Here is a 111,245-nt window from a genome sequence, read left to right as displayed (position 1 = left end):
TCCGGATGCGGACGCGGCGGCCATCGCTGCAGTCGAGCAATCCGGCGTGATCGACGTTCACCGCCATATCGTGCCTCCGGCCATGCGTGACCTGCTGGCACGCCGCAACACGAGGTCGCTTGCCGGGCTCGAACTGCCCGACTGGTCCCCTGAGTCGTTCATCGCCTCCCTGCAGGCGGACGGCGTGCAGACGGCCATCACCTCTGCGGTGCTGCCCGGCATTCAGGTGGGTGAAGCCGAACTGACGGCCTTCTCGCGCAGCAGCAACGAGTTCTCGCGCGAACTGGCCGAGCGCCACAAGGGCCGGATGGGATTCTTCGCGCACCTGCCATTGCCGTACACCGAACGGGCCTGCGCGGAGGCCATCCATGCGCTCGATACCTTGCAGGCGGACGGCGTGGTCCTGATGGCCAGCAACGACGGGAAATTCCTGGGCGATCCCCTCTTCGCAGAGCTGATGCACGAGCTCAACGAGCGCAGCGCCATCGTCTTTGTCCACCCGAACGTACCGGCCACCGACCCTCTCGGCCTGAGCACGCCCCTGAGCGTGGTGGAATACCCCTGCGACATTACCCGAGCCGGGCTGAACCTCATCCTGACGGGCACGATGGAACGCTTCCACAAGATCCGCTGGATTCTCGCTCACGCCGGAGGCTTCCTGCCCTATGTCGCGTGGAGGGTGTCCCTGGCCAACACCATGATCGAGTATGGGGACACCGCGACCCAGGGCGTGCTGACTTACCTGAGGCGCTTCTACCTGGACACCGCCATCTCCCTCTCGCGCCCATCGATGGCGACGTTGCGCGAGCTGGTCGAGCCAGACCGGCTGCTGTTCGGCACCGATGTGCCATTCGCCTCCGGCCAACACGCTCAGCAACAGATCAAGGAACTGGTCGCCTCCGACTTCTGGAGCGCCGGTGAAGCGGCCCGTGTCGAACGCGGCAACGCGCTTAGCCTGTTCCCCGACTACAAGCAGCCAGATGAGGCTGTCGCGGCATTGCCCTCCTTCGAACAGGAGTCATTCCTCAATGGGACCAAGCGGCAGGTACTCTCGCCGCTGCGCTCGCTTGCCCAGAAGCTCAGAGAGTGAAAGCAATGTCCGCCACATAAGGAATGATCGGACACGCCCTCGAGCCAACCCTGTAGGAGCGGACTTGTCCGCGAACGGACTGACAGCAAATCTTCACGGCCAATCGGAAGCCCAGCCGCCCCCACGAGGGCAGCCATAAGCAAACAGCATTAGGCCAGTCAACGAAATCGCCGGCATCACCCGATGCCGGCGTTTCTCCAGCGGCTACACAAGCGGCGTGCGCTTCACGAAGCGTTGGTGCCCCACCGCCGCCCACGCATGGTTCTCGATCTTGTTGGTGGCGATGAAGTTGCAGCCGCTTTCGAGGCAGTCGTACCAGTTGTCGTCGCTGTTCACTTCATAGGCCCGCAATAGCACATCCTTTTTCCCAGCAGCCTTGCGGAATACCGCCATCCATTGGTCACGTGTCGGGTGGGTGATGTTGTAGTTGAAGAAGACCCGATGAGTGTCCGCCGGGTCTTCGTCGTTGCCGCATTTCTTGTCCGCGAAGCAGAGGCGTTTCTTGGGATCGGTCGACGCGTATTTCTTCTTCGCGGTTTCGTCGCCGGTCAGGCAGATGATGATCTTGCCAGCCAGTTCGGCGACGGTTGGCCAGCCGTTCGTCCTGGCCCCTTCGGGCAGGGAATCGCAAGTGCCCATGAGGTCCCCGGGTTGGTAGATCGGCATGAGCAGCCGTGCGCGGATGTATTCGTCCAGCTCGGCGGGGAAGTTGTCCGAGTGCACCTTTTTCAGGTCGATGTGCAGGGTGATCACATCGTGCCCCGGGTGGGCGTTCGAGTAGGCGGTGAGGTCGGACAGGTACTGCGACAGCTGGCGGTCCTTCTTGTCGTAGTCCTTGGTGTGCGTCACCGCCCATTCGTTGCCGTCCTTGGACTGCGCCACGTCGATCTCCAGCGAGCCGCAGCCATCCTTCGAGGGCTGGTCGGCATTCCACTGCAGCTGCTGGACGAAGCCTTCCTTCCGCTCGTAGCTGTTGTGGGCGGACTTCATCGACACTTCATTGAAACGCAGTTCGGCATAGCTGGCCTTCAGCAACGTGAAGGTGATCCGGCGCAGGTCCTTGTCGCCCGGCGAATGGCGTTCGCCATAGGTCGCGAGCTGCAGGTTGGCCTGGGCATCGGTGACGCTGGATTTCAGGCCGCCGCCTTCCTGGGGGTCCTTTATGCTCTTGATGTAGGCGGTGCCGAGGACTTGCTTGTCGCCGTCGCGTAGCAGCTCTATATCCAGTTCGCCGTGATGGCCGGTCTTCGCCTTCACCCTGAACGTGGCCGTGCTGTTCGGGCCGATCAGCTTGTCGTCGATGGACTTCCCGTCCCCTTCGACCCAGTAATCCCGGGTCACTTTGGTTCTGATCGACACATCGAGCCTGTTGGAAATGATCACATCCGCTGGACTTGCCATCGTAGATACCGCTCCTGGTTGCTGTGTTGTGTGGGGGCGACATGCCCGCCTTCCATTCACGACTCCGAACGAAAGACCCTTGGTATAGCAGACGGGTCGGCGCCGCGCGGCCGGGGCACACCAGGGATGCGGAGGACGAACGGGCGGCTCAGGCGCCCCGCTTCCCCCGCCGGTATTCGTTCACCGTCACCCCGGTCCAGCGGCGGAAGGCCTGGCGCGGGTCTCCAACCGCCGCGCAGTGATTGGGTCGGCGGCTGACAGCCTGCGCCCGCCCCACCACGGCCAACCCGGAGCACCACCCTTTTCGGTACTATGGCGGCTCCCCGCGCGGCCCGTACCGACACAGCCCATGATCATCTACCCCCAACGCGTCTCCCTCTGGACCCTGCTGTTCTCCATCAAGGGCTCGATCATCCCGGTCATCTGGAAGAAGGTGATGTACACCGTGCTGCTCAGCTCGCTGGTGGTGGCGAGCCAGGGCCTGCTCGACGCCCACCACATGCTGCTGACGGCGACGCCCTTCACCCTGTGGGGGCTGACGCTGGCGATCTTCCTCGCGTTCCGCAACACCGTGGCCTACCAGCGCTTCTGGGAGGCACGCACGCTGTGGGGCGAGTTGCTGATCGTCGCGCGCAACCTAGCCCGGCAGAGCGTGACCCTGCTGCCGGAACTGGACCGGGAATCCCGCCTGGCGCTGGCGAGGCCGCTGATCGGCTTCGCCCATGCGCTGCGCGACACACTGCGCGGGCAACCGATGAGCGACGACACCCGGCGGGCGCTGGGCGACGACGCGCCAGACCTGCCGACCTCACCCAACGCGCTGCTCGGCCTGCTCGGCCAGCGCTTCATGGCACAGGCACGCGGCAGCGGCGCCAGCGACGTGGTGCTGGTCGAGATCGACCAGCAGCTGACCCGCCTCTCCTACGTGCTGGGCGGCTGCGAGCGCATCCGCAACACGCCGATTCCCTATCCGTACATCCTGATGCTGCACCGGGTGGTGCACATCTACTGCTTCCTGCTGCCCTTCTGCCTGGTCGGCAGTATCGGCTGGTTCACCCCCGTCGCGGTGTGCGTGCTGGCCTACACCTTCTTCGGCCTGGACGCCCTCGGCGACCAGATCGCCGACCCGTTCGATACCCAGCCCAACGACCTGCCGCTGGACGCCATCTGCCGCACCATCGAGATCTCGACCCTGGAGCTGATCGGCGAACCGACGCCGGCGCCGCTGGAGCCGGTGGGCGAGGTCCTGCTATAGCCAGCGACAGCACGATCAGAATTCCCAGCGCCAGGAGTCTCCGATGAATCCCCACCTCGCCCCCGTCGACCTCGCCAAGGCCTACCGCCTGCTCAACCACGGCCCAACCGTGCTGGTCTCGGCGCGCCACGGCGGCGTGGACAACGTGATGGCGGCGGCCTGGGCCTGCGTGCTGGATTTCGCCCCGCCCAAGCTCACCGTGGTGCTGGACAAGGCCACCCGCACCCGCGAGCTGATCGAGCGCAGCGGCCGCTTCGCGATTCAGGTGCCGACGGTCGCGCAGCTGCGCCTGACCCATGAGGTCGGCAATCACAGTCTCAAGGAGGCGCCGGACAAGCTGGCCCGGGCCGGCGTCGACCTGTTCGAACTGCCCGGCCATGACCTGCCCCTGGTCGAAGGCTGCTCCGCCTGGCTGGCCTGCAAGCTGGTGCCCGAGCCGCACAATCAGGGGGCCTACGACCTGTTCATCGGCGAGGTGGTCGGCGCCTGGGCCGATGATCGGGTGTTCCACGGCGGCCGCTGGCACTTCGAGAACGCCGACCCGGCCTGGCGCAGCCTGCACCACGTGGCCGGCGGGCACTTCTATGCCATCGGCGAGGCGCTGACGCCGCCTCAGTAGCCGCGGGCGAAGTCGACCTCGCCGCGCAGCGGCTGTCCGTCGCGGTAGCGGCGCAGGTTGTCGATGAACAGCCGGGCCATCGCCGCCGGTTCAGTCGGCGCCGAGCTGTGCCCGGTGAGCAGCAGGCGCGGCGCGTCCCAGAACGGGTGGCCCGGCGGCAAAGGCTCCTCGCGGCACACGTCGATCACCGCACCGGCCAGTTGCCCGGCCTGCAGGGCCGCCACCAAGTCGGCGTCGACCACCGCCACGCCGCGCCCGCAGTTGATCAGCAGCGCCTCACGGCGCATCCGCGCGAACAGGTCGGCATCGTAGAGATCGCGGGTGGCCGGCGTATCCGGCAGCACGTTGACGATGCAATCGGCCCAGGCCGCCTGTTCGGCCAGCTCGTCCAGGCCATGCACCTCGGCGAAGGGCTCGATGGGTCTGGACTGGCGGGCAATGCCGCGCAGCGCCACGCCGAACGGCGCGAGGAAGCGGGCGATCTCGCTGCCGATGTCGCCCGCGCCCACCACCAGCACCTTGCAGCCATTCAGGCTGGGCGGCGGCTGGCCGTCCCAGCGCTGCTCGACCTGGCTGGCCAGGCGCGCCAGCACGCGGCGGCGGTGCAGCAGCAGGTAGGCGAGCACATATTCGGCCATGGGCTGGCCGAAGATGCCGACCGCCCGGCTCAGGCGGTAGTCGCGCGGCAGGCCGACTCCCAGCAGCGGCGTGATGCCGGCCCAGGTGGATTGCAGCCAGTCGGGCCGCCGCCCCTGGCGCAGCAGCGGCAGGAGCAGGTCCGGCTCACCCAGCCACACCGGGCACTCGCCCGCGCGGGCAGCGTCGTGGTGCAGTTCGAGGCCAGGCTCGGCCGTTCGCAGCAACTCGGCGTAGCGCGCCTGTTCGCGCTCCAGCAGGAGGACTCGCATCAGACCGGATCGTTGCGCCGCAGCAGTTCTTCCGGCAGGTGCTGGATGTACTCCTCCTCGGGCGGCGGCATCTGCAGGTGGTAGCCCTGCTTGTCGAGATTATCCAGCACCAGGGCGATGTCCTCGCGAGCCAGCTTCTTCTCCGGCGTGAGGATCATCTCGAAGCACAGCTGCGGTGCGCCGAAGGCGGCCAGCAGGCCCTCGGGCACGCGCTTGAGGGCATCGGCCTTGAGCACGTAGAGGTACATCTCGTTCTTGCGCGGGCTCTTGTAGATGGAGCAGATCTTCTTCATTGCAGTACGTCCAGCAGGGCCTGGCCCATCAGTTCACGGCGCCATCCGCGCAGGTTGTCCGGCAGCGTCCATGGGCCGTCGGGGTAGCCGCTCTTGAGCAGGGCTTCGAGGGATTTCTTGCGCAGCATCAGCTCGGGGACGATCTGCAGACGCTCGGCCTCGGCCTGGCCGACCGCGCGCAGTTGCTTCAGCAGCGCGCCGGCCTCGATCGGCAGCGGCGTCGGCAGGGACTCGGGCCACCGCTCCGGCGGCAACGCCGCGGCCTCGCGGATCAGCCGCAGGATGGTCTCGCCATCCTGGCGCACGGTGCGCGGGTGCATGTCCTCGATGCGCGCCAGGGTCACGCTGTTGTCCGGCTGGAAGCGCGCCAGCGGCCACAGCGAGTGCTCGCGCAGGATGCGGTTGCGCGGCTGGTTGCGCGCCCGCGCCTGGCGCTCGCGCCAGGCGTACAGGGCACGCAGCACGGCCAGTTGCTGGCGCGACAGCTTCCAGCCCAGCTTGGCCTCCTTGTACAGCTCGTCCGGGTCGACCTCGCGGCGCAGGTTGGCCACCAGCTCGGCGCCGTCGTCCAGAATCCACGCCAGCTTGTCCGCCGACAGCCTGGGCAGCAGCACCTGGTACAGCTCGGCCAGGTGCTGGGCGTCCTCGGCGGCATAGCTCACCTGGGTCTCCGAGAGCGGCCGCTGCAGCCAGTCCGAGCGGGTCTCGCCCTTGGGCAGTTCGATGTTCAGCACTTCCTGCACCAGGCGCGAATAGCCCATGGAGAAGCCGATGTTGAGGTAGCCGGCGGCCAGCTGGGTATCGAACAGCGGCTGCGGCAGCGCGCCGGTCAGGCGCAGGAAGACTTCCAGGTCCTCGCTGCAGGAATGCAGCACCTTGGTCACGCCCGGGTCTTCCAGCAGTGCGGCGAAGGGCGCCCAGTCACTCACCTGCAGCGGGTCGACCAGGTAGGCGCGCTGGCCGTCGCCCACCTGCAGCAGGCCGGCGATGGGATAGAAGGTGTCGACCCGCATGAACTCGGTATCGAGGGCGACGAAGGGCAACTGCCGCCACTCGGCGCAATGACGCGCCAGGCTGGCGTCGTCGAGGATCCATTGAATATCGATGGCCACGCGGCACTCCTTGATTGATGCGGCGCAGTATATATGCCCGAGCGTGATACCGGGCATTCACGCCCGTTGCCCACGGAACAGCGACTCCCCCACACCCCGTCGTCCCCGCAAAGGCGGGGACCCAGCGCGTCATCATCTCGAACGGTTACCTTTCGGACGGTCATCCCCGCGCAGGCGGGGACCCAGGAACACGATGTCGTGGCCAGCTCCTGGATTCCCGCCTTCGCGGGAATGACGGGATTGTCCGTGCAGGTTCTTCCCCTCTCCCGGCAGCCTGTACACTGCCGGCACCACACCACCAGGGAAGAAACAACAATGAAGAAAATCCTCGGTCTCGTCGTGCTGCTCGTTGTGGGCCTGGGCGTCGTCCTCTCCTTCACCCCCAGCCCCATCGCCCCGCTGGCCTGGAAACCCCAAGAAGCGCCGCAGATGACCGGCGTGCTGGAGCCCAACGACACCCTGATGAAGGCCGAACTGCTGGCCCAAGGGCAGATCCACGGCCCGGAAGACACCGCCGTGGACGGCCAGGGGCGGGTCTACGCAGGGCTGCACGACGGCCGCGTGGTGCGCATCGCCGACGGCCAGGTGGAAACCCTCGCCGACACCGGCGGCCGCCCGCTGGGCATGGACTTCGACGCCCAGGGCAACCTGATCGTCGCGGACGCCTACAAGGGCCTGCTCAGCATCGACCCGCAGGGCAAGGTCACGGTCCTGGCCACCGAGGCCGAGGGCGTGCCCTTCGCCTTCACCGATGACCTGGACATCGCCAGCGACGGGCGCATCTACTTCACCGACGCCTCCAGCAAGTTCCAGCAGCCGGACTACCTGCTCGACCTGCTGGAAGGCCGCCCCTACGGCCGGCTGATGGTCTTCGATCCGGCCAGCGGCAAGACCGAGGTGCTGCTCAGGGACCTGTACTTCGCCAACGGCGTGGCCCTGTCGCAGCACGAGGACTTCGTGCTGGTCAACGAGACCTACCGCTACCGCATCCAGCGCTACTGGCTGAAGGGCGACAAGGCCGGCACCCACGACCTGTTCGCCGACAACCTGCCGGGCATGCCGGACAACCTCCAGGGCGACCGCGCCGGCACCTTCTGGGTGGCCCTGCCGACGCCGCGCAAGAGCGACGCCGACTTCCTGCAGAACCAGCCCTGGGTCAAGGCCCAGCTGGCCAAGCTGCCCCGCGCCCTGTGGCCGAAGCCGACCGCCTACGGCCTGGCCATCGCCCTCGACGAGCAGGGCCAGATCGTCGAGAGCCTGCACGACACCAGCGGCACCCACCTGCGCATGGTCACCTCGGTCAAGCCGGTGGGCGACTACCTGTACCTGGGCAGCCTGGACAACGACCGGATCGGCAGGCTCAGGATTCGCTGACACCCCCTATGATGTGCCCGTCCATCGACCCGCCACAGGAGGCCCCATGCCACTCGCCCAGCTGATCACCGCCGACCACCTGCAGACCCGCCAGGGCGAACCGGGCCTGGTCATCCTCGACTGCCGCTTCGCCCTCGACGACCCGGCCTACGGCGCCCGCAGCTACACCGAGGGCCATCTGCCCGGCGCGCAGTTCGCCGACCTGGAGCGGGACCTGTCTGCCCCGGTGGTCAAGGGCGTGACCGGGCGCCATCCGCTGCCCGACGCCGACGAACTGGTCGGCAAGCTGCGCGCCTGGGGCCTCGACGACGACTCCACGGTGGTGCTGTACGACGACGGCCCCGGCGCCTTCGCCGCCCGCGCCTGGTGGCTGCTGGCCTGGCTGGGCAAGCGCGACGGCGTGTTCCTCCTCGACGGCGGCCTCAAGGCCTGGAAGGACGCAGGCCTGGCGCTGACCGACGAACGCCCCGCGCCACGGCCGGGCCACTTCGCCGGCCAGCCGGACGCCAGCCTGGTACTGAGCGCCGGGCAGCTGCAACAGCGCCTGGGCGACGCAGACCTGACCCTGCTGGACGCCCGCGCCCTGCCCCGCTTCCGCGGCGAGGTGGAGCCGCTGGACCCAGTGGCCGGGCACATCCCCGGCGCCCGCTGCGCGGTGTTCACCGACAACCTGGGCGAAGACGGTCGCTGGCTGCCGGCGGACCGCCTGCGCGCACGCTTCGACGCCTTGCGCGGCGAGCGGCCGGCGCAATCCCTGGTGGCCTACTGCGGCTCCGGCGTCACCGCCTGCCACAACCTGTTCGCCCTGAGCCTGGCCGGCTATCCGCTGGCGCCGCTGTACGCCGGCTCCTGGAGCGAATGGATCACCGACCCGGCGCGGCCGGTGGCGACCGGGGACTGAGCGGGCTCCGAAATAGACAAGCAAGACCGGTGCGCACGACGCACCCTGCGAGGCACACCACTGTAGGGTGCGCCATGCGCACCGCGCTCTACTGCAACCCGCGCAACCGCTTGGGCGTCAGTCCGAGGTAGCGGCGCATGGCGGTGGTCAGCGCGCTCTGGCTGGAGAAGCCGCACTCCCCGGCGATCCGCACCAGCGGCAGCGGGCTCTCGCGCAGCAGCCGCGCGGCGTGGTCGAGGCGGGTCTTGAGCAGGTACTGGTGCGGAGTCAGGCCCACGCTGTCCTTGAACTGGGCGTGGAAGTGGCTGGGGCTGAGGCAGGCCACCTGGGCCAGCTCGATCACCGTGATGCGCCGCGCCAGGTGCTCGACGATGTAGGCGTCCAGCCGGCCGATGTCGAGGCTGGCGATGGCGCCGCGGCGGCCTTCGCCGAACAGGCGCAGATGCAGGGCCCGCAGCAATACGCCGCCGAGCGCGCGGGCCAGGTGCGGGTCGCTGCCGTAGCGGGCCAGTTCGGCGCCGGCGTAGCTCAGCAGGTTCTGGAAATCGGCGTCCAGGGTCGGGTAGCGCGGGCTCTCGAACAGCTGGGCGAGCAGGTCGAGGTCTTCCGGCGAGGTGTCGCGCCCGTCCAGGTCGAGGATCAGCATGCGGTTGTCGCCCATGCCGGCGAACTGGTGGTCGGCGTCCCCGGGCACCAGGCAGGCGCGCATGCGGCAGACCTCGCCGCCACAGCCGCTGACCTCGAATTCCGCGCGACCGGACAGCGACATCACCAGCTGGTGATAGTCGTGGGCGTGTTCGTGAGCCTGGTTGTCCAGGCGCGCGAGGCGGGCATTGAGCATGGGCGGAATACCGGACCGAGGCAGGGTTGCACTTTAACCAGTTGGACGGCGAAGCGGCAGTATCACCGATAAGCGGCATCGGTTGCACCATCCCTCAAAAAAGGCGCAACCCGAAAATGACATTGAAATGCCCCGGCCATCGCCCCATCTAACCCGCTACCACAGGTTGAGCAGACAAGGGCCGCCATGAGCGATCAGGACATCACCCACGAATACATCGAGGCCGAGGCGCATCGCCAGGCCACCCACCTCGCCCTGCCAGGCCAGACCCTGCCGGACAAGCTGTACGTCCTCCCCATCCACAACCGCCCGTTCTTCCCGGCGCAGGTGCTGCCGGTCATCGTCAGCGAGGAGCACTGGGCGGAAACCCTGGAACTGGTGGCCAACACCGAGCACAAGTGTCTGGCGCTGTTCTACGTCGACCAGCCGGTGACCGATCCGCGCCACTTCGACACCGCCAGCCTGCCGGAGCACGGCACCCTGGTGCGCGTGCACCACGCCAGCCGCGCCGACGGCAAGCTGCAGTTCGTCGCCCAGGGCCTGGGCCGGGTGCGCGTGCGCGGCTGGCTCAAGCGCCACCGCCCGCCCTACCTGGCCGAGGTGGACTACCCGCAGGGCCAGAATGACGGCCGCGACGAGGTCAAGGCCTACGGCATGGCGCTGATCAACGCGATCAAGGAACTGCTGCCGCTCAACCCGCTGTACAGCGAGGAGCTGAAGAACTACCTGAACCGCTTCAGCCCCAACGACCCGTCGCCGCTGACCGACTTCGCCGCCGCGCTGACCACCGCGCCGGCCGGCGTGCTGCAGGAAGTGCTCGACTGCGTGCCGATCCTGCGGCGCATGGAGAAGGTGCTGCCGCTGCTGCGCAAGGAAGTGGAAGTCGCACGCCTGCAGAACGAGCTGTCCGCCGAGGTGGACCGCAAGATCGGCCAGCACCAGCGCGAGTTCTTCCTCAAGGAACAGCTCAAGGTGATCCAGCAGGAGCTGGGCATCACCAAGGACGACCGCAGCGCCGACGCCGACGAATTCCGCGCCCGCCTAGCCGGCAAGACCCTGCCCGAGCAGGCGCAGAAGCGCATCGACGAGGAGCTGCACAAGCTGGCGATCCTCGAATCCGGCTCGCCGGAATACGCGGTGACCCGCAACTACCTGGACTGGGCCACCGCCCTGCCCTGGGGCCTGCTCGGCCAGGACAAGCTCGACCTCGGCCACGCGCGCAAGGTGCTGGACAAGCACCACGCCGGGATGGACGACATCAAGGCGCGCATCACCGAATTCCTCGCGGTGGGCGCCTTCAAGGGCGAGATCTCCGGCAGCATCGTGCTGCTGGTCGGCCCGCCCGGCGTGGGCAAGACCAGCATCGGCAAATCCATCGCCGAATCCCTCGGCCGGCCCTTCTACCGCTTCAGCGTGGGCGGCATGCGCGACGAGGCGGAGATCAAGGGCCACCGCCGCACCTACATCGGCGCCATGCCCGGCAAGCTGGTGCAGGCGCTGAAGGAAGCCGAGGTGATGAACCCGGTGATCATGCTCGACGAGATCGACAAGATGGGCGCCAGCTACCAGGGCGACCCGGCCTCGGCGCTGCTGGAAACCCTCGACCCGGAGCAGAATGTCGAATTCCTCGACCACTACCTGGACCTGCGCCTGGACCTGTCCAAGGTGCTGTTCGTGTGCACCGCCAACACCCTCGACTCCATCCCCGGCCCGCTGCTGGACCGCATGGAGGTCATCCGCCTGTCCGGCTACATCACCGAGGAGAAGCTGGCCATCGCCCGCCGCCACCTCTGGCCGCGCCAGCTGGAGAAGGCGGGGGTGAACAAGAACCAGCTGAGCATCAGCGACCCGGCGCTGCGCGCGGTGATCGAGGGCTACGCCCGCGAGGCCGGCGTGCGCCAGCTGGAGAAGCAGCTCGGCAAGCTGGTGCGCAAGGCGGTGGTGCAGTTGCTGGACAACCCCGGCAGCAAGGTGAAGATCGGCCCGAAGGACCTCGAAGGCTACCTCGGCATGCCGGTGTTCCGCGGCGAGCAGGTGTTCAACGGCACCGGAGTGATCACCGGCCTGGCCTGGACCAGCATGGGCGGCGCCACCCTGCCGATCGAGGCGACCCGCATCCACACCCTCAACCGCGGCTTCAAGCTGACCGGCCAGCTCGGCGAGGTGATGAAGGAATCGGCGGAAATCGCCTACAGCTACGTCGGCGCCCACCTCAAGCAGTACGGCGGTGACCCGGGCTTCTTCGACCAGGCCTTCGTCCACCTGCACGTGCCGGAGGGCGCCACGCCCAAGGACGGCCCCAGCGCCGGCATCAGCATGGCCAGCGCCCTGCTCTCCCTGGCGCGCAACCAGGCGCCGAAGAAGGGTGTGGCCATGACCGGCGAACTGACCCTGACCGGCCAGGTGCTGCCCATCGGCGGCGTGCGCGAGAAGGTGATCGCGGCGCGGCGGCAGAAGATCTTCGAGCTGATCCTGCCGGAGGCCAACCGTGGCGATTTCGCCGAGCTGCCCGACTACCTCAAGGAAGGGCTGACCGTGCACTTCGCCAGGCGCTTCGCCGACGTGGCCAAGGTGCTGTTCGCCTGAGGCCATCCCCAGCAGACGGGTGAGCCGCCCTCACCCGCTCTGCTTATGGGGCGCAATGCTGTAGAAAGGACACTGCTCACCTCGTCCGCATGGAAGCCAACCGATGTCGAAATTCATCCTCGCCCTGCTCGCCACGCTCCCGCTCGCCTGCGCGGCGGAGGTCTACAAGTGGACCGACGAACAGGGGCGCGTCCACTTCGGCGACCAGCCGCAGGACAAGGAAAAGGCGGAGCGGCTCTCCCTCAAGGTCACGCCCTACGAGAGCGTCAGCTACGAGTCGGTCGCGCCCGCCAGGAGCCAGCGCGTGGTCATGTACGCGGCCAGCTGGTGCGGTTACTGCCGGCAGGCCCGCAACCATTTCCGGCAGAACGGCATCGCCTACGTCGAATACGACATCGAGAAGAACCAGAGCGCCCGGAAAGCCTACGACGCCATCGGCGGCAACGGCGTGCCCGTCATCCTGTTCGGCGACAAGCGGCTGAACGGCTTCAGCATCGACAGCTTCCGGGCTATCTACCCGTAATCGAGGACGTGCCGTGCGCACGCAATGCCCCTCTCCCAGCCCTGCCCCGCTATGCTGTGCGGGTTTCGACCGACAGGAGTCCGCCATGAAGCCGTTCCATCGCCTGCTGCTGCCCTGTGGCCTGGCCCTGCTGGCCGCCTGCGGCTCGCAGCCGCAATCCACCGTGAGCGTGGAGGAGAAGCAGCTGGGCAAGTGCCCGCTGCAGCTGCACGCCGGGCAGACCCTGAACATCGCCCTGCCGAGCAACCCCACCACCGGCTTCCGCTGGGTGGTGGCCGACGCCGCAGGCGGCGTGCTGCGCAGCCTCGGCCCCGAGGTCTACGTGACGCCGGAGGACGCCGGGCTGGTCGGCGCCGGCGGCCAGTCCACCTGGCGCTACCAGGCCTACCAGGCCGGCGAGGGCCGCCTGCTGATGCACTACCAGCGGCCCTGGGAACAGGACGTGGCGCCGGAGAAGACCATCGACTGCCGGATCGACGTGCGATGATCGCGGCGCTGCGCCGGTTCGCCGGCAACAGGCGCCAGCAGTTCTCCCGCTGGTGGCACTCGCCCATCCGCCGGCGGGATCGCCTGACCGGCGCGATGATCGGCGCCATGGCCTTCTTCTGGATCGCCAGCCTGGGGCGCCTGGCCTTCGCGCCCTCGCCCGAACTCGGCCAGCTCGCCCTGTGGGCGCTGGGCGGGGTGTTGCTCGGCGCGGCGTTCGGCGCCCGCTATCCGCGGCTGACCACCTGCCTGCTGTTCCCCTTCGCCACCATCGGCACCGGCCCCTGACGCGACAAACCGCTCCAGCTGTTACGTGCCGCACTGATTCCGGCCGGCAGCGTGGCCATAATGGGCGCAAACAACAACAAGAGAACCCCGCCATGCGCCCACTGCTGCTGATCGTCGCCCTCGCCGGCGTCGCCCTGTTCCTCCTCGGCCATCACTTCGAACTGACCTGGCTGCGCCTGCTGAGCAAACCGCTCCCGGTCATCTGCCTGCTGCTCTGGCTGCGCGAAGCGCCGGCCGGCCACTACCGGCGCTGGATCGCCATCGGCCTGGGCCTGTCGCTGCTCGGCGACCTGCTGCTGGAATGGCCGGCGGACCTCTTCGTGTTCGGCCTCGGCGCCTTCCTCCTCGCCCACCTGGCCTACCTGGCCGCCTACCTGGGCGACACCCGCCGCCTGGCCCCCTTCGACCTGCTGATCGCCGCGCTGGCAGCCGGCGGCATGCTCTATCTCCTGGCCACTGCCGGTGGCGGCCTGGGCCAGATGCTGGCGCCGGTGGCGCTGTACAGCCTGGTCATCGGCTGCATGCTGTGGCGCGCGCTGGCGCGGATCGGCGTGGTGGCCGGCGCGTCCGCCTGGCTGGCGGCCGGCGGCGCCGCGCTGTTCGTGCTGTCGGACAGCCTGATCGGCATCAACCGCTTCGTCGCGCCCTTCGAGGGCGCGCGCTACGCCATCATCCTCAGCTACTGGCTGGGCCAGTTCGGCATCGCCGCCTCCGCGGTGCTCCTGCTCGCCCGCCCGGCTCACACCGCGACCGCCTCCACGACGCCTTCCCTGGCCGAGCGCTAGGCAACGTCAGGCGCGCCCGTGCCGCGCAGGCACGGGCGCGCTCGCCGGAAAACGGCGACGCCCCGGCAAATCGTCTATAGAGAGAGTCAGGCTCTCTGGTGGAGGTCGGCCATGCAAGGCAAGTCGTGGATGCTGCTCCCGCTGTACCTGTTCCTGCTGTCAGGCTGCGGTAGCCTGCTCCCCAGCGAGCGCGCCGAGGTGCTCTCGCCGTTCAACGACTACCTGGACGCCGAGATCCGCTACTCCCAGGCCCAGCCCGGCAAGACCACCCGCTCCGATCTGTTCTCCCTCGGCTTCGACCCACTGGCCCAGGGCAACGGCAAGATGCTCTCGTTCATCGACCTGCGCCTGATGTTCGTCCAGCCCAACGTACCCATCGAGTACCTGCCCGACGGCCTGCTGCAGTGCCTGGAGGCCAAGGACCGCTGCATCGGCTACGCCTTCGACTTCAACAAGACCGACACCCAGCGGGTCGGCAACTTCTGGGCCGACGTGTTCAACTTCCGCAAGAAGCGCGAGCTGCAGGGCTGGGCCTTCCGCGCGGTGTTCGTGCTGGTCGACGACACCCTGGTGCACAAGGTCAGCAACGGCGAGCCGAACATCCGCCGCTACGAGGTCAAGCGCAACCCACTCGGCCCGCTGCAGGGCGCCGGCGAATTCTTTTCCGATCAGTTGAAGTGAAGGCGGTTGGGCCACGGCCCGCTCTTGGCTAGAATGCCGGCCTTTTCCACACCGGACCGACCGCCGTGAAGCAGCAGCCCGACCGACTCTTCTCCCAGCCCCTGGAACAGGTGCCGGACTTCGTCTTCAACGAGGACGTGGCCAGGGTCTTCCCGGACATGATCAAGCGCTCGGTGCCGGGCTACCCGACCATCGTCGAGAACCTCGGTGTGCTGGCCGCGCAGTTCGCCCAACCGCACAGCGTGCTGTACGACCTGGGCTGCTCCCTCGGCGCGGTGACCCAGGCGCTGCGCCGCCACGTGAAGACCGACGGCTGCCGGGTGGTCGCCGTGGACAACTCCCACGCCATGGTCGAGCGCTGCTCCGAATACCTGCACGCCCAGGACGCCATGTTCCAGGAGCTGCTGCCGGTCGAGGTGGTCGAGGCCGACATCCTCGCCCTGGACCTGCAGCCGGCCTCCCTGGTGGCGCTCAACTTCACCCTCCAGTTCGTGCCGCCGCAGCAGCGCCAGGAGCTGCTCGCGCGCATCCGCCAGGCCCTGCTGCCGGGCGGCGCGCTGATCCTCTCGGAAAAGCTGCGCTTCGAGGACGAGGCCGAGCATGCCCTGCTCGGCGAGCTGCACCTGGCGTTCAAGCGTGCCAACGGCTACAGCGAACTGGAAATCGCCCAGAAGCGCAGCGCCATCGAGCACGTGATGAAGCCCGACAGCCTGGAACAGCACCGCGAGCGCCTGCTGGCCGCCGGCTTCTCCAAGGTCGTGCCCTGGTTCCAGTGCCTCAACTTCGCCTCCCTGATCGCCCTGCCATGATCCGCCACCTCGACCTCGACGCCCTGCAACAGCAACTGGCGGGCAGCCCGCTGCAGGACTGGGCCGCCGACCTGCCGGCCCAGCTCGACGCCAAGCTGGCCGTGGGCCACGGCGACCTGGCGCGCTGGTTCGCCGCCGTCGAGGCGCTGCCGGCGTTGCCGGTCGAGCACGCCGAGCTGCGCGACGCCCTGCGCCTGGAAGGCGCCTGCGACGAGGCCACCCGAACCGCGCTGAAAAGCGCGCTGCAGGGCCTGATTCCCTGGCGCAAGGGGCCATTCGAGCTGTTCGGCGTGCACGTCGACACCGAATGGCGCTCGGACTGGAAGTGGTCGCGGGTGGCGCCGCACCTGGACCTGGCTGGCAAACGCATCCTCGACGTCGGCTGCGGCAACGGCTACTACATGTGGCGCATGCTCGGCGCCGGCGCCGACGCGGTGGTCGGCGTCGACCCCAACTGGCTGTTCCTCAACCAGTTCCTCGCGGTCAAGCGCTACCTGCCCGACGCGCCGGCCTGGCACCTGCCGCTGGCCCTGGAAGAACTGCCGGCGAAGCTGGAAGGCTTCGATACCGTGTTCTCCATGGGCGTGCTCTACCATCGCCGTTCGCCCATCGACCACCTGCTGGAACTCAAGGACTGCCTGCTCAGGGGCGGCGAACTGGTGCTGGAAACCCTGGTGGTGGAAGGCGACGCCCAGCAGGTGCTGGTGCCCGAGGACCGCTACGCGATGATGCGCAACGTCTGGTTCCTGCCCTCGGTGCCGGCGCTGGAACTCTGGCTGCGCCGCGCCGGCTTCGTCGACGTGCAGTGCGTGGACGTGTCCACCACCAGCGTCGAGGAACAGCGCGCCACCGAGTGGATGCGCTTCCAGTCGCTGCCCGACTTCCTCGACCCCGCCGACCACAGCCGCACCCTCGAAGGCCTGCCGGCGCCGACCCGCGCCGTGCTGGTGGCGCGCAAGCCGTAGGCAGAGGGGGCGCTTCCTTTCGTCATTTCCGCGTTGACGGGAATCCATGCGCAGACCAGGGCACCGCGTCCCTGGGTCCCCGCCTTCGCGGGGACGACCACCTACCTCGTCATTCCCGCGCAGGCGGGAATCCATGCGCCGGCCGGAGCACCGTACCCTGGGTCCCCGCCTTCGCGAGGACGACCACTTTCCTCGTCATCCCCGCGCAGGCGGGAATCCATGTGCCGGCCGGAGCACCGTGCCCTGGGTCCCCGCCTTCGCGAGGACGACCACTTTCCTCGTCATTCCCGCGCAAGCGGGAATCCATGTGACGACCGGAGCACCGTGCCCTGGGCCCCCGCCTTCACGAGGACGACCACTTTCCTCGTCATTCCCGCGCAAGCGGGAACGACGAGGCGTTGGGACGGGAAATCCCGTGTGGCGCGGTCGAGACAGGCGCTGCTCGGAAAGCAGCCCGGGCACCGAGGAAAACTCTCGTCCAGCCTCCAGCGCTTTCATAGAGAAGCTGTCCCCCCATGACGCCCTATCACTCCCCCGACTCATTCGCGCCACGTTTGCGAACAATTCTCGTTTTAGCTAGTCTGGCGCGCCCGCTTCGCCTTCGGACCCGCCATGGCCCCCAATCTCGAGCAGCTGTTCCGCCTGTACCACAGGGAACTCCAGCAACTGGCCTACCGCCGGCTGGGCGACCGGGAAGCCGCCGCCGACCTGGCCCAGGACACCTTCCTGCGCTACGCCGGGCTGGACCACGGCGGCCGCCGCGAAGCCATCGCCAACCCGCGCTTCTTCCTCCTGCGCATCCTCGGCAACCTGATCATCGACCTGCGCCGCAGCCGCGGCCGGCGCAGCGAAACCACGCCGCTGGACGAACTCGACGACCACTTGCTCGACGCCCGCCCCGGCCCCGAGCGCCTGTACGAGCTGCGCCAGCAGTTGCAGCTGCTGCACCAGGCGCTGCAGGAGCTGCCGCCGAACTGCCGCGAGGCGCTGCTGCTCAATCGCCTGCACGGCCTGAACCACGCGGCCATCGCCGAGCGCCTGGGCGTCTCGCCGAGCATGGTCTGCAAGTACATCATGCGCGCACTGCGCCACTGTGCCCGCCGCCTCGGGCTGGTCGCCGAATGAAGCCCAGCGACGAGGAACTGGACCGTCCCCTGCCGCCGCTGACCGAGGAGGCGTTGCAACGGCTGGTGCGCCTGCACGACGGCGCCGCCAGCGAGGACGACTGGGCGGACTACGCGCAGTGGAGCCGGCTCAGCGCCGACCATCGCGCCGCCAGCGCCGACGCCGAGCGGCTGTGGGAAGCGCTCGGCCATTCCCCGGCCACGCCGCGCCGCTTCGCACGCCCCGCGCTGGCGGTGCTGCTCGCCCTGTTCCTCGCCGGCGGCTGGCAGGCCGAACGCCAGGGCTGGCTGGCCGACCAGCGCACCGGCAGCGGCGAGCGCCGCGAACTCACCCTCGCCGACGGCTCGCGCCTCGAACTGGCGCCCCACACCCGCGTCGACCTCGCCCTCGACGGCGAACGGCGCGTGTTGCGCCTGCATGGCGGCGAACTGCACGTGCAGGTCGCCGCCGACCCGCGCCGTCCGTTCGAGGTCGAGGCGGCCGGCGGGCGGATTCGCGCGCTGGGCACAGGCTTCGACGTCCGGCGCGAGGGCGACCGGGTCTCGGTGGTGGTCACCGAACACAGCGTGCTGGTCAGCCAGGACGGCGCCGAGCAACGGCTGGAGAGCGGGCAGCGCCTGGCGTTCGGTCCCGACGGCCTGCGCCCGCCCGAGCCGGCGGACGTCCAGGCCGCCACCGGCTGGCGCCGCGGCCGGCTGGTGTTCGACGGCCAGCCGCTGGGCGAGGTGCTCGACCAGCTCGGCGACTACCAGGACGGCCTGATCCTGATCCGCGACGAGCGCCTGCGGGCGCTGCCGGTCACCGGCGTGTTCGCGACCGGCGACGTACCCGCGCAACTGGAACTGCTGCAGAAGTCCCTGCCGATCCGCATCCGCCACTGGCCCTGGCTGACCCTGGTCGAGCCCGCTGACGGTTGATGGTCCAGGCAAAAAACCGGCTATGTCCCCCTCACGGAGTGGAGGCGCAAGCCCTGTGGGAGCGGACTTGTCCGCGAAGCCTTGCCGTCAGCCCCGTTCGCGGACAAGTCCGCTCCCACAAAAGCAGGCTTGCGCTCACCGACAACCGTTAACGCAGACATAAGAGCCATTTTTGACGTCGTCCTCCGGACGACGGCCCGAAGGGTGACCGCCAGGGATGGCGGGCCACAAAAAAACTTCCGGCGCGCTGTCAGGTTTGCGCGCGCCGTCGTCTTCCCCCGTTGAGAGCGATTTTCATTGAGCTGATTTCAGCAAAGGGGAGAACCATGCACCGATCATTCGCGCCCACCGCCCTCTGCCTGGCCCTGGCCTCGGCCGGCCCGCTGGCCCACGCGCAGCCGCCCGCCCAGGCCGTGGAGGCGAACCAGGCCAGGCACTACGACATCGCGCCCGGGCCGCTGGGCCAGGCGCTGACCCGCTTCGGCGAACAGAGCGGCCTGCGCCTGATCGTGCCCAGCGAGCTGCTGCAAGGGCTGAACAGCCCCGGCCTGCAGGGCGAGCACGAACCCGGCGCGGGACTGGACCGGCTGCTGCAGGGCAGCGGCCTGCGCGCCACCCTGTCCGGCGACAGCGCGGTGATCGAGCCTACCCCGGCCCAGGCCGGGGTGCTGGAGCTGGGCACCACGTCCATCTCCGGCAAGGCGCCGGGCTCCACCACCGAAGGCACCGGCTCCTACACCACCTGGTCGACCAGCAGCTCGACGCGCCTCAACCTGTCGCCCCAGGACACGCCGCAATCGATTACCGTGCTGACCCGCCAGCGCATGGAGGATCAGAAGCTCGACAACATGATCGATGCGTTGAACGCCACCGCCGGCGTCATCGTGCAGAGCTACAACGTCGGCGCCGACAGCCCCGACTTCATGGCGCGTGGTTCCATAATCAACAATTTCCAGATCGACGGGGTGCCGACCGCCTCCCTGCTGAGCAATGACCTGCACAGCACCGTCATCTATGACCGGGTCGAGGTCGTACGAGGCGCGACCGGCATGATGAGCGGGCTGGGAACGCCTTCGGCGACGGTCAATCTGATTCGCAAACGCCCGACCCACGAGCCGCAGGTCAGCCTTACCGCCGAGGCGGGCAGCTGGGAGCGCTACGGGAGTGGAATGGATGTTTCCGGGTCTCTCAACGAGAGCGGCAACATTCGAGGCCGCCTGGTCGCCGACTACAAGCACCAGCACGCCTGGGTCGATCGTTACGAACAGGACTATTTCGTGCTGTACGGCACCAGCGAATTCGACCTGAGCGACACCACCCTGCTTACCCTGGGCTTCAGCCACCTGACGCGAGACAGCGACTCGCAGTTCAGGGCCACGCCACTGTTCTTCAGTAACGGACAGAAGATCGACTCCAGCGCCAACGACTACAAATGGCCGAAGTGGCTGTACTACGACCAGGAGCTGAACAATGCCTTCGTCTCGCTCGAACAGCAGTTCGACTCGGGATGGAGTGGGAAAGTGGAGCTCAACTACACCCAGAACGAGTACGACGCACTGCTCACCAACATCAGGGGTTTGATAGACCAGGCCACCGGCACCGGTGCAACGCTCTGGCCCGCCCGCTGGCTGAGCAATGCCGAGCAGATCGGCCTGGATGCCTACGCCACGGGCTCGTTCTCTCTCCTCGGACGTGAGCATGAACTGATGACCGGGGCCACCCTGTCCGATCTTTGGGCCAAGGGCCCCAGCATGGGCCTGTCGCCCAGCTACGACAGGAACATTCCCGACTTCCATGACGTTGGCGCCATGCCCGAACCCGACTTCATCGACTACGGGAACAACGTACGAAACGAACACCAGTACAGCGCCTATGTGAGTTCCCGCTTCCAACTGACGGACAGTACCAATCTCCTTCTGGGCAGCCGTGTCATCGACTGGAAGCGGGTCATGGAATACCCGGGGGTCGACGACGTCCGCAGCCGCGAAAGCGGAGTCTTCATTCCCTATGTGGGCATCGTGCAGGCCCTGGATGACACCTGGTCGCTCTACGCCAGCTACACCAAGATCTTCCAGCCGCAGGAGGACTACGTCATCGAATACAACCGCGCACCGCTGGAGCCGGAAGAAGGCATCAGCTACGAAGCCGGGATCAAGGCCAGCCTCAACGATGGGCGCCTGACTTCCAGCCTGTCCGTGTTCAAGAACGAACAGGAAAACCTGGCCGTCTGGAATAGCGACACGTTCATGTACGACATTTCGGATTCCGCCACGACCAAGGGCGTGGAGCTGGAGCTCAACGGAGAGCTGGCCGAAGGTTGGCAGTTCACCAGTGGCTACGCCTACAGCGTCACCACCGACAAGGACGACAATCGCATCCTCTCGCGCCTGCCCCGACATAGCCTGAAGACGTTCACGACCTATCGCCTGCCTGGCGCACTGAGCAGGCTGACCGTCGGCGGCGGGATGAACTGGCAGAGCAGAATCGGCAACCAGGATCAGTACTGGCAAGGCAGCTATGCGCTGGTCAACCTGATGGCTCGCTACGCGATCACCGAAAACCTGTCTGGCTCAGTCAACCTGAACAACCTGTTCGACAAGGAATATTTCACGTCCGTAAGCAGCAACTACGGGCTCCATGGAGCCCCGCGCAACGTCATGTTCTCGATGAAGTACAGCTACTGAGCCACGGGAGAGCAGCCCGCCGGCATCGGCGGGCCTGGACTCAGACCAGCTCGATCCGGTCGTCGTGGATGGCGATCAGCCCCTGCTTGAACAGCCCGCCGATGGCCTTCTTGAAGTTGCCCTTGCTGACGCCGAAGGCCTTGCTGATCACCGCGGGGTCGCTCTTGTCGGACAGCGGCAGGCTGCCGCCAGCGTCGCGCAGGGCGGCGAGGATCTGTTCGGACAGCTCGTCGCGGGCCTGCTGGCCGACCGGCTGCAGGCTCAGGCTGATCTTGCCGTCGGCGCGCAGCTCCTTGATGTAGCCCTTCTCCTGGGAGCCGCCACGGAGGAACTTGAACACCTCGTTCTTGTGGATCAGCCCCCAATGCAGGCCATTGATGATGGCCTTGAAGCCGAGGTCGGTCTGCTCCACCACCAGCAGGTCCACCTCCTGGCCGACCTGGTAGTTCGCCGGGGTCTTGTCCAGGTAGCGGTCCAGCCGCGCGGTAGCGGTGATGCGGCGGGTGCGCGGGTCGAGATAGACGTGCACCACGCAGTAGTCGCCGACCTGCAGCGGGCACTTCTCCTCGGAGTGCGGCATCAGCAGGTCCTTGGGCAGGCCCCAGTCGAAGAACAGGCCAACCCGGTTGATATCCACCACCTTGAGGCTGGCGAAGCCGCCGACCTGCACCTTGGGCTTCTCGGTGGTGGCGATCAGGCGGTCCTCGCTGTCCAGGTAGATGAACACGTTGAGCCAGTCACCGACCTCGCAGGGCTCGTCCTTGGGGATGTAGCGCTTGGGCAGGAGGATCTCGCCATCCGCGCCGCCGTCGAGAAAGAGGCCGAAGTCGGCCAGCTTGGCCACCGGCAGAGAGTTGTAGCGCCCGATCAGAGCCATGTTCGTCACCCGTTCGAAGAGGCCGGCATTCTACCCGTAGAACCCGCTTACAATCTGCCGCACGCCGCTCGGGCGGCGGAAAAAACCGCGCGCGCCGCGCCGCCGCTGCGCTTGCCCGCCCCGCCACGGGCCGTCCGGCGCCCGCCATACGCGGCGTCGGACGCATGCGCCACTGGCGTCTAGCACAGGCATGTTTCAGAATCATGGCAAGTCGCAACCACGACCCCTTTCGCCTGTCTGAATTACACGGACTCTCGCTGCCCTATCTCAGGAGCTCCTGTGCGCCTTTCGAGCCGTTGGCTGCCCTTTCCTGCCGCGTCGCTTCTCGCCCTCGGCCTGCTGTTCCTCGTGCTGCCCACCGTCGCCCGCTACTGGCTCGGCTGGTCGAGCTGGCCTGGCCATGTGTCCGACCTCGGCATCGGCAGCCTGCTCCTGCTGCTCTGCTACCGCCGCCCCCTGCTCGCCGTACCGCTGATCGCCGCCTGGGCGGTGATGCTGCTGGGCAACGCCGAGCTGGTCAACGCCGTGGGCCGCATGCCCGAGCCCAACGACCTCAAGTACCTCAGCGACCCGCAGTTCGTCAGCCAGTCCACCCAGGGCGGCGGCATTCGCTACCCGCTGCTGGCCGGCGCCCTGGCGGTGCTCGCGCTGGCCTGCCTGCTGCTCGGCCGCCGGCGCGGCCCGCGGATTCCCCGCTACGCCTACCTGCTGCCCGTCGTCCTGCTGGCCGGCCACGCCGTCGACCAGTACCTGGAGCCCAGCGAGGACGACCAGTGGCGTCTGTTCAACCTGCCGCACAAGGTCCTGGCCGAAGGCGGCAGCCGCGCGCGGATGGCGGTCGAGGACTGGTACGCCGGCGAAGAATCCGGCCTGCCGCCGGACATCGACGGTCTGAGCCGGCTGGACCTGTCCGGCACGCCGCTGCTGCACGGCGGCGGCAAGGCGCGCAACGTGCTGATCGTCACCCTGGAAGGCATTCCCGGCGCCTACATCGCGCGCAACCGCCAGCTCGTCGGCAGCAGCTACGAAGAAGACCTGATGCCGCGCCTGAGCGAATGGGCCGAACGCAGCATGACCACGCCGGACTACGTGTTGCACAGCCACCAGACCATCCGCGGCCTGTACGCCATGCTCTGCGGCGACTACAGCAAGCTGGACTCCGGCACGCCCAAGGGCGTCGAGCTGCTCAACAGCCAGACCCGCAACCTGCAGTGCCTGCCGCACCAACTGCGCGCCATGGGCTTTCGCACCCACTTCCTGCAGGGCGCCGGGCTGCGCTTCATGGCCAAGGACCAGATCATGCCGCACATGGGCTTCCAGAAGACCCACGGCCGCGACTGGTTCAAGAACCGCCCCTACCTGGAATTCCCCTGGGGCATGGACGACAAGGCCTACTTCGAGGGCGCGCTGAAATACGTCGGCCAGCTGCGCGCCAGCGAGCGGCCGTGGATGCTCACCCTGCTCACGGTCGGCACCCACCAGCCCTACTCCGCGCCCCAGGACTACCTGGACCGCTTCCCCACTGCCAAGCAGGCCGCCATCGGCTACCTGGACGACGCGGTGGGCGACTTCCTCGACGGCCTGGAGAAACAGGGCGTGCTCAAGGACACCCTGGTCATCGTCACCTCCGACGAATCCCACGGCATCGAGAACGTGCGCCTGGCCTCGGCCTGGGGCTTCAACCTGGTCCTGGCGCCAGCCGCGGACAAGCTGCCCCGGGTCAAGACCGGCGTGTACGGCCACGTCGACCTGACCGCCTCGGTGCTCGACTACTTCGACCTGCCGGTGCCGGACAACATCGCCGGCCGCTCGCTGTTCCGCGACTACGCCACCCCGCGCGAGATCGTCTCCTACACCAACGGCCTGCTGCGCCAGCACGACGGCAAGGTGTTCACCGAGTGCAACTTCCAGCAGGTCTGCCGGCGCTACGAGAGCGCGGGCTTCATCGCCGGGCAGCCCAAGTACCTGGGCCGGGTCAGCGGGCGCCAGGCGCGCCTGGTCAGCCAGCGTGCCGCCCTGCTCGACCAGTCCATCACCGGCGGGCAGATCGGCCAGCGCTACCAGTTCGCCAACCGCCAGCGCATCGACCTCAAGGTGCAGTCCCGCGACGACTGGGCGGACAACCTGATCGGCGCCCAGTACCTGGAAATGCCCAAGGGCACCCGCACCCGGGTGACGCTGAAGATCGAGGCCGTGCGCCTGGACCGCCAGGGCGCCTCGCTGCGCCTGCTGACCAAGGAATTCGACCGCGACAACAGTCTGGCCATCCCGACCCTGCCGGCGCTCAAGCGTGGCGAGAGCATCGAGCTGAGCTTCGACTTCGACAACCCGGAAACCCGCAAGGCCTTCTCCTTCCACCTGCTCGGCGAAGGCCGCGGCGCCATCCGCATCAGCGACTTCAGCGTGGTCACCGAGCCGCTGCCGCCGGAACTGGTCGCGGCCCAGGCGCCGGAAACGGCGCTGGACGCGGCGGCGCACTGACGCCCGTAAGGTGCGCCGCGCACACCACCTGGTGATGTGCGCCCCCGCGCCTTGCGGTTACTGCTTCTGCAGCCCCAGCCTGACCAGCTTGCCGTTCGGCGCGTCGGTCAGCAGATAGAGGTAGCCATCGGGGCCCTGGCGCACGTCGCGGATGCGCCAGCCCTGGTCCTCCAGCAGCCGTTCCTCCTGCCCCACCTTGTCGCCGTCCAGCGGCAGGCGGATCAGCCCGGGCTGGGCCAGCGCGCCGATGAACAGGTTGTGCTGCCAGGCCGGAAAGCGCTCGGCGGAATAGAAGGCCATGCCGGAGATGCCCGGCGACTTCGCCCACACGTGGTGCGGCGCCTCGGTGCCGGGCACTGTCTTGCCCTCGGCCTCGGGAATCGGCAGGAAGCTGTAGTTGATGCCGTGGGTCGCCTTCGGCCAGCCGTAGTTCAGGCCCTTGCCGGGCAGGTTGATCTCGTCGCCGCCGCGCGGCCCGTGCTCATGCAGCCAGAGCCGGCCGCTCCACGGGTCGAAGGCCAGCCCCTGCGGGTTGCGATGGCCGTAGGACCAGATTTCCGGGCGCGCACCGGCCTGGCCGACAAAGGGATTGTCGTCCGGCACACCGCCGTCCGGCTTCAGCCGCACCAGCTTGCCCTGCAGCTTGTCCAGGTCCTGGGCCGTGGGCCGCTGGTTGTTCTCGCCCAGGGTGACGAACAGCAGGCCGTCGCGGTCGAACGCCAGGCGCGAGCCGAAGTGGACGCCGGTCGACAGCTTGGGCTGCTGGCGGAAGATCACCTGGAAGCCCTCCAGGCCGCTCATGTCGTCCTTGAGCCGCCCGCGCCCGACCGCGGTGCCCGCCTTGTCGCCCTCGTCGTCCGCCTCGGCGTAGCTCAGGTAGACCAGCCGGTCGCTGGCGAACCGAGGCGACAGCGCCACGTCCAGCAGGCCGCCCTGGCCCTTGGCGTAGACCTGCGGCACGCCTCCCAGGGGTGCGCTCAGCCGGCCCTGGTCGTCCAGCCAGCGCAGCCGGCCCGGCCGCTCGGTGATCAGGCTGCCCTTGCCGTCCGGCAGGAAGGCCAGGCCCCAGGGGTGCTCCAGGCCACCCACCACCTCCTTCAGTTCCAGTTCGCCCAGCTCACTGCGCTCCGCCAGCAGCGGCGTGGAGAGGGCCAGCAGCGCGCTGGCGGTCATACCCAGGATTGTCCGTCTCATGTCATGGCTCCTCTGCGAGTCGATACCTTGTATCCCAATCACGGCTGACACCCCAGGCCGGGTACAATGCCTTTCATTTCCCGATGTGACACCCGCCGCCATGAACGAAGCCGAACGCCTGTCCAAACGTCTGATCCAGCAGACCTCCTGCTCGCGGCGCGAGGCCGAGCTGTACATCGAGGGAGGCTGGGTCACGGTGGACGGCCAGGTGGTCGAGGAACCGCAGCATCCGGTGCGCGACGAGCGCATCGAGCTGCTGCCCGGCGCCAGGGCCGAGACCCAGCCACCGGTCACCCTGCTGCTGCACAAGCCGGTCGGCGTCGGCTGCGGCCTGGGCGCCAATTCCGCCCAGCAGTTGCTGAACCACGCCCACCGCTGGGCCGAGGACGCCAGCGGCATCCGCCCGCTGAACCGCCACCTGCGCCGCCTGGAGCTGCTCACCCCGCTGGAGACCGACGCCAGCGGCCTGCTGGTGTTCAGTCAGAGCCACGCGGTGGTGCGCCTGTTCAAGGAAAAGGGCGCGACGCTGGAGCAGGAATACCTGGTCGAGGTCGCCGGCACCCTGGACGAAAGAGGACTCAAGCGCCTGGCCTTCGGCGTCAGCTACAAGGGCGTGACATTGCCGCCGTGCAAGGTCAGCTGGCAGAGCGAGACGCGCCTGCGCTTCGCCATCAAGGCAGTGCAGCCGGGCCAGCTGCGTGCCATGTGCGAGAGCGTCGGTCTGCAGGTGCTGGGCATCCGCCGCCTGCGCTTCGGCCGCACCGGGCTGGCCAAGCTGCCGGCCGGGCAGTGGCGCTATCTCGGCCCGAACGAGAAGTTCTGAGAACTGAGCCCCCTCAGACCGCCTCGCCCCTCTCCTGCCGACGCGGCCAGACCAGGCTGAACTGGGCGCCGCCCAGGCTGGTGCTGCGCCCCACGTGGGCACGCCCGGCGTGCCAGTAGATGATCCGGCGCACGATGGACAGCCCCAGGCCATGCCCGCCGGAGGCGCGGGTGCGGCTGTCGTCCAGGCGCAGGAAGGGGGTGAAGATGTGCTCCCAGGCCTCCTCGGGCACGCCGGGGCCGTCGTCCTCCACGTCCACCCGGCAGCGCTCCAGGTCGATGCTGTAGCTCAGGCGCACGCGCGACTCGGCATGGCGCATGGCGTTGCTCACCAGGTTCTGCAGGGCGCGATGCAGGTAGCGCGGTTCGGCCTCGACCAGGGCGCCGCTCTCCGGAGAGTCGCGGCAGCGGCCGCGGTCGACGCGGATGTTGGCGCGCAGCGGCGCCAGCTCGCCGATCACCTGGTCGAGTAGCTCGCCCAGGTCCACGGTCTGGTAGTTCAGCTCCGGCGAGCCTTGCTCCAGGCGGGCGTAGACCAGCATCTCGTCGACCAGCTTGTCCAGCTCCTGGATGTCGCCGTCCATGCCTTCCATGTACTTGCGCCGCGCCTCGTCGCTGTCGGCGTCGCCGATCATCTCCAGGCCGAAGCGCAGGCGCGCCACCGGCGTGCGCAGCTCGTGAGACACCGCGCGGACCATCTCGCGCTGCACGCTGAGCAGGCGCTGCAGCTGCGCCGCCATGGCGTTGAAGGTCGAGGCCAGACGGCCCACCGAGTCGGCGCCCTGGGTCGGCGCGCGGGCGTCCAGGCGGCCGCTGGCCAGGTGCGCGGCGGCGTTCTCCAGTGCCTGCAGGCGGCGCTCCAGGCGGCGCACCAACAGATAGAGGATGAACCCGGTGAGGGTCAGGCCGAGCGCGCCGATCAGCACCAGCAGCTCGGTGGGATAGGGATTCATCTGGTAGATCGGGCCGACCTCCAGCACCCAGGGCGTGCCGACCATGCCGGCGATCACCCGGATCGAGTCGCCGCCCTTGCCCAGCGCCAGCACCGTGTCGCCCTCGTCCACCCGGCGCTGCTGGTCCTCGTCCAGGTCGACCTTCTCCAGGGTCGCCAGGCGCAGGTCGAAGCCGAACTGCTTTTCTTCCTTCAATGCCGCCAGGCGCCTGGGCTGCTCGACGATGGGCGAGCGCACCAGCTCGTCCATCAGCAGGTAGACGGTGGCGCGGGCCAGCTGCTCGCTGATCTGTTCCACCTCGGTGCTCAGCACCAGCCGCTCCTCGGCGCTGACCAGCGCGTAAACCCGCGCCGCGTGCGGGCCGGTCTGCTCGACCAGCACCTGGCCGCGCAGCAAGCGGCCACGGGCGCGGCCGTCCAGCGGCTCGGCGGAGAGGTCCTGCAGCTCCAGGGACACGCCGATCAGGCGGCTCCAGGTGGCCAGGGCGCGGCGCCGGTCCAGCTCCGCCATCGGAGCCAGGTTGTCCGCCATCAGGCGGAAGGTGCCGCGCGCCAGCTGCTCGCGGTACTGGTCGCTGCGCACCTCGTTGGTCAGCTGCAGGGCGCCCACACCGAGCAGCGCCACCAGCACCAGGGACGCGATGATGCCGCCGTAGATGCGCAGGAAGATGGTGTTCATTGCAGCGCGGCGGCGGCCTCGGCAACGAACAGGTAGCCCTTGCTGCGCACCGTCTTGATCAGGCGCGGGTGCATCGGGTCGTCGCCGATCTTCGGGCGGATGCGCGAGATGCGCACGTCGATGGAGCGGTCCTGGCCGTCGTACTCGATGCCACGCAGGGCGGTGAAGATTTCCTCGCGGGAGAGAATGCGCCCGGCGTTGGCCACCAGCAGCCAGAGCAGGTCGAACTCGGCGCTGGTCAGTTCGATACCCTCGCCGCGCAGCCAGGCCTCGCGCATGGCGCTGTCGATCACCAGCGGGCCGAACTCCAGGCGCCGCAGGCTCTCCGCCGCCGGCGCCTCGGCCACGCCCTCGCTGCGCCGCAGCAGGGCGCGGATGCGCGCCAGCAGCACGCGCGGGCGCACCGGCTTGCACACATAGTCGTCGGCGCCCATCTCCAGGCCGAGCACCTCGTCCATGTCGTCGGTGCGCGCGGTGAGCATCAGGATCGGGCCGGCGAACTGGCCGCGTACCTTGCGGCAGATGGACAGGCCATCCTCGCCCGGCAGCATCAGGTCGAGCACCACCAGGTCCGGCTGCTCCTTGAGGATGCGCGCGGCGGCACGGGCACCGTCGGACTCGATCGCCACCCGCAGGCCGTTGCCCTGCAGGTACTCCTGGGTCAGCTCCGCCAACCGCTGGTCGTCCTCGACGATGAGGATCTGCCAGGCCTCTTGCTCCACGACTTCTCTCCAGCGGGCACCATGAAAGTGGCGGCATTGTAGCAACCGGAACCGGTTAGCACAGCGCATGCCAGAAACACTAGATGTTGTGTTAGGGTGCCCGACGATCCAAGCCACGGCACAGCCTGAAAAAACCATCCCGAGGGACGACGAACGGCAAGAGCCAGTGTTCTCGCGGCCTACCGCGCGCCGGCCCGAAACGACCCACAATTCACCCACAAGTTATCCACAGAAACGCCGCCCGCCTTTCCCTTGCAAAGCCCCCCATAGCGCATTATCTTGTATCCCCATCGCGCCTCACCCCAACATATAGTGGGTCACCCGAGGCCAGGGACACTAAGAAGAAAGAATGCAGAGGGGCCCGATCCACGCGCTGCCGTTAGCATTTCCACTCAGCGCCAACGCCGCGGCTGAGCACAGCACGGACCGCGTAGCACATCCCCCCTGCATTCACCGAACGACCGCGAAGTCGCGCAACGTCGATCACTACAGATTGTGGTCACGCCAGCGGCTTCACCCAGGTCGGCAGCCAGGACGGCGGCGCGTCATCCTGCACTGCCCATGTTTCTCGATGTCTGGCCGGAATGCCGGACGTCGCGACGTTTTCAATGGAATGAACACAAGACACCCCCGGTGTCCAAACCAATTAGAAGCGGAGAACCTCATGCACACCGACACAACTCGCGAGAACCCGCAGGCCGTGGCGCCGCAGGCAGCCGAATCCAGTCAGGATCTGGCCGCCACCGCCCCGGGCCAGCTGCGCGTGATCAAGCGCAACGGTACCGTCGTGCCCTACACCGACGACAAGATCACCGTGGCCATCACCAAGGCGTTCCTCGCAGTTGAAGGCGGCAACGCCGCCGCCTCGTCGCGCATCCATGAGACCGTCGCGCGCCTGACCGAACAGGTCACCGCCACCTTCAAGCGCCGCATGCCGTCCGGCGGCACCATCCACATCGAGGAAATCCAGGACCAGGTCGAACTGGCCCTGATGCGCGCCGGCGAGCAGAAGGTCGCCCGCGACTACGTGATCTACCGCGAGGCCCAGGCCGCCAAGCGCAAGGCCGGCTCCGCCGAAGTTGCCCAGCCGCACCCGAGCATCCGCGTCACCAAGGCCGACGGCAGCGTGCAGCCGCTGGACATGGGCCGCCTGCAGACCATCATCCGCGAGGCCTGCGAAGGCCTGGCCGAAGTCGACGGTTCGCTGATCGAAGCCGAGACCCTGAAGAACCTGTACGACGGTGTGGCCGAGAAGGACGTCAACACCGCCCTGGTGATGACCGCCCGCACCCTGGTCGAGCGCGAGCCGAACTACTCCTACGTCACCGCCCGCCTGCTGATGGACAACATCCGCGCCGAAGGCCTGGGCTTCCTCGGCATCGCCAGCAGCGCCACCCACCACGAGATGGCCGAGCTGTACGCCAAGGCCCTGCCGGCGTACGTGGAAAAAGGCTCCGAGTTCGAGCTGATCGATGCCAAGCTGAAAACCTACGACCTGGAGAAACTGGGCCGCGCCATCGATCACGAGCGCGACCAGCAGTTCACCTACCTGGGCCTGCAGACCCTGTACGACCGCTACTTCATCCACAAGGACGGCGTGCGCTTCGAACTGCCGCAGATCTTCTTCATGCGCGTGGCCATGGGCCTGGCCATCGAGGAGCCGCAGAAGGAAGAGCGCGCCATCGAGTTCTACAACCTGATCTCCAGCTTCGACTACATGGCGTCGACCCCGACCCTGTTCAACGCCGGCACCCTGCGCCCGCAGCTGTCCTCGTGCTACCTGACCACCGTGCCGGACGACCTGTCGGGCATCTACCAGGCCATCCACGACAACGCCATGCTGAGCAAATTCGCCGGCGGCCTGGGCAACGACTGGACCCCGGTGCGCGCGCTGGGCTCCTACATCAAGGGCACCAACGGCAAATCCCAGGGCGTGGTGCCGTTCCTGAAAGTGGTCAACGACACCGCCGTCGCCGTGAACCAGGGCGGCAAGCGCAAGGGCGCCGTGTGCGCCTACCTGGAAACCTGGCACCTGGACATCGAGGAATTCCTCGAACTGCGCAAGAACACCGGTGACGACCGCCGCCGCACCCACGACATGAACACCGCCAACTGGATTCCGGACCTGTTCATGAAGCGCGTGTTCGACGACGGCCAGTGGACCCTGTTCTCCCCGTCCGAAGTGCCTGACCTGCACGACCTGACCGGCAAGGCCTTCGAGGAGCGCTACGAGTACTACGAAGCCCTGACCGGCTATGGCAAGATCAAGGTGTTCAAGACCATCGCCGCCAAGGACCTGTGGCGCAAGATGCTGTCCATGCTGTTCGAGACCGGCCACCCGTGGCTGACCTTCAAGGACCCGTGCAACCTGCGCAGCCCGCAGCAGCACGTGGGCGTGGTGCACAGCTCCAACCTGTGCACCGAGATCACCCTGAACACCAACAAGGACGAGATCGCCGTCTGCAACCTGGGCTCGATCAACCTGGTCAACCACATCGTCGATGGCAAGCTCGACGTGGAGAAGCTCGGCCGCACCGTGAAGACCGCCGTGCGCATGCTCGATAACGTCATCGACATCAACTACTACTCGGTGCCGCAGGCGCGCAACTCCAACCTCAAGCACCGTCCGGTCGGCCTCGGCCTGATGGGCTTCCAGGACGCCCTGTACCTGCAACACATCGCCTACGGCTCGGACGCGGCCATCGAGTTCGCCGACAAGTCCATGGAAGCGATCAGCTACTACGCCATCCAGGCTTCCTGCGACCTGGCCGAGGAGCGCGGCAGCTACTCCACCTTCGACGGCTCGCTGTGGAGCAAGGGCATCCTGCCGCTGGATTCCCAGCAGATCCTGATCGAGGCCCGCGGCCAGAAGTACATCGACGTCGACCTGAGCGAGTCGCTGGACTGGGCGCCGGTACGCGAGCGCGTCAAGAAAGGCATCCGCAACTCCAACATCATGGCCATCGCGCCGACCGCGACCATCTCCAACATCATTGGCGTGTCGCAGTCGATCGAGCCGACCTACCAGAACCTGTACGTGAAATCGAACCTCTCCGGCGAATTCACCGTGATCAACCCCTACCTGGTGCGCGACCTGAAGAACCGCGGCCTGTGGGACCCGGTCATGGTCAACGACCTGAAGTACTACGACGGCTCCGTGCAGCAGATCGAGCGCATCCCGCAGGACCTCAAGGACCTGTACGCCACCGCGTTCGAAGTGGAAACCAAGTGGATCGTCGACGCCGCCAGCCGCCGTCAGAAGTGGATCGACCAGGCCCAGTCGCTGAACCTGTACATCGCCGGCGCCTCGGGCAAGAAGCTGGACGTGACCTACCGCATGGCCTGGTTCCGTGGTCTGAAGACCACCTACTACCTCCGTGCCCTGGCCGCCACCAGCACCGAGAAGTCCACCATCAACACCGGCAAGCTGAACGCCGTGTCCAGCGGTGCGATCGACGAGGGCAACTTCGCCGCGCCGGCCGGCCCAGCTCCTGTACCGCAGGCGTGCTCCATCGACAACCCCGACTGCGAAGCTTGTCAGTAAGGGAAGTCGCACGCATCTGAGCGGCGCCCGCGTCGTTGCCCGGCAGGTCCGCCCCCATCACGTGCACCAGCACGCTCAGGGGCTCGAACCTGCCAGGCGCCTAGCGCTCACTCGCTCAGCTTCGCGCTCGCACCGAGTTGCCAAAGGTAAAACCACCGGCAACTCGGCTTGTTTCCCCTCTCCCCCCGGGAGAGGGGCCAGGGGTGAGGGACCCAGGCCCAGCCGAATCCCCCACGAACACTCCCCTCGCCCGCCAAGCGGGCCTGGGCGCCGCCAATCGGGCGGCACGGTTAGACCCTTGCGTGCAGACCGCAACGGAACACAATCAGAATTACTGAACATTCATACAGGCCGCACAGAAACCCGGCCCGATACCAAGCAGGAGACCACCATGCTCAGCTGGGACGAATTCGACAAGGAAGACGGCGCTGAAGCCGCCGCCGCCAAGACCGCCGCACCCGTCATGGGCGCCGCCATCGACAAACTGGACGACGACGCCGCCGGCTCCGTCGAGGACGCCCGCGCCGTTTCCGCCGACGACTCCGACGCCGTGGCCCGCGCCAAGAAGGCCCTCGACGACCTGGACATCCAGGAAGGCCTGGACGACCTGGAAGGCTCCGCCGCCCGCGTACAGGTCGGCGACAAGCAGATGATCAACGCCCGCGCCGACCTCAACCAGCTCGTACCCTTCAAGTACGACTGGGCCTGGCAGAAGTACTTGGATGGCTGCGCCAACCACTGGATGCCGCAGGAAGTGAACATGAACGCCGACATTGCCCTGTGGAAGAGCAAGGACGGCCTCAGCGAAGACGAGCGCCGCATCGTCAAGCGCAACCTCGGCTTCTTCTCCACCGCCGACAGCCTGGTTGCCAACAACCTGGTGCTGGCCGTGTACCGTCTGATCACCAACCCCGAGTGCCGCCAGTACATCCTGCGCCAGGCCTTCGAGGAAGCGATCCACACCCACGCCTACCAGTACTGCATCGAATCGCTGGGCATGGACGAAGGCGAGATCTTCAACATGTACCACGAGATCCCGAGCGTGGCGAAGAAGGCCTCCTGGGGCCTCAAGTACACCCGCTCGATCTCCGACCCCGAGTTCAAGACCGGCACCCCGGAGACCGACCGCCAGTTCCTGCGCAACCTGATCGCCTACTACTGCGTACTGGAAGGCATTTTCTTCTACTGCGGCTTCACCCAGATCCTCTCCATGGGCCGCCGCAACAAGATGACCGGCACCGCCGAGCAGTTCCAGTACATCCTGCGCGACGAGTCCATGCACCTGAACTTCGGCATCGACGTGATCAACCAGATCAAGATCGAGAACCCGCACCTGTGGGACGCCCAGATGAAGGATGAAGCGACCCAGATGATCCTGCAGGGCACCCAGCTGGAGATCGAATACGCACGCGACACCATGCCGCGCGGCGTATTGGGCATGAACGCCGCGATGATGGAGGACTACCTCAAGTTCATCGCCAACCGCCGCCTGACCCAGATCGGCCTGAAGGAAGAATACCCGGGCACCACCAACCCCTTCCCGTGGATGAGCGAGATCATGGATCTGAAGAAGGAGAAGAACTTCTTCGAGACGCGTGTGATCGAGTATCAGACGGGTGGGGCGTTGAGCTGGGATTGATAATGATAAAAGGCCGCGATTAACGCGGCCTTTTTTTGCGAACCATACAGCTTATGGAATCCATAAATGTACGGAAGAAAAAAACCCAATTACTTATTCCACTCCAACGATGGAAGCTCGGCATTACGCAATCAAATATCTGCCGCCAGCGAAGATATAAGTAAGCTCCCCGAGCAAAGAGTATTACAATCCGACCCGGAAGAACTTATTTCCTACTTTATACAAAAATTTCAGATCGAAATACCCAGCATTGACCGATCCCTAATAACAGCAAGTCATCACGAAAGAAATATTGAAGTATATGATCAATGGGACAAGCAGATGAGATCCGTCCCAGGAGAGGCATATGACTTTGAAATCCCCTTTGAGGGAGAGGGTATCTTCTTCAGTTTAAAACCAAGCACATGGGATTTTTCCCCACCTCACGCCGACATCAGCGGTCAGTGCTTGCGCCTCACAATATCCGGCCGAGAACTCTCCCCAGAAAAAATTAAAGAATCTTTAGATTCATTTCTAGAGTCTGTCGAAAAATATCTCGTATGGCATCGCCAAGAGTGGTCAGGCTTCGAGCAGCAGCTATCTCAAGCAGTACGCCAAAGCATCAATGATCGAAGAGAGAAACTACTCAAACAAAAAGGCGTCGCATCTCAACTCAGCAGCCTTGGTATAAAACTTAAAGAAAAGCCCGGGGATGCCAAAACATATGTACCTCCTGCAATTAAAAAGACGATAACCCCTCAACTCCCACCCATGCGCCCAGCTCTCCCTCCAGACCCAACACTGGATGAAAAGCAATATGAGACAATATTATCTCTTGTACGAGGAGCAGGCAGAAGCATTGAACAAAGCTCTTCGCGGGCAAGAAAATTAGACGAAGAAACGCTAAGAGACCTATTTCTTGTCCCTTTGAATTCACACTTCGGAAAAGCCTCCGGAGAGGCCTTTAATTACCAAGGAAAAACAGATGTAATTATTCGCCATGAAAACAACAACCTCTTTGTTGCCGAATTCAAGATATGGAAAGGCGAAAAACATTTCTTAGAAGCGATAGATCAGCTTCTAAGTTACCTATCTTGGCGCGACACTAAAGCTGCGATAATTATATTCAGCCGAAACGCCGGATTCTCTAGCATTCTAGAGAAAATTCGAAACACAACCAAAGCCCACCCCAGATACCTAAGCGGACCAATACGGCTAGATGAAACTAGCGACCGCTACACATTCTCGCTACCTCAGGATCATGCACGGCAGGCAACGATATCTATCCTTGCATTCGATTTGGGTAGCGAAAAGATCTAAGAGAAATCTCGAAGATGCTGCGTCAGTGCGAGCCTCATAAGCTTTGAGTTGTCAAACTGGGTGCTTTTCGCCCTTACGGCGAGTCACTTTCTCTTGTTTGGCCAAGAGAAAGTAACCAAAGAGAAGGCCACCCCGGCATCCGGCCCCGCCTGCGGCGGGGTTCCCTCCCTCCGGTGCCGCTCCGGAGGCCGGCGTACAAGGGGCGTCCCTGCCCCTTTACGCCTCTCGCCGCATCCATGCGGCTCGTCCCCCCTGCGCGACACCTCCACTCGGCCTCCTGACGGGGACTCGGGCTCCGAGTTGCCTGAAAGTTTTGGCGGAATCTAATGAAAGCAACGCTTTCATTCGGGATTGGGTCCACGCCTTTTCCCGGATTGCATCCGGGCTACCAGTAGGAGCGAGCTTTGCTCGCGAAGCTCTTTGCAGGCTTGGTTCGCGAGCAAACTCGCTCCTACCAAAAAGCGACGTTCCACGTAGGGTGCGCCGTGCGCACCGATGACAGGGAGGCGGTGCGCACGGCGCACCCTACAGAAACCGCCAAGCAGGCTGCTTTACCCAGACTATCTGGCAGAACCAAACACCCCTTCAGGAAGGTGAGCGGAATCGTTGCATAGAGAGCCACAGGGATGCGGCGAGAGGCTTGAGGGCCATGGATGGCCCTTGCAAGCCGGCCCTCGAAGCAACGATGGAGCGAACGAAACCTAGCGCAGCGAAGTAACAGCCGCAGGCTGGCCCGAAGGGCGAGCGCAGCGAGTCACCCGGAGCGAAGCGTAGGGCCGGATGGCGGGGCAAGCGTTTTGGGTTACTTTTTTCCCGACCGGGCAGACGCGGCTGGAAAAAGTGACCCGCCCAGCAGGGCGGAACCACTGCATCACCCGACAAGAAAACAAGCAGCCGCACGAAAACAGAATCGGCCCCGGATGCGCCGCCAGCTAGCCTGACCAGCCCCATCCGGGACACAACAGCCGTTCTGCATCGAACAAGCCCACAAACGCCTGATCGTTCACATCCTTGCGGGGGAATAGAACGCTCCAACGCCCGCCTACCAGCAACTTGCCATCAGGCCTTGTCGACGCCCTTCTTGATCGCGTCCTTCACGTCGCCCTTGAGCTGCTGGGCTTTGCCCTTCACCTGCTGAGCGTCTCCTTCGCCCTCAAGACGAGGATTATCGGTAGCCTTGCCGACACCCTCTTTGACTTTACCGATAGCTTCGTTGACGTTGCCTTTGATCTTGTCTGTCGTGCTACTCATGTGACACCTCATTTCCGATGGGTTACGGAGAATGGAGCCCGTTTGGCCTTAATCGTTTCGTATTTCTTTTGCTCGCCCTCCCGCTTCGCGGGGCGATTGGAGGGGACGGCAAGGAAGAGCAGCCGTCCGGCGCGGCCAGCCTGGCCTACAGCGTGCAAAGCCCACCCGGCACCGCCATCACCCAATCCCGCACCGCCTGAATGGTCGGATCACCTCTGCGACTCTCCGGATACACCAGAAAGAACGGCTTGCCCTCCACTTCCGGCCCGAATGGCTGCACCAGCCGCCCTTCCCTCAGCTCATCCTCGATCAGTTGCCGGCTCATCAGCGCCACGCCTTGCGCGCCGATGGCCGCCGAGACGGCGTGGGTCTCGTCGGAGAACACTAGCCCGGCGCTGACATCCAGCCCCGGCACCCGGGCCTGTTTCTGCCACAGCGCCCAGTCCAGGGGCGAGGAAATGGCGGCCTGGTTGCGGAAGTGGATCAGCGGGTGGTTGGGCAGCTCGGCCGCGTCGCGCAGGCCGAGCAGCGGGCTGCAGGCCGGGATGAAGGTGTTGCCGAACAGCTTCTCCGCCACCAGCCCCGGCCAGCGGCCGTCGCCGTAGCGGATGGCGATGTCCGCGGTGACGCCATCGAGCGCGACCGGCTCGTGCGAGGCGTGGATACGCAGGTCGATCTGCGGGTGCGAGTCGCGCAGCAGGCACACCCAGGACAACAGCCAGCGCACCGCCACGGCGGGTGTGGTGCTGAGGGTGATGGCCTGGCGGCAGGGCACCGCGCTGAGCCGCTCGACCGTCGCGCCGATGCTGTCGAACGCGCTCTCCAGCACCTGCTGCAGCTCGCGGCCCTGGGCGGTCAGTTCGAGCTGGCGCGGCTTGCGCAGGAACAGTGCGACGCCGAGCGATTCCTCCAGCGCGCGAATCTGATGACTGACCGCCGTGGCGGTCACCGAGAGTTCTTCCGCGGCCCGTTTGGCGCTCTCGTGGCGAGCAGCCGCCTCGAAGGCCCGCAGGGCCGAGAGCGAAGGTAACCAGCGTCGCGTCATGGCTGAATCCTCCTCAGTCGTACCCAAAAATAATGATCGTTTGTCGCCCAACAGGGCCGGACCTAGCCTGAGTCTGCTGCGATTCACAGATGAGTTCAACTTCAAGCAGGAGACTTCCCATGCCGCACATTCTGCACCTCGACGCCAGCGCCCGCCCCGGCCTTGCCGGCAAGGACCTGCACGGCTCGCACAGCCGCAACCTCAGCCAGCGCTTCGTCGGCCAGTGGCTGGCCCGCCGCGCGCAGGACACCGTCACCTACCGCGACATCGGCCAGAACCCGCCGTCGATCATCGACCACGACTGGATCGCCTCATCCTTCACGCCGGAACCGCAGCGCGAGCCGTGGATGCGGCAGACCCTGGCGGAGAGCGACCAACTCGTCGACGAGCTGATCGCGGCGGACGTGCTGGTGATCGGCACGCCGCTGTACAACTTCGGCATGCCGGCCGCGCTCAAGGCCTGGGTCGACCAGGTGGTGCGCCCCGGTCGGACGGTGGACGTGGACGAGAGCAACCGGCTCGATCCTTATGTGCCGAAGCTGGCCGACCGACCGCGGCATGCGGTGATCCTCACCGCCCGGGGCGGCATCGGCTTCGACATCGGCGGCGAGATGGCCCACATGAACCATCTGGAGCCGAACCTGATTACCGCCCTCGGCTTCATCGGCATCACCCGGGTGCATCAGGTCGCCATCGAAGGCCAGGAGGTGGGCGGCGAGCTGCTGGCCGCGTCGGTGGCGCGGGGCCTGGACAGGGTCGATGCGCTGGTGGCGGAGCTGCAGCGGGCGCTGCAGGCGGAGCGCCTTCCCGAGCCAGCCTGAATCGTCGGCAACCCGCACAGCACAGTCAAACGAGCAGCCTTATCGGCTGCTCCGACATGAAGCACGGCAGCGGGGCCAAGCCATCGTTTTGGCTATGTCCCCATTAGTTGTTGCACACCTTGTGGGAGCGGATTTATCCGCGAACTTCGCGGCCAATCGGAATGCCGCCCAGCCGCTCCCACAAGAGCAGGATTGCGCCACCAACACGTAAGGGGGACATAGCCATCGTTTTGCGCGACAAGTCACCCTGCCTGACAAGCGCATGCCCTACCCTGGCCCCAAGCCACTTCGAAGCAGCCGCCCACGATGAGCGACAGCAGCCACCTGATCCTCTTCCTCGCCACCCAGTTCCTGCTGCCATTCGGCCTGGGCCACCTGTATTGCAGGAGCCAGGGAATACCCAGCAACTCCTGGCAGGCCGGGGGTATCCACCTCGTCGCCCTGTCAGTCGCGATGCTGTTGTTCAGCGGCCTGTTCGGCCTGCCGGCCCCTGTGAAGAACGTCGGCTTCGTAAGCGACCGCCCCATGGGCCTGACCTGTGGCACCATCGGTATCGCCGGAGGCATGCTGATGGGCTTTCTCGCCCGGCGTTTAGAGAGCCGCAGCTGACGGCGCCCCGCACCCATCCATCCGAAGAAAGCCCACCCCACATGGAAGCTCGCCTACTGCCCCTGCCGGAGTTCGGCAACGTCCACTTCTACCGGGTCATCACCCTGCTCTTTCTGTTGCTCATCGGCGGCATGACGCTGGCGGGCATGGCCAGGGGCGAAGTCGCGCCACTCTCTCCCCTCCCTCTTGTCGTGCTGGCCATGGTCGGCCGCTTCAGCGTGGAGTGGCTGAGGGTCGCCAGGAGCCAGCCGGCGTTCATCCATGGCGACGAACTGGTGCTGTGCGGCGCGGAGGGCGACCGCCGGGTGGCGCTGTCGACGATCAGCTCGACCAGGTCCAGGTACAGCCTCTTCATGGTGCGGCGCTATCGCTCCTGGTCGGAGCATCTAGCCTTCGTGCAGTTCACCCTGAACAGCGGCGAGCGCCTCCACACGCTCGCCGAGAGCGCCTTCTTCGAATGTCCACCCGCCAAGAGCACCGTACAGGCCGTGGAGGCGGAGGTTCTCTCGGCCAAGATGAGGGACATCGCCAAGCGACAGGTCGGTGGCGGCAGCCATTAGCAGCGGCTGCGTGATGAAAACGCCGCGGCGCCTGGGCGATACAATGCCGCTCATTTCGACGCCCAGCAGGCCTGCCCCGGAGCCATCCCCCCGATGTTCACCCTTGCCCACCTGACCACCCCGCCGCCCGAGGCCCTGAACAGCCAGGTGCTGCAGATGGTGGTCGACTACTTCAGCGACCTCAGCCCCGCGCCGCTGACGCCCAGCAACCCGCTCTACCCGCTGTACCAGTACGTCATCGGCTTCGAGGTGCACCTGTACCTGCAAGCCATGGGCGGCGAGGAAGGCAGCGGCGCCCGGCTGATCCTCGCCCTCGACGACGAGGACCCGTCCCGGGTGCTCGGCTTCGCCCTCTACCTGCCCAGCGCGGACGATGCGGACGCCTGCACCCTGGCCTACCTGGCCGTGCTCGCCAGCCACCGCCGCCGCGGCATCGCCCGCGCCCTGCTGCAGCGGATGCTGCTGCTCCACCCGCATGCCGCGCTGGCCTGCGTGGCGGGCCGGGTGCCGACCTTCGAGGCCCTGGGCTTCCGGGTGCTGGCCGCGCGCGGGTCGCAGGTGCTGATGAACACCCGCGACCGCGCCTCGGACGGCTGGGTGGCGGTGCAGGACCTGGCGCCGATCTTCCAGTCCAAGGAGGTCCGGCAGATCCACACCTACCTGCTCAAGCAGTACGGCCAGCGGGCCATGAGCGACGCGGAGAAGCAGCGCGACCGTCTGCTCGACCAGCTCGCCCGGCAGGCCGAGGCGCTGGTCGGCGAGCGCTTCGCCGCGCGGCGCCTGCACTAGTCCCCCTCGGTCACGACAACACGCGGCATCCACTAGACTTGCACCGCGCCTGCGGCGTTTCGCCACCCCGGCCCGGGGAACTCGCCTGCCCTCCGCGAGTCTGTGCTAGCCCGCCGATCCGGCGCCCATCCCCAACGGACGGCCCACAAGGCCCACTCAGCAAGGATTCTTCATGACCTCTCGCACACTCCCCCTCGTCACCCTCGCCTGTGCTCTGCCCCTGGCCGCCTGCGCCGCCACGCCCGAGGCGCTCAAGCCCTACCCGGTTGCGCCCGAGGGCCTGACCCGCCATGTGATCGACCTGCCGGCCCAGGCCGACGAGGCCGACCGCCGGGTGGAACTGATCGCCGGCAAGACCCTTGAAGTGGACTGCAACCACCACAGCCTGGGCGGCCAGTGGCAGGAGAAGACCGTCGAAGGCTGGGGCTACAACTACTACGAACTGGGCCAGGTCGGCCCAGCCCGCAGCACCCTGATGGCCTGCCCGGACAACAGCCGCCGGCAGGCCTTCGTCCCGGTCGGCGGCGAGCCCCTGCTGGTGCGCTACAACAGCAAGCTGCCGCTGGTGATCTACGCCCCCGCCGACGTGGAAGTACGCTACCGCATCTGGTCCGCCGCGGAGCACAGCAGCGCCGCGCCGAAGCAGTAAACCGCCGGCGCAGGCACCCTGCGGTTGCCTGGAGCTTCGGACTTCGCCGACACTCCAGGCCTGCCCCACCGACAAGGAAGCCCCATGCGCCTGATCGCCCGCCACACCAAGCTCATCATGCTCGTCACCGGCGCCCTCACCTGCACCATGTTCTACAACGTGATCGCCCCGCAGGCGGCGCTGCAGTCGATGTTCGGCGCCCCCCTGGCCGACGGCGCGCTGGGCGAGATCATCACCCGCAGCTGGGGCGCGCTGATCACTCTGGTGGGCGCCATGCTGATCTACGGCGCCTTCAATACCGCGGTACGGCCGCTGGTGCTGGTGGTCGCTGGCGTGAGCAAGCTGCTGTTCGTCGCCCTGCTGGTGCTGCTCGGTGGCGAATTCCTGCCCAAGACCCTCACGCCGATCATCTTCGACAGCCTCGCCGTGCTGCTCTACCTCCTCTGCCTGCCCCAGGCACGGCGCGAAGCGACGGCCCGCTGAGCCCGGCGTGGCAGCCACCGCCTGCCACCCATGCCGCGTCACCGCCGACCGCTAGGCACCTCGGGGTGCCACCCTCCCCCTCGCCCGCTACAATGCGCGCCTTGCCGTGCCACGCCTATAAAGAAGAAACACCATGTCCCTGCCCAAGAACCATCTGGAACTGCTCAGCCCTGCCCGCGACGTGGGCATCGCCCGCGAGGCCATCCTGCATGGGGCCGACGCCGTGTACATCGGCGGGCCGAGCTTCGGCGCGCGGCACAACGCCTGCAACGAGGTGAGCGATATCGCCGAGCTGGTGACGTTCGCCCGCCGCTACCACGCGCGGGTGTTCACCACCCTCAACACCATCTTCCACGACGACGAGCTGGAGCAGGTGCGCACGCTGATCCACCAGCTCTACGACGCCGGCGTCGATGCGCTGATCGTGCAGGACATGGGCGTGATGGAGCTGGACATCCCGCCGATCGAGCTGCACGCCAGCACCCAGACCGACATCCGCACCCTGGACCGGGCCAGGTTCCTCGACCAGGCCGGCTTCTCCCAGCTGGTGCTGGCGCGCGAGCTGAACCTGCAGGAAATCCGCGCCATCGCCGATGCCACCGAGGCCTCCATCGAGTTCTTCATCCACGGCGCGCTGTGCGTGGCCTTCTCCGGCCAGTGCAACATTTCCCACGCCCAGACCGGGCGCAGCGCCAACCGCGGCGACTGCTCCCAGGCCTGCCGCCTGCCCTACACCCTCAAGGACGACCAGGGCCGCGTGGTGGCCTTCGAGAAGCATTTGCTGTCGATGAAGGACAACAACCAGAGCGCCAACCTGCGCGCCCTGGTCGAGGCCGGTGTGCGCTCGTTCAAGATCGAGGGCCGCTACAAGGACATGGGCTACGTGAAGAACATCACTGCCCACTACCGCAAGGAACTCGACGCCATCCTCGAGGACCGCCCGGACCTGGCCCGCGCCTCCAGCGGCCGCACCGCGCACTTCTTCCTGCCCGATCCGGACAAGACCTTCCACCGCGGCAGCACCGACTACTTCGTCACCGAGCGCAAGGTCGACATCGGCGCCTTCGACTCGCCGACCTTCACCGGCCTGGCCGTCGGTAACGTGGAGAAGGTCAACAAGCGCGACCTGATCGCCGTCACCCACGAGCCGCTGTCCAATGGCGACGGCCTCAACGTGCTGGTCAAGCGCGAGGTGGTGGGCTTCCGCGCCAACATCGCCGAGCTGAAGAGCGAATTCGAGGAAGACGGCGAGAAGCGCTACCGCTACCGGGTCGAGCCCAACGAGATGCCCGAGGGCCTGTTCCGCCTGCGGCCCAACCACCCGCTATCCCGCAACCTCGACCACAACTGGCAGCAGGCGCTGCAGAAGACCTCCGCCGAGCGCCGTATCGGCGTGAGCTGGAAGGCCGAACTGCGTGAAGAACGCCTGCATCTCACCGCCACCAGCGAGGAAGGCATCAGCGCCCAGGCGGAGCTGCCCGGCCCGTTCGGCGTGGCCAACAAGCCGGAGCAGGCGCTCGACGGCCTGCGCGACCTGCTGACCCAGCTCGGCACCACCGAATACCACGCACTGGACGTGGCGCTGGACGCCCCGCAGGCGCTCTTCGTGCCCAACTCGCAGCTCAAGGCCCTGCGCCGCGAGGCCATCGAGAAGCTCACCGAGGCGCGCGTGGCCGCCCACCCGCGCGGCAGCCGCAAGGCCGAGACCAGCCCGCCGCCGGTGTACCCGGAGTCGCACCTGTCGTTCCTCTACAACGTCTACAACCAGAAGGCCCGGGACTTCTACCACCGCCACGGCGTGCAGCTGATCGACGCGGCCTACGAGGCCCACGAGGAAGAAGGCGAGGTGCCGGTGATGATCACCAAGCACTGCCTGCGCTTCTCCTTCAACCTGTGTCCCAAGCAGGCCAAGGGCGTCACCGGCGTGCGCACCAAGGTGCAGCCGATGCAGCTGATCCACGGCGACGAGGTGCTGACCCTGAAGTTCGACTGCAAGCCGTGCGAGATGCACGTGGTCGGCAAGATGAAGGGCCACATCCTCGACCTGCCGCAGCCGGGCAGCGCAGCCCACAGCAAGATGGTCGCCAGCATCAGCCCGGAAGACCTGCTGAAGACCATCCGCAACAAGCCGGCCGGCTACAGCCACTGAGCCAGGGCCAGGCCGCTCAGGTACAGGCCCGCGCCGAACACCAGGTGGGTGAGCAGCGCCCGCGAGCGCACCTGCCAGGGCTTCGGCGTGCGCGACGCGGCCAGGCCCATGCCGAACGCCGGCTGCATCAGCAACAGCGGCGCAGCCACGGTGAGCGCGCCGAACGCCAACGCCGGCGCGGGCGTCGGCCGCTGCAGCCAGTCGCCGCCCACCCACGCCAAGAACAGCCCGGCGAAGGCCAGCCCGGTCAGGTAGTGGAAGGCCCAGCCCAGCGCCCGCTCGCCGCGCACCGGCGGCGCCTTGCCGATGGCCGCGTGGCGGAAACGGCCATGGCCCATGTGCCCGAGCCAGCGGCCGACCAGCGCGTAGTCCAGCGCCACCACGCCGAACAGCCGCCGCCGCGCCAGGGTCCAGGCATCCAGCACCAGCGTCGCGCCGATGCCCAGCATGATCATCTCGACTGTCATAGCCACCTCCTTCTAACCTGTGGGAAAGCCCGTTGAGACAAGGCTGCCCGCTCAAGTCGACTTGAGGTCAAGCGATGAAAGAGATGGATATCGGCAAGGTGGCGCGCTGGTCCGGCCTGCCCGCCTCGACCCTGCGCTACTACGAGGAAAAAGGGCTGATCCGCTCCATCGGCCGCAACGGCCTGAGACGGGTGTTCGGCGAATCGGTGATCCAGCGCCTGGCGCTGATCGCGCTGGGCCGCAGCGCCGGCTTCTCGCTGGACGACATCGCCGCGATGCTGGCGACCGAGGGCGGCGCGAACATCGACCGTGGGCAACTGGCGCGCAAGGCCGACGAGCTGGACCAGACCATCCGCCGGCTGTCCGCCATCCGCGACGGCCTGCGCCACGCGGCGTCCTGCCCCGCCAGCGATCACCTGGCGTGCCCGAAATTCCAGCGGCTGATGGACCTGGCCGCCCGCCAGGCGGCGCGCCAGCGGCACACGCCGGTGCCGGAAAAAACGACGCCGACCGGCAGGCGCGGGTCGGCGTAAAAGAGGCGAAGGCGGCCAGGCCTTCTCCGTCGTGACTCGTCGTGGAGTGCGCCGTGCGCCGTGCGCACCGGCAAGCCGCTACCGGGCGCCGGTGCGCACGGCCTGTGCGGGCGCGGCTTTCAGCCGATCAGAACGCGGGCACCACGGCGCCCGAGTAGCGTTTCTCGATGAAGGCCTTCACTTCCGGGCTGGTCAGCGCCGCGGAGAGCTTGCGGATGGCGTCGCTGTCCTGGTTGTCGGGGCGCGACACTAGGTAGTTGACGTAGGGCGAGTCGCTGCCCTCGATCACCAGCGCGTCCTTGCCGGGGTTCAGCTTGGCTTCCAGGGCGTAGTTGGTGTTGATCAGCGCCAGGTCGACCTGGTCCAGCACCCGCGGCAGGATGGCCGCCTCCAGTTCCCGGAACTTGAACCCGTGCGGGTTCTCGGCGATGTCCTTGGGCGTGGCCAGGGCGTTGTTCGGGTCCTTGAGCACTATCAGGCCGGCCTTCTGCAGCAGGAGCAGGGCGCGGCCGCTGTTGCTGCCCTCGTTGGGCAGGGCGATGGTCGCGCCGTCCGGCAGGTCCTTGAGCGACTTGTACTTCAGCGAGTAGCCGCCGAAGGGCTCGACGTGCACGCCCTTGACGATCACCAGATCGGTGCCGCGGTCCTTGTTGAAGGTGTCCAGGTAGGGCTTGGTCTGGAAGTAGTTGGCGTCCAGCTGCTTCTGGCTCACCTGCAGGTTGGGCTGCACGTAGTCGGTGAACACCTTGACGTCCAGATCGACGCCCTCCCGGGCCAGCTGCGGCTTCACCAGTTCGAGGATTTCCGCGTGGGGCACCGGGGTGGCGGCCACGCTCAGCTTCTCGCCGGCATGGGCCAGGGTGGCGGAAAGGGCGGCCGCCAGGGCGGTCAACAGCAGAGTCTCGTTCATGTCCGTTCGTCTCGCTCGATGCGCCGCGGCTGGATCGTCAGCCCGCGGCAGAAGGGGTTATGACCCGTGGGTAGGCGGGTAGCGAGACGGTACGGATTTTCTTTTATTCCATAAAATAATGTTTTCTTATTTTTATATATCCAAAATAAAAAATCAGGCGCGACACAGCTCGCCGTCGCTCATCTGCGCGCGGGCGGCGCGCAGGTCCTGGGCGTCCTGATTGAGCAGGTGCACCACGTTGAGCAACTGCTGGCGCAGCAACTGGTCGCCGGTGCGCTCGGCGGCCCGCATCACGGCCAGCGCGGCGTCCTCGTTGTGGCTGGCCACCAGGTCGAGGGTCTTGCGGATCGATCGTGTCACACGCATGGAAAACAGCTCTTGCCGATGAACGAGCAGGCACCCTACTCCGCCCTCGTTGCTCTTTTGTTGCAGCCGCCCGAGGCGCCGACGAAAGACCTTTGCCAATCGTTACGCGGGAGTCATTCGGACCGCGATGCGGTCACGAAGACACCCGGTCGAAACGACAGCATCGCTGCAAGCCGCTGATTGAAAAGGCAAACCTCGCTGGCATGAAAAGTGATCCAAATGGACAACTTTCCAGAAACCTATCGGTGACCTCCATGCTCTTCGTCAGCGCCAGCCGCCATCGCACCCTCGAAGCCGAACACGACGCCCTGCGCGAACGCCTCGCCGCCCGCGAGCGGGAAGCCGACGCCCTGCGCGAGGAACTGCGCCAGTGCCGCCAGGACACCCGCCTGCAGACGGACCTGGCCTTCTACCAGGGCCTGGCCGAGAACCTGCTGAAGTTCGGCCACTCCATCCACCATGTCGGCGAGTCGTTCGGCTACCTCAACGCCCGCCTCGACGAGAACCACCGGCGCGCCCAGGACGTCGCCGGCGCGGCGATCCAGAACAAGCTCAAATTCGGCCACCTGCAGGAGGAGTCGCAGCGCATGGAGAACGGCCTGGCCAGCCTCGAGCAGCGTATCTCGGAGCTGGTGGCGCGAGCCGGCGAGATCGACCGCATCGTCGGCCTGATCGGCAGCATCGCCAGCCAGACCAACCTGCTGGCGCTCAACGCGGCCATCGAGGCGGCGCGCGCCGGCGAATCAGGACGCGGCTTCGCGGTGGTCGCCGGCGAGATCCGCGACCTGGCGGAGAAGACCGCCAGCGCCACCCAGGACATCGTCCGCGAGACGGCCGACATCCAGAACGTCATCCACGCCGCCCAGCAGGAAATCCGCGACCACGCCGGCAGCGCCAACCGCTTCCACACCATGACCACCGAGGCCAGCGCCGCCATGCTCGACGTCCACGGCCAGGCCCAGCGCATGCACCGGGAGATCGGCCAGTCGTTCTTCCGCGCCGGCATCGAACTGGCCAACCTGGCCGAGCTGTCGCTCAAGGCCTCGGTGTACGAGGCCATCCTCCACGGCGGCGACGCCGGGCTGCCGAGTGAGGAGCAATGCCCGTTCGGCCGCTGGTACTACGGCGACGGCCACGAGGCGCTGCGCGGCAGCCGCGAGTTCCGCCTGATCGAGCGCCCGCACCAGCAGGTCCACCAGTGCGGCGCCGAGGCCATCGCGGCCTTCGCCGAGCGCCGCCTGGAGGTGACCCTGGAACGCCTCGCCACCATGGAGGCGGCCAACGTCGAGGTGATGCGCATCGTCGGCCGGGTGCTCGCCGAGCACGACAAGGGCCTGGCGGCGCCCGCCGTGGAACGGCCGCGGCTGCGCGCGGTGTGAGTGGCGCGGGCGTCAGGCACTGAGCATCTCGATCTCGCGAATCTCGAAGTCGCGGCGCAGATACTCCATGCGCCGGGCGTGGAAGTCGCGCATGTGCGGCTGGTCGCTGTGCACCACCAGATGCGCCTTCGAGGCCCAGACCTCGAAGAAGATGAACAGGGTCGGGTCCTCGGCGTCGCGCAGCATGTGGTACTGCAGGCAGCCCGACTCGGCCCGGCTGGTCTCGACATGGGCGCGGAACAGCCGCTCGAAGGCCTCGGCCCGCTCGGGCCGGGTGTGGGCATGGAGGATGAAGCCGTACATGGATGAACTCCGTTGCGGGAAAAGGCCACACCCTATCGCAATAGAAAGCTCATAATTCATGACTTTTCGGCAATGATCATTTGCCCGCCGGCGGCTGTTTCCGGCGGGCGCGAATGCCTACTCTGCGGCCCATTCCCGATGCCCGGAGGCTTCCATGAAAAAGATCCTGCTCCTCAACGGCGGCAAGCGCTTCGCCCATTCCGACGGCCGCTACAACGCCACCCTGCACCAGACCGCCCTGGCCTTCCTCGACCGCGCCGGCCACGACGTGAAGACCACCGAGATCGACGCCGGCTACGACGTGGCGGAAGAGGTGCAGAAAATCCTCTGGGCCGACCTGGTGATCTACCAGATGCCCGGCTGGTGGATGGGCGCGCCGTGGATCGTCAAGCAGTACCTCGACGAGGTGTTCACCGCCGGCCACGGCAGCCTCTACGCCAACGACGGCCGCACCCGCTCCGACGCCTCGCAGAAGTACGGCAGCGGCGGCCTGATCCACGGCAAGCGCTACATGCTGTCGCTGACCTGGAACGCCCCGCAGCAGGCCTTCGACGACCCCACCGACTTCTTCGAGGCCAAGGGCGTGGACGCGGTGTACTTCCCCTTCCACAAGGCCAACCAATTCCTCGGCATGAGCGCCCTGCCGACCTTCCTCTGCACCGACGTGATGAAGATGCCAAACATCGAGCGCGACGTGGCGCGCTACGAGCGGCACCTGGGCGAGGTGCTGCAGGCGCTCTAGGGTCTGTACGAAAAGTCGTCGAGCGAAGGTCAGGCGAGGCAAAAACGGGTGAGGAAGCGGAGTTTACGAACCCGTTTTTAACGAAGCATCACCGAGCGCAGGCACTTTTCGTACAGAGCCCAGGGTTTCAGGGCGAGCCGAACAGCGCCGTCCAGTAGATGCCCGCGTCGCTCTTCGGGTCCACCGCGTAGGCGGCGCCCATCTCGCTGAACTCGGTGCTCATCAGGTTGGCGCAGTGGCCGGGGCTGGCCAGCCAGCCCTCCACCACCTTGGCCGAGGCGTCCAGGCCGGCGGCGATGTTCTCGCCGATGCGCTGGCCGCTGTAGCCGGCCAGCTCCGCCCGGTCGCCCGGAGTGCGGCCCTCGCGGTCACGGTGGTCGAAGAAGTTGCCGTTGGCCATGGCCCGGCTGTGGGATTCGGCGGTGCCCGCCAGGGTGGCGTTCCAGGCCAGCGGCGCGGCGGCCGGCACGGGCTGGTCGCCGCAGTTGCGCGCCTGGCTGCGGGCCAGGTTGACCTGTTCCAGCAGCTTGTGGCCCTCGGCCTGCCAGTCGCCCAGGCGGCCGCCGAGCAGCGGCCGCGCCAGGACGATGCGCCAGTCGCGGTCCTGGCGGCTGACGCCCACGTCCACGTACTGCGGGTCGAGCACCACCCGGCAGAAGCTCTCGCGCAGGGCCTGCATGGCCGAGGCCGCGTCGCGCGGGCCGGACAGCGTGATCGCCTGCACGTTGACCATCGGGTAGCCGGCGCGTGCCAGGGAGTCCTGCAGGTCCGCGCTGCCGGTGGCCGGCAGCACCAGGCGGATGTCCGCCGTCAGCGGCGGCAGCTCGGGCGAGGCCTGGTCCGCGCAGCGCTGCGCCTGGCTGCGGTAGCTGTTGATCGCCTCGATCAGCCTGGCCTCGTCGACCGCATGTGCCGCCGAGGCGGCGAGCAGTCCGAGCGACAGGGTGGCGAGGCGCAGAACGGGTGACATGACGCGCATGGGAATCTCCATCGTCCAGATGCCGCCCATCATGCGCGATTAGGCCGCCGACATGAAAGGCGGGCTTGCCGCGCCGATGCCCCGGGGCTACCGTCGGCGCCTCATTTGCCGCAGGGATCGCCGCCATGACCGACTCGCTCGACCTCAACCGCAGCAACTGGGACGAGCGCGCCGGCCTGCACGCCGCCTCGCCGGACTACCAGGTGGAAACCTTCGTCGCCGACCCGGCGCACCTGTCCGCCGTGGTGCGCTTCGACCTGCCTCATTGAGGCCACGATCTTTAAGGTGACCTCTCTACTACGCGCTTTCCTCGACGCACATTCGCGCCAACGGCTGGCTTTCTACATAATCGCCCCCGCCGGCTGCGCCGCGACGGCGAAGCCAATTACGCATGGATGGATACATGGCTGTAGTAAGAACGTTGAGGGCTGCCGCACTGATGTGTGCACTCGCGGTTACCGTAGGCTGCGCGACTAGCCGCTCTGAGATCGATATCGGAGTGCCCGTGGCGCAAGCTGGCCAAGTGGTCAGCAGCAACGGGAAGCGCGTTTCGATCACTGCGGTGGATGAACGGAAATTTGAGCTCAAGCCCAAAGAGGCGGATATCCCGTCGCTGAAGAATGGCGAGATCAATGACTCGTCAATTACGCAGCGTGCAGTCGCTCGTAAGCGCAATGGCTACGGGATGGGCTTGGGAGATGTGTTGCTTCCATCCGGGCGGAAGGTATCCGAGCTGATCAGGGATGCTGTAGCCGAAGCCTACACGCAAGCCGGTTATGAGGTAGTGACGGACGCGGCAACCCCTGGTACCTCTAAGGTGAAAGTGCGTGTTGTAGAGTTCTGGTCGTGGATGCGTCCAACCGCGTTGTCAATCTTGGTGAACAACAAGTCGAAGCTGCTGATCGAGACTGATGGCGGTGTGGCAACTGAAGTGACAACCCTCAAAACCGAATCCCGGCAGATGGTGACTGAGGGCGCATGGAAGCAGATCACTGAAGCCGGGCTTCAGGAGATCATCAGAGAAACCCGTAACGGGTTGTGATGAGCTTGTCGGGAGGCCAGATCTAGCGGTTTGGCTTCCCGGCCTGATTGCGGTAGGCGCTCACGGCACACCCCTAGGCGCTTTCACGTCGACGATCCGTCCGATGACATCCCACTCGTCTCCATTTCGACCTGGCGGAAGTCTTTGTTCAGCGGGACTAGGTACTCGCGCCTGCCATCGTAGATGTACTGCTTGAAGGTGGTTTCACCGTCACGCTGCTTGGCGATGCAGAACTTGCCGCTGACCCACTCAAAACCATCCGGCCGGATCAAGATCGGCGCGCCCTCGGCGAGGACAGTGAGTGGCGACTGCTGCGCGAACGCTGGCGCCTGCCCCTCAGCTACACCCTGCAGGCGGTCAGACGTAGATGCTGATGCCGCCCTTTTCCTGCAACCAGTCGCGGTAGGTGGCCAGCGAATCGGTGGTCTTGTCGCCGTTGCTGCCGGCGAAGGCCTTGCTGTCGCCCAGGCCGGCGTCGATCAGCTTCTCCACCTGCACCAGCAGCTTGGCGGCGTCCTCCCGGTCCAGGGCGGAGACGTCGGGCAGTTCGATCTTGCCGCTGCCGCCGCTCAGGCCGGAGCCGAGCGAGACCCGGTCGCTGGCCAGCGGCTGGCTGTTGGTGGCGCCGCTGGACAGCGCCCGCAGCAGGCCGCCTTCGCTGCGGGCGACCATCTGCCGGGCGAGGCTGCGCAGCTCGGCGATGGGGTCGCGGGCGGTCTCGGCCGGTTTTTCCTGGCTGGCGGCGGAGGTGGCGGCGGCGTTCTTGTTCGCGCTGGCCAGGTAGGTGGCCAGGGGCGAAGTGTTGTTGATGGTGGTCATGGCGGCTCCCTGCGGGTGGCTTGCCCCCGTTCGTGTGCAGGATGCGGGCCAGGCGTCCGCAAGGCCCGTGGCTAGGGGCCGGCGACCCTTTCGATGGGAATCGCGACGGGAAAGGGCTTGCCGCCCCGGGCAAGCCCTTGCCGCCCTCAGCCGGGGTGGCCGTCCACCCGGGCGGTCCAGAACATCACCGCGTAGTAGCGCAGGAACAGGGCGAAGGCCAGGCACCAGCCGGCTGCGGCCAGCCACAGGCCGTAGCTGCTGAAGCCGGCCAACAGCACCCGCGACAGGGCCGCGCCGTGCAACAGCGCGAAGGCCCAGGCCATGGCCCGGGGCGGCGTCAGTGGCCGCCCGGTGTGGCCGAGGCTGACCCGGGCCAGCATGGCCAGGATCAACCCGCCCATGGCGCCGACCGCCAGCGCGTGGTTGGCCAGGCTCGGCTGGCGCAGCAGGCCCAGGTGCCACAGGGCCATGCCCAGCGCCGCCACGGCCATCCAGGCATAGGCCAGGTGCAGCGACCAGAGCAGCGGCACCCGCCAGATGCCCGGGTGGTACCACAGCCACAGGCGCGCCACATGCAGGCCGGCCACCAGCAGGAACAGCGGCGCGGCCAGCAGGCGCGGCTGCTGGCCGGGGTCGAGGGCGAACAGCGTGGCGATGCCCAGCGAGCCGGCGAGCAGGCTCCACATCAGCCAGGGCTTGGCCGGCGCCTGGCTGTCCAGGCCCAGCCCACGCTGGGTGAAGAAGGGAATCACCCGGCCGCCGATGATGCCCATCAGCGCCGCCACCAGCCACAGCGCGGCCAGCACGCCGCGCCGCTGCAGGCCGTCGTCGCCCGCCGCCAGGCCGTACAGGGTCAGCGCCTGGCAGGCGCCGAGCAGGGCCAGCACCACGACGATCGGCGCGTTGTGCTTCTGCCGCGCCTTGAGGATCATCCGGCCGAAGGCCAGCACCAGGGCCACGGCGAAGACCAGCTGGAGCAGCGCCAGCGCCACCACCGGCAACGGCAGGAACCAGGCCAGGCGGCCCACCGCCCAGGCGCCGAACAGCGCCATCAGCGGCCGCCCGGAGAGGCTGGGCAGACCGGTCCAGGTCTGCACGGCGGTGAGCAGGAAGCCGGCGATGATCGCCAGGCCGAAGCCGAACAGCATCTCGTGGCGGTGCCAGGCCAGCAGGCCGCCCAGCGGCTGCAGCGCGGGATGGCCCGCCAGCGCGGCGCCCCACAGGGCCACCGCGAGCAGGGCGAACAGCGCGCCGCCGAGGAAGAAGGGGCGGAACCCCAGGCGCCACAGGGGCGGTATGGACAGCGCGGCGCGACGGTCAAGCACTTGCACAGTTCGCCTCCCAGCCTTTGCGCAGGTAGTGGTGGGCCAGCAGGCGCATCACGTAGCCGATCTTCAACAGGGTGGGACCGATTATCACCCCGGCGTGGGCGGTCACCAAGGCGGGAATGCTCAACTGTCCTTCCATCCCGTAGGCGCCGACCACGCCGGCCAGCAGGATCGCCAGCCCGGCGAGCAGCATCCGGGTGGAAGTGCGCAGCACGTTGTGCGGGCAGCTGAAGAACTCGATCATGGCGGTGTCTCCCTTGAGCGAGGGCCGGAAAGCCCCTTTGCCTTTTCCGTATCAGAACTCATGCCAGGAATTTATTCCTTTCCAATCAAATAGATACCGATAAATAGTCAAAAAGACACAAGCCAATAAAGAGTCATACAGACAGCAACGAATCAAAATGACTACAACCGGTGCACAACTTCCGTACGGCAACATGCGGTAGGGTGCGCCATGCGCACCGGCTTCGTGGATGGACCTACGGTGCGCGCGGCGCACCCTACATCGGAACAAACCCATGCCCATCAGCCTTCCCACCCTCACCACCCGCCGCCTGATCCTGCGGCCGCTGGAGCTGGCCGACGCCCCGGCCATCCAGGCGCTGTTTCCGCAGTGGGAGATCGTCCGCTACCTGGCCAGCCGGGTGCCCTGGCCCTATCCCGAGGACGGCGCGCTGAGCTTCATGCGCGACGTGTCCCTGCCGGCCATGGCCGAGGGCCGCGAGTGGCACTGGAGCATCCGCCCGCAGGGCGAGCCGGGGACGCTGATCGGCGTCATCACGCTCAGTGACGAGACGGACAACAACCGCGGCTTCTGGCTCGACCCGCGCTGGCAGCGCCAGGGCCTGATGCAGGAGGCCTGCGAGGCGGTGACCGGCTACTGGTTCGAGGTGCTGCAACGCCCCGTGCTGCGCGCGCCCAAGGCGGCGTCCAACCTGGCCTCGCGGCGCATCTCAGAGCGCGGCGGCATGCGCCTGGTGGAAGTGGTGGACAAGGACTACGTCTCCGGCCGCCTGCCCTCCGAACTCTGGGAGATCACCCGCGAACAATGGCTGCGGCGCAAGACGCAGGGCGGGTGAAACCCGCGTGGCTTTTTATGGAAGGAACCCTGGCGCGGCGGCGCGGACCAACCTCAGGTAGCCCTTTCCGGATTACCCGCCATGGCCGACGATCCCGCCACCCCGGCACCCGCGCCGGAACCCGAGACCCCGGGCGAGGAACTGCCCGAGGCAGTCCGCGAGAACCTGGAGGAAGTGGCCCCGCTGCCGGCTCCGGTGCCCGAACCCGGCCCCCTGCTGCCGCGCTAGCCGCTGCGCCTGCCCGCCTCCTGCCGCTTCGCTAGATCGACCGGCGGTATGCCCGCTCGTCCCTGATCGCTTAAACCGTCACTGCCGACGCCGATAATCCGCTCGCGTGCCGAATCGCTGCCCCCGCGCAGCGGCCCCTCGCGAGCGGAGCCTCGTTGCCGCCTGGATTGCCCCTTCGCCGGGCGCTGTATCACCACTCCGGGATCGCCATGACCAAGTCGTTCTTCCTTCGCCACCGGCGCCTCTTCGGCGCCGCCGCCCTGTGCATCGCCCTGCTCGCCCTGACGCTCGCCTACTGGCAGTCGCGCCCCCCCGCCACGCCGCCGGCCGGCGACGTCTCGGCCGCGATGCTGGCCGAGCTGCGCCAGTCCACCGCGCCCTGGACCGCCCAGCGCCGCGACCTCTCCGCCCTGGTGCGCGACATGCGCGACGGCCGCATCGCCAGCGCCGCGCTGAGCGACGAGGCGGTCTACGTCACCACCCGCGAGGGCCAGCGCTACTGGCTGGCCGACCAGTCCGGGCGCATCGGCGAGATGATCCTGCGCGACTACGGCAGCGGCGCCATGCTGTTCCCGGTCAGCCTGTTCGACACCGACGGCGAGGCGCCCTGGTACCGCGAGCTGAGGGGCCAGTGGCCGCTGCTGCTGATCCTGCTGCTCGGCATCGGTCTGGTGGTGTGGAAGCTGCGCCCGCAGCAGGCGCTCAAGCACAACACCGGCGTGCGCTTCGCCGACGTGATCGGCGCCAGCGAGGCCAAGCTCGCCCTGCAGGACGTCACCACCTACCTGCGCGACCCGGCCGCCTTCGCCACCCTCGGCGCGCGGCCGCCCAAGGGCGTGCTGCTGACCGGCGAGCCCGGCACCGGCAAGACCCAACTGGCCAAGGCCCTGGCCGGCGAGTGCGGCGCGCACTTCATCCAGGTCACCGGCAGCGACTTCTCCTCGATGTACTTCGGCGTCGGCATCCACAAGGTCAAGTCGCTGTTCCGCACCGCGCGCAAGCACGCGCCGTGCATCGTCTTCATCGACGAGATCGACGGCATCGGCCGGCGCGGCGAGCAGAGCCGTTCCAGCGACGCCGAGGCCAACCGCATCATCAACCAGTTCCTCACCGAGATGGACGGCTTCGCCGCCGACAGCGGCGTGCTGGTGCTGGCTGCCACCAACTTCCCCAACTCGCTGGACCCGGCCCTGCTGCGCGAAGGCCGCTTCGACCGCAACATTGCCGTGGGCCTGCCCGGCCTGGCCGAACGCGAGCAGCTGTTCCGCCTCTACGCCGGCAAGGTCAAGGCCGCCGACGACCTCGACCACGCCCAGCTGGCACGCAACAGCGTCGGCCTGACGCCGGCCGCCATCGCCTACATCGTCAACCACGCCGCCCTGCTCGCCGCCCGCGAACGGCACGCCGAGGTGACCATGCGCCACTGCGTCGACGCCCTGGAAACCTGCCGCATCGGCGAGCAGCCGACCGGCGTCAGCCCGCTGTCGGACGCCGAGCGCACGCGCATCGCCGTGCACGAGGCCGGCCACGCCATCGTCGCCGCCGCGCTCGGCTGCGGGCGGGTGGAGAAGGTCACCATCCTGCCGCGCGGCCAGGCCCTGGGCGTGACCCTGGTGACCCCGGTGGAAGACAAGCGCCTGCACCTGGAGTCCGAGCTGCGCGCGCGCATCCAGATGCTGCTGGCCGGCCGCGGCGCCGAGCGCCTGCACTTCGCCGAGGTGTCGTCCGGCGCCGGCCAGGACCTGCACGAGGCCAGTCGGCTGGCGCTGTCCATGGTCGCCTCGCTGGGCATGGCGCCGAGCGGCTCGCTGCTCAGCCTGCAGGCGGTGCGCGACGCCCACCTGGACAGCGACCCGCGCGAGGCGCTGGCCGAGGCCGACCGCCTGCTGCAGGAGCTGGATCGCGACTGCCTGGCCCTGCTGCAGCGCCTGCGCCCCGCCCTGCAGGACATCACCCGGCGCCTGCTGGAAGAGGAAACGGTGGCCGGCGAGGCCGTCACCGAAGCCGTCCGCGCCCTGCTGGGCGAGCCGCGCCACGTCGATCTGCCCGCCCGTCCCTGCCATCTGGAACGCGTGGCGGCCAGCCCGGTGAACGGCTTCGACCCATACTTCGACCTGGACGTGGAAGAGCCGCAGGAGGCCGGCCCGGGCATGGCCTGAGCCACGGGATTGCGCTAGTCTCGCGCTCTTTCGCAAGGCCTGCCGCCAGTAGGGTGCGCCGCGCGCACCGGTGTGTGCGGCGCACCCTACTGGCGGCAGGCCCCTCTAGAACGTTTCACAACGGAGGTAATCCCCATGGCCCGAGCCACCGCACGCCACATCCTGGTTTCCAGCGAAGACAAGTGCAACGAACTGAAAGCCGCCATCCAGGGCGGTGCCGACTTCGCCCAGCTGGCCAAGGAGAACTCCTCCTGCCCGTCCAGCCGCGACGGCGGCAACCTGGGCAGCTTCGGCCCCGGCCAGATGGTCCGCGAGTTCGACCAGGTGGTGTTCAGCGCCCCGGTCGGCGAAGTCCAGGGCCCGGTCAAGACCCAGTTCGGCTACCACCTGGTGGAAGTCACCAGCCGTCAGGACTGACGCCTGCCGCCCGTTCCCGCCGGAACGGGCAAATTAGGTGGAGCGTTCCGCCGCCCGGCGGGGTCTTCAGTTCATGAAGCCCCCGGAGGAACCTCCCCATGCCTGCCCGCCTTCCCCTGCTGCTCGCCCTTCTGCTCGCCACCGGTGCCCACGCCGCCGAACCGCTCGACAGCGCCGGCCGTATCGCCGACGACCGCTTCAACAACGTGCTGGCCGGCGACTGGCGTTCGCCCGAGAACCGCCTGCTCGACCCCGGCCGCCGGCCGGTGGAAACCCTGCGCTTCTTCGACCTGACCCACAGCCAGACGGTGATCGAGATCAACCCCGGCGACGGCTGGTACAGCGAGATCATCGCCCCGCTGGTGCGCGACGAGGGCCAGTATGTCGCCGCCCTGGCCAAGGGTGCCGACGAGCCGCTGCGGCGCAAGTTCGAACAGGACCCGGCGCGCTACGACAAGGTCAAGGTGCTCGACTTCGACCCGCAGCAACCGGTGCTCGGCAAGCCGCAGTCGGCCGACCTGGTGCTGAGCTTCGACGACGTGCAGGACTGGACCGCCGCCAAGGCCGATGGCGCCATGTTCGAGGCCGCCTACCAGGTGCTCAAGCCGGGCGGCAAGTTCGGCGTGGTGGCCTACCGCGCGGAACAGGGCGCCAAGCCCGAGGCCGCCGAGGAGACCGGCTACCTGCCCACCGACTACGTGGTGCAGAAGGCCAAGGACGCCGGCTTCGTGCTCGCCACCGTCGAGCAGATGCACAGCAACCCGCAGGACGCCCGCGACCGCCCGGCCGAGGAAGAAGGCCACGACCGCGCCGGCCACCAGGTGGTCGGCGAGCCGGACCGGATGACCGTGCTGTTCGTCAAACCGGCGGAGCCAGCGGGTGAAGAGCCTGCACCGACACGCTAGCCACACACCACACGCCGTCATTCCCGCGAAGGCGGGAATTCACAGGCCGAGCACATTGGGTCCCCGCCTTCGCGGGGATGACGGTGCATTGGGATGTGCATGCGCATAGCCTGACTCCTATTGCCTGTCCGGCGCCATCCTGGCGCCGGACAACCCCTCACACTCACCCGGAAAACCGGCACCGGCATGCCCCGACCCGGCGGCCGGATGACGATCACCGGGATCAGCCGTTAGAATCCGTCCCCTCAACTCGCCCCGCCCGCGCGGGGCTCCGTCACACGCAACCCGCGAGAACACCGCCATGGGCGCACAGTGGAAAGCCAAACCTAAAGAAGCCGCAGCCAACGCCAGGGGCAAGATCTTCGGCCGCCTGGTCAAGGAGATCATGGTCGCCGCGCGCGGTGGTGCCGACCCGGACACCAACGCCAAGCTGCGCGTCGCCGTGCATGCGGCCAAGAAGGCCTCGATGCCCAAGGACACCCTGGAACGGGCCATCAAGAAAGGCGCCGGCCTGCTCGGCGAGACCGTCAACTTCGAACGTACCACCTACGAAGGCTTCGCCCCGTACCAGGTGCCGCTGATCGTCGAATGCCTGACCGACAACGTGAACCGCACCGTCGCCGAAATCCGCGTGCTGTTCCGCAAGGGCCAGCTCGGCGCCTCCGGCTCGGTGAGCTGGGACTTCGACCACGTCGGCCTGATCGAGGCCAGCACCGACAGCGGCGCCGACCCGGAACTGGCCGCCATCGAAGCCGGCGCCCAGGACTTCGAGCCGGACGAGGAAGGCTCCACCCTGTTCATCACCGAGCCGACCGACGTGGACGCCGTGTGCAAGGCCCTGCCGGAATTCGGCTTCACCGTGAGCTCGGCCAAGCTCGGCTATCGGCCGAAGAACCCGGTGACCAGCCTGACCCCGGAACAACTGGAAGAAGTCGAAGCCTTCCTCGAGGCCATCGACGGCCACGACGACGTGCAGAACGTCTACGTCGGCCTCTCCGGCTGATGAGCCGGGCCGCCTACCACCAGCAGCACGCCCAGCGCGCCGAGGCCGAGGCCCGGCGCCTGCTCGCCGAGCGCGAACGCCTCGGCGCGCGCTGGATGGACCACGTGGCCGCCGAACTGTACCGCCTCTCCCCGCCCGAATACGCGGCCATGGTGCGCCGCGAACTGCAGCGCCTGAGCGCCGGCTGATCCGTTTCGCGACCTGCGCCACGCCGCCGCGCCGGCCTTCCGCTAAGCTCGCAGCTCCCCGGACCATGGAGCGGCCTCATGCGTGACCCTCGCACCCTCACCCAGACCTGCAAAGCCGGCCCGCGCGCCTGGGCCCTGGCGCTACTCGCCCTGCTGCCCCTGCCGGCTCTGGCCGACTGCGCGACCGACAGCGCGCTGGCGGTGGCCTTCATGGATAGCTATCTGGAACTGATCGACAGCCGCTCGGAGCAACCCGTCGAGGCCTGGCTGAAGGAACAGCCGCTGGCCGCGCCCGTCCTCGTCGAAGGCTATATCACCGAGCGCGACCGGGGCCTGGCCGTGGACCCGGAACTGGGCTGGGGCATGGACCTGCTCCTCGACGCCCAGGACTCACCCGACGAGGGCTTCGAGCCCTACCGCTGCGAGGCGAACGGCCTGCTGCAGCTGCAAGGCAAGGACTGGCCGGAATTCAAGCTCGCCGTGCGCCTGGTCGACACCGCCGAGGGCCGCAAGGTCGGCGCCGCCGGCCGGATCAACCTGAACGAAGCCGAACGCGCCCCCAGGTAGGGCGGGTGCAACCCGCGACCCGGTGTACGTTTTTACCTGCCCGAAGTAACGGACTCAGGAACCGGAACGGCGCACAAAGCGGATCGAATACTCCATCTTCGGCTTGCGCGTCACGCTGACCGCGCGACGGGTGACGGTGTCCAGGGTGACGTTCCAGAAACCGTCGCTGGGCACGCTGATGCGCGCCGGGAAGCGCTCGAAGGCGCCGCCGTGGTAACTGTGCCGGCCGCCGTTCTTGAAGCTGCGGAAATTCGCATCGTTCATCAGGCGGATGTTGCACGGCTGCGAACACTGGATGACGACCAGGTCGCCCTCGCTCAGGTATTCGCGCTGGTGGATGAACTTCATCGCGGTCTCCGCAAAAAACGCGGACGATAGCACGCCCGAGTCGCCAGGCGGCTGCCGGCGAATGTGGGAGCGGACTTGTCCGCGAACGAAGCCAGCAACAACGCTTCGCGGCCAAGGCCGCTCCCACAGGGTTCGAGTTCACCCACAACAGCCGACCCGGACATAGCCTTCCGGTACCACCAGCCCCTCCCGGACCGAGTGGCCCTGCCGCCGAGCGGCTGCCACCGAATGGGGAGCGGACTTGTCCGCGAACGGGACCGACAGCAAAGCTTCGCGGCCAAGGCCGCTCCCACAAGGTTCGCGTTCACCCACAACGGCCGACTCGGACATAGCCTTCCGGTACCACCAGCCCCTCCCGGACCGAGTAGCCCTGCCGCCGGGTGGCTGCCAGCGCATGTGGGAGCGGACTTGTCCGCGAACGAGGCCGGCAGCAATGCCTCGCGGCCAAGGCCGCTCCCACAGGACTTGAGTTCACCCACAGCAGCCAGCTCAGACATAGCCATCTGGCACGTCCAGCCCCGGCCGAACCGGGACTCCCCGCACCTCCAGCCCTGACGCCCGCCCGCGCCGGTGGTAGCATGCGCGCCCCATGCGCATCTCCGACATCCACCGCCGCCTCGCCGACCTCGGCGCCCTGCCCGCCCACAGCGGCCGGGTGGTGCGCGCCTGGCTGCAGGGCAAGCCGCTCGATGCCGGCACCCGCCGCCAGCACACCGAGCACTTCCTGCCGCTGTCCGTGCGCAACGGCCTGCCGCAGCTGAGCGATGAACTGGAAGGCCTGGCCCGGGTGCGCTCCGAACACCCGGCCGCCGACGGCTCGGTGCGCCTGCTGGTGGAGCTGGGCGACGGCCAGATGGTGGAAAGCGTGCTGCTGCCGCGCGACGGCCTGTGCGTATCCACCCAGGTCGGCTGCGCCGTGGGCTGCGTGTTCTGCATGACCGGCAAGAGCGGCCTGCTGCGCCAGGTCAGCAGCGCCGAGATCGTCGCCCAGGTGGCCCTGGCGCGCCGCCGCCGGCCAGTGAAGAAGGTCGTATTCATGGGCATGGGCGAGCCGGCGCACAACCTCGACAACGTGCTGGAAGCCATCGACCTGCTCGGCACCGACGGCGGCATCGGCCACAAGAACCTGGTGTTCTCCACCGTCGGCGACTCGCGGGTGTTCGAGCGCCTGCCGCAGCAGCGGGTCAAGCCGGCGCTGGCCCTGTCGCTGCACAGCACCGACGCCGCCCTGCGCGAGCGCCTGTTGCCCAGGGCGCCGAAGATCGCCCCCGAGGAGTTGATGACCCTCGGCGAAACCTACGCCCGCCGGGTCGGCTACCCGATCCAGTACCAGTGGACCCTGCTCAAGGGCATCAACGACAGCCAGGCCGAGATGGACGCCATCCTGCGCCTGTTCAAGGGCCGCTATGCGGTGCTCAACCTGATCCCCTACAACAGCCTGGAACTGGACGACTACCAGCGCCCGGACGGCGAGCGCATCGTCGAGATGGTGCGCTACCTGCACAGCCGCGGCGTGCTGACCAAGGTGCGCAACAGCGCCGGCCAGGACATCGACGGCGGCTGTGGCCAGCTGCGCGCCCGGGCGGTGGACGTGGTCAACACCAGCCGCCTGCGGCGCCCCCATGCATAGCCTGGAACAACTGCGCCGTGGCGAACTGGCCGGCATCACCCGCCTGGACCTGGCCGCCGACCTCGACGAATTCCCCCGCGAGATCTTCGACCTGGCCGACAGCCTGGAAGTGCTCAACCTCAGCGGCAACCGCCTCACCGCCCTGCCCCACGACCTGGCGCGGCTGCACAGGCTGAAAGTGCTGTTCTGCTCGGACAACCCCTTCGAAACCCTGCCGGAAGCGCTCGGCGACTGCCCGCAACTGGAAATGGTCGGCTTCAAGGCCAACCGCATCCGCCAGGTGCCGGCCGCCGCGCTGCCGGCCCGGCTGCGCTGGCTGATCCTCACCGACAACCGCGTCGAAGCCCTGCCCGCCGAACTGGGCGAGCGCCCGCGCCTGCAGAAGCTGATGCTGGCCGGTAATCGCCTGCGCGCGCTGCCGCAGAGCATGGCCGCCCTGCACCAGCTGGAACTGCTGCGCATCGCCGCCAACCGCATCGAGGCCCTGCCCGACTGGCTGCTGCGCCTGCCGCGCCTGGCCTGGCTGGCCTTCGCCGGTAACCCGGGCAGCGACGCCAGCGAGGCCGAGGCCCTGGCGCGCCATCCGCTGCCGGCCATTGAGCGCGACCGGATCGAGCTGGGCGAGGTGCTCGGCCAGGGCGCCTCGGGCATCATCCGCCGCGCCGACTGGCGGCGCCCTGGCCAGCCCGCGCGCGCCATGGCGGCCAAGCTGTTCAAGGGCGAGCTGACCAGCGACGGCCTGCCCCACAGCGAAATGGCCGCCTGCCTGGCCGCCGGCGAACAGGACAACCTGATCCGCGTGGCCGGCCCGCTGGCCGAGCGCCCCGGCGAGCCGGCCGGGTTGCTGCTGGAACTGATCGGCCCGCATTACCGCAACCTGGCCGGCCCGCCGTCCCTGGCCAGCTGCACCCGTGACATCTACCCCGAAGGCCGCCGCTTCGCCGCGGACGAGGCGCTGCGCATCGCCCGTGGCGCGGCCGCGGCGGTGGCCCACCTGCACCGGCGTGGCATCCTCCACGGCGACCTGTACGCCCACAACCTGCTGGTCGACGCCACCGGCCACTGCCTGCTCGGCGACTTCGGCGCCGCCTCCTTCTTCGCCCCGCACAGCGCCGCCGGCACCGCCCTGCAACGCATCGAGGCGCGCGCCTTCGGCTGCCTGCTGGAAGAACTGCTGCAGCGCTGCGACGCCGACGTGCCGGAGTCCCTGTGGCAGCTGCAGCGCCACTGCGACGCGGCGAACCCGGACGAGCGTCCCGATTTCGCCGAAATCCTCGACCGGCTCGCCCGCTGAACTTGCCGGCCCGGGGCGCAACGGCCATGCTCCGCGCTCCGCCCATCGCCGGCTCCCGCCCATGCAGCCCCTTCGCTACGACCTCTGGTTCCTCGCCCTCGCCTGCCTGCTCGGCCTGCTGCTGCCCTGGCTGCGGCTGCTGGCCGGCGCCGAGGGCACCCTGCCCTGGCTGCTCGACCTGGCCAGCCACTGGCAATGGCTGTTCGCCGCCGGCCTGGCGCTGACTGCCCTGGGCGGCGCCTGGCGCGAGCGGCGCTGGCTGCTGGCGCTGCTGGTCGTGCCGCTGCCCTGGCTGAGCGCCGCGCCCGTGCTGCCGTCAGGTAGCGGGGAAGGCCCGCAACTGCGCGTGGCCAGCGCCAACCTGCACCTGGACAGCACCGACCTGGCGCCGCTGGCCGCCTGGCTCGAACAGGCCCGACCGGACCTGGTGGTGCTGCTGGAAGTCTCGCCGCGCTACGCCCGGGAACTGGAAAAGCTGCCCGGCTATCCGCACCGGCTGGTGCATGCCGAGAACTCGCCCTTCGGCATCGCCCTGCTCTCCCGCCTGCCACTGGAACAGGGCCACAAGGGCCGCGACGACCAGGGCATCGTCCACCTGCGGGCGCAGCTGGAATTCGCCGGCTGCGCCCTGAGCATGACCGCCTTCCACCCCATGCCGCCGCTGCTGCCGGAAGACCAGGCGCGCCGCGACCGGCTGCTGAAACAACTGATTCAGGCCAGCGGCGCCGGCCCCGCCCTGCTCGCCGGCGACCTCAACGCCAGCCCCTGGTCGAGCGCCTTCGCCGGCCTCGACGCCCTCGGCTGGCACCGCGCCAGCGGCCTCGGCCCGACCTGGCCAAGCGCGGGGCTGGGCCTGGTCGGCATCCCCATCGACCACGTGCTGGCCTCGGCCCATTGGCGCCTGCTCAGCAGCGAGCGCGGCCCCGACCTGGGCTCGGACCACCTGCCGGTGCTGGCGCGCGTCGAACTGGTCGACGGCGCCTGTCGCTGACGCCCAGCCAACGAGTGGCCTGATGACCGAGCGAGCGTCAGGCGAAGTGCATACCGATATAGGGTTGCAGTTGCTTTGCCAGATGCAGGATGGCCAAGGCGGCCAGCAGGATTGCGAAGAAAAACACGATAGACATGAACTTGCTGCCGCCAAAGCGCCTGTGCCAGCGAACCCTGACCTCAAAGAACGCGAGCAGTATGAAAGGCACAGTAGCCAGGGTGATGGCTACGCCAACCCACGTGCTGGGCTCTGCCATCAGTACGGATACGACCGCAAGAAGCACACCGGTGAAAACGGTACTTCTTCTTTGGCGCCAGGGGTTGTTCAGCGGAATGGGCTTCACGAATTTGCCTGGAAATAAGCCAGCGAGGCGGCAGAGGGGAAGGTGCGGCTAGCGCACGCCGTAGTGGAAATTGAACGCCTGGACCTGCTGCCATCCATCACCCGGCTCGATGAAGGCAAGCAGGATGGCCTCCAGGTCGCCCAGGGTTTCCGGCGCTTCACGCGTGACGGCCGCGATCCCCTCGCGGCGGTTCCTGTACATGGCGGAGAGGCCGTGCTCGGGATCGAGGCTGCCGCCCACCTCCATCGAGGTCCCGGGCGACAGCACGACCACCACCTGGTGAAAGCCGTTCACCCAGTCGACACTCTGCAGCGCAGAACGCACGGCGGCCTCATCGATGTCTGGAGAGTGGATCACGGGGTCATCTCCGAAATTGGGGATGACATGGATGCCAACCTCCGTTTCGGTCGGGTCCGTCTCCCAGGCCGGCTGCTGAGCCGTCGAGGCGGGCGGGAGAAGCATGGAAAGCAGTATGGCGAGCAGTCGTTTCATGAAAGGCCTGACGATTATGCCGATAGGCAGGCTTCAGCCTGACCCAGCGAATTTCGGTTGATGAAAATCGTTATGCACAGCAGCCCCAGCATTGGCTGCCGATCCGCGGAAACCTACTGGCTTCTGCTGCTTGCCATAACCCAGCGAATCAATCCACCTACCAGGAAAGCCACCAGCAGAACGCCACCAAATATCCACCAGGAGCCGTAGTAGAGCCCAGCCAAGAGCGCGACGAGAAAGCCGCAGAACGCCAGAAGCTCGTCCAGCAACTCCAGAAGAGACGCGCGCAAGGTACGGATGAAGCCCGTGCGACGCAGCTGACTTAGACGTCCATCCCGACTCATCGGCAAATCCCCTTGAGGTCGACGTTCTCGGGGCGGTTGCAGAACTCGCGGATGGGCACTGGAGCGGGCGAGATACTGTTAAGTGCAGCCACACCGTGCACCTCGCCGGCAACTACATGTTCCATTTCCCCGGTAGGTTCAATGGACGCTTGCTGGGCGAGGGTCTTGTAGCCGGAGGGGAGCGCGTCCGTCTTACCCGTGATGATGGCGTTGAGGATTTCCTCGGGTGACTTTCGATTGGCCGCGATTGCCCCGATCGCAGCACCGAAGCTCGCGACGGTCAGGTTCGTAATACGCCCTGCCCATTTCAGTCCGCGGCCGGTTGCGGCGGCTCCATGCCGACCGCCCATCGAGGCGTAGTTGGTGAACAATCCGCCATGGAGCCGGCCGGTTATGTCCGCTTTCCGGTACTTGAGGTTGAAACGTACCGCCTCGACAATCAGCCTCTCGGAATGGTCGCGGTTTTCCGGTGCGGTCAGCTGATGCAGGATCTGCGTGAGTGTTGCCTGGCGGATGGATGCCTCTGCCTTGCGGCGAGTCCCCCATACCCCAAGCACCATCTGCGTCTGGATGATCCCGATCCACCACGTCTTGGGATGGTTGTAGATGCCATCGATATAGCGATGCCATGCGGGGTGCTGCTCATCAGTGAAGCGCTGCGCGAAATCCTCGCGCTGGTGTGGGATATCCGTGCTGGCTTTGTGCAGCAGCCCTTCTACTGCGGCCTTGTCGGTCATCGGCAAAGCGAAGGGCACCGGTCCTTGCGAGCTGTCGAGAAGCATTGGAATCCTTTCCTGTTCATCCTGTCGGAGGCCACCATCCTACTGCCCGACGCGGGATTACCCAACCCTCCGTGATCCCTGCTAGCCGTTGACCACGTACCCGCCGTTCACGTGCAGCACCTGCCCGCTGACGTAGGACGAGTCGTTGCTGGCCAGGTAGACGAAGGCCGGGGCCACTTCCGCCGGTTGGCCGGGGCGCTGCATCGGGGTTTCCGCGCCGAAGGTGGCGACCTTGTCTTCGGGGAAGGTGGAGGGGATCAGCGGCGTCCAGATCGGCCCAGGCGCCACGGCGTTGACGCGGATGCCGCGCTTGACCAGGTTCAGCGCCAGGGAGCGGGTGAAGGTGGTGATGGCACCCTTGGTGGACGAGTAGTCCAGCAGCATGGGGTTGCCCTTGTAGGCGGTGATCGAGGTGGTGTTGACGATCGCCGCGCCGTCCTTCAGGTGCGGCAGCACCGCCTTGGTCAGCTGGAACATGCCGAAGATGTTGGTGCGGAAGGTGCGCTCCCACTGCTGCTCACTGATGTCTTCCAGGCCGTCCTGGGGCTGCTGCTCGCCGGCGTTGTTGATCAGGATGTCGATGCGTCCCCACTGGCCCAGGGTCTCGTCCACCACCCGCTGGCAGAAGCCGGCGTCGGCCACGTCGCCGGACAGCGGCAGTACCCGGCGGCCACGTCGCTCGATCTCGGCCTGGGTGTGGCGGGCGTCCTCCTCGCTGTCGAGGTAGAGCAGCACGATGTCGCAGCCCTCCTCGGCGAAGTGCACGGCCACTGCCCGGCCGATACCGCTGTCGGCGCCGCTGATGACGGCCACCTTGCCTTCCAGCTTGCCGGCGCCGCGGTAGCGCTCGTCGATGTACACCGGCTGCGGGTGCATGCGGCCTTCGCGGCCGTGGGCAATGTCCTGGTGCTGCGCGGGCAGGGTCTGCTTGTCGTCGCTCATCGCAAGGTCCTCCGGAAATCGTTCAAGGGGGTGTCGCGCCGAGCCGCGCCCACATGGCGCGGGTCAGGCGCTGGCGGTTGGCGTAGCCGTGCCAGGGGTTCTGGCGGAGTCCGTCCAGGCGCTGGCGCAGGTTGCCGATGGTCCATTGCTGGGCGCTACGCAGATCGTCCAGTTCGTCGCGGGCGATGGGCACCGACACCGGCAGCCCCGGCCGGGCGCGCACCGAGTAGGCGGCCACCGTGCTGGCGCCGCGGCCGTTGCGCAGGTAGTCGATGAAGATTTTGCCGACCCGGTTCTTCGGCCCGGAGGTGGCGGTGAAGCGCTCCGGCAGTTGCCGCGCCATGAACTGGGCGAGCGCCTTGGCGAAGGCCTTGACCGTGTCCCAGCCGGCGCGCCGGGCCAGCGGCACGATGATGTGGATGCCCTTGCCGCCGCTGGTCTTGAGGAAGGCCTGCAGGCCCAGTTCGTCGAGCACGGCCAGGGTCAGGCGGGTCGCCTCCAGCATGCTGCGCCAGGGCAGCGCCGGGTCCGGGTCGAGGTCGAGCACGAAGTGGTCGGGGGTCTCGATGCGGTCGCTGGTGGCGCCCCAGGTGTGCAGTTCGATGCAGCCCATCTGCGCAGCACCGACCAGCGCTGGCAGGCTGTCGATCTCCATCAAGCGAGCGTGTCCGGGGTCCAGCGCCGGGTCCAGGTGTTTGATGTGGGGGATCGCCAGGCGCTCGGCGTGCTTCTGGAAGAACTGCTCGCCGCCGACGCCGTCCGGCGCGCGCACCAGCGACACCGGGCGGTTGTCCAGGTAGGGCAGCAGCCAGTCGGCGATGCTCGCGTAGAACTCGGCCAGCTGCAGTTTGGTGGTGCCGCTCTCCGGGTCGATCACCCGCTGCGGGTTGCTGATCGGCACCCCGGCGACCACCGGCTTGCCCCGCCCGGCCTTAGCCGCGCCCTGCCTGGGTTCGGGTGCGGGGAACGCGCCGGGGCGTTCGCGGACGATCTGCGCCGCCGGCTTGTCGCTGCGCAGGGCGATGAAGCTGGCCTGACGCACGATGCCTTCCTGGGTCCACTCGGCGAACTCCACCTCGCCCACCAGTCGCGGCTCCACCCAGCTCACGCCGCGAGCCTGGGCCGAAGTCAGCGTGTGGACCAGCGGCGAGTCGGCGCGCGCCAGCTTCTTCAGGCGCTGGTGCAGTTCCTTGAGTGCCATCTCGCCGAAGCCGGTGCCGACCCGCCCGGCGTAGCGCAGGCCGTCGTCGCCGTTGACCGCCAGCAGCAGCGCGCCGAAGCCGCTGCGGCTGCCCTGGGGCCTGGTGTGGCCGACGATGACGAACTCCTGGCGCAGGCGGCACTTGAGCTTGATCCAGTCCGGGCTGCGCCGCGACACGTAGGGGCTGCCGGCGCGCTTGCCGATCACCCCTTCCAGGGCCAGGGCGCAGGCGCTCTCGACGATGTCCCGGTGCTGGGCGGCGAAGGCAGCGGAGAAGCGCAGCGGGCCGTCTCGGGTCTCGCCCAGGGCCTGCTTGAGCCGCTCCCGGCGGGTTTCCAGCGGGGCCTGGCGCAGGTCCTCGCCGTCGATGAAGGGAGCGTCGAACAGGTAGTAGAGGATGTCGTGGCTGCGGCCGATGTCGAAGGCGTTCTGCAGTTGCTGGAAGTCCGGCAGGCCCTGTTCGTTGAGCACCACCACCTCGCCGTCCAGCCAGCTGTCGCGCAGGCCCAGCCTGGCCAGGGCCTTGGCCTGCAGCGGCAGGCGCGGGGTCCAGTCGTGGCCGTTGCGGGTGAACAGGCGCACCTCGCCGTCGGCGATGCGGGCGAGGATGCGGTAGCCGTCGAATTTCACCTCGTACAGCCACTCCCCTTCCGGCGGCCGCTCGACCAAGGTCGCCAGTTGCGGCGCCAGACTGTCGGGAAACGCCTCGGCTACGGGCGCCGCCTTCGCCTTGCCCGCCGGCTTTCGCCTGGCCTTGCTCGGCCCGCCGACCAGCGCGCCGCTGAGCACGCTCTGCGGCTGCGCCTCGACGATGTCGTAGTCGTCGCTGGAGCGGGCGGTGTCGTCGCGTTCCTTGATCAGCAGCCACTGTTCCTTGTCGCCGCTGCCGCGCAGGCGGGTGCGCACCAGGTTCCAGTCGCCGGCCAGTTTCTCCCCGACCAGGGTGAACTTGAGCTTGCCGGCCGCGTAGGCGGCGGCCGGGTCGCCGTGCGGCTGCCAGATGCCGTGGTCCCAGACGATGACGTCGCCGGCGCCGTAGTTGCCCTCGGGGATGCTGCCCTCGAAGCCAGCGTAGTCCAGCGGGTGGTCCTCGACGTGCACGGCCAGGCGCTTGTCGCGCGGGTCCAGGCTCGGTCCCTTGGGCACCGCCCAGCTCTTGAGGGTGCCGTCCAGTTCCAGGCGGAAGTCGTAGTGCAGGCGCCGGGCGTCGTGCTTCTGGATCACGAAGCGCAGCGCGCCGGCCTTGCCGCGCCGCTTGCCGGGCCGCTCGGGCGGCTCGCTGGTGCGCTCGAAATCGCGTTTGCGGTTGTATTCGCTCTGTGCCCTGGCCATGGTCGGGCTCCCGGCTTACTTGCGCGCGGTCTTGGCCGGCTTGCGCGACGCCGTGCCCTTGCCCGCGGGCTTCTTCGGCTTGTCGGCAGGCTTGCCGCCGAGGCTGCGCTTGAGCAGTTCGGTGAGGTCGATGACGTCGGCGCTGCGCCGCTCTTCCTGGCCCTCGACCCGCTCCACGTCCTCGATCTTGCCAGCCTTGGCCTTGCGCTCGACCAGCTCCATGATGCGGTCCTGGAAGCTGTCCACGTACGCCTCGGGCCGCCACTCGTCGCTCATGTCCCTGATCAGGCGCTTGGCCATGTCCAGCTCGCTCTTGGCCAGCTTGGGCCGGGTCACCGCCGGGCCCAGTTCCAGCGTCTCCAGGCCGCGCACCTCGCTGGGCCAGCGCAGCATCACCAGCACCAGCGCCGACTCCAGCGGCATCAGCGCCGCCAGGTGCTGGCGGGTGTGCAGCACGACGTGGGCCAGGGCCACCTTGCCGGTGCCGGCGAGTGCCTCGCGCAGCAGCGCGTAGACCTTCTCGCCGCGACGGTCCGGGGTCAGGTAGTACGGCGTGTCGATGTTCTGCAGCGGGATCTGCTGGCTGTCGACGAAGGCGAAGATGTCGATGGTCTGGGTCGACTCCGGGTGCGCCGCGCGGATTTCCTCCTCGCTGAGCACCACGTAGCGACCCTTCTCGTAGGCCACGCCCTTGACGATATTTTCCTTGGTGACTTCCTTGCCGGTGATCTTGTTGACCCGCTTGTAGCCGACCGGCTCCATGCTGCGCTGGTCCAGCCAGTCGAAGTCCACCCCCTGGGACGCGGTGGCCGAGGCCAGCGCGACCGGGATGTGGACCAGACCGAAGCTGATGGCGCCTTTCCAGATGGCTCGCGGCATGGTCGTGGCTCCAGGGGTGGCGGCTATTCGCCCGGCACGTAGCGGAAGCTGCCGCAGCGGCTGCAGCACTGGCACAGCAGGGTTTCCTTGCCGATCAGCGTGGCGACGCCAGCGGACCAGCTGCAACCTGCAATCAAGCATCGGATAGTCATGGGTGCCTCCTTCGGCCGGCGGCCAAAAATGCCTGTCAATCTGTCGACCGTGGGGGCGGGAAGAAGGTTTTAGTGAAATTCCGGGTGGCGTGTACCGGGCTTCCGGCGCAAGGAGAAAGTGCGCCCGGACTTTCCTCCTCCAGGCGCTTTCGCACACCTGGTAGCCCGGATGAAATCCGGGGTGGACTGGCGCCTTGTCCCGGATTTCATCCGGGCTACGACTGTGGGCGCGAGCTGGCTCGCGAACGAGGCTCCGCAAAGAGCTTCGCGAGCCAGCTCGCGCCTACAAGAGCCGGGCGGTGCGCACGGCGCACCCTACGGCTGGGTGGCGACGCCTATCACGCCGGCACGGCCTTGGCCTTCGCCTCCCGCGCCCAGACCCGGTGCTTGGCCATCGCCGCGACGAACTTCGCGCACAGGTCCGACGCCTTCGCCGCCACCAGCAGGCCCTCGTCCTCCTCCAGGTGCAGGCGCTTCGGCAGCCCGCCGGCATCGCCGCACAGGGCGATGGCCTTGAGGTGCTTGTAGGCCTCCAGCAGGTAGTGCAGCGCCACGCCGTTGCCCTCCAGCGCCTTGGCCACGCCGCCGGGCACGAACACCGCGTCCAGGGCGATCGATGGCAGGCCGTCGAAGGTCGCGTCCGGCTGCAGGGTCTTGCCGTCACTGGTCTTCACCGCCGCCGAGGCCGGGCCGAGCAGCTTGGCGCTGGCGCCCTCGCCGTCGAGCACACCGATGATGTGGCGGATGTCGTCGGCGTCGGCGCCGTCGGCCAGCAGGATCGCCACCTTGCGCGAGCGGATGTTGCCCGACAGCAGGTTGGCCTGGCTCAGCGCCGGCGACGCCTTCGCCGCGCCTTTCGCCGGCTTGGCGGCCGTGCCGGTCGGCGCCGGCAGGCCGAGGTTCTCGGCCACCCGGGAGGCCAGCTCCAGGTCGATGTTGGCGAGGATCTGGTTGACCTCGCGCTCGCGGACTTCGCGGCGTTCCACCTTGCCCAACTCGAAGCTGTAGGAAGCGATCATGTGTTCCTTCTCGTGGGGCGCCATGCTGTTCCAGAACAGCCGCGCCTGGGAGAAGTGGTCGGCGAAGGAATCGGCGCGCTTGCGCAGCTTCACCCCGCTCATGGGCTCCGGATACGAGGCGAAGCCGCCGCCGCTGGGCGCCTCCGGCGTTTCCTTGGGCCAGCCGCCGTCGATGGAGTTGGGCTCGTAGGCGGCGCGGCCCTTGTTGATGGTCTGCCGGTGCGGCGCATCGCGCTGATTGTTGTGGAACGGGCACAGCGGCCGGTTGATCGGCAGCTCGTTGAAGTTCGGCCCGCCCAGACGCAGCAGCTGGGTGTCGGTGTAGGAGAACAGCCGGCCCTGCAGCAGCGGGTCGTTGGTGAAGTCGATGCCGGGCACCAGGTGGCCGATGTGGAAGGCGGCCTGCTCGGTCTCGGCGAAGAAGTTGTCCGGGTTGCGGTTGAGCACCATCTTGCCCACCCGGCGCACCGGCACCAGTTCCTCGGGCACCAGCTTGGTCGGGTCGAGCAGGTCGAAGTCGAACTTGTGCTCGTCCTCCTCGGGGATCACCTGCAGGCCCAGCTCCCACTCGGGGTAGTCGCCGTTCTCGATGTCATCCCAGAGCTGCCGGCGGTTGAAATCCGGGTCCTTGCCGGCGAGCTTCTGCGCCTCGTCCCAGACCAGCGAGTAGACGCCGGACACCGGCTTCCAGTGGAACTTGACGAACACGCTGCGACCCTCGGCGTTGACCAGGCGGAAGGTGTGCACGCCGAAGCCTTCCATGGCCCGGTAGGACACCGGGATGCCGCGGTCGGACATGGCCCACTGGACCATGTGCGCCGACTCCGGCTGCAGCGAGACGAAGTCCCAGAAGGTGTCGTGGGCCGAGGCGCCGGTGGGGATCTCGTTGTGCGGCTCGGGCTTCACCGCATGGACGAAGTCGGGGAACTTGATCGCGTCCTGGATGAAGAACACCGGCATGTTGTTGCCGACCAGATCGAAGTTGCCCTCGTCGGTGTAGAACTTGGTGGCGAAGCCGCGCACATCGCGCACCGTGTCCGCCGAGCCGCGCGGGCCCTGCACGGTGGAGAAGCGGACGAACACCGGGGTCTTCTTCTGCGGGTGGTTGAGGAAGTCGGCCTTGGTCAGCTCGCCCAGCGGCTCGTACACCTGGAAGTAGCCGTGGGCCGCCGCGCCACGGGCGTGCACCACGCGCTCGGGGATGCGCTCGTGGTCGAAGTGGGTGATCTTCTCGCGCATCAGGAAGTCTTCCAGCAGCGAGGGGCCCCGCTCGCCGGCCTTCAGCGTGTTCTGGTTGTCGGCCACCTTGACACCGGTGTTGGAGGTCAGGGCCTGGCCGCTGGCGTCCTCGCGCCAGGTCTCGAGCTGGTCCAGTTTGGCGTTGCTGTTGCCGCGGTCGGTGGTCTGGGTGCCCGCTGCCTGGCTGGCGCCTTTCTTCTTGGCTGACATGGTGCTGTTCTCCTCATGGCTGGCTTCGTTCACGGTCGGGAACGAGGGTGGACCTAGTTATGAGGAATGCCCCGGGCGGAGGTTCTACCGTTTTTTCGGCCCGGGCCGGGCGGCGCAGTCTCCGGCCTCACCGGGCCGGGCGTCGAGACCTTGCTCCCACGTCCCGGTCACCGCGAAAATGGCGAGATCGGCTACAGTCCGCGGGTGACGACCCGACACGGGACCGAGATGAACCCGCTTTTTTCGCAACTGGAACACCTGATCGCCGCCGACGCCGAGCGCATGCGGATACTGCGCCTGGTGCGTGAACTGGATCTGCCGGATGGATGGGTGGCGGCGGGCTTCGTGCGCAGCGCGGTGTGGGATCACCTGCACCGGCGCGACCACTCGCCGCTACCGGCGGACATCGACGTGATCTGGTTCGACGCCGGCGGCGCCAGCGCCGAGCGGGATGCCGCCCTCGAAGCCTCGCTGAGACGCCTGGACGGCTCGCTCGCCTGGTCGGTGAAGAACCAGGCGCGCATGCACCAACGCAACGACGATCCGCCCTACCGCTCGGCGACCGACGCCATGCGCCACTGGCCGGAAACCGCCACGGCGGTGGCCGCCAGGCTCGGCGCCAACGGCATCGAGATCGCCGCCCCGCTGGGCCTGGAGGACCTGTTCGACCTGCGAGTACGCCCCACGCTGCGCTTCCAGACGGAGAAACTACACCTCTACCGCGAACGCCTGCACAGCAAGAACTGGTCATCCACCTGGCCCGACCTGATCATCCAGCAGGGCGGATAGCCCCCGCATTCGCCCCACGCGCCACCCCGGATTGCATCCGGGCTACCGTAGGGCGGGTGCAACCCGCGCTTGGCCCGTGGGCAATCGGGCGGAACAGTGACTGCACGCCCCACACACCCCGTCGTCCCCGCGAAGGCGGGGACCCAGTAACGCGGCGCCCTGCCCCACACATGGATTCCCGCCTGCGCGGGAATGACGGAGAAGTTTCCTATTTGGTCCGTACAGGGCCTTGCCTGCGCTAATCGAGGAGAGCCGCAGCTACGCGTCCCCCCAACGCCCCGTCGTCCCCGCGAAGGCGGGGACCCAGGCACGCGGCGCCCTGCCATACGCATGGATTCCCGCCTTCGCGGGAATGACGGAGAAGTTTCCTACTTGTCCACACAGGGCCTTGCCTACGCCAATCGAGGAGAACCGCAGCTACGCGCGCCCCCCCAACGCCCCGTCGTCCCCGCGCAGACGGGGACCCAGAAACGCGGTGTCCTGCCATACGCATGGATTCCCGCCTGCGCGGGAATGACGGGGAAGTTTCCTACTTGTCCGTACAGGGCCTTGCCTGCGCCAATCGAGGAGAATCGCAGCTACGCGCGCGCCCAACGCCCCGTCGTCCCCGCGAAGGCGGGGACCCAGGAACGCGGCGCCCTGCCCCGCATATGGATTCCCGCCTTCGCGGGAATGACGAGGAAGTTTCCTACTTGGTCCATACAGGGCCTTGCCTGCACCAATCGAGGAGAGCCGCAGCTACGCGCGCGCCCAACGCCCCGTCGTCCCCGCGAAGGCGGGGACCCAGGAACGCGGTGCCCCGCCCTACGCATGGATTCCCGCCTGCGCGGGAATGACGGAATCTTTCCTACCCCAGCGGCCCCGACGCGGCCGGCGCCTGGCAGTACAGCCGCAGCAGCTCCAGGCAGGGCCGCTTGACCGGCTTGCGCGCCACGTCCTCGGCGGAGAACCAGCGGCAGTCGGCGATCTCGTTCCTCGGGGTGGCGGCCAGGGCCTCGGGCACGGCCAGGCGGAACACATGGTGGGCACGGGTGGCGAACTCGTGGGTGGCAAGATACTCAAGGGTTTCCGAGGCCAGCCCGGTTTCCTCGTTCAGCTCGCGCAGCGCGGCCTCGGCCGGTCCCTCGTTGGCCTCGATCTTGCCGCCGGGCAGGGTCCATTTCGCCTCCGCCTTGCGCACCAGCAGCACCTTGCCGTCCTGCTGGCAGATCACGCTCGCCCTGGGTTTCGCCGCTCTGCTCATGTGCCCCCCTTCTTTCGCTCAAGCCCTAGAGGCCACGACGGCCGGCAAAAGTTCGAACGCAATGACCCCCACGTTCTCCCTGAACCGCGTGGCGGGCGGCGCGGTCATCGGATAAGGACACGGCACCCAAGGCAGGCAAGCACCCTCGATGGCCTCCGCACACCTGATCGGACTCGAAACCATGCTCCGCGACTTCAGCCAGCGCCCGGTGGAACGGCCGGCGCTGGGCGTCGCCCTGCAGATGCAGGTGCTGCTGTCGGCGGGGCTGACCGAACTGCCCTACCCCGGCCAGGGCGCCACCCTGCAGCGCTGGCAGACCTTGGCCCAGGTGGCGGCGGCGGACCTGGCGCTGGTCAAGCTGTTCGAGGGCCACACCGACGCCCACGCGATCCTCCACGAACTGGGCGCCGACACCAACCGGGTGGCGGGTCTGTGGGCCGTGTGGGCCGCCGAGCCACCCCAGGCGCGGGTCGAGATCGCCGGGCGCACCCATGACCAGGTCGTCCTGTGCGGGCGCAAGGCGTGGTGCTCGGGCGCCGCCCACGTCGACCACGCAGTGATGACCGTGTGGGACGAACAGGGCCAGCCGCAGCTGGTCACCCTGGCCCTGCAACAGCCCGGCGTGCGGGTGACGGACCAGGGCTGGCAGGCGGTCGGCATGGCCGCCGCCGACAGCGTCGAGATCGTGCTGGAGGAAGCCCTGGGGCAGTGCATCGGCGACACCTCGGTGTATGTCGAGCGGCCCGGCTTCTGGCACGGCGCGGCGGGCGTCGCCGCCTGCTGGTACGGCGCCGGTGCGGCGCTCGGCCGCCACGCCCACCACCACGTGCGCCGCGACGCCCACGGCCTGGCCCACCTGGGCGCCCTGGACAAGGCCCTGGCCTCGGCCCGCGACGCGCTGCGCGACTGCGCCCGCTGGATTGACCGGCACCCGCGCCAGGACGCCGAGTACCAAGCGCGCCGGGTGCGCGCCGTGGTCGAGGACGCGCTGGACGCGGTCATCCGCCACGCCGGCCGCGCCCTCGGCGCCACCCCCTACTGCCGCGACCCGCACTTCGCCCGGCTGATGGCCGACCTGCCGGTATTCCTGCGCCAGAGCCACGCCGAGCGGGACCTGCAACGCCTGGGCGAACTGGCGCTGGAGCGGCCCACGGAGGCATGGAACCTATGAGCGAAGCCCTCAACCCGATCCGCGGCGCCGGCACCCCGGCCAGCGCCTGGCGCGGCTCGAACCGGCTGGCCGACGTCGCGCCCATCGGCATCGACGAGCTACTGCCGCCGGGCGCCCGGGTCGCCATCGTCGCGCCCCACCCGGACGACGAAATCCTCGGCTGCGGCGGCCTGCTCGCCACCCTGGCGCGGCGGGGCGCCGGCATCAGTGTCATCGCCGTCACCGACGGTGAGGCCAGCCACCCGGGCTCCAGCGCCTGGTCGGCCAACCGCCTGCGCCGCGAACGGGTCTGGGAGAGCCAGCTGGCGCTGCGCCGCCTGGGCTTCTCGCCCAGGCAGCTGCAATGGCTGCGCCTGCGCTTCGCCGACAGCCAGGTGGGACGGGACGAGGCGCGCCTGGTCGAGCGCCTGTGGCAGTTGCTCGAAGGCTACACCCACGTGATCACCACCTGGCACGCCGACGGCCACTGCGACCACGAGGCGGTGGGCCGCGCCACCGCCATCGCCGCCGAGGCCTGGGGCTGCCAGCTCTACGAGGTGCCGATCTGGGCCTGGCACTGGGCCGAGCCGGACGACCCGCGCCTGCCCTGGGAGCGGGCGCGCAAGCTGCTGCTCGACGACGACGCCCTGGCGCGCAAGCGCTCGGCCATCCAGGCCCACCGCTCGCAGCTGCTACCCGACGCCTCGACCGGCGCCGACCCGGTGCTCACCGAGGGCACCCTGGAGCGCTTCGCCGAGTCCCGCGAGATCTTCTTCCTATGAGCATGCCGGCCGGCTACTTCGACGCGCTGTACCAGCACAACGAAGACCCCTGGGGCTTCCGCCGCCGCTGGTACGAGCGGCGCAAGCGCGAACTGGCGCTGGCGACGCTGCCGCGCCAGCGCTACGCGCACATCTTCGAGCCCGGCTGTTCCAACGGCGAACTCAGCGTGGCCCTCGCCGAGCGCTGCGACCGCCTGCTGAGCTGCGACATCAGCGCCCGCGCCACGGCCCTGGCGCGGGAACGCCTGGCCGCCTTCCCCGGCGCCGAGGTACGCACCGCCCAGCTGCCCGAGGAATGGCCGGCGGGGCCGTTCGACCTGATCGTGCTCAGCGAGTTGGGTTACTACCTGAGCGAGGCCGACCTGCAGCGGCTGATCCAGCGCTGCCTGGGCAGCCTGAGCGCCGACGGCGCGCTGCTCGCCTGCCACTGGCTGCACCCGATCCTCGACTGCCCGCTGGACGGCCGCCAGGTGCATCGCCTGCTGCATGCGAACCTGCCGCTGCAGCGTGCCGTGCGCCACGAGGAGAGCGACTTCCTGCTGGAACTCTGGTGCGTCCCGCACTGCACCGTCGACCTCGACGAGGACGCGCTGTGATCGGCGTGGTGGTGCCCGCACACAACGAGGAATGCCTGCTCGGCCAGTGCCTGAACGCCCTCCAGCAGGCCGCCCGGCACCCCGGCCTGGACGGCGAGCCGGTGCTGATCCTGGTGGTGCTGGATGCCTGCAGCGACGGCTCGGCGACCATCGCCGGCGAGCTGGGCGTGACCACCCTGAGCATCGACGCGGGCAACGTCGGCCAGGCGCGCCGCGCCGGCGCCGCCCACGTCATCGCCCGGGGCGCGCGCTGGCTGGCCTGCACCGACGCCGACAGCCGGGTGTCGCCGGACTGGCTGGTGCAACAGCTGCGACATGAGGCGGAGGTGGTCTGCGGCACCGTGCGGGTGCACGACTGGGAGGGCTACGACGGCCAGGTCCAGGCCGCCTACCAGCAGCGCTACTGTCACGAGGACGGCCACCGGCACATCCACGGCGCCAACCTGGGCGTGTGCACGGCGGCCTACCAGCGGGTCGGCGGCTTCCCGCCGCTGAGCGCCCACGAGGACGTGCATCTGGTCGGCGCGCTGCAGGGCGCCGGCGCGCGCATCGTCTGGACCGGCCAGAACAGCGTCGTCACCAGTGCCCGGCGCGACGCGCGGGCCCGCTGCGGGTTCGGGGATTACCTGTCGCAACTCGCCGCCACGCTGGCGAGCGGAACCGGGGCGCCGACCTGAGGCGCTGCCGTCCGCGGGCTGGCCCGGTCACGGGACGGTTCAGGCCTGGCAGGCCTCCGCCTCGCCGCCACCGCAGTGGCCGTGCTGCAGACGGTCGCGGCCTTCCTGCTTGGCCTGGTAGAGCAGGCGGTCCACCGCCTCGAGGAAGGCCAGCGGGGTGTCGCGCACTTCCGGGATGATGGTGCCGACGCCCAGGCTGACCGTCACCAGCTGCGCCACCTTGGATTGCTCATGGGCGATCTGCTGCTTGCGCACCAGCTTGCGGCAGCGCTCGGCGATCCGCTTCGCCGAGGCTGCGTCGGTTTCCGGCAGGATCAGCACGAATTCCTCGCCACCGTAGCGTGCCACGCAATCGCGCGGGCGCGCCGCGGCGCCCAGCAGGGTCTGGCCGACGCGCTTCAGGCAGTCATCGCCCTTGATGTGGCCGTAGTGGTCGTTGAACTGCTTGAAGCAGTCGATATCCAGCAGGATCAGCGACAGCGGCCGGCGGGTGCGCTGGGCGTTGCCCCACTCGATGTCGAGGATGGAGTCGAACATGCGCCGGTTGTTGATGCCGGTCAGGCCGTCCTTGTAGGAGTACTCCTCCAGCTGCCGCTGCAGGGCCAGCAGCTGTTCCTCGGTCTTCTTGCGCTCGCTGATGTCGAACATGAAGCCGATCAGCGCCTCGGTCTCGCCGGCCTCGTCGCGCATCACATGGACCACGTCGCGTATCCACACGTAGTCGCCGTCCTTGGTCAGCGCCCGGTAGTCGGCTTCGTGGTCGATGCCGCACTGGGACTGGGCGATGCAGAAGTTCACCACCCGCTCGCGGTCTTCCTCGTGGATGCGTTCGGCCCAGTCGTTGGCGCTGATCCAGCTCTCCTGCGTCCAACCCAGCAGCGGCTCGATCTGCGGGCCGATGTAGGCGAAGGTCATGGTCTTCCAGTCGATCTTCCAGGGGATCGCCTTGGTCGACTCCAGCAGGGTCTTGTATACGGCGCTATCGGTTTCCACGGGTCAGGCCTCGGCTTGCGTCACGGGTGGCTCGCACTCGCGCAGGGCGCGGGCGTACAGCTGTTTCAGGTTGTCGGGCTCATCGTAAGCGATCCGCTCGCCGGCGCGCAGGTCGCGGCGCATGAGAAAGATCATCTGCTCCAGCACCGCCTCGCGGAAGCCGTCGGCCTGCAGGCAGAGCACCTCCGCCAGGCGCCCGGCGATCACCGCGGTGTCGCTGACCAGCGGGCAGACCCGGTAGCGGTAGGTGCCACCGATGGCCTCGGGCGGCAGGTCCATGAAGCGCCCGGGCAGCTGGCGGAAGAAGCTCAGCGGCAGGCGGTAGGCATTGTGGCCGAGGATCGGCAGGTCGTCCGGCACCGCCGCCTCGTCGTCCAGCTCCTGCAGGTTGGTGGCCAGCGGCAGCAGGCGGTCCAGGCGGTACTGGCGCATGTTCGGGTTGCCGACCCGCACCAGGTTGGCGATCAGCTCGCCCAGGGAGGCGTGGCCGATGATCGCCGCACGCTTGGGCAGGCCGCCCCAGGCGCCGTCCGCGCCATTGAGCAGGGCCTCGATCAGCGAGGCGTTCTCGAAGCCGCCGCCGGCGTGCATGTGCACCAGAATCTTCAGCGGCGGCGGCAGCAGGCTGCGTGCCGCGGCGACGTAGGCGCCGACCTGCAGCGGCAGGTAGGTGCCGCGGTCGTCCTCGATGCTGATGCCCTCGATCGGCTGCCCGGCCAGCAGCTCCAGCACCTGGAAGACCGCACCGGGGTCCTCGGCGAAGGCGTCGCAGCCGTCGACGATGTTGATCAGAATGCGCGGCGGCGCGCCGTGGTCGCCGCGGATGTTCTCGCGCAGCCAGCGGATACTGGCCGGCAGGCTGCGCAGCACGGTGGCCAGGTCGTACTGCGTGCCCATGCCCTCCTTGCTCAGGTAGATCTCGTGCAGGGTGTTGGGCACCCGGTAGTCGCGCAGCTTGAGCTGCGATGCGTCGGGCGTGAAGTGACCCTGGGCGTCGACCAGGCCCAGGGCGGTGAAGGCGAAGCAGCCGGTGGTGTCCACCTGATGGTCGCGCAGGTACATCATGAAGTCGTCGTCGACTTCCAGCTCGGCCGGGTAGGAATAGTCGAGGGTGCCCAGCAGGATGTTGCGGAAGCCGAATTCGCGCAGCTTCGGCAGGATCTCCAGCTTGTCCTTGAGGGTCTGGCCGATCCGCGCACCCACCGGGTTCTCGCGCAGGGACAGGTCGATCAGGTAGGGCTCGATGCGCTGGAGCAGGTCGATCTTCTCCTGGGCGGCGGCGAGCAGCCGGTGGGCGTTCTGCGTGGCGGCGGACGGCTGGTGCATGGCGACATTCCCTGTGTTGGCGGTGAAACCTATGCCTTGGTTATACACAGTGAAATCGCACAGTGGCAAATGGCTACCCCGGCGCCCGACGAACGACCTGGCCGACCCGGGAGCCCAACGCAACGGCTCTAGAAATGGCTATGTCCGAGTCAACTGTTGTCGGGGGGCTCAACCCCTTGTGGGAGCGGACTTGTCCGCGAACGGGGCTGGCAGAAAAGCTTCGCGGACAAGTCCGCTCCCACTGGGGGCAACGGCGCATTCCGACAACGCTCAATGGGGACACAGCCCTAGAAATCCACCCTGCCGCGACCGGCCTTGATCGCGCCGCGCTTGGCCTTGCCCTCCAGGCGGCGCTTCTTCGAGCCCAGGGTGGGCTTGGTCGGCCGCCGCGCCTTCTCCACCTTGCCGGCGTTGCGGATCAGCTCCGCCAGGCGCTCCAGGGCATCGGCGCGGTTCTGTTCCTGGGTGCGGTACTGCTGGGCCTTGATGATCACCACGCCTTCCTCGGTGACGCGGCTGTCGCGCAGCGCCAGCAGGCGCTCCTTGTAGAACGGCGGCAGCGACGAGGCCTGGCTGTCGAAGCGCAGGTGCACGGCGCTGGACACCTTGTTGACGTTCTGCCCGCCGGCGCCCTGGGCGCGGATGGCGGTCAGCTCGATCTCGTCATCGGGCAGGTGGACGTTGTTGGAGATCACCAGCATGGGGAACGGGCGCCGCGGCAAAGGGGCGCCCAGCATAGCGCACCGCCGGTCAGGACTCCTGGCAGTCGCCGGAGAAGTTGATCATCCACGGCACGCCGAAGCGGTCGGTGAGCATGGCGAATCCCTCGGCCCAGAAGGTCTTCTGCAGCTCCATCTGCACCGAACCCTGGGCCGCCAGCTCCCGGTACAGGCGCTCGGCCTGGGCCAGGTCCTCGGCCTGCAGGGAGATGTGGCAGCCCTTGATGCCGTCGTAGGGGTCGCCCGGCATGGTGTCGGAGCCCATCAGCAGCTCGCCGCCGGTGTTCAGGCTGGCATGCATGGTGCGGTCGTGGTGTTCCGGCGCCACCTCGCCACAGGCCGGGCTGTCGCCGAACGGCATCACCAGCAGTTCGCCGCCCAGCACCTGCTGGTAGAAGCGGAAGGCCTCGGCGCACTGGCCGTCGAAGATCAGGTAGGCATGGATTTTCATGATTCGTCGCTCCTCATTGGCCGGCCATGCGGGCACGCAGGCGTTCTTCCTGCTCGCGCAGTTCGGGGGTGAATTCATCGCCGAAGTCCTCGGCTTCGAAGACCTGGCGGATCTCGATATCCGACTCGCCGGGCATCGGGTTGGGGCAGCGCTTGACCCATTCGATGCACTCGGCCAGGGAGGCCACTTCCCACAGCCAGAAGCCGGCGATCAGCTCCTTGGTCTCAGCGAAGGGGCCGTCGATCACGCTGCGCTGGTCGCCAGAGAAACGCACGCGCACGCCCTTGCTGCTCGGGTGCAGGCCCTCGCCGGCCTTCATGATCCCGGCGGCCACCAGCTCCTCGTTGTACTGGCCCATGGCCGCCAGCAGTTCTTCGCTGGGCATCGCACCGGCTTCCGAATCCGCGGTGGCCTTGACTATCACCATGAAACGCATCGTCCTTCTCCTCGTCTTGGCGGGAACGCCGGCCGGCGCCCCCGGGGTCACCCCGGCATGGGGTTCTGTTCCCTGGTCGAACGGCGTTACGGCATATCGACAGGCCCCTGAAAATTTTTTCACCGGATGCAATCCGTAGGGTGCGCCATGCGCACCGATGACACCGAGGCTATATGCATTACCCCGGATTACATCCGGGCTACGGGCTCCAGTGGACCTGCAACGGCGCGTGCAGGAACGCGCGGATCGGCATGTCTGTCGCCGGCCCCGGCCGCAGCGCCTGGTTCAGCGTAGCCAGCTTGGTGGCGCCCTGGAGGGCCAGCAGCGCCAGGCGCGCGCCGGCCAGGGGCGGCAGGGTCAGGGTCAGGCGCTGGCGGGGCTCGCTCGGCGCCTGCATCGCCAGCACCCGGCGCGAACAGGCGGGGTCCAGGGCCACCGGCAGGTTGGCGCTGGCCGGGAACAGCGAGGCGGTATGGCCGTCGTCGCCCATGCCCAGTACCAGCACGTCGATGGGCGGCAGCCCGGCCAGCGCCTGTTCGGCCAGACGCGCGGCCTCCTCCAGGCTCTCCGCCGGGTGGTACAGGCCGAGCATCGTCGCCTGGGCCGCCGGCCCCTGCAGCAGGTGGCGGCGCACCAGCGCCTCGTTGCTGTCGGCATGGGTCGGCGGCACCCAGCGCTCGTCGGCCAGGCTCACCTGCACCCTGGCCCAGGGCAGCTCCTGGCGCGCCAGGCATTCGAAGAAGGCCACCGGGCTACGCCCGCCGGAGACCACCAGCAGCGCCCGCCCGCGCTCGTCCACGGCAGTGCGCAGGGCTTCGGCCACCTGCCCGGCCAGCGCCTCGGCCAGTACCTGGGCGTCGGCATGGGTATGGCCCTGCACGCCCTCGGGCAGCAGCAGATCGGCCACGGCGCTCATCGCAGCGCGCTCAGGCTGGCGGTGAAGGCGCTGGCGCCCTGCTCCGCCGGGCTGAAGGCGGCGCGCATGAAGGCGAACAGCTCGCGGCCACAGCCGATCTCCGCCGGCGGCGGCGCGGCCGGGTCGCGGGCCTCCCACTCGGCGGCGTCGACCAGTACCCGCAGCTCGCCGCTGCGGCCGTCGATGCGGATCGGGTCGCCGTCGCGCACCTTGGCCAGCGGGCCGCCGTCGAACGCCTCGGGGCAGATGTGGATGGCCGCCGGCACCTTGCCGGAGGCACCGGACATGCGCCCGTCGGTGACCAGCGCCACCTTGTGCCCACGGTCCTGCAGCACGCCGAGGAACGGCGTGAGTTTGTGCAGCTCGGGCATGCCGTTGCAGCGCGGGCCCTGGAAGCGCACCACGGCGACGAAGTCGCAATCCAGCTCGCCGGCCTGGAAGGCCTCGGCCAGCGACTGCTGGTCGTGGAACACCCGCGCCGGCGCCTCGATCACGTGGCGCTCCGGCGCCACGGCGGAGAGCTTCATCACCCCACGGCCGAGGTTGCCCTGCAGCAGGCTCAGGCCGCCCTCGGCGGAGAACGGCTGCGCCACCGGGCGCAGGATGGTGGCGTCCAGGCTGGCCGCGGCGCCTTCGCGCCAGACCAGGCGGCCGTCGTCGAGGAAGGGTTCCCGGGTATAGCGGCGCAGGCCCGGGCCGGCCACGGTGGCGACGTCCTCATGCAGCAGGCCGGCATCGAGCAGTTCGCGGATCAGCACGGCAGTGCCGCCGGCGGCGTGGAAGTGGTTGATGTCGGCCTTGCCGTTCGGATAGACGTGGGCCAGGGTCGGCACCACCTCGGACAGCTCGGCCATGTCCTGCCAGGTCAGCTGGATGCCGGCGGCCTGGGCGATGGCCGGCAGGTGCAGGGTGTGATTGGTCGAGCCGCCGGTGGCGTGTAGCGCCACCGCCGAGTTGATCAGCGCGCGCTCGTCGATGATCTCGGCCAGCGGCAGGTACTGCCCGCCCTGGCGGCTCAGGCGCACCACCTGCTGCGCCGCCTCGCGGGTCAGGGCATCGCGCAGCGGGGTGTCGGGGTTGACGAAGGAGGCGCCGGGCAGGTGCAGGCCCATCACTTCCATCAGCATCTGGTTGGTGTTGGCGGTGCCGTAGAAGGTGCAGGTGCCGGGGCTGTGGTAGGCGGCCATCTCCGAGGCGAGCAGCTCGTCGCGGCTGGCCTTGCCCTCGGCGTAGCGCTCGCGCACCTCGGCCTTCTCCTTGTTGGACAGGCCGGACGGCATCGGCCCGGCCGGCACGAACACCGTCGGCAGGTGGCCGAAGCGCAGCGCGCCGATCAGCAGGCCGGGGACGATCTTGTCGCACACGCCCAGGCACAGGGCGGCGTCGAACATGTTGTGCGACAGCGCCACGGCGGTGGCCATGGCGATGGTCTCGCGGCTGGCGATGCCGATCTCCATGCCCGGCTCGCCCTGGGTGACGCCGTCGCACATGGCCGGCACCCCGCCGGCCACCTGGCCGACCGAGCCGACCTCATGCAGGGCCTGGCGGATCAGCGGCGGGAAGCGCTCGTAGGGCTGGTGCGCGGAGAGCATGTCGTTGTAGGCGGTGACGATGGCCACGTTGGCCGCATCGGGCAGGCGCAGGGTCTGCTTGTCCGCGCCGCTGCAGCCGGCCACGCCGTGGGCGAAGTTGGCGCACTGCAGCTTGCCGCGCTGCGGCCCCTGCTCGGCGGCCGCGGCGACCATCGCCAGGTAGCGCTGGCGGGTGGCGCGGCTCCGCTCGATCAGGCGCTCCGTGACTTCGAGAACGCGGGGGTGCATGGGAAGGACTCCTGGGGGCTTTGCAATACCGACACTGTAACCCCGCGCGCGGTTGAAATCTTTCGTCGGAATTTCCAGGCTGTCGCCGAAGCCGGCCGGCGCTAAGTTAGCCGCCTGCTTCCTTCGCGAGACGCACCATGGATTCGCTCACCCAGGCGGTGCTCGGCGCCAGCATCCAGGGCGCCCTGCTCGGCCGCTGGCAGGGCCGCCGCGCCCTGCTCTACGGCGCCATGCTCGGCACCCTGCCCGACCTCGACGTGATCATCGACTACGGCGACGCCGTGGCCGACATGACCTACCACCGCGGCTTCAGCCACTCGCTGCTGGTGCTCAGCCTGCTGGCCGTGGCGCTCACCGTGCTGGTCCGCCGGCTGCGGCCCAACCCCGCCTATTCCACGCGACGGCTGTTCCTGGCCATCTGGCTGGCGCTGATCACGCACCCGTTGCTGGACGCCTTCACCAGCTACGGCACCCAGCTGTTCTGGCCGCTGCAGACGCCGCCGGTGGCCTGGTCCTCGGTGTTCATCATCGACCCGCTGTATACCGTGCCGCTGCTGCTGGCGGTGGTCGTCGGCCTGGTCCGCGGCCTGCGCGACCGGCCGCAGTGGCTGGCGATCTCGGCGCTGTGCCTGTCCAGCGTCTACCTGGCCAGCACCCTGGCCGGCAAGTGGATGGCCGAGCAGCGGGTTCAGGACGTGCTGGTCGAGCGCGGCATCCAGTCCGACGTGCTGTTCAGCTCGCCGACGCCGTTCAACAGCCTGCTCTGGCGGGTCACGGTGGTGGATGGCGCCGACTACCACGAGGCGCTGGTGAGCTGGTTCGACGAGCGCCTGCCGCGGCTCGAACGCATCCCCCGGGGCGCGGAACTGGCCGGCGTGCTGCGTGACTCGCCGCAGCACCAGCGGCTGGAGTGGTTCACCCACGGCGTGCTGCGCTACGACCGGGTCGGCGACGAGCTGATCGTCACCGACATGCGCCTGGGCATGACCGGCTTCCATCCGTTCCGCTTCGTCTTCGCCGAGCACCGCGACGGGCGCTGGCACACGCTGCCGGTGGTCGATCGCCTGCCCTTCAGCCGCGGCGACCCGGCGCACATGCTGGTGCTCTGGCAGCGCATCTGGGACCAGCGCCAGCCGGTGGAGCTGCTGGCCTGGGCCAGCGCGCTGCAAGGAAAGCCCTGACTCCCCCTCCGCCGTCTCTGAACTAGGCTTGACGAACAGTCGGCCGTCGGAGGCAGCAGCATGAACATCCGCCAGAAAATGATCGCCTGCGGCGCCATCAGTGTGGTCGCCGCCGCCCTGCTCGGTGGCGTCGGCTACTGGGGGCAGATGCGCCTGGCGGAGGTCCTGGCCAGCAGCGAGCTGAGCATCAGCGCCCTGCGCAACCACCTGGAAGGCGACATGATGCACGACGCCCTGCGCGCCGACGTGCTGGCCGCCTTCTACGCCCCGCCCGGCGACCCGGCGGCGGCCGAACAGGTGCGCGCCGACCTGCGCGAACACAGCCAGTGGTTCCAGCGCACCATGGCGGCCAACGCCGCGCTGCCGCTGAGCGAGGACATCCGCCAGGCCATCGGCCAGTCGCAACCGGCGCTCAACGCCTATATCGCCCAGGCCGAGCGCATCGTCGGTCTGGCCCTGGGTGACCCGCAGACGGCGCGCGCCGAGATGCCGGCCTTCGAGCAGAGCTTCGCCGAGCTGGAAGAGAAGAACGAGGCGCTCAGCGAACTGATCGAGCAGCACGCCGCCCAGGTCCGCGCCGACAGCCAGGCGGCCACGCGCAACGCCGCCTGGCTGCTGGTCGGCGGCATCCTGCTGGTGTGCCTGCTGCTCGCCCTGCTCACCAGCCACCTGATGAAGGCGGTGCTGCGCCCGCTCGGCAAGACCATCGCCGTGGCCCGCGCCATCGCCCAGGGCAACCTGCGCAGCATCATCCAGATCGACAGCGACGACGAAGCCGGCCAGCTGCAGCGGTCCCTGGCCGAGATGCAGAACAACCTGCGCCAGATGATCGAGACCATCCGCCGCGACAGCGAGCAACTGCAGAGCACCGCGCAGCATCTCAGCGGCGCCTCGCAGAGCATCGTCCACAGCGCCCGCGAGGAATCGGACAACGCCACCAGCATGGCCGCCGCCATGGAGCAGATGATCCACAACATCGCGCAGATCGCCGACCACGCGCGAAACGCCCAGGCCATCTCGTCCCAGTCCGAGGAGCTGGCCAGCAGTGGCGGCCAGGTGATCCTCGGCGTGGTCGACGGCATGAGCCGCATCGCCGAGGCGGTCAACGAATCGTCCAGCACCATCACCGCGCTGGGCCAGTCGTCCGAGGAAATCCACTCGATCATCCAGGTGATCAACGGCATCGCCGAGCAGACCAACCTGCTCGCGCTCAACGCGGCCATCGAGGCGGCACGCGCCGGCGAGGCCGGACGCGGCTTCGCCGTGGTCGCCGACGAGGTGCGCAACCTGGCGGCGCGCACGGCGCAGTCGACCCAGGAGATCAGCGGCATGATCGAGCGCATCCGCAATACCACCGCTCAGGCGGTGAGTAGCATGCAGGCCGGGGTGACACGGGTGAACGATGGTGTGGGCCTGGCACGCCAGGCCGGCGAGTCGATCAGCGAGATTCGCGGCGGCGCCCAGCGCGCGGCCGAGGTGGTGGAGGAGATTTCCCACACCATCGGCGAGCAGAGCAAGGCCTCCAGCGAGGTAGCCCAGCGGGTCGAGCAGATCGCCCGCATGTCGCAGCAGAACAGCCAGACGGTGGACGAACTGGCCACCGCCGCGCAGCGCCTGGACAGCGTGGCGCGCAGCATGCAGGGCTCGGTGCTGCAGTTCCAGACCTGACGTCGGATCGCCCACAGCGGTACTACCCGATGAATAGAAGTAGGGCGGGTGAAACCCGCGTTTCCCTGCGCCACCGCACGCGGGTTTCACCCGCCCTACGCAGCTCCAGAGCGGAGACGCCCGCCAAGAAAAAGCCCGGCCGAAGCCGGGTTTTTTTCATGCCGCCAGGATCAGCCCTGGCTGGCGACGGGCGCGGTACCGGCCGCCAGCTTGATGCGGCAGCAGACCCAGAGCAGCAGCAGCCATACCGGGATCGCGTACACCGACACCTGGATGCCCGGGATCATCAGCATCACGCCGAGGATGAACAGCACGAAGGCCAGGCACAGGTAGTTGGCGAAGGGGAACCAGAAGGCCTTGAAGCTCGGCTGCACGCCCTTGGCGGCCATGGCCTTGCGGAACTTCAGGTGGGCCAGGCTGATCATCGCCCAGTTGATCACCAGGGACGCCACCACCAGCGACATCAGCAGCTCCAGCGCGCTCTTCGGCGCCAGGTAGTTGACCACCACGCAGAGCAGGGTCACCGCCGCCGACAGGGCGATGGCCAGCACCGGCACGCCGCGCGCGTTGACCTTCATCAGCGCCCTGGGCGCGTCGCCCTGCTCGGCCAGGCCGTAGAGCATGCGGCTGTTGCAGTACACGCCGCTGTTGTAGACCGACAGCGCGGCGGTCAGCACCACGAAGTTGAGCACGTGGGCGGCGGTGTCCTCGCCGATCAGCGAGAAGATCTGCACGAACGGGCTGCTGGCGTAGGCGTCGCCGCCAGAGGTCAGGGTCTTCACCAGGTCGTCCCAGGGGTGCAGGGACAGCAGGATGGTCAGCGCGCCGATGTAGAAGATCAGGATGCGCCAGACCACCTGGTTGATCGCCTTGGGAATCACCTTCTTCGGCTGGTCGGCCTCGGCGGCGGTGATGCCCACCAGCTCCAGGCCGCCGAAACTGAACATGATGATCGCCATCATCATCACCAGGCCGGACACGCCGTTGGGGAAGAAGCCGCCGTGGCTCCACAGGTTGCTGACGCTGGCCTGCTCGCCACCGGCGCCGCTGAACAGCAGCCAGCCGCCGAGCAGGATCATGCCGATGATCGCCACCACCTTGATGATGGCGAACCAGAACTCGGTCTCGCCGAAAGCCTTGACGTTGACCAGGTTGATCGCGTTGATCAGCACGAAGAACGCCGCCGCCGTGGCCCAGGTGGGGATTTCCGGATACCAGTACTGCACGTACTTGCCCACCGCCGTCAGCTCGGCCATGCCCACCAGCACGTAGAGCACCCAGTAGTTCCAGCCCGACAGGAAGCCCGCGAACGGCCCCCAGTAGCTGTGGGCGAAGTGGCTGAAGGAGCCGGCGACCGGCTCCTCGACGATCATCTCGCCGAGCTGGCGCATGATCAGGAAGGCGATGAAGCCGCCGATGGCATAGCCGAGGATCATCGACGGGCCGGCGCTCTGCATCACCCCGGCCGAGCCGAGGAACAGGCCGGTGCCGATGGCGCCGCCGAGGGCGATCAACTGGATATGACGGTTCTTCAGGCCGCGCTTGAGCGGGCCGGTATGCAGATGTTCGGACATCAGCGAGCGCTCCAGGTCGAGCGGAGAGAGAGGCAAGTGCGAGGCATGGGTTCACCTGTCTGGAAGAATGGGCCGGCGGACTCGTGATCCGCCGGTCGCGGCCCGCCGGCCGTGGCCTCGGGCGCGGCGAGTATACACCCGGGGCCTGGGGCCGGTTGACGCTTCGCGGGCGTGGGAGCGGCTGAGCGGCATTCCGATTGGCTGCGAAGCGCTTATGCCGCCTGCCACCATCGCGGCCAAGACCGCTCCCACGTCGCGCCTGGTGCTAACCGGGTGAGGTAAAGCAAAAGCTATGTACCCGTTTGTTGGTGGCACAACTCTGCTCTTGTGGGAGCGGCTGGGCGGCATCCGATTGGCCGCGAAATTCGCGGATAAATCCGCTCCCACAAGGCGCGCAACAACCAACGGGGACATAGCTAAAGCAAACATCAACGGACACTAGCGGCCGAGGCGCTCGCGGGCCATCCGGTCGGCCACCGCCGTGGTGGTGGCGCCTTCGGCCGTGGAGCGGGCGAAGATCTCGTCCAGGGTCGACTCGATGCCTTCGATGTGCGCCTTCAGCTCAGCGGCGCTGCCGCCGGTGCGCTCGTAGCACACGTCAATGATGCCGCCGGCATTGATCGCGTAGTCCGGCGCGTACAGGCAGTCGCGGCGACGCAGCTGCTCGGCCAGCTCCGGGCTGGCCAGCTGGTTGTTGGCGGCGCCGGCGACGATCGGCGCGCGCAGCGCCTCCAGGGTCTGCGGGTTGATGATCGCGCCCAGGGCACAGGGGGCGAACACGTCCACGTCGAGGCCGAAGATTTCCTGCTGGCTCACCGCGCGGGCATCCAGCTGGTCCACGGCGCGGCGCTGGTTGGCCGCATGGATGTCGGTCACCCACAGCTCGGCGCCGGCGTCCTTCAGATACCTGGCCAGGCCGAAGCCGACCTGGCCGACGCCCTGGATCGCCACCTTGAGCCCTTTGAGATCGCCGCGACCGAGGCGATGGCGCACGGCGGCGCGGATGCCGACGAACACACCGTAGGCGGTGGACGGCGACGGGTCGCCGTCGCGGGTGCCGCCGCCGAAGGCCTCGCGCTGGCCGGCGCCCGCCACGTGGCGGGTGCGCTCGGCCATGATCTGCATCTCGGCCACCCCGGTGCCGGAGTCGGCGGCGGTGATGTAGCGCCCGCCCAGGCTGTCGACGAAGTCGCCCATGGCCTGGAACAGCGCCTCGCTCTTGTCGTGACGCGGGTCGCCGATGATCACCGCCTTGCCGCCGCCCAGCGGCAGGCGCGCCAGCGCGGACTTGTAGGTCATGCCGCGGGACAGGCGCAGCACGTCGCGCAGCGCCTCATCGTCGTCGGCGTAGTTCCACATGCGGCATCCGCCCAGGGCCGGGCCGAGGGTGGTGTCGTGGATGGCGATGATGGCCTTGAGGCCGCTGGCCTGGTCGTGGCCGAAGACCACCTGCTCGTGGTTGTCGAAGTCGATATGGGTGAAGACGGGCATGGGTACTCTCGGTTCTTGTTGGATGTTGAGTAGGCATGGATAGCCTTCTCCCCCTGGGAGAAGGTGGCCGAAGGCCGGATGAGGGAGTCCCAGGTGCCTGGGAGACCCTAACCCCTGGCCCCTCTCCCGGAGGGAGAGGGGGAACTGGCTTCCGGGTTGATTGGCTTCAGGCGGCCGGTTCGAACAACTGGACGGCGGAAATCTCGCTGAGCAGCAGACGGGCCTTGAGCTGGGTGGCCTGCTCGCGGGCCTTGGCGACGGCCTGTTCCTTGACGTGGCCGTAGCCGCGGATCTGCTCCGGCAGCTCGGCCAGAGCCACCGCGGTGCGGTAGTTGTCCGGGCGCAGTTCCTTGAGCACCAGCTCGATCAGGTCCTCGTACTCGTCGATCAGCTCGCGCTCCACCCGGCGCTCGGCGCTGTGGCCGAACGGGTCAAGCACACTGCCGCGGAGGAACCTGAAGCGCGCCAGCACGGCGAAGGCCTTGAGCATCCAGGGGCCGAAGGCGCGCTTGACCGGCGCGCCGGTGCGCGGGTCGGGCTTGGCCAGCCAGCTCGGCGCCAGGTGGAACTGCAGGCGGTAGTCGCCCTCGAACTGCGCTTCCAGGCGCTGGCGGAAGGCCGGCTCGCTGTATAGCCGCGCCACCTCGTACTCGTCCTTGTACGCCAGCAGCTTGAAGTAGTAGCGCGCCACCGCGCGGCTCAGGGCCTGGTCGGTGCCGTCGGCCTGGCGCACACGCTCCACCAGGGCCTGGTAGCGCTGGGCGTAGGCGACGTCCTGGTAGGCGGTGAGGCGGGCCATGCGGTCGGCGACGATCTCCTCGAGACTCTCGCAGCGCGGCGCTTCCGGGCTCTTCGGCTTGGCCAGCTGCTCCACCGCCGCCAGGTCATGGGCGGCGCGGCGGCCCCAGAGGAACGCCTGCTGGTTGAGCTTGATGGCGACGCCGTTGAGTTCGATGGCCTTGTCGATGGCCTCGGCGGACACCGGCACCAGACCCTTCTGGTACGCATAGCCGAGCATGAACAGGTTGCTGGCGATGGTGTCGCCGAGCAGCGCGGTGGCCAGGCGGGTGGCGTCGACGAAGTGGGTCTTGCCCTCGCCCACCGCTTCCACCAGCGCCTCGCGCATGGACGCGCCGGGCACCTGGGCGTCCGGCTTGCGGGTGAACTCGGCGGTCGGCGCCTCATGGCTGTTGACCACGGCGTTGGCGATCTTGTCGTTGAGCTTGGCCAGCGATTCCTCGCCGGCCGCCACCACCAGGTCGCAGGCCAGCAGCAGGTCGGTCTCGCCGGCGGCGATGCGCACGGCGTAGATATCGTCCTGTTTGCGGGCGATGCGGATATGGCTGATCACCGGGCCGAACTTCTGCGCCAGGCCGGCCTGGTCGAGCACGGTGCAACCCTTGCCCTCCAGGTGCGCGGCCATGCCCAGCAGGGCGCCGACGGTGGTCACGCCGCTGCCGCCGACGCCGGGCAGGAGGATGTTCCAGGGCCGCGACAGGTCCGGCTGACGCGGCTCCGGCAGGGCCACGAACAGCGCCTTGGCACCCAGCGCCTCGGGCTTGCGCAGGGCGCCGCCGTGCACGGTGACGAAGCTCGGGCAGAAGCCTTCGACGCAGGAGAAGTCCTTGTTGCAGGCGTTCTGGTCGATCTCGCGCTTGCGCCCCAGCTCGGTCTCCAGCGGCAGCACGGAGAGGCAGTTGGACTTCACGCTGCAGTCGCCACAACCCTCGCACACCGCCGGGTTGATGAAGGCGCGCTTCTGCGGGTCGACCATCTTGCCGCGCTTGCGCCGGCGGCGCTTCTCGGTGGCGCAGGTCTGGTCGTAGAGGATCACCGACACGCCCTTGAACTCGCGCAGCTCGCGCTGCACGGCGTCCAGCTCGCGGCGGTGGTGGAAGCTGACGATGGGCGCGAAGGTGGCGCGGGTCGGGTACTTGTCCGGCTCGTCCGAGACCAGGGCGATGCGCTTCACACCCTCGGCGTAGACCTGCTGGCTGAGCTGGTCGATGCGCAGCTCGCCGTCGATGGGCTGGCCGCCGGTCATCGCCACCGCGTCGTTGTAGAGGATCTTGTAGGTGATATTGACGCCCGCCGCGACGGATGCGCGCAGGGCCAGCTGGCCGGAGTGGAAGTAGGTGCCGTCGCCCAGGTTCTGGAACACGTGCGGGGTGTCGGTGAACGGCGCCTGGCCGATCCAGGTGGCGCCCTCGCCGCCCATCTGGGTGAAGGTGTCGGTGTTGCGGTCCATCCACTGGGTCATGTAGTGGCAGCCGATGCCGCCGAGGGCGCGGCTGCCTTCCGGCAGCTGGGTGGAGCTGTTGTGCGGGCAACCGGAGCAGAAGTGCGGGGTGCGCTTGGTGTCGTGCTTGGGCGCGGCCAGCGCGGCTTCCTTGGCGGCGAGGAAGGCCAGGCGCTCGTCGATGGTGGCGCTGGTGTAGATCGGCGCCAGGCGCTTGGCGATGACCCGGGCGATCATCGCCGGGGTCAGCTCGGCCAGGTTGGGCAGCAGCGAGTTGCCCTCCTCGTCGAACTCGCCGACCACCCGCGGGCGCTTGCCGACCGGCCAGTTGTACAGCTGGCCGGTGAGCTGATCCTCGATGATGCTGCGCTTCTCCTCGACCACCAGGATCTCGTCCAGGCCTTCGGCGAACTGGTGCACGGAGACCGGCTCCAGCGGCCAGCTCATGCCGATCTTCAGCACACGCAGGCCGACCCTGGCGCACAGCTCGTCGTCCAGGCCCAGGTCGTTCAGCGCCTGGCGCACGTCCAGGTAGGACTTGCCGGTGGTGATGATGCCCAGGCGCGGGTTGGGAGAATCCAGCTTGATCTGATCGAGGTTGTTGGCCAGGGCGAAGGCCCGGGCGGCATAGATCTTGTACTGGTTGAGGCGCTTTTCCTGGGCCAGGGGCGGGTCCGGCCAGCGGATGTGCACGCCGTCCTCCGGCAGCTGGAAGTCGGTCGGTAGTTTGACCTGCACGCGCAGCGGATCGACGTCCACCACGGCCGAAGAGTCGACGTTCTCGGCGATGGTCTTCAGCGCTACCCAGCAGCCACTGTAGCGCGACAGCTCCCAGCCGATGATGCCGTAGTCGAGGATTTCCTGGACGTTGGCCGGGTTCAGCACCGGCATCGACGCGGCAATGAAGGCATGCTCGCTCTGGTGAGCGATGGTCGAGGACTTGCAACCGTGGTCGTCGCCGGCCAGCACCAGCACGCCGCCCTTCTCCGCGACACCGGCCGAGTTGCCGTGCTTGAACACGTCGCCGCAGCGGTCGACACCCGGGCCCTTGCCGTACCACATGGCGAACACGCCGTCGTAGCGCGCACCGGGGAACAGGTTGGCCTGCTGGCTGCCCCACACGGCGGTGGCGCCCAGCTCCTCGTTGACGCCGGGCTGGAAGTGGATGTGGTTTTCCTGGAGGAACTGCTTGGCTTCCCACAGGCTCTTGTCCAGGTTGCCCAGGGGCGAGCCCCGGTACCCGGAAATGAAGCAGGCGGTGTTGAGGCCGAAGGCGGCGTCGCGCTGCTTCTGCAGCATGGGCAGACGGGTCAGCGCCTGGGTGCCGGTGAGATACAGCTGACCAGTGGCTACACGGTACTTGTCGTCCAGACGGATTTCGGCCAGAGACATGGGGCGCTCCTTTTATTCTTGTGTGAGCGAGACGTGCCTGTTGAGCATCGCCGTTGAACCCTGACGCGGGATCACCGCGGTGGGTCGTATGGGCAAGACTATGACCGAGTAGTTCTGGATTTTTCTTTCTTTTTTCGAGCACTCAGCGGGATACTCGGCATGAATGAACCCTCCATGACGAATAAAGAGAAAAAATCATGCAGGAAAAGCTGAGTCCCATCGACCGCCGCATTCTTCGCCTGCTGCAACACGACGCCGACCTCTCCGCCGCCGAGATCGCCGAGAAGGTGGAACTGTCGCAATCGCCCTGCTGGCGCCGCATCCACCGCATGCAGGAAGAGGGACTGATCGAACGCAAGGTCGCCCTGCTCAACCCGAAGAAACTCGGTCTGGGCATGACAGTGTTCGTCGACATCAAGCTGTCGGCCCACGGCCGCAACAACCTGGAGGAATTCGAGCAGGCGGTGGTCGGCTACCCCCAGGTACTGGAATGCCACACCATGGCCGGCGGCTCGGACTACCTGCTCAAGGTGGTGGCCAAGGACATCGCCGACTACGAACGCTTCCTGCGCGACCACCTGCTGCAACGCCCGCATGTGCTGGAGGCGCATTCGCATATCGCGATGAGCGTGGTGAAGAGGACTACGGAGTTGCCGTTGGATTGAGTATGAGAACTTACATAAACGGCGATATCTGAAAGAGTTAGACGATGCAACTCTCAAATGATCGCACAATAAAAAATCGGACCAGCTAATGAAGCAAATCTCACACAAAGATCAATTTAATCTGCGATTCTTGAATATACAGAAATCATTTCGAAATTTTGACCCCATGAGCATTCTCTTAGGGTGTCTTGAGTGGATGTATGAGCCTACCCCCAATAAACTTGACCAGATTAAAAAACACCCCTAGCTGCAGCTACTGCTAATTAAGTGGGTTTTTATGGATGCCATGGCTATAGCTCCAGGGCGCCCACCAATCAATAAAATACAACTCCAACACCTACTACAGAAAGTTCACAATCTATCAGATTTTAGCAGAACTCCTAGCGAATATGAGGATGTCAGTTTATTCATGCGCGCTATGGCCTATCAGCAATTTCAGTACCAGACCAACCATGGAATTATATGGCTGGCTAGGCAAAATACGCTATTTGCACATGTACCAAGCAATCATTTCTTTCAGACTAGTTTCCAACAAGAATACGGTCTCTCTATCAAAGACTTTCTACTTCTAGCGCTTTGCCTAGTCGCCCGATTCAATAAAAGTGGGTTCTCCGTACATCGCGATTATCTTTTCACGCTAAGTCCCCTCATTCCCCCCTATGCGATTGATGCATTCCTCAGAGCGACATCCATTAATGCATACGAGCTACCGGAAACTCTCCGTGAGTCGGACTCCAGCACAAGAGACCCTATAGAATATCTGCAGCAAACGCCATTTATTAAATTCCCTTTAATCAGAGTCAGAAACGACTACTGGTGTATCTACCCTCAAATCCTTCAACGTTCCTTGGGCCATTTCATTTATGACACATTGAAACAGCTCGACCTACAACGATTTAACCATTCATTTGGAGTTATTTTTGAAAGGTATGTGGGCAATATAATCAAAGACGCAGAGATTCAGTTTGCTATAGAGGCCGACTTAATAAAAGCACTTCCAGGCGAAGGAAAGGTTGTTGATTTTCTAATCAACGATGGTGAAGCAAACATATTTATCGATGCCAAAGGCGTAGAGATGGCACAGCGAGGACAAATTGCTCACAGGCGGGATGTAGTACGTGGTGCATCTCAGACCTCGCTAATTAAAGCATTCGAGCAGGGACTAGCAACCTGCGCTCGCCTACGCCTGCTTAACGATAAACATCCCATTATAAAATCTCGCCCCGACAACTATCTAATCGTAGTTACTTACAAGGAACTCTACATTGGGAACGGGCGCTCATTGAGCGCAGCGATTGGAGAAGAACAACTGAGTAAGATTCGAGCCACTCATAACAACACAACTGACATCCCCAACGAAAATATTTATTTCTTAACTATTGATGAATTCGAGCATTTAATGGCACTAGTCAAGGGAAGACGCATTAACCTAACTAGTGCTTTAGAGAGAGCTAAAAAAGACGACAGCGATCCATTAACAAGAAAATTTATATTTGATATGCACATACATAGCTGGCCAGAACGCGCGAGAATTTCATCTTTTCTTGAAAGTTCCATGAGCATGATGACAGAGGAACTACGGCTGGCTCTCCTAGGGGAGAGTCTTACTAGCCATGAAAGTCATGAAGGAAAGTCTACACACTGCTAGTCATAATTAATCTCTCTTAGCCACTACCTGTCGCCTATCTATTACTCACATAAAAATACCCGGTATCGCTGGGCACTTTTTGCTGTGCAAACTTCAGACCACCGCATCAAGCTGCGCCTCCGGCTCTGCGGCCTTAAAAGCATCCAACACCAGGCAACGGTCCTCCATCTCCAGCAGCCTCGGAAAGGCATCCAGCGAGCAAGCAAACCGCCGGGCGTTATACAACTGCGGAATCACGCAGGCTTCCAGATAGCCCAGACGCTCCCCCAGTGACAGCCTGCCCTCGAACACACTCAGCCCCTGCTCCACCGCCGCCAACCCCTTCTCCACCCAATGCCGGTACCAGGCATTCTTCTCCTCGTCGTCGACGCCCAGCTCGGCGCTGAGGTACTGCAGCACCCGCAGGTTGTTCAGCGGATGGATATCGCAGGCGATGTGCAGGGCCAGGGCGCGTACCTGGGCGCGCTGGGCCGGATCGCCAGGCAGCAGCGCCGGCACCGGGAAGACTTCGTCCAGGTATTCGAGGATGGCCAGTGACTGGGCGATACGCACCCCGCCGTTGGCGTCGTCCACCAGCAGCGGCACCAGCTCCTGCGGGTTGAGCGCGCGGTATTCGGCGGCGTGCTGCTGGCCGCCGTCCTTGACCAGGTGCACCGGCACCTGGCGGTAGGCCAGGCCCTTGAGGCCCAGGGCGATGCGCACCCGGTAGGCGGCGCTGGAGCGCCAGTAGGAGTAGAGCGTCAGCTCACTGCTCATACCGCTCCACCACCTGGTCGATGGCGCCGAACAGGCTCTGGCCGGCGGTGTCGAGCATCTCGATGCGCACCCGGTCGCCGAACTTGAGGAACGGGGTCCTGGCCTCGCCGTGCTCGACGATTTCCAGCATGCGCTTTTCCGCCAGGCAGGAGGAGCCGGCGCTGCGGTCGTAGTTGGACACGGTGCCCGAGCCGATGATGGTGCCGGCGCCCAGCGGGCGGGTCCTGGCGGCGTGGGCCACCAGGGTGGGGAAGTTGAAGGTCATGTCCACGCCGGCATCCGGGCGGCCGAACAGCGCGCCGTTGATGTGCGAGATCAGCGGACGATGGACCTTGCCGTCCTTCCAGGCCTCGCCCAGTTCGTCCGGTGTCAGTGCCACCGGCGAGAAGCTCGACGACGGCTTGCTCTGGTAGAAGCCAAAGCCCTTGGCCAGTTCGCCCGGGATCAGGTTGCGCAGGGACACGTCGTTGACCAGCATCAGCAACTGGATGTGGCCGGCCGCTTCCGCCGCCGTGGCGCCCATGGGCACGTCGTCGGTGATCACCGCGATCTCCGCTTCCAGGTCGATGCCCCAGGCCTCGTCAGCCATCTGGATCGGGGCGTGCGGCGGGATGAAGCTGTCCGCTCCGCCCTGGTACATCAGCGGGTCGTGCCAGAACGACTCGGGCATTTCCGCGCCGCGCGCCTTGCGCACCAGTTCCACGTGGTTGACGTAGGCGCTGCCGTCGGCCCAGTGGTAGGCGCGTGGCAACGGGCTGTGGCAGTCGGCCTGGTCGAAGAAGAAGGCCTCGTCGATCAGCCCGTCGTTGAGGCGCTGGTACACCGACTCCAGCAGCGGGCGCTTGACCTCCCAGTCGTCCAGCGCGGCCTGCAGGGTGGCGGCGATCTGCGGCACCTTGACGGCGCGGGACAGGTCGCGGGAGACGACCACCAGTTCGCCGTCGCGGCCCAGGTTCAGTGATGCGAGTTTCATGAGTTACCTCGAATTGGTTGGTTCTCCCCTCTCCTATTGGGAGAGGGATCGGGGCGGGCCGCGTAGGATGAGGGGTTCCCAGGCGGCTCCGAGCTGCCAGTCACACCCTCACCCCAGCCCTCTCCCGGAGGGAGAGGGAGCTATCGGTGTATGTCCTAACTCTGTGTGCCCGGCGCGCGCCAGGAGTTCACATATTCGGGGACATCCACGGCGACGGCGGCCTCGGCCACTTCCAGGGCACGGCGGGTGTCGATCATCACCGCCACCTCCTCGGCGAAGGTGGCCGGGTCTTCCTGGGCCTTCTTCAGCGCCTTGGGGTGCGGGCCGTGGGGGAAGCCGCAGGGGTGCAGCGTGACCATGCCGGCCTCGATGTTGTCGCGGCTGAAGAAGTTGCCCCGGTGGTAGAACAGCACTTCGTCATAGTCGTCGTTGTTGTGGAAGAACGGCACCTTGAGCGCGCCCGGATCGGATTCCACCGGTCGCGGTGTGAAGGTGCAGACCACGAAGCCGTTGGCGACGAAGGTGGTGTGGGCCGACGGCGGCAGGTGGTAGCGGTGGCTCATCAGCGGACGAATGTCGCGCCAGTTGAGCCGCACCACGGTGTTGTCGCCGTGCCAGCCCACCGCGTCCAGCGGGTTGAACGGGTAGGTTACGGTGCTGATCTGGTTGCGCCGCTTGATGCGGATCTGCCAGGTGCTCTCGTCCTGCTGGGCCTTGAAGGCGTCGTCGAGACGCGGGTGGTCGAGTACCGCCGGGTCGAAGATCGCCTGCGGGCCGAGCAGGCCCTTGTCCGGCAACTGGTAGGCGCCGTCGGTGTTCTCGATCAGCAGGAAGTGGCTGGGCGCGCTCGGTTCGATACGCCAGGCGGTGCCACGCGGAATCACCAGATAGTCGCCGTCGCGGTATTCCAGGTGGCCGAAGTCGCAATAGAAGTGCCCCGCCCCGTCGTGGACGAACAGCAGTTCGTCGCCGTCGCCGTTACGCACCAGGTGGCGCATGGCGCCGTGGGTCTTCCACACGCGCAGCTTGACGTCGGCGTTGTGCAGGGTCAGCGGCGCCTCCAGCGGGCAGTCGCGCTCGCTGGAAATCTTGTTGAAGTTGAAGGCATGCGGGCGCAACGGCCCTTGCCAGTCGACCCAGCCGGTGGGCGGGTGTTTGTGGTGCAGGTGGGTCACCGGGCCGAAGAAGCCCTCGCGACCCATTTCCCGCTCGTAGGTATCCGCGGGAAAGTCGCAATGGGCCTGGCGCGAGTGCTCGCCCTCGCGCAGGGGGAAGCTGATCCATTTGCGGCTCATGGGCAGGCTCCCTGCAGGATGTTGCAGGGCCGCCCAGGCTGTGTGCACCACGTAACGAGGAATTGCTGGTGCGCACAGCGCACCCTACGGACAGTGCTCATCATTCGTCGGCCTTGATCACGCCACGGCGCAGCTGGTCTTCCTCGATGGATTCGAACAGCGCCTTGAAGTTGCCTTCGCCGAAGCCCTGGTTGCCCTTGCGCTGGATGATCTCGAAGAAGATCGGACCGATCACCGTGTTGGTGAAGATCTGCAGCAGGATGCCGTCGTCGCCGGGTGCGCCGTCGATCAGCAGGTTGAGTTCACGTAGCTGGTCCAGCGGCTCGCCATGGCCGGCCACGCGCTGGTCGACCTTCTCGTAGTAAGTGTCCGGGGTAGTCATGAAGTCCACGCCGTTGGCGCGCAACTGACGCACCGTCTCGTAGATGTCGTCGGTGCTCATGGCGATGTGCTGGATGCCCTCGCCGTGGTATTCGCGGATGAATTCCTCGATCTGTGACTTGTCGTCGGCCGACTCGTTGATCGGGATGCGGATCTTGCCGCACGGCGCGGTCATCGCGCGGGAGAACAGGCCGGTGAGCTTGCCCTCGATGTCGAAGTAGCGGATTTCGCGGAAGTTGGCGATGCGCTCGTAGAAGCCGGACCAGACGTCCATCTGCCCGCGCTTGACGTTGTGGGTCAGGTGGTCGATCTGCTGCAGGCCGACGGCGTTGTCGCCCGGCTTGCGGCCCTCGATGTACTCGAAGTCCACGTCGTAGATGGTCTTGTCGCCGTAGCGGTCGACCAGGTACAGCAGCGAGCCGCCGATGCCTTCCACGCAGGGGATGTTCAGCTCGCCGAAGTTGGCGTGGCTGCCGACCAGGGTGGCGCCCTGCTCTTTCACGTAGGCGGCGGCCTGGGCCGCGTTCTTCACCCGGAAGGCCATGGCGCAGGCGCTCGGTCCGTGCTTCTCGCCGAAGGCGCGGACGTGGCCGGTGGGGCTGCCGTTGAGGACGAAGTTGATGTCGTTCTGCTGGAACAGCCACACCTGCTTGGAGCGGTGTTTGGCCGTTTCGGTGAAGCCCATGGCGGTGAACAGCTGGCGCAGCTGCTCGATGCCCTCGGCGTTGGGCGCGGTGAATTCGACGAATTCGAAACCGTCGGTTCCGATGGGGTTGTGCTGTTCGATCTTGGCCACGGCGTTCATCCGGCCTCCTTGATTGTTGTTGTGGGGCAAGCGTCCGCCTCGGTCGGCGGCGCGTTGGACTGCCTTCATCACAACCCCTGGGCCGGGCCCGGACAAGGTGCCCGTAAGGCCGGGACGCCCGCTCCCGCCGCTCCACGCGGCAAGTTTTCCTTACACCCCGCGAGCCGGGTGGAATGGCGGCACCCACGCCCGCCACGCCGTAACGATTTCTTGCCAGGGCGGTTCAGACGGCTGCCAGTCCGGGCAGCGGCCAGGCCGAGGTCAGCAGTTCGCCGAGCGGCTGCGGCTTGCCGATGTGGTAGCCCTGGGCGTAGTCCAGGCCCATGGCGCGCAGGGCTTCGAGCACTTCGCCGTTCTCGACGAACTCGGCGATGGTGCGCTTGCCCATGACGTGGCCGATCTGGTTGATCATCTCCACCATGGCCCGGTCGATGGGGTCGTCGAGCAGGTTGCGCACGAAGCTGCCGTCGATCTTCAGGTAGTCCACCGGCAGGTGGCGCAGGTACATGAACGAGGACATGCCGGCGCAGAAGTCGTCCAGCGAGAAGCGGCAGCCCAGCGCCTTCAGTTCGTCGATGAAGTGGGTGGCGTCCGCCAGGTTGGCGATGGCGGCGGTCTCGGTGATCTCGAAGCAGATGCTCTCCGGCGCCACCGGCTGGCTGGCCAGGCAGTCGCGGATGAAGGCGAGGAATTCGTGGTCGCCGATGCTGGCGCCGGACAGGTTGATGGCGCAGTGCAGCAGCGGCGCCTGCGGGTACTCGGCGTGGAAGCGCGCCATCGCCTCCAAGGTGCCGGCCACCACCCAGCGGTCGATCTGCGGCATCAGCCCGTAGCGCTCGGCCGCCGGAATGAACGCCGCCGGGCTGACCAGCGCGCCCTCCTCGTCCTGCAGGCGCAGGAGGATTTCCATATGACCGCCGTGCCCGCCACCCTGCAGCGGCACGATGGGCTGGCCGAACAGGCGGAAGCGCTGCTCGGCCAGCGCCGCGTGGATGCGCTGCACCCAGCTCATCTCGCCGACCCGCAGGGACAGCTCGGAGTCGTCCGGCTGCGAGGCGTACACCCGGTTGCGACCGCGCTCCTTGGCCGCGTAGCAGGCCACGTCGGCGGTGCGCAGCAGTTCCGCCAGGCTGGTCTGCCCCGGCGGCACCTGCACCAGGCCGATGCTGGCGCTGACCGAGAATGGCCGCCCGCCCCAGGCGAAGCGCAGGTCCTGCACCGCCCGGCGCAGCGATTCGGCGACCCGCAGGGCGGCGTCCGGCGGGCAGTTCTCGAGGATCACGCCGAACTCGTCGCCACCCAGGCGCGCCAGGGTGTCGCCCTCGCGCAGGTGCTGCTGCAGCTGCTGGCAGACCTGGCGCAGCAGTTCGTCGCCGGCGGCGTGGCCGCAGGTGTCGTTGACCAGCTTGAACTGGTCCAGATCGATGAACATCAGCGCGTGGCGCCCCGGCTGGCGCAGCATGCGCGCCAGCAGCTGGGCCAGGCGGTATTCGAACTCGCGGCGGTTGGCCAGGCCGGTCAGCGCGTCGTGGCTGGCCTGCCAGGAGAGGCTGGCGACGAACTGGCGCTCGCGGGTCATGTCGTGCAGCACCATCACCATGCCGCTGACCAGGCCCCGCTCGCGGATCGGCGCGCCGACCAGGTTGACCGCCACCTTGCTGCCGTCCGGGCGCACCATCAGCTTGGCGAAGTCGCCGTCCGCCGCCGGCTCGCCGGCGAGGATGCGCTGCAGCGGCGTGCGCTCGCCCGGCACCGCGTGCTCGTCGACGATGGAGAACAGCCGCTCGAACGGAGAGCCCTCGGCCTCGCCCACGGCGCAGCCGGTGAGCTGCTCGGCGGCGGCGTTCATGTAGGCGATACGGCCGTCGCGGTCGAGGCTGATCACCGCGTCGCCGATGGAGGCGAGGATGGTCTGCGCGCGCTGCTTGACCGCCTCCAGCGCGCGGTCGGCCTCCTCGCGCAGGATCAGCAGGCGGCGCGTGCGCAGCAGGGCCAGGCTGATCAGCAGCGTGCCGGTGAGCAGGTTGGCCAGCAGCAGCGCCACCACCACTGCGCGCGAGGCCTCGCCGAGAATCCGCGAGAAGGCCTCCGCCGCCGGGGTGGCGCCGCGGTTGATCGCCTCGATGCGGGTGCGCCAGTCGAGCACCTGCACCGCGTCGGGCTGGCCGCGCCGGCGCACCGCCACCACCTCGTCGGCCAGCGCGGTGAGGCGCAACACGTACTCGTCGCCCACCTTCCACTGCTCGACGGCCCGGCGCATGTAGCCGTAGTCGCGGAAGTAGCGGAACAGCCAGGTCATCGCCGCGATGTCGTCCGGGTGGTTCCTGCCCTGCAGGATGCCGGTGCGGGCCGCCGCCAGGTCCGGGTCGGGCCGGTCCAGGGCGACGCGGAAGGCGTGATCGCCGAGCGGCACGGCGATGGCCGCGCGGTAGCCGGCCAGGTACTCGGCGTCGCCGGTACTGGCGTACAGGCCCAGATAGTAGATGCCGTCCTTGAGGCCCTTGGACCACAGGCTCTCGCCGGCCACGTAGCTGCGCATCGCCGAGTGCAGGTAGAGGCTGCCGCAGGCCAGCAGCGCCTGCAGCAGCACCACCGCCACGAACGGCCAGACCAGCCGTAGCAGTTGCGAAGTGATGGGCGCCGCACCGGCGCCGGTCTCCTGACTCATCGCGTCGCACTCTCCTGACCCGCACCCTCCGTGCGGGGCCGGTCAGTCAGGTATAGATGGCTTTCTGCCAGGACGACAACCGCAACGGCAGCGCCGCGCCGCCCTGCGCATTTGCCGGCCGCCCTTCCCACATCTATAAGTACGGGGCTATGCGCCGTTCCATAGCGGCAACGCCACGACAGGGAGTCACCTGGCCATCGCGACGAGACTGCCGTGCAGTCCCCCTTCCGCCACGCTCCCGGTACGCAGCACTCTCCCCACTGCCCGGAGCATCCCGACATGCCGGAACCCCTCGTCATCCTCCATGGCTGGAGCGACAACGCCTCGTCGTTCCACAAGCTGGAGGCCTTCCTCGCCAGCAACCTCGCCGTCAAGCCGGTGGTGATCAAGCTCGCCGACTGGATGTCCATGCACAACGAAGTGACCTTCGCCGACCTGGCCGAGGCCATGCAGAACGCCTGGAAGCAGCACGGGCTGCCGACCGCGCCGCGCTCGGTGAACATCGTGGTGCACAGCACCGGGGCCCTGGTGGTGCGCCACTGGATGACCCGCTTCCACAAGCCCTCGACGGTGCCGATCAAGCGCTTCCTGATGCTGGCGCCGGCCAACTTCGGCTCGCCGCTGGCGCACAAGGGGCACAGCTTCATCGGCCGCGCCTTCAAGGGTTGGGACGAGCCGGACTTCCAGACCGGCACGCACATCCTCAAGGGCCTGGAACTGGCGTCGCCCTACACCTGCGCCCTGGCCGAGCGCGACCTGTTCTCCGCCACGCCCTGGTACGGCCGCGGCCGCATCCTCGCCACGGTGCTGGTGGGCAACAAGGGCTACGGCGGCTTCACCGGGGCGCTGGTCGACGCGGATGGCTCGGACGGCACGGTCTACTTCAGCACCGCCAACCTCAACTGCGCCAGGCTGCAGGTGCGGCTCGACGAGGAACAGAAGGTCATCGGCGAACCGGTCCTCGCGCCCAGCAACGGCGCGATCGCCTTCGGCCTGATCGCCAAGGAGAACCACAGCACCATCACCCTGAACAAGACGCCGGGCAACCCGCTGACCAGGCAACTGATTTTGCGCGCCCTGACGGTGGACGACGGCGACTACCCGGACGGCGACGGCGCCTTTGCCTGGCAGAAGGAGATCGACAAGCACGACCCGGACATCCAGCAGCGCAGCGACGCCTTCCAGAACACCGTGGTGCACCTCAGCGACGACCTCGCCCACGAGGTGAAGGACTACTTCGTCGAGTTCTACCAGCAGGGCGGGGAGGACCGCCTCGACGCACGGCTGTACAAGAAATTCATCCACTCCATCCACCCCTACAAGGACAACACCGCCTTCCGCGCGCTGTACCTGAACATCAAGGAACTGGACAAGGCCCAGCGCGACTTCGCCATGCAGGAGCTGTACATCAGCCTGCTGGCCAGCCCGACCTACAACCCGGGCAAGAACCACCCGGTCGGCTACCTGGCGGTGCCCAGCACCAGCGTGGCGGGTCTGCGCATTCCCAAGGCGCAGTTCCCCGAGTTCTTCAAGGCCCACCGCACCCTGCTGATCGAGGCCACCATCACCCGCAAGGTGGCGCCCGAAGTGTTCCGTATGACGCCTTGACCACCCGTGGCGCCCCGCCGGGGCGCCATCTGATACGGTTTTTCCTGGAAAACCTGAGTCTGTTATCCAAACAGCCCGTCGCGCACAGTTCGCTCAGCCTGATTACCGCCCGAAGAGGCCCACCATGAGCGAGCGCATACCGGCGCAGATCATCGAGTCCATCGACTCCCGCCAGCCCATCCGCCTGACGCCTTCCCAGGCCGGCGGGCCGATCCACACCCGCAGCTTCAGCGGCCGCTTCCGCAACCTGCGGCTGTACGGCGCCGGCCTGCTGTTCCTGATCTTCTTCGGCACCGCCTGGCTGAACTGGGAAGGCCGCCAGGCGGTGCTGTGGAACCTGGCCGAGCACCGCTACTACATCTTCGGCGCCACCTTCTGGCCGCAGGACTTCATCCTGCTCTCGGCGCTGCTGATCATCTGCGCCTTCGGCCTGTTCACCATCACCGTGTTCGCCGGCCGCGTCTGGTGCGGCTACAGCTGCCCGCAGAGCGTGTGGACCTGGGTGTTCATGTGGGTGGAAAAGCTCACCGAGGGCGAGCGCAACCAGCGCATCAAGCTGGACGCCGCGCCCTGGGGCCCGGCCAAGCTGCTGCGCCGGGGCGCCAAGCACGGCCTGTGGCTGGCGGTGAGCCTGCTGACCGCGCTGACCTTCGTCGGCTACTTCACGCCGATCCGCCCGCTGGCGGTGGAGCTGTTCAGCGGCCAGCTGGAAGGCGCGGCGCTGTTCTGGGTGCTGTTCTTCACCACCGCCACCTACCTCAACGCCGGCTGGCTGCGCGAGAAGGTCTGCGTGTACATGTGCCCCTACGCGCGCTTCCAGGGCGTGATGTTCGACAAGGACACCCTGATCGTCTCCTACGACGCAACCCGCGGCGAACATCGCGGCCCGCGCAAGAAGGAAAGCGACCACAAGGCCCAGGGCCTGGGCGACTGCATCGACTGCACCCTGTGCGTGCAGGTCTGTCCCACCGGCATCGACATCCGCGACGGCCTGCAGGTGGACTGCATCGGCTGCGCCGCCTGCATCGACGCCTGCGACGGCGTGATGGACAAGATGGGCTACGCCCGCGGCCTGATCCGCTACGGCTCCGAGCGCGAGATGCAGGGCGGCCGGCGCCACCTGCTGCGGCCGCGCCTGGTGGGTTACGCGGCGGCGCTGGTGCTGATGATCGGTGCCTTCGCCTGGGCCCTGCAGGCGCGCTCGCTGGTCTCCCTCGACGTGGCCAAGGACCGCGGCATGTACCGCGAGAACGCCGCCGGCCAGATCGAGAACGTCTACCGCCTCAAGGTGATCAACAAGACCCAGCACCCGCAGCGCTACTACCTGGGCCTGGTCGAGGGGCAGCCGTTCGCCATGAGCGGCCCCGGCGACCTGGCCCTGGCCGCCGGCGAGATCCTCGAGGTGCCGGTGAGCGTCGTCCTGCTGCGCGAGCCGCTGGCGAGCATCCCGGCGCCGGTCGAGTTCGAGGTGGTCAACCAGGCCGATGCCGGCGAGCGCCAGGTCTCGGCCAGCACCTTCCTGGCGCCACGCGGACGCTGAGCATGGCCGCCGCGCCGCCGATGCCCTTAGACTGTGGCCCGACCCTGGCCACAGTCACGGACAAGATGAAGCGCTACGAGCGATTCGCCGACCAGATCGCCGAGCTGATCCGCAGCGGCATGCTCGCCCCCGGCGACCGGGTGCCCTCGGTGCGCCACGCCAGCCGCACCTACGGGGTCAGCCCCTCCACCGTGTTCCAGGCCTACTACCTGCTGGAAGACCGTGGCCTGATCCAGGCCCGCGCCCGCTCCGGCTACTTCGTCCGCGCGCTGGCGCGCCAGCCGCTGGCCGAGCCGGAAACCAGCGCGCCCACCGCCGCCAGCACCGAGGTGGACGTCAGCGAGCTGGTGTTCTCCGTGCTCGGCTCGCTGAAGGACCCGCACACCGTGCCCTTCGGCTCGGCCTTCCCCAGCCCGGACCTGTTCCCCCTGCCGCGCCTGGCCCGCTCCATGGCCCACGCCCTGCGCGACATGCCCGGCCACGCGGTGATCGCCGACATGACCAGCGGCAACCCCGACCTGCGCCGGCAGATCGCCCTGCGCTACATGGTCGCCGGCGTGCGCCTGCCGCTGGAGGAGCTGGTGATCACCAACGGCGCGCTGGAGGCCCTCAACCTCTGCCTGCAGACCGTGACCCGCCCCGGCGATCTGGTCGCCATCGAGTCGCCGGCCTTCTACGCCACCCTGCAGGTGCTGGAGCGGCTAGAACTGAAGGCAGTGGAAATCCCGGTCCACCCGCGCGAGGGCATCGACCTCGACGTGCTGGCCGAGCGCCTGGCGCAACTGCCGATCAAGGCCTGCTGGTTCATGAGCAGCCTGCAGAACCCCATGGGCGCCAGCCTCTCGGAGGTGAAGAAGGCGGCGCTGTACGCGCTGCTACAGCAGCGCCAGGTGCCGCTAATCGAGGACGACGTCTACGCCGAGCTGTACTACGGACCCAACCCGCCCCGGCCGATGAAGAGCCTCGACCGGGACGGCCTGGTGATGCACTGCGGCTCCTTCTCCAAGAGCCTGGCGCCGGGCTACCGGGTCGGCTGGGTGGCCGGCGGGCGCTTCGCCGAGCAGATCGGCCGGCTCAAGCTGATGACCACCATCTCGCCCTCGGTGCCGGCCCAGGCCGCCATCGCCGACTACCTGCAGCACGGCGGCTACGACCGCCACCTGCGCAAGCTGCGCATCGCCCTGGAGACCCAGCAGGCGGCCATGCTGGCCTCGGCCGCCCGCCACTTCCCGGCGGAAACCCGGGTCACCCGCCCCGGCGGCGGCTACTTCCTGTGGTTCGAGTTCCCCGAGCGGGTGGACTCGCTGCAACTGTTCCAGCTGGCGCTGGCCCAGGGCATCAGCCTGGCGCCCGGGCCGATCTTCTCCGCCACCCGCGGCTTCCGCCATTGCGCCAGGCTGAACCATGGGCATCCCTGGGATGCCCAAAGCGAGAGGGCGATGGAACTGCTGGGCAGGATCATTGCCTCGCTCTAGAGCCCATGGCTAGGCAATAGCCCAGCCTCGGACAATAATGGCACAACGCCATGACAGAACAAGGACAGGCGACCATGAACGAAGACAGCGACACCGCCGGCACCGACGTCCCCAGCGACCAGCGCATCGAGCAGCTGGAAAGAGCCGGCAGGCTCAACCGCCTGCTGATCTTCGGCCTGGCCGGCGCCCTGCTGTTCAACCTCATCGCCTGGGTGCTGGTGGCCGTGCTCGGTTCCTCTGGCGGCGCCGACGCGGACGAACAGGCGGCCATGGCGAGCATGGCCAGCGTCGAGGCCCTGCAGAAGGAGATCGGCACGCTGCAACTGCAGATCGCGCCGTTGCAGCAGCAGATCAAGGACCAGCAGAAGCTCATCCTGCTGCAGGCCCAGCAGCAGGTGGCGCCTTCCGCCGCCGAGGCGGTGCCGGAACAGGGCGCGGAGCCGCGCCGGCAGGACCGGGACAACGTGCGCATGGTGGCGCGCACCCTGATCGGCCAGGAACACAACTACCAGCACACCCTCAACGCCTTGAAGAACGGTATGCGCGAACTGGCCGGCATGACGCCCGGCTCGCGCAGCTGGCTGGACTTCTACGAAGAATCCCTGGCCAAGCCCATGGCCGACAGTCAGGCCCGGGTCAAGGCGCTGCAGCAGTGGTCCGGCGAACAGACCACACCCTGACCATCGTAGGGCGGGTGCAACCCGCGCGCCCTCCCGGGGAGCGTTAACGGGACGTTTGCGCCACCCCGCTTCTTCCGTACACTGCGGGCATAGAACAAGGGACTGCCACCATGCCTCACCCTCTGTGCCGCACCGGCATCATCCTGGGCCTGCTCTGCGCCCAGGCAATCCACGCCTCGCCCGAAAACGACCCGCTCCTCGACGCTCCCACGGCCGCCCCGCAGGCCGGCGAGCGCTCGGCACGCGGCGTGCTGCGCGCCCGCGACCAGGCGGTGCTGTCCAGCGAACTGGCCGGGCGCATCGTCGACATGCCGTTCGCCGAGGGCCAGGACTTCAAGCAGGGCGAGGTGCTGGTGCGCTTCGACTGCAGCGCCTACCAGGCCCAGCTCAACGCCGCCCAGGCCGCATCCCGGGCCGCCCGCGAAGAACTGGGCAACAAGAAGCAGCTGGCCGCGCTCAACTCGGTGGGCCGCTTCGAGGTAGCGCTGGCCGAGGCGCGCCAGGCCCAGGCGGCGGCGGAATCCCAGGTCTACCAGGTCCAGGTCAAGCGCTGCAGCGTCACCGCGCCGTTCAGCGGCCGCGTGGTGCAGCGCCGGGTACGGCCGCATGAGAGCGTCGCCAGCGGCACGCCGCTGCTGGAGATCGTCGACAACCGCACGCTCGAAGTGCACCTGCTGGTCCCGTCCAGTTGGCTGGGCCGGCTCAAGCCCGGCGAGCACTTCGAGTTCGTCCCCGACGAGACCGGCCAGCCCCTGCGGGTCGAGGTCAAGCGCCTGGGCGCACGCATCGACGAAGGCAGCCAGACCCTGCTGCTGATCGGCAGCCTGCCCGAGAACGCCAGCGGCCTGCTGGCCGGCATGAGCGGCAGCGCGCGCTTCCCGGAGTCGCCATGACCGCGCAGGTGCCGGGCCTGGCCGAACAGGTGTTCGCCCGCTTCCTGGCCCTGCAGCGCCAGGCCCGCGCCGCCGCGGACATCGACAGCCTGGCCTATGCCCTGGTCAACGACGCCCAGGGCCTGTTCGGCTTCCGCCATGCCGCCCTGCTCATCGCGGGGCGGGTGCGGTCGCTGACCGGCATCAGCGTCGTCGAGCCCCACTCCCCTTTCGTCGCCTTCGTCGAGAACGCCGTCCAGCAGTTGCACGACCAAGGCCGCTCCGCCCAGCCCCAGGTGATCGCCGCCGAGTCGCTCAACGAGCAGGCCCGTGGCGACTGGCAGGCGCTGTCCGCCGGCTCGGTGTTCTGGCTGCCCCTGCTGGATCGCCAGCAGCAGCCCTTCGGCGGCCTGTGGATCGCCCGCGAGCAGCCCTGGAGCGACGCCGAGCAGGCCCTGCTGACCCAGCTCGGCGACTGCTACGCCCACGCCTGGCTCGCCCTGCAACCGCGCAAGCCCTGGCGCCTGCGCTGGCCGCGGCGGCGCATCCTGGCGGTCGCGGCGGCGGCGCTGCTGCTCCTGCTGGTGCCGGTGCGCCAATCGGTGCTGGCGCCCGCCGAGGTGGTGCCGCGCGACGGCCAGGTGGTCGCCGCGCCAGTGGACGGGGTGATCGCCGAGTTCCTGGTCAAGCCCAACCAGGCGGTCGCCAAGGGCGACGTGCTGCTGCGCTTCGACGCCACCACCATCCGCGCCCAGGCCGACGTGGCGGAACGCAGCCTGCAGGTGGCCGAGGCCGAACTCAAGGCCAACACCCAGCGCGCCTTCAGCGACGCCGAGTCGAGCGCGCGCATCGACCTGTTCGCCGCCCGCGCGGAGCAGAAGCGCGCCGAGCGCGACTACGCCCGCGAACTGCTGGCACGCACCGAGGTACGCGCCGAGCGCGACGGCATCGCGGTGTTCGCCGACGCCCAGCGCTGGATCGGCCGGCCGGTGCAGACCGGCGAGCGGCTGATGGAGATCGCCGACCCGAACCATGCCGAACTGCGCATCGACCTGGCCGTGGCCGACGCGCTGGACTTCCAGCCCGGCGCGGAGGTCGGCCTGTTCCTCGACAGCGACCCGCTGCACCGCCACGACGCGCGCCTGCAGCGCCTGGCCTACGAGGCGCAATCGCTGAGCAGCGGCCAGTTGGCCTACCGGCTGGACGCCGAGTTCGCCGAGACGCCGCCGCGCATCGGCCTGCGCGGCACCGCCAAGCTCTACGGCGAACGGGTGCCGCTGGCCCTGTTCCTGCTGCGCCGGCCGCTGGCCGCGCTGCGCCAGACGTTGGGCCTGTAGATGCGCCTGCCCGGCCTGCGCGCCGACCTGCAGCTCTCCGGTGCCGCGCCGGCGCTGGACGGCGCACCGCAATGGACCCTCGCCGACCCGCTGCGCGGCCGCTACTTCAAGCTCGGCGCCGAGGCCATGCGCCTGCTGCGCCACTGGCAGCTGGGCGACCCCGCGCGGGTACTGCAGGCGGCGAACACCGAGCCGGGGCAGCCGCTGACCGGCTCCGACCGATTCTGTTGAAAAAGTAGCTGCTTCCCCATGCTTTCGGCAGAATTGCCCTGTCAGCGA

General features: G+C 67.5%; 104 protein-coding genes and 2 pseudogenes (1 of these 106 running past the window's edge). 60 read left to right on the top strand and 46 right to left on the bottom strand.

Going from position 1 to position 111,245, the window contains the following annotated elements; genetic code table 11:
* A protein-coding gene (locus tag N5D30_RS01980) for an amidohydrolase family protein (protein ID WP_279907440.1) crosses the window boundary here: on the top strand, positions 1–1,090 show its 3' portion. The gene continues 107 nt to the left of window position 1, outside the view; the window shows 1,090 of its 1,197 coding nt (coding positions 108–1,197); the start codon falls outside the window, past its left edge; the stop codon is at positions 1,088–1,090.
* A gap of 204 nt (positions 1,091–1,294) precedes the next feature.
* Here N5D30_RS01980 and N5D30_RS01975 read toward each other — a convergent pair whose 3' ends face one another.
* Positions 1,295–2,491, bottom strand: a complete 1,197-nt coding sequence (locus N5D30_RS01975; protein ID WP_279907439.1) for a Ca2+-dependent phosphoinositide-specific phospholipase C — start codon at positions 2,489–2,491, stop codon at positions 1,295–1,297.
* Between the two features lie 349 nt (positions 2,492–2,840).
* Here N5D30_RS01975 and N5D30_RS01970 point away from each other — a divergent pair, with 349 nt between their 5' ends.
* Positions 2,841–3,746, top strand: coding sequence for a bestrophin family ion channel (locus N5D30_RS01970; RefSeq protein ID WP_279907438.1), 906 nt, complete (start codon positions 2,841–2,843; stop codon positions 3,744–3,746).
* A gap of 43 nt (positions 3,747–3,789) precedes the next feature.
* Complete coding sequence (locus N5D30_RS01965) at positions 3,790–4,365, top strand: flavin reductase family protein (RefSeq protein WP_279907437.1); 576 nt, start codon at positions 3,790–3,792, stop codon at positions 4,363–4,365.
* Here the strand turns inward: N5D30_RS01965 and N5D30_RS01960 are convergent.
* From N5D30_RS01960 to rnd, 3 genes are read right to left on the bottom strand one after another with little or no spacing between them, the layout of a single operon-like run.
* Positions 4,359–5,273: a D-2-hydroxyacid dehydrogenase gene (locus tag N5D30_RS01960; RefSeq protein ID WP_279907436.1), complete on the bottom strand. Its 915-nt coding sequence runs from the start codon at positions 5,271–5,273 to the stop codon at positions 4,359–4,361. The genes N5D30_RS01965 and N5D30_RS01960 overlap by 7 nt on opposite strands.
* Positions 5,273–5,566 (bottom strand): YcgL domain-containing protein, encoded by a 294-nt coding sequence (locus tag N5D30_RS01955; protein ID WP_279907435.1) that lies wholly within the window; start codon positions 5,564–5,566, stop codon positions 5,273–5,275. Before N5D30_RS01955 ends, N5D30_RS01960 begins: the two co-directional genes overlap by 1 nt.
* The gene (gene rnd, locus N5D30_RS01950; protein ID WP_279907433.1) at positions 5,563–6,678 is read right to left on the bottom strand and encodes a ribonuclease D; all 1,116 of its coding nucleotides are present in this window, start codon (positions 6,676–6,678) and stop codon (positions 5,563–5,565) included. Before rnd ends, N5D30_RS01955 begins: the two co-directional genes overlap by 4 nt.
* A 315-nt stretch (positions 6,679–6,993) precedes the next feature.
* Here rnd and N5D30_RS01945 point away from each other — a divergent pair, with 315 nt between their 5' ends.
* Together N5D30_RS01945 and N5D30_RS01940 are read left to right on the top strand one after the other, a co-directional pair.
* Positions 6,994–8,052 carry an SMP-30/gluconolactonase/LRE family protein gene (locus N5D30_RS01945; RefSeq protein ID WP_279907431.1) on the top strand — a complete coding sequence of 353 codons (1,059 nt, stop codon included), beginning with the start codon at positions 6,994–6,996 and terminating at the stop codon, positions 8,050–8,052.
* Between the two features lie 46 nt (positions 8,053–8,098).
* Positions 8,099–8,953: a sulfurtransferase gene (locus tag N5D30_RS01940; protein ID WP_279907430.1), complete on the top strand. Its 855-nt coding sequence runs from the start codon at positions 8,099–8,101 to the stop codon at positions 8,951–8,953.
* Between the two features lie 88 nt (positions 8,954–9,041).
* Here N5D30_RS01940 and N5D30_RS01935 read toward each other — a convergent pair whose 3' ends face one another.
* Positions 9,042–9,794 (bottom strand): AraC family transcriptional regulator, encoded by a 753-nt coding sequence (locus tag N5D30_RS01935; protein ID WP_279905364.1) that lies wholly within the window; start codon positions 9,792–9,794, stop codon positions 9,042–9,044.
* Between the two features lie 186 nt (positions 9,795–9,980).
* Here N5D30_RS01935 and lon point away from each other — a divergent pair, with 186 nt between their 5' ends.
* The 11 genes from lon to N5D30_RS01880 all read left to right on the top strand — a co-directional run bounded on the left by lon (position 9,981) and on the right by N5D30_RS01880 (position 21,643).
* A complete protein-coding gene (lon, locus tag N5D30_RS01930) occupies positions 9,981–12,380 on the top strand; it encodes an endopeptidase La (RefSeq protein ID WP_279907429.1) in 2,400 nt (799 codons plus the stop codon).
* Positions 12,381–12,483: 103 nt separating this feature from the next.
* Positions 12,484–12,903, top strand: coding sequence for a glutaredoxin family protein (locus N5D30_RS01925; RefSeq protein ID WP_279907428.1), 420 nt, complete (start codon positions 12,484–12,486; stop codon positions 12,901–12,903).
* 85 nt (positions 12,904–12,988) lie between these two features.
* Positions 12,989–13,390 carry a protease inhibitor I42 family protein gene (locus tag N5D30_RS01920; RefSeq protein ID WP_279907427.1) on the top strand — a complete coding sequence of 134 codons (402 nt, stop codon included), beginning with the start codon at positions 12,989–12,991 and terminating at the stop codon, positions 13,388–13,390.
* A complete protein-coding gene (locus N5D30_RS01915) occupies positions 13,387–13,677 on the top strand; it encodes a hypothetical protein (protein WP_279907426.1) in 291 nt (96 codons plus the stop codon). Before N5D30_RS01920 ends, N5D30_RS01915 begins: the two co-directional genes overlap by 4 nt.
* Positions 13,678–13,769: 92 nt before the next feature.
* Positions 13,770–14,462, top strand: a complete 693-nt coding sequence (locus tag N5D30_RS01910; RefSeq protein ID WP_279907425.1) for a lysoplasmalogenase — start codon at positions 13,770–13,772, stop codon at positions 14,460–14,462.
* Between the two features lie 111 nt (positions 14,463–14,573).
* On the top strand, positions 14,574–15,143 hold the full coding sequence (locus tag N5D30_RS01905) for a hypothetical protein (protein WP_279907424.1): 570 nt from the start codon (positions 14,574–14,576) through the stop codon (positions 15,141–15,143).
* Between the two features lie 65 nt (positions 15,144–15,208).
* On the top strand, positions 15,209–15,952 hold the full coding sequence (cmoA, locus tag N5D30_RS01900; protein ID WP_279907423.1) for a carboxy-S-adenosyl-L-methionine synthase CmoA: 744 nt from the start codon (positions 15,209–15,211) through the stop codon (positions 15,950–15,952).
* Complete coding sequence (cmoB, locus tag N5D30_RS01895; protein WP_279907422.1) at positions 15,949–16,917, top strand: tRNA 5-methoxyuridine(34)/uridine 5-oxyacetic acid(34) synthase CmoB; 969 nt, start codon at positions 15,949–15,951, stop codon at positions 16,915–16,917. The genes cmoA and cmoB overlap by 4 nt, the downstream gene beginning before the upstream one ends.
* A 612-nt stretch (positions 16,918–17,529) precedes the next feature.
* The gene (locus N5D30_RS01890; RefSeq protein WP_279907421.1) at positions 17,530–18,042 is read left to right on the top strand and encodes an RNA polymerase sigma factor; all 513 of its coding nucleotides are present in this window, start codon (positions 17,530–17,532) and stop codon (positions 18,040–18,042) included.
* A complete protein-coding gene (locus N5D30_RS01885) occupies positions 18,039–18,959 on the top strand; it encodes a FecR domain-containing protein (protein WP_279907420.1) in 921 nt (306 codons plus the stop codon). Before N5D30_RS01890 ends, N5D30_RS01885 begins: the two co-directional genes overlap by 4 nt.
* Before the next feature lie 326 nt (positions 18,960–19,285).
* Positions 19,286–21,643: a TonB-dependent siderophore receptor gene (locus N5D30_RS01880; protein ID WP_279907419.1), complete on the top strand. Its 2,358-nt coding sequence runs from the start codon at positions 19,286–19,288 to the stop codon at positions 21,641–21,643.
* 40 nt (positions 21,644–21,683) lie between these two features.
* Here the strand turns inward: N5D30_RS01880 and N5D30_RS01875 are convergent, their stop codons facing one another.
* Complete coding sequence (locus N5D30_RS01875) at positions 21,684–22,520, bottom strand: S1-like domain-containing RNA-binding protein (RefSeq protein ID WP_279907417.1); 837 nt, start codon at positions 22,518–22,520, stop codon at positions 21,684–21,686.
* A gap of 279 nt (positions 22,521–22,799) precedes the next feature.
* On the opposite strand from N5D30_RS01875, the gene N5D30_RS01870 reads away from it, so the two are divergent.
* Positions 22,800–25,001: an LTA synthase family protein gene (locus N5D30_RS01870; protein WP_279907415.1), complete on the top strand. Its 2,202-nt coding sequence runs from the start codon at positions 22,800–22,802 to the stop codon at positions 24,999–25,001.
* Positions 25,002–25,058: 57 nt separating this feature from the next.
* On the opposite strand, the gene N5D30_RS01865 is transcribed toward N5D30_RS01870, so the two are convergent.
* The gene (locus N5D30_RS01865) at positions 25,059–26,174 is read right to left on the bottom strand and encodes a PQQ-dependent sugar dehydrogenase (protein WP_279907578.1); all 1,116 of its coding nucleotides are present in this window, start codon (positions 26,172–26,174) and stop codon (positions 25,059–25,061) included.
* A gap of 121 nt (positions 26,175–26,295) precedes the next feature.
* On the opposite strand from N5D30_RS01865, the gene N5D30_RS01860 reads away from it, so the two are divergent.
* Positions 26,296–27,018 carry an rRNA pseudouridine synthase gene (locus N5D30_RS01860; RefSeq protein ID WP_279907413.1) on the top strand — a complete coding sequence of 241 codons (723 nt, stop codon included), beginning with the start codon at positions 26,296–26,298 and terminating at the stop codon, positions 27,016–27,018.
* Between the two features lie 13 nt (positions 27,019–27,031).
* Here the strand turns inward: N5D30_RS01860 and N5D30_RS01855 are convergent, their stop codons facing one another.
* Together N5D30_RS01855 and N5D30_RS01850 are read right to left on the bottom strand one after the other, a co-directional pair.
* Positions 27,032–28,648, bottom strand: coding sequence for an ATP-binding protein (locus tag N5D30_RS01855; RefSeq protein WP_279905378.1), 1,617 nt, complete (start codon positions 28,646–28,648; stop codon positions 27,032–27,034).
* A complete protein-coding gene (locus N5D30_RS01850) occupies positions 28,645–29,370 on the bottom strand; it encodes a winged helix-turn-helix domain-containing protein (RefSeq protein ID WP_279905379.1) in 726 nt (241 codons plus the stop codon). The genes N5D30_RS01855 and N5D30_RS01850 overlap by 4 nt, the downstream gene beginning before the upstream one ends.
* Positions 29,371–30,034: 664 nt before the next feature.
* Between N5D30_RS01850 and N5D30_RS01845 the strand changes: the two genes are divergently transcribed.
* The 3 genes from N5D30_RS01845 to N5D30_RS01835 all read left to right on the top strand — a co-directional run bounded on the left by N5D30_RS01845 (position 30,035) and on the right by N5D30_RS01835 (position 35,852).
* A complete protein-coding gene (locus N5D30_RS01845; RefSeq protein ID WP_279907412.1) occupies positions 30,035–32,914 on the top strand; it encodes a ribonucleoside-diphosphate reductase subunit alpha in 2,880 nt (959 codons plus the stop codon).
* Between the two features lie 391 nt (positions 32,915–33,305).
* A complete protein-coding gene (locus tag N5D30_RS01840) occupies positions 33,306–34,553 on the top strand; it encodes a ribonucleotide-diphosphate reductase subunit beta (RefSeq protein WP_279905381.1) in 1,248 nt (415 codons plus the stop codon).
* Between the two features lie 66 nt (positions 34,554–34,619).
* Positions 34,620–35,852 carry a hypothetical protein gene (locus tag N5D30_RS01835; RefSeq protein WP_279907411.1) on the top strand — a complete coding sequence of 411 codons (1,233 nt, stop codon included), beginning with the start codon at positions 34,620–34,622 and terminating at the stop codon, positions 35,850–35,852.
* A 1,059-nt stretch (positions 35,853–36,911) separates the two neighbouring features.
* Here the strand turns inward: N5D30_RS01835 and N5D30_RS01830 are convergent.
* Both N5D30_RS01830 and N5D30_RS01825 read right to left on the bottom strand, forming a co-directional pair.
* Positions 36,912–37,103, bottom strand: coding sequence for a CsbD family protein (locus tag N5D30_RS01830; RefSeq protein WP_279905383.1), 192 nt, complete (start codon positions 37,101–37,103; stop codon positions 36,912–36,914).
* Between the two features lie 145 nt (positions 37,104–37,248).
* Positions 37,249–38,148, bottom strand: coding sequence for a LysR substrate-binding domain-containing protein (locus N5D30_RS01825; RefSeq protein WP_279907410.1), 900 nt, complete (start codon positions 38,146–38,148; stop codon positions 37,249–37,251).
* A 119-nt stretch (positions 38,149–38,267) separates the two neighbouring features.
* Here N5D30_RS01825 and N5D30_RS01820 point away from each other — a divergent pair, with 119 nt between their 5' ends.
* The 7 genes from N5D30_RS01820 (at position 38,268) to N5D30_RS01790 (ending at position 44,208) form a co-directional block, all read left to right on the top strand.
* Positions 38,268–38,969, top strand: coding sequence for an NAD(P)H-dependent oxidoreductase (locus N5D30_RS01820; RefSeq protein ID WP_279907409.1), 702 nt, complete (start codon positions 38,268–38,270; stop codon positions 38,967–38,969).
* A 306-nt stretch (positions 38,970–39,275) separates the two neighbouring features.
* Entirely contained in the window at positions 39,276–39,578 is a 303-nt protein-coding gene (locus N5D30_RS01815; RefSeq protein ID WP_279907408.1) for a hypothetical protein, read from the top strand.
* 41 nt (positions 39,579–39,619) lie between these two features.
* Entirely contained in the window at positions 39,620–40,138 is a 519-nt protein-coding gene (locus N5D30_RS01810) for a hypothetical protein (RefSeq protein WP_279907407.1), read from the top strand.
* Positions 40,139–40,231: 93 nt separating this feature from the next.
* Positions 40,232–40,927, top strand: coding sequence for a GNAT family N-acetyltransferase (locus tag N5D30_RS01805; RefSeq protein WP_279907406.1), 696 nt, complete (start codon positions 40,232–40,234; stop codon positions 40,925–40,927).
* 172 nt (positions 40,928–41,099) lie between these two features.
* Positions 41,100–41,576, top strand: coding sequence for a serine protease inhibitor ecotin (eco, locus tag N5D30_RS01800; protein ID WP_220813569.1), 477 nt, complete (start codon positions 41,100–41,102; stop codon positions 41,574–41,576).
* Positions 41,577–41,660: 84 nt separating this feature from the next.
* Positions 41,661–42,059, top strand: coding sequence for a hypothetical protein (locus N5D30_RS01795; RefSeq protein WP_279907405.1), 399 nt, complete (start codon positions 41,661–41,663; stop codon positions 42,057–42,059).
* Between the two features lie 133 nt (positions 42,060–42,192).
* Positions 42,193–44,208: a U32 family peptidase gene (locus N5D30_RS01790; protein ID WP_279907404.1), complete on the top strand. Its 2,016-nt coding sequence runs from the start codon at positions 42,193–42,195 to the stop codon at positions 44,206–44,208.
* On the opposite strand, the gene N5D30_RS01785 is transcribed toward N5D30_RS01790, so the two are convergent.
* On the bottom strand, positions 44,196–44,675 hold the full coding sequence (locus tag N5D30_RS01785; RefSeq protein WP_279907403.1) for a DUF2938 domain-containing protein: 480 nt from the start codon (positions 44,673–44,675) through the stop codon (positions 44,196–44,198). The genes N5D30_RS01790 and N5D30_RS01785 overlap by 13 nt on opposite strands.
* 74 nt (positions 44,676–44,749) lie before the next feature.
* Between N5D30_RS01785 and N5D30_RS01780 the strand changes: the two genes are divergently transcribed.
* Positions 44,750–45,208, top strand: coding sequence for a helix-turn-helix domain-containing protein (locus N5D30_RS01780; protein ID WP_279907402.1), 459 nt, complete (start codon positions 44,750–44,752; stop codon positions 45,206–45,208).
* Between the two features lie 127 nt (positions 45,209–45,335).
* Here the strand turns inward: N5D30_RS01780 and N5D30_RS01775 are convergent, their stop codons facing one another.
* Both N5D30_RS01775 and N5D30_RS01770 read right to left on the bottom strand, forming a co-directional pair.
* Positions 45,336–46,118 (bottom strand): MetQ/NlpA family ABC transporter substrate-binding protein, encoded by a 783-nt coding sequence (locus N5D30_RS01775; RefSeq protein WP_279907401.1) that lies wholly within the window; start codon positions 46,116–46,118, stop codon positions 45,336–45,338.
* 153 nt (positions 46,119–46,271) lie between these two features.
* Complete coding sequence (locus N5D30_RS01770; protein WP_279907400.1) at positions 46,272–46,484, bottom strand: hypothetical protein; 213 nt, start codon at positions 46,482–46,484, stop codon at positions 46,272–46,274.
* Between the two features lie 254 nt (positions 46,485–46,738).
* On the opposite strand from N5D30_RS01770, the gene N5D30_RS01765 reads away from it, so the two are divergent.
* Complete coding sequence (locus N5D30_RS01765; RefSeq protein WP_279907577.1) at positions 46,739–47,863, top strand: methyl-accepting chemotaxis protein; 1,125 nt, start codon at positions 46,739–46,741, stop codon at positions 47,861–47,863.
* Between the two features lie 12 nt (positions 47,864–47,875).
* Here N5D30_RS01765 and N5D30_RS01760 read toward each other — a convergent pair whose 3' ends face one another.
* Positions 47,876–48,166, bottom strand: coding sequence for a putative quinol monooxygenase (locus tag N5D30_RS01760; RefSeq protein WP_220813576.1), 291 nt, complete (start codon positions 48,164–48,166; stop codon positions 47,876–47,878).
* A 154-nt stretch (positions 48,167–48,320) separates the two neighbouring features.
* Between N5D30_RS01760 and N5D30_RS01755 the strand changes: the two genes are divergently transcribed.
* The gene (locus N5D30_RS01755) at positions 48,321–48,908 is read left to right on the top strand and encodes an NAD(P)H-dependent oxidoreductase (RefSeq protein WP_220813577.1); all 588 of its coding nucleotides are present in this window, start codon (positions 48,321–48,323) and stop codon (positions 48,906–48,908) included.
* 127 nt (positions 48,909–49,035) lie between these two features.
* On the opposite strand, the gene N5D30_RS01750 is transcribed toward N5D30_RS01755, so the two are convergent.
* The gene (locus N5D30_RS01750; RefSeq protein ID WP_279905705.1) at positions 49,036–49,887 is read right to left on the bottom strand and encodes a CAP domain-containing protein; all 852 of its coding nucleotides are present in this window, start codon (positions 49,885–49,887) and stop codon (positions 49,036–49,038) included.
* Between the two features lie 125 nt (positions 49,888–50,012).
* Here N5D30_RS01750 and N5D30_RS01745 point away from each other — a divergent pair.
* Positions 50,013–50,153: pseudogene (locus N5D30_RS01745) on the top strand (SAM-dependent methyltransferase); the annotation flags it as partial.
* A 137-nt stretch (positions 50,154–50,290) separates the two neighbouring features.
* Positions 50,291–50,929 (top strand): flagellar biosynthesis protein, encoded by a 639-nt coding sequence (locus N5D30_RS01740; RefSeq protein ID WP_279907399.1) that lies wholly within the window; start codon positions 50,291–50,293, stop codon positions 50,927–50,929.
* Between the two features lie 83 nt (positions 50,930–51,012).
* On the opposite strand, the gene N5D30_RS01735 is transcribed toward N5D30_RS01740, so the two are convergent.
* The 4 genes from N5D30_RS01735 to N5D30_RS01720 all read right to left on the bottom strand — a co-directional run bounded on the left by N5D30_RS01735 (position 51,013) and on the right by N5D30_RS01720 (position 53,320).
* Positions 51,013–51,201: a hypothetical protein gene (locus N5D30_RS01735; protein WP_279907398.1), complete on the bottom strand. Its 189-nt coding sequence runs from the start codon at positions 51,199–51,201 to the stop codon at positions 51,013–51,015.
* Between the two features lie 85 nt (positions 51,202–51,286).
* Positions 51,287–51,748 carry a hypothetical protein gene (locus N5D30_RS01730; RefSeq protein ID WP_279907397.1) on the bottom strand — a complete coding sequence of 154 codons (462 nt, stop codon included), beginning with the start codon at positions 51,746–51,748 and terminating at the stop codon, positions 51,287–51,289.
* Between the two features lie 146 nt (positions 51,749–51,894).
* Positions 51,895–53,079 (bottom strand): NnrS family protein, encoded by a 1,185-nt coding sequence (locus tag N5D30_RS01725; RefSeq protein WP_279907396.1) that lies wholly within the window; start codon positions 53,077–53,079, stop codon positions 51,895–51,897.
* The gene (locus tag N5D30_RS01720; protein ID WP_279907395.1) at positions 53,066–53,320 is read right to left on the bottom strand and encodes a transmembrane sensor/regulator PpyR; all 255 of its coding nucleotides are present in this window, start codon (positions 53,318–53,320) and stop codon (positions 53,066–53,068) included. The genes N5D30_RS01725 and N5D30_RS01720 overlap by 14 nt, the downstream gene beginning before the upstream one ends.
* Before the next feature lie 274 nt (positions 53,321–53,594).
* Between N5D30_RS01720 and N5D30_RS01715 the strand changes: the two genes are divergently transcribed.
* The 8 genes from N5D30_RS01715 to N5D30_RS01680 all read left to right on the top strand — a co-directional run bounded on the left by N5D30_RS01715 (position 53,595) and on the right by N5D30_RS01680 (position 59,622).
* Positions 53,595–54,155 (top strand): GNAT family N-acetyltransferase, encoded by a 561-nt coding sequence (locus tag N5D30_RS01715; protein WP_279907394.1) that lies wholly within the window; start codon positions 53,595–53,597, stop codon positions 54,153–54,155.
* 81 nt (positions 54,156–54,236) lie between these two features.
* Positions 54,237–54,383 (top strand): hypothetical protein, encoded by a 147-nt coding sequence (locus tag N5D30_RS01710; protein ID WP_220813584.1) that lies wholly within the window; start codon positions 54,237–54,239, stop codon positions 54,381–54,383.
* Positions 54,384–54,592: 209 nt separating this feature from the next.
* The gene (locus N5D30_RS01705) at positions 54,593–56,542 is read left to right on the top strand and encodes an AAA family ATPase (RefSeq protein WP_279907392.1); all 1,950 of its coding nucleotides are present in this window, start codon (positions 54,593–54,595) and stop codon (positions 56,540–56,542) included.
* Between the two features lie 135 nt (positions 56,543–56,677).
* The gene (locus tag N5D30_RS01700; RefSeq protein ID WP_220813586.1) at positions 56,678–56,959 is read left to right on the top strand and encodes a peptidylprolyl isomerase; all 282 of its coding nucleotides are present in this window, start codon (positions 56,678–56,680) and stop codon (positions 56,957–56,959) included.
* Positions 56,960–57,057: 98 nt separating this feature from the next.
* Positions 57,058–57,864, top strand: coding sequence for a methyltransferase (locus N5D30_RS01695; RefSeq protein WP_279907391.1), 807 nt, complete (start codon positions 57,058–57,060; stop codon positions 57,862–57,864).
* Positions 57,865–58,165: 301 nt separating this feature from the next.
* Positions 58,166–58,867: a YebC/PmpR family DNA-binding transcriptional regulator gene (locus tag N5D30_RS01690; protein WP_220813588.1), complete on the top strand. Its 702-nt coding sequence runs from the start codon at positions 58,166–58,168 to the stop codon at positions 58,865–58,867.
* Positions 58,867–59,055, top strand: coding sequence for a hypothetical protein (locus tag N5D30_RS01685; RefSeq protein WP_279907390.1), 189 nt, complete (start codon positions 58,867–58,869; stop codon positions 59,053–59,055). The genes N5D30_RS01690 and N5D30_RS01685 overlap by 1 nt, the downstream gene beginning before the upstream one ends.
* A gap of 78 nt (positions 59,056–59,133) precedes the next feature.
* Positions 59,134–59,622 carry a hypothetical protein gene (locus N5D30_RS01680; RefSeq protein ID WP_279907389.1) on the top strand — a complete coding sequence of 163 codons (489 nt, stop codon included), beginning with the start codon at positions 59,134–59,136 and terminating at the stop codon, positions 59,620–59,622.
* Positions 59,623–59,676: 54 nt separating this feature from the next.
* Here the strand turns inward: N5D30_RS01680 and N5D30_RS01675 are convergent, their stop codons facing one another.
* Positions 59,677–59,970, bottom strand: coding sequence for a DUF1883 domain-containing protein (locus tag N5D30_RS01675; protein ID WP_220813591.1), 294 nt, complete (start codon positions 59,968–59,970; stop codon positions 59,677–59,679).
* A gap of 589 nt (positions 59,971–60,559) precedes the next feature.
* On the opposite strand from N5D30_RS01675, the gene N5D30_RS01670 reads away from it, so the two are divergent.
* The 3 genes from N5D30_RS01670 to N5D30_RS01660 all read left to right on the top strand — a co-directional run bounded on the left by N5D30_RS01670 (position 60,560) and on the right by N5D30_RS01660 (position 63,885).
* Entirely contained in the window at positions 60,560–61,600 is a 1,041-nt protein-coding gene (locus N5D30_RS01670; RefSeq protein ID WP_279907388.1) for an RNA methyltransferase, read from the top strand.
* Positions 61,593–62,894, top strand: a complete 1,302-nt coding sequence (locus tag N5D30_RS01665) for a leucine-rich repeat-containing protein kinase family protein (RefSeq protein ID WP_279907387.1) — start codon at positions 61,593–61,595, stop codon at positions 62,892–62,894. The genes N5D30_RS01670 and N5D30_RS01665 overlap by 8 nt, the downstream gene beginning before the upstream one ends.
* A 61-nt stretch (positions 62,895–62,955) precedes the next feature.
* Complete coding sequence (locus N5D30_RS01660) at positions 62,956–63,885, top strand: endonuclease/exonuclease/phosphatase family protein (protein ID WP_279907386.1); 930 nt, start codon at positions 62,956–62,958, stop codon at positions 63,883–63,885.
* A 37-nt stretch (positions 63,886–63,922) separates the two neighbouring features.
* Here N5D30_RS01660 and N5D30_RS01655 read toward each other — a convergent pair whose 3' ends face one another.
* The 9 genes from N5D30_RS01655 to katE form a co-directional block, all read right to left on the bottom strand.
* A complete protein-coding gene (locus N5D30_RS01655; RefSeq protein WP_279907385.1) occupies positions 63,923–64,228 on the bottom strand; it encodes a hypothetical protein in 306 nt (101 codons plus the stop codon).
* A 48-nt stretch (positions 64,229–64,276) separates the two neighbouring features.
* The gene (locus tag N5D30_RS01650) at positions 64,277–64,720 is read right to left on the bottom strand and encodes a hypothetical protein (RefSeq protein ID WP_279907384.1); all 444 of its coding nucleotides are present in this window, start codon (positions 64,718–64,720) and stop codon (positions 64,277–64,279) included.
* Between the two features lie 113 nt (positions 64,721–64,833).
* Positions 64,834–65,064: a hypothetical protein gene (locus tag N5D30_RS01645; protein WP_279907383.1), complete on the bottom strand. Its 231-nt coding sequence runs from the start codon at positions 65,062–65,064 to the stop codon at positions 64,834–64,836.
* Positions 65,061–65,846, bottom strand: a complete 786-nt coding sequence (locus N5D30_RS01640) for a hypothetical protein (RefSeq protein ID WP_279907382.1) — start codon at positions 65,844–65,846, stop codon at positions 65,061–65,063. Before N5D30_RS01640 ends, N5D30_RS01645 begins: the two co-directional genes overlap by 4 nt.
* 81 nt (positions 65,847–65,927) lie before the next feature.
* A complete protein-coding gene (locus N5D30_RS01635) occupies positions 65,928–66,788 on the bottom strand; it encodes an SDR family oxidoreductase (RefSeq protein ID WP_279907381.1) in 861 nt (286 codons plus the stop codon).
* 22 nt (positions 66,789–66,810) lie between these two features.
* Positions 66,811–69,321, bottom strand: a complete 2,511-nt coding sequence (gene ligD / locus N5D30_RS01630) for a DNA ligase D (RefSeq protein WP_279907380.1) — start codon at positions 69,319–69,321, stop codon at positions 66,811–66,813.
* A 15-nt stretch (positions 69,322–69,336) separates the two neighbouring features.
* Complete coding sequence (locus N5D30_RS01625; RefSeq protein ID WP_279907379.1) at positions 69,337–70,200, bottom strand: Ku protein; 864 nt, start codon at positions 70,198–70,200, stop codon at positions 69,337–69,339.
* A 23-nt stretch (positions 70,201–70,223) separates the two neighbouring features.
* Positions 70,224–70,352: a PSPA7_2676 family Cys-rich small protein gene (locus N5D30_RS01620; protein ID WP_262880149.1), complete on the bottom strand. Its 129-nt coding sequence runs from the start codon at positions 70,350–70,352 to the stop codon at positions 70,224–70,226.
* 338 nt (positions 70,353–70,690) lie between these two features.
* Complete coding sequence (gene katE / locus N5D30_RS01615) at positions 70,691–72,853, bottom strand: catalase HPII (protein ID WP_279907378.1); 2,163 nt, start codon at positions 72,851–72,853, stop codon at positions 70,691–70,693.
* 195 nt (positions 72,854–73,048) lie between these two features.
* Between katE and N5D30_RS01610 the strand changes: the two genes are divergently transcribed.
* Positions 73,049–73,609, top strand: coding sequence for a nucleotidyltransferase family protein (locus N5D30_RS01610; protein WP_279907377.1), 561 nt, complete (start codon positions 73,049–73,051; stop codon positions 73,607–73,609).
* An 847-nt stretch (positions 73,610–74,456) separates the two neighbouring features.
* Here the strand turns inward: N5D30_RS01610 and N5D30_RS01605 are convergent.
* The gene (locus tag N5D30_RS01605; RefSeq protein WP_279907376.1) at positions 74,457–74,852 is read right to left on the bottom strand and encodes an NUDIX domain-containing protein; all 396 of its coding nucleotides are present in this window, start codon (positions 74,850–74,852) and stop codon (positions 74,457–74,459) included.
* Between the two features lie 181 nt (positions 74,853–75,033).
* Between N5D30_RS01605 and N5D30_RS01600 the strand changes: the two genes are divergently transcribed.
* The 4 genes from N5D30_RS01600 to N5D30_RS01585 are packed head-to-tail and all read left to right on the top strand — an operon-like array spanning position 75,034 to position 78,057.
* Positions 75,034–76,023, top strand: a complete 990-nt coding sequence (locus tag N5D30_RS01600; protein WP_279907375.1) for an acyl-CoA/acyl-ACP dehydrogenase — start codon at positions 75,034–75,036, stop codon at positions 76,021–76,023.
* Positions 76,020–76,784: a PIG-L family deacetylase gene (locus N5D30_RS01595; RefSeq protein ID WP_279907374.1), complete on the top strand. Its 765-nt coding sequence runs from the start codon at positions 76,020–76,022 to the stop codon at positions 76,782–76,784. The genes N5D30_RS01600 and N5D30_RS01595 overlap by 4 nt, the downstream gene beginning before the upstream one ends.
* Complete coding sequence (locus tag N5D30_RS01590; RefSeq protein ID WP_279907373.1) at positions 76,781–77,380, top strand: class I SAM-dependent methyltransferase; 600 nt, start codon at positions 76,781–76,783, stop codon at positions 77,378–77,380. Before N5D30_RS01595 ends, N5D30_RS01590 begins: the two co-directional genes overlap by 4 nt.
* A complete protein-coding gene (locus tag N5D30_RS01585; protein WP_279907372.1) occupies positions 77,377–78,057 on the top strand; it encodes a glycosyltransferase in 681 nt (226 codons plus the stop codon). The genes N5D30_RS01590 and N5D30_RS01585 overlap by 4 nt, the downstream gene beginning before the upstream one ends.
* A gap of 39 nt (positions 78,058–78,096) precedes the next feature.
* Here N5D30_RS01585 and N5D30_RS01580 read toward each other — a convergent pair whose 3' ends face one another.
* The 7 genes from N5D30_RS01580 to edd form a co-directional block, all read right to left on the bottom strand.
* Positions 78,097–79,050, bottom strand: a complete 954-nt coding sequence (locus tag N5D30_RS01580) for a sensor domain-containing diguanylate cyclase (RefSeq protein ID WP_279907371.1) — start codon at positions 79,048–79,050, stop codon at positions 78,097–78,099.
* A gap of 3 nt (positions 79,051–79,053) precedes the next feature.
* On the bottom strand, positions 79,054–80,376 hold the full coding sequence (locus N5D30_RS01575) for a hypothetical protein (protein ID WP_220814302.1): 1,323 nt from the start codon (positions 80,374–80,376) through the stop codon (positions 79,054–79,056).
* Positions 80,377–80,663: 287 nt separating this feature from the next.
* Positions 80,664–81,077, bottom strand: coding sequence for an alternative ribosome rescue aminoacyl-tRNA hydrolase ArfB (arfB, locus tag N5D30_RS01570; protein ID WP_220814318.1), 414 nt, complete (start codon positions 81,075–81,077; stop codon positions 80,664–80,666).
* A 49-nt stretch (positions 81,078–81,126) separates the two neighbouring features.
* Complete coding sequence (locus N5D30_RS01565) at positions 81,127–81,546, bottom strand: VOC family protein (protein ID WP_279907370.1); 420 nt, start codon at positions 81,544–81,546, stop codon at positions 81,127–81,129.
* Positions 81,547–81,559: 13 nt separating this feature from the next.
* Entirely contained in the window at positions 81,560–81,982 is a 423-nt protein-coding gene (locus tag N5D30_RS01560) for a YciI family protein (RefSeq protein WP_279907369.1), read from the bottom strand.
* Between the two features lie 199 nt (positions 81,983–82,181).
* Positions 82,182–82,898, bottom strand: a complete 717-nt coding sequence (pgl, locus tag N5D30_RS01555; protein ID WP_279907368.1) for a 6-phosphogluconolactonase — start codon at positions 82,896–82,898, stop codon at positions 82,182–82,184.
* Positions 82,895–84,718 (bottom strand): phosphogluconate dehydratase, encoded by a 1,824-nt coding sequence (edd, locus tag N5D30_RS01550; protein ID WP_279907367.1) that lies wholly within the window; start codon positions 84,716–84,718, stop codon positions 82,895–82,897. Before edd ends, pgl begins: the two co-directional genes overlap by 4 nt.
* Positions 84,719–84,855: 137 nt before the next feature.
* On the opposite strand from edd, the gene N5D30_RS01545 reads away from it, so the two are divergent.
* Together N5D30_RS01545 and N5D30_RS01540 are read left to right on the top strand one after the other, a co-directional pair.
* The gene (locus N5D30_RS01545; protein WP_279907366.1) at positions 84,856–85,899 is read left to right on the top strand and encodes a metal-dependent hydrolase; all 1,044 of its coding nucleotides are present in this window, start codon (positions 84,856–84,858) and stop codon (positions 85,897–85,899) included.
* 60 nt (positions 85,900–85,959) lie between these two features.
* On the top strand, positions 85,960–87,567 hold the full coding sequence (locus tag N5D30_RS01540) for a methyl-accepting chemotaxis protein (protein WP_279907365.1): 1,608 nt from the start codon (positions 85,960–85,962) through the stop codon (positions 87,565–87,567).
* 170 nt (positions 87,568–87,737) lie between these two features.
* Here the strand turns inward: N5D30_RS01540 and N5D30_RS01535 are convergent, their stop codons facing one another.
* The 3 genes from N5D30_RS01535 to N5D30_RS01525 form a co-directional block, all read right to left on the bottom strand.
* Positions 87,738–89,144, bottom strand: coding sequence for an amino acid permease (locus N5D30_RS01535; RefSeq protein WP_279907576.1), 1,407 nt, complete (start codon positions 89,142–89,144; stop codon positions 87,738–87,740).
* 435 nt (positions 89,145–89,579) lie between these two features.
* Positions 89,580–90,632: a Glu/Leu/Phe/Val dehydrogenase dimerization domain-containing protein gene (locus N5D30_RS01530; RefSeq protein WP_279907364.1), complete on the bottom strand. Its 1,053-nt coding sequence runs from the start codon at positions 90,630–90,632 to the stop codon at positions 89,580–89,582.
* Positions 90,633–90,798: 166 nt separating this feature from the next.
* On the bottom strand, positions 90,799–94,263 hold the full coding sequence (locus N5D30_RS01525; RefSeq protein WP_279907363.1) for an indolepyruvate ferredoxin oxidoreductase family protein: 3,465 nt from the start codon (positions 94,261–94,263) through the stop codon (positions 90,799–90,801).
* Between the two features lie 197 nt (positions 94,264–94,460).
* Here N5D30_RS01525 and N5D30_RS01520 point away from each other — a divergent pair, with 197 nt between their 5' ends.
* A complete protein-coding gene (locus tag N5D30_RS01520; protein WP_220814293.1) occupies positions 94,461–94,928 on the top strand; it encodes an Lrp/AsnC family transcriptional regulator in 468 nt (155 codons plus the stop codon).
* A 277-nt stretch (positions 94,929–95,205) separates the two neighbouring features.
* Complete coding sequence (locus N5D30_RS01515; RefSeq protein ID WP_279907362.1) at positions 95,206–96,576, top strand: hypothetical protein; 1,371 nt, start codon at positions 95,206–95,208, stop codon at positions 96,574–96,576.
* Positions 96,577–96,669: 93 nt separating this feature from the next.
* Here the strand turns inward: N5D30_RS01515 and maiA are convergent, their stop codons facing one another.
* From maiA to N5D30_RS01490, 5 genes are all read right to left on the bottom strand, one after another.
* Positions 96,670–97,332 carry a maleylacetoacetate isomerase gene (gene maiA, locus N5D30_RS01510; RefSeq protein WP_279907361.1) on the bottom strand — a complete coding sequence of 221 codons (663 nt, stop codon included), beginning with the start codon at positions 97,330–97,332 and terminating at the stop codon, positions 96,670–96,672.
* Entirely contained in the window at positions 97,322–98,305 is a 984-nt protein-coding gene (locus N5D30_RS01505) for a fumarylacetoacetate hydrolase family protein (protein ID WP_279907360.1), read from the bottom strand. Before N5D30_RS01505 ends, maiA begins: the two co-directional genes overlap by 11 nt.
* A 155-nt stretch (positions 98,306–98,460) precedes the next feature.
* Entirely contained in the window at positions 98,461–99,600 is a 1,140-nt protein-coding gene (locus N5D30_RS01500; protein WP_279907359.1) for a homogentisate 1,2-dioxygenase, read from the bottom strand.
* A gap of 100 nt (positions 99,601–99,700) precedes the next feature.
* A complete protein-coding gene (gene hppD, locus N5D30_RS01495; protein WP_279905257.1) occupies positions 99,701–100,786 on the bottom strand; it encodes a 4-hydroxyphenylpyruvate dioxygenase in 1,086 nt (361 codons plus the stop codon).
* Positions 100,787–101,009: 223 nt separating this feature from the next.
* On the bottom strand, positions 101,010–103,454 hold the full coding sequence (locus N5D30_RS01490; protein ID WP_279907358.1) for an EAL domain-containing protein: 2,445 nt from the start codon (positions 103,452–103,454) through the stop codon (positions 101,010–101,012).
* Between the two features lie 279 nt (positions 103,455–103,733).
* On the opposite strand from N5D30_RS01490, the gene N5D30_RS01485 reads away from it, so the two are divergent.
* The 7 genes and pseudogenes from N5D30_RS01485 to N5D30_RS01455 form a co-directional block, all read left to right on the top strand.
* The gene (locus N5D30_RS01485) at positions 103,734–105,062 is read left to right on the top strand and encodes an alpha/beta hydrolase (protein ID WP_279907357.1); all 1,329 of its coding nucleotides are present in this window, start codon (positions 103,734–103,736) and stop codon (positions 105,060–105,062) included.
* A 124-nt stretch (positions 105,063–105,186) separates the two neighbouring features.
* Positions 105,187–106,602 (top strand): cytochrome c oxidase accessory protein CcoG, encoded by a 1,416-nt coding sequence (ccoG, locus tag N5D30_RS01480; protein WP_279907356.1) that lies wholly within the window; start codon positions 105,187–105,189, stop codon positions 106,600–106,602.
* A 65-nt stretch (positions 106,603–106,667) separates the two neighbouring features.
* Positions 106,668–108,077, top strand: coding sequence for a GntR family transcriptional regulator MpaR (gene mapR / locus N5D30_RS01475; RefSeq protein ID WP_279907575.1), 1,410 nt, complete (start codon positions 106,668–106,670; stop codon positions 108,075–108,077).
* 74 nt (positions 108,078–108,151) lie between these two features.
* The gene (locus N5D30_RS01470; RefSeq protein WP_279907355.1) at positions 108,152–108,757 is read left to right on the top strand and encodes a hypothetical protein; all 606 of its coding nucleotides are present in this window, start codon (positions 108,152–108,154) and stop codon (positions 108,755–108,757) included.
* A gap of 110 nt (positions 108,758–108,867) precedes the next feature.
* Positions 108,868–109,650: an efflux RND transporter periplasmic adaptor subunit gene (locus N5D30_RS01465; protein WP_279907354.1), complete on the top strand. Its 783-nt coding sequence runs from the start codon at positions 108,868–108,870 to the stop codon at positions 109,648–109,650.
* A complete protein-coding gene (locus tag N5D30_RS01460) occupies positions 109,647–110,966 on the top strand; it encodes an HlyD family efflux transporter periplasmic adaptor subunit (protein ID WP_220814276.1) in 1,320 nt (439 codons plus the stop codon). Before N5D30_RS01465 ends, N5D30_RS01460 begins: the two co-directional genes overlap by 4 nt.
* Positions 110,967–111,182: pseudogene (locus N5D30_RS01455) on the top strand (peptidase M50); the annotation flags it as partial.
* Between the last annotated feature and the right edge of the window lie 63 nt (positions 111,183–111,245).

The organism is Pseudomonas sp. GD03875, from assembly GCF_029840585.1.
Taxonomy (GTDB): Bacteria; Pseudomonadota; Gammaproteobacteria; order Pseudomonadales; family Pseudomonadaceae; genus Aquipseudomonas; species Aquipseudomonas paralcaligenes.
The sequence above is the reverse complement of the archived record's forward strand: the minus strand, read 5'-3'. Positions and strand labels throughout refer to the sequence as shown.

Bases quoted from the DNA above. Each gene is read 5' to 3' on its own strand.
- N5D30_RS01975 (WP_279907439.1), bottom strand. From the start codon at position 2,491: ATGGCAAGTCCAGCGGATGTGATCATTTCCAACAGGCTCGATGTGTCG.
- N5D30_RS01970 (WP_279907438.1), top strand. From the start codon at position 2,841: ATGATCATCTACCCCCAACGCGTCTCCCTCTGGACCCTGCTGTTCTCC.
- N5D30_RS01965 (WP_279907437.1), top strand. From the start codon at position 3,790: ATGAATCCCCACCTCGCCCCCGTCGACCTCGCCAAGGCCTACCGCCTG.
- N5D30_RS01960 (WP_279907436.1), bottom strand. From the start codon at position 5,273: ATGCGAGTCCTCCTGCTGGAGCGCGAACAGGCGCGCTACGCCGAGTTG.
- N5D30_RS01955 (WP_279907435.1), bottom strand. From the start codon at position 5,566: ATGAAGAAGATCTGCTCCATCTACAAGAGCCCGCGCAAGAACGAGATG.
- N5D30_RS01945 (WP_279907431.1), top strand. From the start codon at position 6,994: ATGAAGAAAATCCTCGGTCTCGTCGTGCTGCTCGTTGTGGGCCTGGGC.
- N5D30_RS01940 (WP_279907430.1), top strand. From the start codon at position 8,099: ATGCCACTCGCCCAGCTGATCACCGCCGACCACCTGCAGACCCGCCAG.
- N5D30_RS01935 (WP_279905364.1), bottom strand. From the start codon at position 9,794: ATGCTCAATGCCCGCCTCGCGCGCCTGGACAACCAGGCTCACGAACAC.
- lon (WP_279907429.1), top strand. From the start codon at position 9,981: ATGAGCGATCAGGACATCACCCACGAATACATCGAGGCCGAGGCGCAT.
- N5D30_RS01925 (WP_279907428.1), top strand. From the start codon at position 12,484: ATGTCGAAATTCATCCTCGCCCTGCTCGCCACGCTCCCGCTCGCCTGC.
- N5D30_RS01920 (WP_279907427.1), top strand. From the start codon at position 12,989: ATGAAGCCGTTCCATCGCCTGCTGCTGCCCTGTGGCCTGGCCCTGCTG.
- N5D30_RS01915 (WP_279907426.1), top strand. From the start codon at position 13,387: ATGATCGCGGCGCTGCGCCGGTTCGCCGGCAACAGGCGCCAGCAGTTC.
- N5D30_RS01910 (WP_279907425.1), top strand. From the start codon at position 13,770: ATGCGCCCACTGCTGCTGATCGTCGCCCTCGCCGGCGTCGCCCTGTTC.
- N5D30_RS01905 (WP_279907424.1), top strand. From the start codon at position 14,574: ATGCAAGGCAAGTCGTGGATGCTGCTCCCGCTGTACCTGTTCCTGCTG.
- cmoB (WP_279907422.1), top strand. From the start codon at position 15,949: ATGATCCGCCACCTCGACCTCGACGCCCTGCAACAGCAACTGGCGGGC.
- N5D30_RS01890 (WP_279907421.1), top strand. From the start codon at position 17,530: ATGGCCCCCAATCTCGAGCAGCTGTTCCGCCTGTACCACAGGGAACTC.
- N5D30_RS01885 (WP_279907420.1), top strand. From the start codon at position 18,039: ATGAAGCCCAGCGACGAGGAACTGGACCGTCCCCTGCCGCCGCTGACC.
- N5D30_RS01880 (WP_279907419.1), top strand. From the start codon at position 19,286: ATGCACCGATCATTCGCGCCCACCGCCCTCTGCCTGGCCCTGGCCTCG.
- N5D30_RS01875 (WP_279907417.1), bottom strand. From the start codon at position 22,520: ATGGCTCTGATCGGGCGCTACAACTCTCTGCCGGTGGCCAAGCTGGCC.
- N5D30_RS01865 (WP_279907578.1), bottom strand. From the start codon at position 26,174: ATGACCGCCAGCGCGCTGCTGGCCCTCTCCACGCCGCTGCTGGCGGAG.
- N5D30_RS01860 (WP_279907413.1), top strand. From the start codon at position 26,296: ATGAACGAAGCCGAACGCCTGTCCAAACGTCTGATCCAGCAGACCTCC.
- N5D30_RS01855 (WP_279905378.1), bottom strand. From the start codon at position 28,648: ATGAACACCATCTTCCTGCGCATCTACGGCGGCATCATCGCGTCCCTG.
- N5D30_RS01845 (WP_279907412.1), top strand. From the start codon at position 30,035: ATGCACACCGACACAACTCGCGAGAACCCGCAGGCCGTGGCGCCGCAG.
- N5D30_RS01840 (WP_279905381.1), top strand. From the start codon at position 33,306: ATGCTCAGCTGGGACGAATTCGACAAGGAAGACGGCGCTGAAGCCGCC.
- N5D30_RS01835 (WP_279907411.1), top strand. From the start codon at position 34,620: ATGTACGGAAGAAAAAAACCCAATTACTTATTCCACTCCAACGATGGA.
- N5D30_RS01830 (WP_279905383.1), bottom strand. From the start codon at position 37,103: ATGAGTAGCACGACAGACAAGATCAAAGGCAACGTCAACGAAGCTATC.
- N5D30_RS01825 (WP_279907410.1), bottom strand. From the start codon at position 38,148: ATGACGCGACGCTGGTTACCTTCGCTCTCGGCCCTGCGGGCCTTCGAG.
- N5D30_RS01820 (WP_279907409.1), top strand. From the start codon at position 38,268: ATGCCGCACATTCTGCACCTCGACGCCAGCGCCCGCCCCGGCCTTGCC.
- N5D30_RS01815 (WP_279907408.1), top strand. From the start codon at position 39,276: ATGAGCGACAGCAGCCACCTGATCCTCTTCCTCGCCACCCAGTTCCTG.
- N5D30_RS01810 (WP_279907407.1), top strand. From the start codon at position 39,620: ATGGAAGCTCGCCTACTGCCCCTGCCGGAGTTCGGCAACGTCCACTTC.
- N5D30_RS01805 (WP_279907406.1), top strand. From the start codon at position 40,232: ATGTTCACCCTTGCCCACCTGACCACCCCGCCGCCCGAGGCCCTGAAC.
- eco (WP_220813569.1), top strand. From the start codon at position 41,100: ATGACCTCTCGCACACTCCCCCTCGTCACCCTCGCCTGTGCTCTGCCC.
- N5D30_RS01795 (WP_279907405.1), top strand. From the start codon at position 41,661: ATGCGCCTGATCGCCCGCCACACCAAGCTCATCATGCTCGTCACCGGC.
- N5D30_RS01790 (WP_279907404.1), top strand. From the start codon at position 42,193: ATGTCCCTGCCCAAGAACCATCTGGAACTGCTCAGCCCTGCCCGCGAC.
- N5D30_RS01785 (WP_279907403.1), bottom strand. From the start codon at position 44,675: ATGACAGTCGAGATGATCATGCTGGGCATCGGCGCGACGCTGGTGCTG.
- N5D30_RS01780 (WP_279907402.1), top strand. From the start codon at position 44,750: ATGAAAGAGATGGATATCGGCAAGGTGGCGCGCTGGTCCGGCCTGCCC.
- N5D30_RS01775 (WP_279907401.1), bottom strand. From the start codon at position 46,118: ATGAACGAGACTCTGCTGTTGACCGCCCTGGCGGCCGCCCTTTCCGCC.
- N5D30_RS01770 (WP_279907400.1), bottom strand. From the start codon at position 46,484: ATGCGTGTGACACGATCGATCCGCAAGACCCTCGACCTGGTGGCCAGC.
- N5D30_RS01765 (WP_279907577.1), top strand. From the start codon at position 46,739: ATGCTCTTCGTCAGCGCCAGCCGCCATCGCACCCTCGAAGCCGAACAC.
- N5D30_RS01760 (WP_220813576.1), bottom strand. From the start codon at position 48,166: ATGTACGGCTTCATCCTCCATGCCCACACCCGGCCCGAGCGGGCCGAG.
- N5D30_RS01755 (WP_220813577.1), top strand. From the start codon at position 48,321: ATGAAAAAGATCCTGCTCCTCAACGGCGGCAAGCGCTTCGCCCATTCC.
- N5D30_RS01750 (WP_279905705.1), bottom strand. From the start codon at position 49,887: ATGCGCGTCATGTCACCCGTTCTGCGCCTCGCCACCCTGTCGCTCGGA.
- N5D30_RS01740 (WP_279907399.1), top strand. From the start codon at position 50,291: ATGGCTGTAGTAAGAACGTTGAGGGCTGCCGCACTGATGTGTGCACTC.
- N5D30_RS01730 (WP_279907397.1), bottom strand. From the start codon at position 51,748: ATGACCACCATCAACAACACTTCGCCCCTGGCCACCTACCTGGCCAGC.
- N5D30_RS01720 (WP_279907395.1), bottom strand. From the start codon at position 53,320: ATGATCGAGTTCTTCAGCTGCCCGCACAACGTGCTGCGCACTTCCACC.
- N5D30_RS01715 (WP_279907394.1), top strand. From the start codon at position 53,595: ATGCCCATCAGCCTTCCCACCCTCACCACCCGCCGCCTGATCCTGCGG.
- N5D30_RS01710 (WP_220813584.1), top strand. From the start codon at position 54,237: ATGGCCGACGATCCCGCCACCCCGGCACCCGCGCCGGAACCCGAGACC.
- N5D30_RS01705 (WP_279907392.1), top strand. From the start codon at position 54,593: ATGACCAAGTCGTTCTTCCTTCGCCACCGGCGCCTCTTCGGCGCCGCC.
- N5D30_RS01700 (WP_220813586.1), top strand. From the start codon at position 56,678: ATGGCCCGAGCCACCGCACGCCACATCCTGGTTTCCAGCGAAGACAAG.
- N5D30_RS01695 (WP_279907391.1), top strand. From the start codon at position 57,058: ATGCCTGCCCGCCTTCCCCTGCTGCTCGCCCTTCTGCTCGCCACCGGT.
- N5D30_RS01690 (WP_220813588.1), top strand. From the start codon at position 58,166: ATGGGCGCACAGTGGAAAGCCAAACCTAAAGAAGCCGCAGCCAACGCC.
- N5D30_RS01685 (WP_279907390.1), top strand. From the start codon at position 58,867: ATGAGCCGGGCCGCCTACCACCAGCAGCACGCCCAGCGCGCCGAGGCC.
- N5D30_RS01680 (WP_279907389.1), top strand. From the start codon at position 59,134: ATGCGTGACCCTCGCACCCTCACCCAGACCTGCAAAGCCGGCCCGCGC.
- N5D30_RS01675 (WP_220813591.1), bottom strand. From the start codon at position 59,970: ATGAAGTTCATCCACCAGCGCGAATACCTGAGCGAGGGCGACCTGGTC.
- N5D30_RS01670 (WP_279907388.1), top strand. From the start codon at position 60,560: ATGCGCATCTCCGACATCCACCGCCGCCTCGCCGACCTCGGCGCCCTG.
- N5D30_RS01665 (WP_279907387.1), top strand. From the start codon at position 61,593: ATGCATAGCCTGGAACAACTGCGCCGTGGCGAACTGGCCGGCATCACC.
- N5D30_RS01660 (WP_279907386.1), top strand. From the start codon at position 62,956: ATGCAGCCCCTTCGCTACGACCTCTGGTTCCTCGCCCTCGCCTGCCTG.
- N5D30_RS01650 (WP_279907384.1), bottom strand. From the start codon at position 64,720: ATGAAACGACTGCTCGCCATACTGCTTTCCATGCTTCTCCCGCCCGCC.
- N5D30_RS01645 (WP_279907383.1), bottom strand. From the start codon at position 65,064: ATGAGTCGGGATGGACGTCTAAGTCAGCTGCGTCGCACGGGCTTCATC.
- N5D30_RS01640 (WP_279907382.1), bottom strand. From the start codon at position 65,846: ATGCTTCTCGACAGCTCGCAAGGACCGGTGCCCTTCGCTTTGCCGATG.
- N5D30_RS01635 (WP_279907381.1), bottom strand. From the start codon at position 66,788: ATGAGCGACGACAAGCAGACCCTGCCCGCGCAGCACCAGGACATTGCC.
- ligD (WP_279907380.1), bottom strand. From the start codon at position 69,321: ATGGCCAGGGCACAGAGCGAATACAACCGCAAACGCGATTTCGAGCGC.
- N5D30_RS01625 (WP_279907379.1), bottom strand. From the start codon at position 70,200: ATGCCGCGAGCCATCTGGAAAGGCGCCATCAGCTTCGGTCTGGTCCAC.
- N5D30_RS01620 (WP_262880149.1), bottom strand. From the start codon at position 70,352: ATGACTATCCGATGCTTGATTGCAGGTTGCAGCTGGTCCGCTGGCGTC.
- N5D30_RS01610 (WP_279907377.1), top strand. From the start codon at position 73,049: ATGAACCCGCTTTTTTCGCAACTGGAACACCTGATCGCCGCCGACGCC.
- N5D30_RS01605 (WP_279907376.1), bottom strand. From the start codon at position 74,852: ATGAGCAGAGCGGCGAAACCCAGGGCGAGCGTGATCTGCCAGCAGGAC.
- N5D30_RS01600 (WP_279907375.1), top strand. From the start codon at position 75,034: ATGCTCCGCGACTTCAGCCAGCGCCCGGTGGAACGGCCGGCGCTGGGC.
- N5D30_RS01595 (WP_279907374.1), top strand. From the start codon at position 76,020: ATGAGCGAAGCCCTCAACCCGATCCGCGGCGCCGGCACCCCGGCCAGC.
- N5D30_RS01590 (WP_279907373.1), top strand. From the start codon at position 76,781: ATGAGCATGCCGGCCGGCTACTTCGACGCGCTGTACCAGCACAACGAA.
- N5D30_RS01575 (WP_220814302.1), bottom strand. From the start codon at position 80,376: ATGCACCAGCCGTCCGCCGCCACGCAGAACGCCCACCGGCTGCTCGCC.
- arfB (WP_220814318.1), bottom strand. From the start codon at position 81,077: ATGCTGGTGATCTCCAACAACGTCCACCTGCCCGATGACGAGATCGAG.
- N5D30_RS01565 (WP_279907370.1), bottom strand. From the start codon at position 81,546: ATGAAAATCCATGCCTACCTGATCTTCGACGGCCAGTGCGCCGAGGCC.
- N5D30_RS01560 (WP_279907369.1), bottom strand. From the start codon at position 81,982: ATGCGTTTCATGGTGATAGTCAAGGCCACCGCGGATTCGGAAGCCGGT.
- pgl (WP_279907368.1), bottom strand. From the start codon at position 82,898: ATGAGCGCCGTGGCCGATCTGCTGCTGCCCGAGGGCGTGCAGGGCCAT.
- edd (WP_279907367.1), bottom strand. From the start codon at position 84,718: ATGCACCCCCGCGTTCTCGAAGTCACGGAGCGCCTGATCGAGCGGAGC.
- N5D30_RS01545 (WP_279907366.1), top strand. From the start codon at position 84,856: ATGGATTCGCTCACCCAGGCGGTGCTCGGCGCCAGCATCCAGGGCGCC.
- N5D30_RS01540 (WP_279907365.1), top strand. From the start codon at position 85,960: ATGAACATCCGCCAGAAAATGATCGCCTGCGGCGCCATCAGTGTGGTC.
- N5D30_RS01530 (WP_279907364.1), bottom strand. From the start codon at position 90,632: ATGCCCGTCTTCACCCATATCGACTTCGACAACCACGAGCAGGTGGTC.
- N5D30_RS01525 (WP_279907363.1), bottom strand. From the start codon at position 94,263: ATGTCTCTGGCCGAAATCCGTCTGGACGACAAGTACCGTGTAGCCACT.
- N5D30_RS01520 (WP_220814293.1), top strand. From the start codon at position 94,461: ATGCAGGAAAAGCTGAGTCCCATCGACCGCCGCATTCTTCGCCTGCTG.
- N5D30_RS01515 (WP_279907362.1), top strand. From the start codon at position 95,206: ATGGATGCCATGGCTATAGCTCCAGGGCGCCCACCAATCAATAAAATA.
- maiA (WP_279907361.1), bottom strand. From the start codon at position 97,332: ATGAGCAGTGAGCTGACGCTCTACTCCTACTGGCGCTCCAGCGCCGCC.
- N5D30_RS01505 (WP_279907360.1), bottom strand. From the start codon at position 98,305: ATGAAACTCGCATCACTGAACCTGGGCCGCGACGGCGAACTGGTGGTC.
- N5D30_RS01500 (WP_279907359.1), bottom strand. From the start codon at position 99,600: ATGAGCCGCAAATGGATCAGCTTCCCCCTGCGCGAGGGCGAGCACTCG.
- hppD (WP_279905257.1), bottom strand. From the start codon at position 100,786: ATGAACGCCGTGGCCAAGATCGAACAGCACAACCCCATCGGAACCGAC.
- N5D30_RS01490 (WP_279907358.1), bottom strand. From the start codon at position 103,454: ATGAGTCAGGAGACCGGCGCCGGTGCGGCGCCCATCACTTCGCAACTG.
- N5D30_RS01485 (WP_279907357.1), top strand. From the start codon at position 103,734: ATGCCGGAACCCCTCGTCATCCTCCATGGCTGGAGCGACAACGCCTCG.
- ccoG (WP_279907356.1), top strand. From the start codon at position 105,187: ATGAGCGAGCGCATACCGGCGCAGATCATCGAGTCCATCGACTCCCGC.
- mapR (WP_279907575.1), top strand. From the start codon at position 106,668: ATGAAGCGCTACGAGCGATTCGCCGACCAGATCGCCGAGCTGATCCGC.
- N5D30_RS01470 (WP_279907355.1), top strand. From the start codon at position 108,152: ATGAACGAAGACAGCGACACCGCCGGCACCGACGTCCCCAGCGACCAG.
- N5D30_RS01465 (WP_279907354.1), top strand. From the start codon at position 108,868: ATGCCTCACCCTCTGTGCCGCACCGGCATCATCCTGGGCCTGCTCTGC.
- N5D30_RS01460 (WP_220814276.1), top strand. From the start codon at position 109,647: ATGACCGCGCAGGTGCCGGGCCTGGCCGAACAGGTGTTCGCCCGCTTC.